At 44.9% G+C, this 114,087-nt stretch carries 118 protein-coding genes, 1 pseudogene and 1 riboswitch (2 of these 120 running past the window's edge); of the genes and pseudogenes, 28 read left to right on the forward strand and 91 right to left on the reverse strand.

Annotated elements, in window-relative coordinates:
- From htpG to B5G33_RS06245, 8 genes are all read right to left on the reverse strand, one after another.
- Window positions 1-173: the 5' portion of a molecular chaperone HtpG gene (htpG, locus tag B5G33_RS06210; RefSeq protein ID WP_087417142.1), read on the reverse strand. Its footprint begins 1,915 nt before the window's first position; the window shows 173 of its 2,088 coding nt (coding positions 1-173); it begins with the start codon at window positions 171-173; the stop codon falls past the left edge of the window.
- A 134-nt stretch (window positions 174-307) separates the two neighbouring features.
- A complete protein-coding gene (locus B5G33_RS06215) occupies window positions 308-955 on the reverse strand; it encodes a class I SAM-dependent methyltransferase (protein WP_087417064.1) in 648 nt (215 codons plus the stop codon).
- A 78-nt stretch (window positions 956-1,033) separates the two neighbouring features.
- The gene (locus tag B5G33_RS06220) at window positions 1,034-1,297 is read right to left on the reverse strand and encodes a glyoxalase (RefSeq protein ID WP_087273809.1); all 264 of its coding nucleotides are present in this window, start codon (window positions 1,295-1,297) and stop codon (window positions 1,034-1,036) included.
- 61 nt (window positions 1,298-1,358) lie between these two features.
- Window positions 1,359-2,036 (reverse strand): HAD family hydrolase, encoded by a 678-nt coding sequence (locus tag B5G33_RS06225; RefSeq protein ID WP_087273806.1) that lies wholly within the window; start codon window positions 2,034-2,036, stop codon window positions 1,359-1,361.
- A gap of 6 nt (window positions 2,037-2,042) precedes the next feature.
- Complete coding sequence (locus B5G33_RS06230; RefSeq protein ID WP_087417065.1) at window positions 2,043-2,627, reverse strand: Maf family protein; 585 nt, start codon at window positions 2,625-2,627, stop codon at window positions 2,043-2,045.
- Window positions 2,628-2,779: 152 nt separating this feature from the next.
- Entirely contained in the window at window positions 2,780-3,202 is a 423-nt protein-coding gene (locus tag B5G33_RS06235) for a flavodoxin (protein WP_087273802.1), read from the reverse strand.
- A gap of 33 nt (window positions 3,203-3,235) precedes the next feature.
- Window positions 3,236-3,787, reverse strand: coding sequence for a DUF3793 family protein (locus B5G33_RS06240; RefSeq protein WP_087273800.1), 552 nt, complete (start codon window positions 3,785-3,787; stop codon window positions 3,236-3,238).
- Window positions 3,777-4,076 carry a DUF2325 domain-containing protein gene (locus B5G33_RS06245; protein ID WP_087273796.1) on the reverse strand — a complete coding sequence of 100 codons (300 nt, stop codon included), beginning with the start codon at window positions 4,074-4,076 and terminating at the stop codon, window positions 3,777-3,779. The genes B5G33_RS06240 and B5G33_RS06245 overlap by 11 nt, the downstream gene beginning before the upstream one ends.
- A 222-nt stretch (window positions 4,077-4,298) precedes the next feature.
- On the opposite strand from B5G33_RS06245, the gene B5G33_RS06250 reads away from it, so the two are divergent.
- From B5G33_RS06250 to B5G33_RS06260, 3 genes are all read left to right on the forward strand, one after another.
- A complete protein-coding gene (locus B5G33_RS06250; RefSeq protein ID WP_087417066.1) occupies window positions 4,299-5,108 on the forward strand; it encodes a Cof-type HAD-IIB family hydrolase in 810 nt (269 codons plus the stop codon).
- 109 nt (window positions 5,109-5,217) lie between these two features.
- Complete coding sequence (locus B5G33_RS06255; RefSeq protein ID WP_087273791.1) at window positions 5,218-5,652, forward strand: hypothetical protein; 435 nt, start codon at window positions 5,218-5,220, stop codon at window positions 5,650-5,652.
- A 182-nt stretch (window positions 5,653-5,834) separates the two neighbouring features.
- Window positions 5,835-7,424, forward strand: a complete 1,590-nt coding sequence (locus tag B5G33_RS06260; protein WP_087273788.1) for a potassium/proton antiporter — start codon at window positions 5,835-5,837, stop codon at window positions 7,422-7,424.
- A gap of 66 nt (window positions 7,425-7,490) precedes the next feature.
- Here the strand turns inward: B5G33_RS06260 and pdxR are convergent, their stop codons facing one another.
- The 6 genes from pdxR to B5G33_RS06290 all read right to left on the reverse strand — a co-directional run bounded on the left by pdxR (window position 7,491) and on the right by B5G33_RS06290 (window position 14,559).
- The gene (pdxR, locus tag B5G33_RS06265) at window positions 7,491-8,897 is read right to left on the reverse strand and encodes a MocR-like pyridoxine biosynthesis transcription factor PdxR (RefSeq protein ID WP_087417067.1); all 1,407 of its coding nucleotides are present in this window, start codon (window positions 8,895-8,897) and stop codon (window positions 7,491-7,493) included.
- A 4-nt stretch (window positions 8,898-8,901) separates the two neighbouring features.
- A complete protein-coding gene (locus B5G33_RS06270) occupies window positions 8,902-10,584 on the reverse strand; it encodes a glutamine--tRNA ligase/YqeY domain fusion protein (RefSeq protein WP_330396648.1) in 1,683 nt (560 codons plus the stop codon).
- Between the two features lie 150 nt (window positions 10,585-10,734).
- Window positions 10,735-11,181 carry a PaaI family thioesterase gene (locus B5G33_RS06275; RefSeq protein ID WP_242974540.1) on the reverse strand — a complete coding sequence of 149 codons (447 nt, stop codon included), beginning with the start codon at window positions 11,179-11,181 and terminating at the stop codon, window positions 10,735-10,737.
- A gap of 50 nt (window positions 11,182-11,231) precedes the next feature.
- A complete protein-coding gene (gene truA, locus B5G33_RS06280) occupies window positions 11,232-11,966 on the reverse strand; it encodes a tRNA pseudouridine(38-40) synthase TruA (RefSeq protein WP_087417144.1) in 735 nt (244 codons plus the stop codon).
- A gap of 331 nt (window positions 11,967-12,297) precedes the next feature.
- A complete protein-coding gene (locus tag B5G33_RS06285; protein WP_087417069.1) occupies window positions 12,298-13,074 on the reverse strand; it encodes an SDR family oxidoreductase in 777 nt (258 codons plus the stop codon).
- Window positions 13,075-13,197: 123 nt separating this feature from the next.
- Window positions 13,198-14,559, reverse strand: coding sequence for an alanine/glycine:cation symporter family protein (locus B5G33_RS06290; protein ID WP_087273875.1), 1,362 nt, complete (start codon window positions 14,557-14,559; stop codon window positions 13,198-13,200).
- A gap of 236 nt (window positions 14,560-14,795) precedes the next feature.
- Between B5G33_RS06290 and B5G33_RS06295 the strand changes: the two genes are divergently transcribed.
- Complete coding sequence (locus tag B5G33_RS06295) at window positions 14,796-15,935, forward strand: glucose-1-phosphate adenylyltransferase (RefSeq protein ID WP_087273778.1); 1,140 nt, start codon at window positions 14,796-14,798, stop codon at window positions 15,933-15,935.
- Between the two features lies 1 nt (window position 15,936).
- A complete protein-coding gene (gene glgD, locus B5G33_RS06300) occupies window positions 15,937-17,052 on the forward strand; it encodes a glucose-1-phosphate adenylyltransferase subunit GlgD (protein WP_087273774.1) in 1,116 nt (371 codons plus the stop codon).
- A 176-nt stretch (window positions 17,053-17,228) separates the two neighbouring features.
- On the opposite strand, the gene fba is transcribed toward glgD, so the two are convergent.
- Window positions 17,229-18,098 carry a class II fructose-1,6-bisphosphate aldolase gene (fba, locus tag B5G33_RS06305; protein WP_087273772.1) on the reverse strand — a complete coding sequence of 290 codons (870 nt, stop codon included), beginning with the start codon at window positions 18,096-18,098 and terminating at the stop codon, window positions 17,229-17,231.
- Between the two features lie 213 nt (window positions 18,099-18,311).
- Between fba and B5G33_RS06310 the strand changes: the two genes are divergently transcribed.
- On the forward strand, window positions 18,312-19,568 hold the full coding sequence (locus B5G33_RS06310; protein WP_334293385.1) for a 6-phosphofructokinase: 1,257 nt from the start codon (window positions 18,312-18,314) through the stop codon (window positions 19,566-19,568).
- A 111-nt stretch (window positions 19,569-19,679) separates the two neighbouring features.
- Here the strand turns inward: B5G33_RS06310 and B5G33_RS06315 are convergent, their stop codons facing one another.
- The 5 genes from B5G33_RS06315 to B5G33_RS06335 all read right to left on the reverse strand — a co-directional run bounded on the left by B5G33_RS06315 (window position 19,680) and on the right by B5G33_RS06335 (window position 24,859).
- Window positions 19,680-19,955: a PTS transporter subunit EIIB gene (locus B5G33_RS06315; protein ID WP_087273769.1), complete on the reverse strand. Its 276-nt coding sequence runs from the start codon at window positions 19,953-19,955 to the stop codon at window positions 19,680-19,682.
- Window positions 19,956-19,967: 12 nt separating this feature from the next.
- Window positions 19,968-21,590, reverse strand: a complete 1,623-nt coding sequence (ptsP, locus tag B5G33_RS06320) for a phosphoenolpyruvate--protein phosphotransferase (RefSeq protein ID WP_087417070.1) — start codon at window positions 21,588-21,590, stop codon at window positions 19,968-19,970.
- An 18-nt stretch (window positions 21,591-21,608) separates the two neighbouring features.
- Window positions 21,609-21,866: an HPr family phosphocarrier protein gene (locus B5G33_RS06325; RefSeq protein WP_087417071.1), complete on the reverse strand. Its 258-nt coding sequence runs from the start codon at window positions 21,864-21,866 to the stop codon at window positions 21,609-21,611.
- Window positions 21,867-21,958: 92 nt separating this feature from the next.
- Entirely contained in the window at window positions 21,959-22,777 is an 819-nt protein-coding gene (locus B5G33_RS06330; RefSeq protein WP_087417072.1) for a PRD domain-containing protein, read from the reverse strand.
- Between the two features lie 291 nt (window positions 22,778-23,068).
- On the reverse strand, window positions 23,069-24,859 hold the full coding sequence (locus B5G33_RS06335) for an ABC-F family ATP-binding cassette domain-containing protein (RefSeq protein WP_087417146.1): 1,791 nt from the start codon (window positions 24,857-24,859) through the stop codon (window positions 23,069-23,071).
- Window positions 24,860-25,143: 284 nt separating this feature from the next.
- Between B5G33_RS06335 and lon the strand changes: the two genes are divergently transcribed.
- Window positions 25,144-27,414: an endopeptidase La gene (lon, locus tag B5G33_RS06340; RefSeq protein WP_087417073.1), complete on the forward strand. Its 2,271-nt coding sequence runs from the start codon at window positions 25,144-25,146 to the stop codon at window positions 27,412-27,414.
- Window positions 27,415-27,592: 178 nt separating this feature from the next.
- Here the strand turns inward: lon and B5G33_RS06345 are convergent, their stop codons facing one another.
- The gene (locus tag B5G33_RS06345) at window positions 27,593-28,231 is read right to left on the reverse strand and encodes a TetR/AcrR family transcriptional regulator (RefSeq protein ID WP_087417074.1); all 639 of its coding nucleotides are present in this window, start codon (window positions 28,229-28,231) and stop codon (window positions 27,593-27,595) included.
- A gap of 120 nt (window positions 28,232-28,351) precedes the next feature.
- On the opposite strand from B5G33_RS06345, the gene B5G33_RS06350 reads away from it, so the two are divergent.
- Window positions 28,352-29,575 (forward strand): MalY/PatB family protein, encoded by a 1,224-nt coding sequence (locus B5G33_RS06350; protein ID WP_087417075.1) that lies wholly within the window; start codon window positions 28,352-28,354, stop codon window positions 29,573-29,575.
- Window positions 29,576-29,735: 160 nt separating this feature from the next.
- On the opposite strand, the pseudogene B5G33_RS22565 reads toward B5G33_RS06350, so the two are convergent.
- The 11 genes and pseudogenes from B5G33_RS22565 to B5G33_RS06405 form a co-directional block, all read right to left on the reverse strand.
- Window positions 29,736-29,942 (reverse strand): annotated as a pseudogene (locus B5G33_RS22565) (MFS transporter); the annotation flags it as partial.
- 24 nt (window positions 29,943-29,966) lie between these two features.
- Window positions 29,967-30,587 (reverse strand): thiamine phosphate synthase, encoded by a 621-nt coding sequence (locus B5G33_RS06360; RefSeq protein ID WP_242974542.1) that lies wholly within the window; start codon window positions 30,585-30,587, stop codon window positions 29,967-29,969.
- On the reverse strand, window positions 30,574-31,794 hold the full coding sequence (thiH, locus tag B5G33_RS06365; protein WP_087417076.1) for a 2-iminoacetate synthase ThiH: 1,221 nt from the start codon (window positions 31,792-31,794) through the stop codon (window positions 30,574-30,576). The genes B5G33_RS06360 and thiH overlap by 14 nt, the downstream gene beginning before the upstream one ends.
- Before the next feature lie 12 nt (window positions 31,795-31,806).
- On the reverse strand, window positions 31,807-32,583 hold the full coding sequence (locus B5G33_RS06370) for a thiazole synthase (RefSeq protein WP_087417077.1): 777 nt from the start codon (window positions 32,581-32,583) through the stop codon (window positions 31,807-31,809).
- An 18-nt stretch (window positions 32,584-32,601) separates the two neighbouring features.
- Window positions 32,602-33,240: a sulfur carrier protein ThiS adenylyltransferase ThiF gene (gene thiF, locus B5G33_RS06375; protein WP_087417078.1), complete on the reverse strand. Its 639-nt coding sequence runs from the start codon at window positions 33,238-33,240 to the stop codon at window positions 32,602-32,604.
- Between the two features lie 4 nt (window positions 33,241-33,244).
- Window positions 33,245-33,439, reverse strand: coding sequence for a sulfur carrier protein ThiS (thiS, locus tag B5G33_RS06380; protein ID WP_087273747.1), 195 nt, complete (start codon window positions 33,437-33,439; stop codon window positions 33,245-33,247).
- Between the two features lie 436 nt (window positions 33,440-33,875).
- Window positions 33,876-33,981: riboswitch (TPP riboswitch) on the reverse strand.
- Between the two features lie 62 nt (window positions 33,982-34,043).
- On the reverse strand, window positions 34,044-34,988 hold the full coding sequence (locus tag B5G33_RS06385) for an AEC family transporter (protein ID WP_087417079.1): 945 nt from the start codon (window positions 34,986-34,988) through the stop codon (window positions 34,044-34,046).
- A 43-nt stretch (window positions 34,989-35,031) separates the two neighbouring features.
- Window positions 35,032-35,583, reverse strand: a complete 552-nt coding sequence (locus B5G33_RS06390; protein ID WP_087273867.1) for an inorganic diphosphatase — start codon at window positions 35,581-35,583, stop codon at window positions 35,032-35,034.
- A 180-nt stretch (window positions 35,584-35,763) separates the two neighbouring features.
- Entirely contained in the window at window positions 35,764-36,222 is a 459-nt protein-coding gene (locus tag B5G33_RS06395; RefSeq protein WP_087417080.1) for an Hsp20/alpha crystallin family protein, read from the reverse strand.
- Window positions 36,223-36,281: 59 nt separating this feature from the next.
- Window positions 36,282-36,728 carry an Hsp20/alpha crystallin family protein gene (locus B5G33_RS06400; RefSeq protein ID WP_087417081.1) on the reverse strand — a complete coding sequence of 149 codons (447 nt, stop codon included), beginning with the start codon at window positions 36,726-36,728 and terminating at the stop codon, window positions 36,282-36,284.
- 301 nt (window positions 36,729-37,029) lie between these two features.
- Window positions 37,030-37,749, reverse strand: coding sequence for a hypothetical protein (locus B5G33_RS06405; protein WP_087417082.1), 720 nt, complete (start codon window positions 37,747-37,749; stop codon window positions 37,030-37,032).
- A 128-nt stretch (window positions 37,750-37,877) separates the two neighbouring features.
- On the opposite strand from B5G33_RS06405, the gene B5G33_RS06410 reads away from it, so the two are divergent.
- Window positions 37,878-38,201: a helix-turn-helix domain-containing protein gene (locus tag B5G33_RS06410; protein WP_087417083.1), complete on the forward strand. Its 324-nt coding sequence runs from the start codon at window positions 37,878-37,880 to the stop codon at window positions 38,199-38,201.
- A gap of 266 nt (window positions 38,202-38,467) precedes the next feature.
- Here B5G33_RS06410 and B5G33_RS06415 read toward each other — a convergent pair whose 3' ends face one another.
- The 12 genes from B5G33_RS06415 to B5G33_RS06470 all read right to left on the reverse strand — a co-directional run bounded on the left by B5G33_RS06415 (window position 38,468) and on the right by B5G33_RS06470 (window position 45,133).
- Window positions 38,468-38,692 carry a hypothetical protein gene (locus B5G33_RS06415; protein ID WP_087417084.1) on the reverse strand — a complete coding sequence of 75 codons (225 nt, stop codon included), beginning with the start codon at window positions 38,690-38,692 and terminating at the stop codon, window positions 38,468-38,470.
- A 702-nt stretch (window positions 38,693-39,394) separates the two neighbouring features.
- On the reverse strand, window positions 39,395-39,586 hold the full coding sequence (locus B5G33_RS06425; protein ID WP_054353191.1) for a hypothetical protein: 192 nt from the start codon (window positions 39,584-39,586) through the stop codon (window positions 39,395-39,397).
- A gap of 41 nt (window positions 39,587-39,627) precedes the next feature.
- Complete coding sequence (locus tag B5G33_RS06430; protein WP_087417086.1) at window positions 39,628-40,248, reverse strand: DNA alkylation repair protein; 621 nt, start codon at window positions 40,246-40,248, stop codon at window positions 39,628-39,630.
- Window positions 40,249-40,309: 61 nt separating this feature from the next.
- On the reverse strand, window positions 40,310-40,762 hold the full coding sequence (locus B5G33_RS06435) for a GNAT family N-acetyltransferase (RefSeq protein ID WP_087417087.1): 453 nt from the start codon (window positions 40,760-40,762) through the stop codon (window positions 40,310-40,312).
- Window positions 40,763-40,778: 16 nt separating this feature from the next.
- On the reverse strand, window positions 40,779-41,087 hold the full coding sequence (locus tag B5G33_RS06440; RefSeq protein WP_087417088.1) for an ASCH domain-containing protein: 309 nt from the start codon (window positions 41,085-41,087) through the stop codon (window positions 40,779-40,781).
- Window positions 41,088-41,395: 308 nt separating this feature from the next.
- Window positions 41,396-42,460: an alpha/beta hydrolase gene (locus B5G33_RS06445; RefSeq protein WP_191386456.1), complete on the reverse strand. Its 1,065-nt coding sequence runs from the start codon at window positions 42,458-42,460 to the stop codon at window positions 41,396-41,398.
- Window positions 42,461-42,479: 19 nt separating this feature from the next.
- Window positions 42,480-42,737 carry an alpha/beta hydrolase gene (locus B5G33_RS22725; RefSeq protein ID WP_442856600.1) on the reverse strand — a complete coding sequence of 86 codons (258 nt, stop codon included), beginning with the start codon at window positions 42,735-42,737 and terminating at the stop codon, window positions 42,480-42,482.
- Complete coding sequence (locus B5G33_RS06455) at window positions 42,622-43,020, reverse strand: alpha/beta hydrolase (RefSeq protein ID WP_087417090.1); 399 nt, start codon at window positions 43,018-43,020, stop codon at window positions 42,622-42,624. The genes B5G33_RS22725 and B5G33_RS06455 overlap by 116 nt, the downstream gene beginning before the upstream one ends.
- A gap of 73 nt (window positions 43,021-43,093) precedes the next feature.
- A complete protein-coding gene (locus B5G33_RS21330; RefSeq protein WP_158229584.1) occupies window positions 43,094-43,246 on the reverse strand; it encodes a hypothetical protein in 153 nt (50 codons plus the stop codon).
- 334 nt (window positions 43,247-43,580) lie between these two features.
- Window positions 43,581-44,408, reverse strand: coding sequence for a CPBP family intramembrane glutamic endopeptidase (locus B5G33_RS06460; RefSeq protein WP_087417091.1), 828 nt, complete (start codon window positions 44,406-44,408; stop codon window positions 43,581-43,583).
- Window positions 44,409-44,620: 212 nt separating this feature from the next.
- On the reverse strand, window positions 44,621-44,824 hold the full coding sequence (locus tag B5G33_RS06465) for a helix-turn-helix transcriptional regulator (RefSeq protein ID WP_087273723.1): 204 nt from the start codon (window positions 44,822-44,824) through the stop codon (window positions 44,621-44,623).
- 3 nt (window positions 44,825-44,827) lie between these two features.
- Entirely contained in the window at window positions 44,828-45,133 is a 306-nt protein-coding gene (locus B5G33_RS06470) for a DUF3796 domain-containing protein (protein ID WP_242974548.1), read from the reverse strand.
- Window positions 45,134-45,156: 23 nt separating this feature from the next.
- On the opposite strand from B5G33_RS06470, the gene B5G33_RS06475 reads away from it, so the two are divergent.
- The 11 genes from B5G33_RS06475 to B5G33_RS06525 all read left to right on the forward strand — a co-directional run bounded on the left by B5G33_RS06475 (window position 45,157) and on the right by B5G33_RS06525 (window position 53,988).
- The gene (locus B5G33_RS06475; protein WP_087417092.1) at window positions 45,157-46,026 is read left to right on the forward strand and encodes a LysR family transcriptional regulator; all 870 of its coding nucleotides are present in this window, start codon (window positions 45,157-45,159) and stop codon (window positions 46,024-46,026) included.
- 284 nt (window positions 46,027-46,310) lie between these two features.
- Entirely contained in the window at window positions 46,311-46,613 is a 303-nt protein-coding gene (ureA, locus tag B5G33_RS06480; RefSeq protein ID WP_087273718.1) for an urease subunit gamma, read from the forward strand.
- Between the two features lie 20 nt (window positions 46,614-46,633).
- A complete protein-coding gene (gene ureB, locus B5G33_RS06485) occupies window positions 46,634-46,993 on the forward strand; it encodes an urease subunit beta (RefSeq protein WP_087417093.1) in 360 nt (119 codons plus the stop codon).
- A 30-nt stretch (window positions 46,994-47,023) separates the two neighbouring features.
- Window positions 47,024-48,745 carry an urease subunit beta gene (ureB, locus tag B5G33_RS06490; protein WP_087417094.1) on the forward strand — a complete coding sequence of 574 codons (1,722 nt, stop codon included), beginning with the start codon at window positions 47,024-47,026 and terminating at the stop codon, window positions 48,743-48,745.
- Window positions 48,746-48,755: 10 nt separating this feature from the next.
- A complete protein-coding gene (locus B5G33_RS06495) occupies window positions 48,756-49,262 on the forward strand; it encodes an AmiS/UreI family transporter (RefSeq protein WP_087417095.1) in 507 nt (168 codons plus the stop codon).
- 11 nt (window positions 49,263-49,273) lie between these two features.
- The gene (locus B5G33_RS06500) at window positions 49,274-49,786 is read left to right on the forward strand and encodes an urease accessory protein UreE (protein ID WP_087417096.1); all 513 of its coding nucleotides are present in this window, start codon (window positions 49,274-49,276) and stop codon (window positions 49,784-49,786) included.
- Complete coding sequence (locus B5G33_RS06505) at window positions 49,783-50,484, forward strand: urease accessory protein UreF (RefSeq protein ID WP_087417097.1); 702 nt, start codon at window positions 49,783-49,785, stop codon at window positions 50,482-50,484. The genes B5G33_RS06500 and B5G33_RS06505 overlap by 4 nt, the downstream gene beginning before the upstream one ends.
- A gap of 75 nt (window positions 50,485-50,559) precedes the next feature.
- Complete coding sequence (gene ureG / locus B5G33_RS06510) at window positions 50,560-51,168, forward strand: urease accessory protein UreG (protein WP_087273707.1); 609 nt, start codon at window positions 50,560-50,562, stop codon at window positions 51,166-51,168.
- The gene (locus tag B5G33_RS06515) at window positions 51,168-51,968 is read left to right on the forward strand and encodes an urease accessory protein UreD (protein WP_087417098.1); all 801 of its coding nucleotides are present in this window, start codon (window positions 51,168-51,170) and stop codon (window positions 51,966-51,968) included. Before ureG ends, B5G33_RS06515 begins: the two co-directional genes overlap by 1 nt.
- Before the next feature lie 138 nt (window positions 51,969-52,106).
- Entirely contained in the window at window positions 52,107-52,589 is a 483-nt protein-coding gene (locus tag B5G33_RS06520; protein ID WP_087273702.1) for a MarR family winged helix-turn-helix transcriptional regulator, read from the forward strand.
- The gene (locus tag B5G33_RS06525; RefSeq protein ID WP_087417099.1) at window positions 52,582-53,988 is read left to right on the forward strand and encodes an MDR family MFS transporter; all 1,407 of its coding nucleotides are present in this window, start codon (window positions 52,582-52,584) and stop codon (window positions 53,986-53,988) included. Before B5G33_RS06520 ends, B5G33_RS06525 begins: the two co-directional genes overlap by 8 nt.
- A 69-nt stretch (window positions 53,989-54,057) precedes the next feature.
- Here B5G33_RS06525 and B5G33_RS06530 read toward each other — a convergent pair whose 3' ends face one another.
- The 3 genes from B5G33_RS06530 to B5G33_RS06540 all read right to left on the reverse strand — a co-directional run bounded on the left by B5G33_RS06530 (window position 54,058) and on the right by B5G33_RS06540 (window position 57,700).
- Complete coding sequence (locus tag B5G33_RS06530) at window positions 54,058-54,822, reverse strand: heparan-alpha-glucosaminide N-acetyltransferase domain-containing protein (RefSeq protein WP_087417100.1); 765 nt, start codon at window positions 54,820-54,822, stop codon at window positions 54,058-54,060.
- Between the two features lie 144 nt (window positions 54,823-54,966).
- A complete protein-coding gene (gene bsh / locus B5G33_RS06535) occupies window positions 54,967-55,953 on the reverse strand; it encodes a choloylglycine hydrolase (RefSeq protein ID WP_087417101.1) in 987 nt (328 codons plus the stop codon).
- An 85-nt stretch (window positions 55,954-56,038) separates the two neighbouring features.
- Window positions 56,039-57,700 carry a glycoside hydrolase family 13 protein gene (locus B5G33_RS06540; RefSeq protein ID WP_087417102.1) on the reverse strand — a complete coding sequence of 554 codons (1,662 nt, stop codon included), beginning with the start codon at window positions 57,698-57,700 and terminating at the stop codon, window positions 56,039-56,041.
- 162 nt (window positions 57,701-57,862) lie between these two features.
- Between B5G33_RS06540 and B5G33_RS06545 the strand changes: the two genes are divergently transcribed.
- The gene (locus B5G33_RS06545; RefSeq protein ID WP_087417103.1) at window positions 57,863-58,144 is read left to right on the forward strand and encodes a hypothetical protein; all 282 of its coding nucleotides are present in this window, start codon (window positions 57,863-57,865) and stop codon (window positions 58,142-58,144) included.
- Between the two features lie 68 nt (window positions 58,145-58,212).
- Here the strand turns inward: B5G33_RS06545 and B5G33_RS06550 are convergent, their stop codons facing one another.
- From B5G33_RS06550 to B5G33_RS06560, 3 genes are read right to left on the reverse strand one after another with little or no spacing between them, the layout of a single operon-like run.
- Window positions 58,213-59,736 (reverse strand): HAL/PAL/TAL family ammonia-lyase, encoded by a 1,524-nt coding sequence (locus B5G33_RS06550; protein ID WP_087417104.1) that lies wholly within the window; start codon window positions 59,734-59,736, stop codon window positions 58,213-58,215.
- A 27-nt stretch (window positions 59,737-59,763) separates the two neighbouring features.
- Entirely contained in the window at window positions 59,764-61,296 is a 1,533-nt protein-coding gene (locus B5G33_RS06555; protein WP_087417105.1) for an HAL/PAL/TAL family ammonia-lyase, read from the reverse strand.
- Window positions 61,289-62,911 carry a BCCT family transporter gene (locus B5G33_RS06560; protein WP_087417106.1) on the reverse strand — a complete coding sequence of 541 codons (1,623 nt, stop codon included), beginning with the start codon at window positions 62,909-62,911 and terminating at the stop codon, window positions 61,289-61,291. Before B5G33_RS06560 ends, B5G33_RS06555 begins: the two co-directional genes overlap by 8 nt.
- 305 nt (window positions 62,912-63,216) lie before the next feature.
- On the opposite strand from B5G33_RS06560, the gene B5G33_RS06565 reads away from it, so the two are divergent.
- On the forward strand, window positions 63,217-64,896 hold the full coding sequence (locus B5G33_RS06565) for a sigma-54 interaction domain-containing protein (RefSeq protein WP_087417107.1): 1,680 nt from the start codon (window positions 63,217-63,219) through the stop codon (window positions 64,894-64,896).
- A 20-nt stretch (window positions 64,897-64,916) separates the two neighbouring features.
- Here the strand turns inward: B5G33_RS06565 and rpoN are convergent, their stop codons facing one another.
- The 30 genes from rpoN to B5G33_RS06705 all read right to left on the reverse strand — a co-directional run bounded on the left by rpoN (window position 64,917) and on the right by B5G33_RS06705 (window position 97,772).
- A complete protein-coding gene (gene rpoN / locus B5G33_RS06570; protein WP_087417108.1) occupies window positions 64,917-66,257 on the reverse strand; it encodes an RNA polymerase factor sigma-54 in 1,341 nt (446 codons plus the stop codon).
- Window positions 66,258-66,290: 33 nt separating this feature from the next.
- Window positions 66,291-67,466: an alanyl-tRNA editing protein gene (locus tag B5G33_RS06575; protein ID WP_087417109.1), complete on the reverse strand. Its 1,176-nt coding sequence runs from the start codon at window positions 67,464-67,466 to the stop codon at window positions 66,291-66,293.
- Window positions 67,463-68,761, reverse strand: coding sequence for a homoserine dehydrogenase (locus B5G33_RS06580; protein ID WP_087417110.1), 1,299 nt, complete (start codon window positions 68,759-68,761; stop codon window positions 67,463-67,465). The genes B5G33_RS06575 and B5G33_RS06580 overlap by 4 nt, the downstream gene beginning before the upstream one ends.
- A complete protein-coding gene (locus B5G33_RS06585; protein ID WP_087417111.1) occupies window positions 68,742-69,566 on the reverse strand; it encodes a PHP-associated domain-containing protein in 825 nt (274 codons plus the stop codon). The genes B5G33_RS06580 and B5G33_RS06585 overlap by 20 nt, the downstream gene beginning before the upstream one ends.
- 69 nt (window positions 69,567-69,635) lie before the next feature.
- Window positions 69,636-70,439 carry an SseB family protein gene (locus B5G33_RS06590; protein WP_087417112.1) on the reverse strand — a complete coding sequence of 268 codons (804 nt, stop codon included), beginning with the start codon at window positions 70,437-70,439 and terminating at the stop codon, window positions 69,636-69,638.
- Between the two features lie 72 nt (window positions 70,440-70,511).
- A complete protein-coding gene (locus B5G33_RS06595; protein WP_242974550.1) occupies window positions 70,512-71,051 on the reverse strand; it encodes a DUF2284 domain-containing protein in 540 nt (179 codons plus the stop codon).
- A 57-nt stretch (window positions 71,052-71,108) separates the two neighbouring features.
- The gene (locus tag B5G33_RS06600) at window positions 71,109-71,984 is read right to left on the reverse strand and encodes a hypothetical protein (RefSeq protein ID WP_087417113.1); all 876 of its coding nucleotides are present in this window, start codon (window positions 71,982-71,984) and stop codon (window positions 71,109-71,111) included.
- Window positions 71,985-72,214: 230 nt separating this feature from the next.
- Window positions 72,215-72,751, reverse strand: a complete 537-nt coding sequence (locus B5G33_RS06605) for a Fe-S-containing hydro-lyase (protein WP_087417114.1) — start codon at window positions 72,749-72,751, stop codon at window positions 72,215-72,217.
- Between the two features lie 21 nt (window positions 72,752-72,772).
- On the reverse strand, window positions 72,773-73,618 hold the full coding sequence (locus B5G33_RS06610; RefSeq protein ID WP_087417115.1) for a fumarate hydratase: 846 nt from the start codon (window positions 73,616-73,618) through the stop codon (window positions 72,773-72,775).
- 31 nt (window positions 73,619-73,649) lie between these two features.
- Window positions 73,650-74,594 carry an alanine-tRNA synthetase second additional domain-containing protein gene (locus B5G33_RS06615; protein ID WP_087274807.1) on the reverse strand — a complete coding sequence of 315 codons (945 nt, stop codon included), beginning with the start codon at window positions 74,592-74,594 and terminating at the stop codon, window positions 73,650-73,652.
- Window positions 74,595-74,690: 96 nt separating this feature from the next.
- Entirely contained in the window at window positions 74,691-75,935 is a 1,245-nt protein-coding gene (locus B5G33_RS06620) for a methylaspartate ammonia-lyase (protein WP_087417116.1), read from the reverse strand.
- Between the two features lie 1,021 nt (window positions 75,936-76,956).
- A complete protein-coding gene (locus B5G33_RS06625; protein ID WP_087274805.1) occupies window positions 76,957-78,405 on the reverse strand; it encodes a methylaspartate mutase subunit E in 1,449 nt (482 codons plus the stop codon).
- Complete coding sequence (gene glmL / locus B5G33_RS06630; protein WP_087274804.1) at window positions 78,389-79,777, reverse strand: methylaspartate mutase accessory protein GlmL; 1,389 nt, start codon at window positions 79,775-79,777, stop codon at window positions 78,389-78,391. Before glmL ends, B5G33_RS06625 begins: the two co-directional genes overlap by 17 nt.
- A 17-nt stretch (window positions 79,778-79,794) precedes the next feature.
- Window positions 79,795-80,226, reverse strand: a complete 432-nt coding sequence (gene glmS, locus B5G33_RS06635; RefSeq protein ID WP_087274803.1) for a methylaspartate mutase subunit S — start codon at window positions 80,224-80,226, stop codon at window positions 79,795-79,797.
- Window positions 80,227-80,260: 34 nt separating this feature from the next.
- Window positions 80,261-81,670 (reverse strand): citrate lyase subunit alpha, encoded by a 1,410-nt coding sequence (gene citF / locus B5G33_RS06640; RefSeq protein ID WP_087417117.1) that lies wholly within the window; start codon window positions 81,668-81,670, stop codon window positions 80,261-80,263.
- A complete protein-coding gene (locus B5G33_RS06645) occupies window positions 81,667-82,530 on the reverse strand; it encodes an HpcH/HpaI aldolase/citrate lyase family protein (protein WP_330396651.1) in 864 nt (287 codons plus the stop codon). Before B5G33_RS06645 ends, citF begins: the two co-directional genes overlap by 4 nt.
- Window positions 82,531-82,538: 8 nt before the next feature.
- Window positions 82,539-82,811, reverse strand: a complete 273-nt coding sequence (gene citD / locus B5G33_RS06650) for a citrate lyase acyl carrier protein (protein WP_087274800.1) — start codon at window positions 82,809-82,811, stop codon at window positions 82,539-82,541.
- Window positions 82,812-82,838: 27 nt separating this feature from the next.
- Window positions 82,839-83,471 (reverse strand): cyclodeaminase/cyclohydrolase family protein, encoded by a 633-nt coding sequence (locus tag B5G33_RS06655; RefSeq protein ID WP_087274799.1) that lies wholly within the window; start codon window positions 83,469-83,471, stop codon window positions 82,839-82,841.
- A 24-nt stretch (window positions 83,472-83,495) separates the two neighbouring features.
- A complete protein-coding gene (gene ftcD, locus B5G33_RS06660) occupies window positions 83,496-84,386 on the reverse strand; it encodes a glutamate formimidoyltransferase (RefSeq protein ID WP_087274798.1) in 891 nt (296 codons plus the stop codon).
- 49 nt (window positions 84,387-84,435) lie between these two features.
- A complete protein-coding gene (gene hutI / locus B5G33_RS06665) occupies window positions 84,436-85,692 on the reverse strand; it encodes an imidazolonepropionase (RefSeq protein ID WP_087417119.1) in 1,257 nt (418 codons plus the stop codon).
- A gap of 16 nt (window positions 85,693-85,708) precedes the next feature.
- Window positions 85,709-87,754, reverse strand: a complete 2,046-nt coding sequence (locus B5G33_RS06670) for a urocanate hydratase (protein ID WP_087417120.1) — start codon at window positions 87,752-87,754, stop codon at window positions 85,709-85,711.
- A gap of 243 nt (window positions 87,755-87,997) precedes the next feature.
- Window positions 87,998-88,636, reverse strand: a complete 639-nt coding sequence (locus tag B5G33_RS21865) for a glycoside hydrolase family 3 C-terminal domain-containing protein (protein WP_330396656.1) — start codon at window positions 88,634-88,636, stop codon at window positions 87,998-88,000.
- Entirely contained in the window at window positions 88,528-89,574 is a 1,047-nt protein-coding gene (locus tag B5G33_RS21870) for a glycoside hydrolase family 3 N-terminal domain-containing protein (RefSeq protein WP_330396657.1), read from the reverse strand. The genes B5G33_RS21865 and B5G33_RS21870 overlap by 109 nt, the downstream gene beginning before the upstream one ends.
- A 6-nt stretch (window positions 89,575-89,580) precedes the next feature.
- Entirely contained in the window at window positions 89,581-89,925 is a 345-nt protein-coding gene (locus tag B5G33_RS21875; RefSeq protein ID WP_242974551.1) for a hypothetical protein, read from the reverse strand.
- Window positions 89,926-89,990: 65 nt separating this feature from the next.
- Complete coding sequence (locus B5G33_RS06680; protein ID WP_087417150.1) at window positions 89,991-92,045, reverse strand: beta-galactosidase; 2,055 nt, start codon at window positions 92,043-92,045, stop codon at window positions 89,991-89,993.
- Window positions 92,042-93,757 (reverse strand): sensor histidine kinase, encoded by a 1,716-nt coding sequence (locus B5G33_RS06685; protein WP_087417121.1) that lies wholly within the window; start codon window positions 93,755-93,757, stop codon window positions 92,042-92,044. The genes B5G33_RS06680 and B5G33_RS06685 overlap by 4 nt, the downstream gene beginning before the upstream one ends.
- Window positions 93,758-93,806: 49 nt before the next feature.
- Window positions 93,807-94,640: a response regulator transcription factor gene (locus B5G33_RS06690; RefSeq protein WP_087417122.1), complete on the reverse strand. Its 834-nt coding sequence runs from the start codon at window positions 94,638-94,640 to the stop codon at window positions 93,807-93,809.
- Window positions 94,641-94,659: 19 nt separating this feature from the next.
- Window positions 94,660-95,496, reverse strand: a complete 837-nt coding sequence (locus B5G33_RS06695) for a carbohydrate ABC transporter permease (RefSeq protein ID WP_087417123.1) — start codon at window positions 95,494-95,496, stop codon at window positions 94,660-94,662.
- A gap of 16 nt (window positions 95,497-95,512) precedes the next feature.
- A complete protein-coding gene (locus B5G33_RS06700; protein ID WP_087417124.1) occupies window positions 95,513-96,394 on the reverse strand; it encodes a carbohydrate ABC transporter permease in 882 nt (293 codons plus the stop codon).
- Between the two features lie 70 nt (window positions 96,395-96,464).
- Window positions 96,465-97,772, reverse strand: a complete 1,308-nt coding sequence (locus tag B5G33_RS06705; protein WP_087417125.1) for an ABC transporter substrate-binding protein — start codon at window positions 97,770-97,772, stop codon at window positions 96,465-96,467.
- 321 nt (window positions 97,773-98,093) lie between these two features.
- Between B5G33_RS06705 and B5G33_RS06710 the strand changes: the two genes are divergently transcribed.
- Window positions 98,094-99,389 carry an ATP-binding protein gene (locus B5G33_RS06710; RefSeq protein WP_087417126.1) on the forward strand — a complete coding sequence of 432 codons (1,296 nt, stop codon included), beginning with the start codon at window positions 98,094-98,096 and terminating at the stop codon, window positions 99,387-99,389.
- A 123-nt stretch (window positions 99,390-99,512) separates the two neighbouring features.
- Here B5G33_RS06710 and B5G33_RS06715 read toward each other — a convergent pair whose 3' ends face one another.
- The 4 genes from B5G33_RS06715 to citC are packed head-to-tail and all read right to left on the reverse strand — an operon-like array spanning window position 99,513 to window position 103,658.
- On the reverse strand, window positions 99,513-100,100 hold the full coding sequence (locus tag B5G33_RS06715) for a HutD family protein (protein WP_242974558.1): 588 nt from the start codon (window positions 100,098-100,100) through the stop codon (window positions 99,513-99,515).
- 52 nt (window positions 100,101-100,152) lie between these two features.
- Window positions 100,153-101,172: an alpha/beta fold hydrolase gene (locus B5G33_RS06720; RefSeq protein ID WP_087417127.1), complete on the reverse strand. Its 1,020-nt coding sequence runs from the start codon at window positions 101,170-101,172 to the stop codon at window positions 100,153-100,155.
- Window positions 101,156-102,610: a citrate lyase holo-[acyl-carrier protein] synthase gene (citX, locus tag B5G33_RS06725; RefSeq protein ID WP_087417128.1), complete on the reverse strand. Its 1,455-nt coding sequence runs from the start codon at window positions 102,608-102,610 to the stop codon at window positions 101,156-101,158. The genes B5G33_RS06720 and citX overlap by 17 nt, the downstream gene beginning before the upstream one ends.
- On the reverse strand, window positions 102,600-103,658 hold the full coding sequence (citC, locus tag B5G33_RS06730; RefSeq protein WP_087417129.1) for a [citrate (pro-3S)-lyase] ligase: 1,059 nt from the start codon (window positions 103,656-103,658) through the stop codon (window positions 102,600-102,602). The genes citX and citC overlap by 11 nt, the downstream gene beginning before the upstream one ends.
- Before the next feature lie 168 nt (window positions 103,659-103,826).
- Here citC and B5G33_RS06735 point away from each other — a divergent pair, with 168 nt between their 5' ends.
- Window positions 103,827-105,230, forward strand: a complete 1,404-nt coding sequence (locus tag B5G33_RS06735; RefSeq protein WP_087417130.1) for an alanine/glycine:cation symporter family protein — start codon at window positions 103,827-103,829, stop codon at window positions 105,228-105,230.
- Between the two features lie 71 nt (window positions 105,231-105,301).
- Here B5G33_RS06735 and B5G33_RS06740 read toward each other — a convergent pair whose 3' ends face one another.
- The 3 genes from B5G33_RS06740 to B5G33_RS06750 are packed head-to-tail and all read right to left on the reverse strand — an operon-like array spanning window position 105,302 to window position 107,314.
- Window positions 105,302-105,841, reverse strand: a complete 540-nt coding sequence (locus B5G33_RS06740) for a hypothetical protein (protein WP_087274788.1) — start codon at window positions 105,839-105,841, stop codon at window positions 105,302-105,304.
- Window positions 105,832-106,467, reverse strand: a complete 636-nt coding sequence (locus B5G33_RS06745) for a J domain-containing protein (RefSeq protein WP_087274787.1) — start codon at window positions 106,465-106,467, stop codon at window positions 105,832-105,834. Before B5G33_RS06745 ends, B5G33_RS06740 begins: the two co-directional genes overlap by 10 nt.
- Window positions 106,457-107,314, reverse strand: a complete 858-nt coding sequence (locus tag B5G33_RS06750) for a DUF5685 family protein (RefSeq protein ID WP_087274786.1) — start codon at window positions 107,312-107,314, stop codon at window positions 106,457-106,459. The genes B5G33_RS06745 and B5G33_RS06750 overlap by 11 nt, the downstream gene beginning before the upstream one ends.
- A 212-nt stretch (window positions 107,315-107,526) precedes the next feature.
- On the opposite strand from B5G33_RS06750, the gene B5G33_RS06755 reads away from it, so the two are divergent.
- Window positions 107,527-108,228 (forward strand): GTP pyrophosphokinase, encoded by a 702-nt coding sequence (locus tag B5G33_RS06755; RefSeq protein ID WP_087274785.1) that lies wholly within the window; start codon window positions 107,527-107,529, stop codon window positions 108,226-108,228.
- On the opposite strand, the gene B5G33_RS06760 is transcribed toward B5G33_RS06755, so the two are convergent.
- From B5G33_RS06760 to B5G33_RS06770, 3 genes are all read right to left on the reverse strand, one after another.
- A complete protein-coding gene (locus B5G33_RS06760) occupies window positions 108,215-108,838 on the reverse strand; it encodes a hypothetical protein (protein ID WP_087417131.1) in 624 nt (207 codons plus the stop codon). The two genes, B5G33_RS06755 and B5G33_RS06760, sit on opposite strands and share 14 nt — an antisense overlap.
- 216 nt (window positions 108,839-109,054) lie before the next feature.
- Window positions 109,055-109,411: a P-II family nitrogen regulator gene (locus B5G33_RS06765; RefSeq protein ID WP_087274783.1), complete on the reverse strand. Its 357-nt coding sequence runs from the start codon at window positions 109,409-109,411 to the stop codon at window positions 109,055-109,057.
- Between the two features lie 15 nt (window positions 109,412-109,426).
- On the reverse strand, window positions 109,427-110,668 hold the full coding sequence (locus B5G33_RS06770; protein WP_087274782.1) for an ammonium transporter: 1,242 nt from the start codon (window positions 110,666-110,668) through the stop codon (window positions 109,427-109,429).
- A 335-nt stretch (window positions 110,669-111,003) separates the two neighbouring features.
- Between B5G33_RS06770 and B5G33_RS06775 the strand changes: the two genes are divergently transcribed.
- A complete protein-coding gene (locus B5G33_RS06775; RefSeq protein ID WP_087417152.1) occupies window positions 111,004-111,795 on the forward strand; it encodes an N-acetylmuramoyl-L-alanine amidase in 792 nt (263 codons plus the stop codon).
- A gap of 55 nt (window positions 111,796-111,850) precedes the next feature.
- Here the strand turns inward: B5G33_RS06775 and B5G33_RS06780 are convergent, their stop codons facing one another.
- Window positions 111,851-112,321, reverse strand: a complete 471-nt coding sequence (locus B5G33_RS06780; protein ID WP_087274781.1) for a methylglyoxal synthase — start codon at window positions 112,319-112,321, stop codon at window positions 111,851-111,853.
- 156 nt (window positions 112,322-112,477) lie between these two features.
- Here B5G33_RS06780 and B5G33_RS06785 point away from each other — a divergent pair, with 156 nt between their 5' ends.
- Window positions 112,478-113,401, forward strand: a complete 924-nt coding sequence (locus tag B5G33_RS06785; protein WP_087274780.1) for a diacylglycerol/lipid kinase family protein — start codon at window positions 112,478-112,480, stop codon at window positions 113,399-113,401.
- Between the two features lie 13 nt (window positions 113,402-113,414).
- Window positions 113,415-114,087 carry the 5' portion of a glycerophosphodiester phosphodiesterase family protein gene (locus tag B5G33_RS06790; RefSeq protein ID WP_087274779.1) on the forward strand. The gene runs 167 nt beyond the window's last position, so 673 of the gene's 840 nt are visible here — the first part of the coding sequence; the start codon lies at window positions 113,415-113,417; its stop codon lies beyond the right edge, outside the window.

A 114,087-nucleotide genomic window follows, 5' to 3' on the forward strand; every position in this document is an offset into this window, starting at 1 on the left:
TCCGGGAAAGTATAGTCTCCCATAACCTCCAGTTTTTTCAGCTTTGTAATGGCGTCGCAGCCATTAGAAATCATCTCACGGACAAAAATGTCATGATCAGAATACAGCCATTTTTTAATGATTGGAAAAATATTGTCACTATTAATTGATAAAGTACCACGCTTATTAGCCATGATAAATCCATCTCCTTTTTCTTCTTTTAGCATTGGGACCTCTACACTTGCCCCGTCTAAAGAACATATTAATACCCAAAATCTGAAAAGTCAAGAAAAAATTAGCACTCATTTTTCATGAGTGCTAATAATTCTTATTTCTTTTCTACTTTCTGTGCTACAATAAAGATATTCGGAGGATTCTGATGGAGGTTTACAATCTCCAGAATCAGAAAACCATGTTTCTGGATTTTCCGCATAAGGCCAATAGGCGTTTCAAAAGAAACATAGGGCATCAGGCCCAGCTTGCTTTTCCAGAATTTCTCCACGGCCACAGGAGAAAAGTTTCTCGCCAGACAGTCCGTAGCAGAGATAAAAATTCCTCCTGGTTTCAGAAGATCATGAATCCTTCTGAGAACTTCATCCTGATTCTTCATATAAAGCAGTACATTATAGGCTGTCACTGCATCATAACTCTCCGCTTTTTCTTTTAGTTCCATAAGGTCCTTTTTCACAAAATGGATATTGTTTTTTCCAGCTTTCCCGGCTTTTTCTTTAGCCTTGTCCATCATATCTTTTGATGTATCTATGGCTGTAATTTCCTTAACATAGCCGGCAAGAGGAATCGTAGCGTTTCCCGTACCGCAGCCAATCTCCAACACGATATCTTCCTTATCTAAAAAACGTGCCGAGCGCTTCACTGTTTTTTTATAAGCGCTTTTATATTCCGGGATCACCTGAGCATCATATACTTTTGAACGCCCGTTCCAAAATTTCTGGCTGTCCTGCCTGTTACTTTTCATGGTCTCACTCCTGTTCCTGGTTTATCATTATTTCGTCTGTACCTATCTTGACCACTTCTTATTTCTGCTTTCCGCAGCCTACCCCTCAACGATCAGATATCCTCCTCCCGGCAAAGGAAATACCTCGCTGGATTCCTCCAATTCTTCATCGGACATTCCATCCACGTCCATACCGCTTTCCTCAAAATATTCCCGTACTTCTTTCAGAGAATCCACTACCTCAGCCATGCAGTCCTCCAGAAAGGCCTCTGCCTCTTCCATAGTCTCTGCAACCGGCTCGGAAAAAAGCTGTCCCTGGTTTTTCAAAAAGGTTAAAATGCATTCATCGCTGTATTCGTTCATTCTCATTTCCTCCCTTATATTTTGTATGTATGCAGTGGTTTTTATCCCCATTCTCTTTCTGTTATAATTTCTGATTTTCTCTAGATTTCTTTAAAAATTCCAAAATCTGAGCCGGCCTGTCCACAATCAGGTCCGCTCTATGCTCCTCCAGTTCTTTTCTGGGTCTAAATCCCCAAGTCACACCAATAGTAAACATTCCCGCGCCATGTCCGGTCTCCATATCTGTATCCGTATCTCCCAGGTACAGACATTCCTGAGGTTCTACAGAAAATTCCTCTGCAATAGTCAGTGCTCCTATGGGGGAAGGTTTTCTTGGCACCTTTTCCGTCTGTCCCTGGACTTTATGGAACATCTCCTGTCCGAAAATTTTTTCCACTACCTCCACAGCAGCTTCATGGGGCTTATTAGAAAGAACAGCTATCTTCATCCCTTCTTTTTTCAGCTCCTCCAACATCTCTATAATCCCTTCAAAAGGCTTCACATGGTAAAACGGATCTTCCGCAAACCATTTTCTGTACAGTCTGCGGACCTGCTCATAATCTGCTTTGTCGCCTCCGGGTACAGCGGCAAGCATCCTCCGCACCAATTCATCGGCTCCGTTTCCCGCGTAAAAATTATAATCCTCTACCGGAATAGGGGGCAGATGAAAATGGGCCAGGGTTCGATTTCCCACATAAGCAATAGACTCTACTGTATCAGCAATGGTTCCATCCAAATCAAAAATACAGGCTTTATACATGTCTTCTCACTCCCTAATCTGAATTCCCATAGTTTTCATTTCCTGGTAGAGCCTTGCCACCGGCAGCCCTACTACATTGTTATAATCGCCCTGTATCTCCCGGACAAAAACCGCGCCTTTCCCCTGAATGCCATAGGCGCCGGCCTTGTCCATAGGCTCGCCGCTGTGAACATAATCCTGTATTTCCCTGTCTGACATTGGATAAAAACTTACCTGAGAGGACTCATGAAAAGTAAGGGTCTGAACATTTTCTCCTTCTCTGCTCATGACCGTTACCCCGGTAAATACCTGATGAGACCTTCCGCGAAGCATAGAAAGCATTTTGACAGCATCCTCTTGGGAACTGGGCTTCCCCAGAATTTTTCCATCCAGAGTCACAATCGTGTCTGCTCCGATCACAGTCACATCATCTTTCTGTTCAGAAAAAATCTCCCGGCATTTCCCCAAAGATAATTCTTCTACTGCCTCTCCCGGGTCTGTCTTTGTGATTTTCTCCTCTCCTTTTGCCGGACAGACTTCAAACACAGCGCCAATCTGTTCCAATAGCTCCCGACGCCGGGGAGAAGCGCTTGCAAGTATGATTTTTCTCATGTCATGCTCCTTTTGTATTTCTCTGTTTCTTTGCTTTTAAGTATAGCCTGTCTCTGAAAGGTATGCAACTAAAAAATCAGAGACCTTACAGCAAGCTGCAGGATCTCTGATTCTTTATTTCTATCAAAACTGTTCGTTAACCTTCTGGGATATTACTGGGCCAGGGTCTTTCCCAGATTTCTGCAGGCCTCTTTTGCCTCGTCATCTGGCTCTTCGTTGCAGATCACGCCATCCTGTATCAAATTTGCTCCCGCTTCTTTGCAGGAGGCTTCCCAGTTCCGCATCCATTCACCGTCTCCCCAGCCATATGAGCCGAAAAGGCCGATTTTCTTTCCTGACAAGCCGTTTTTGCAGTCATCGAACATTGGTGCAAATTCTGTATCTTCCAGTTCTTCGTCACCCATAGAAGGGCAGCCAAAAGCAATGGCGTCATATTCTGCCATCTTATCACCGGAGAAAGCCGCTGCTTCAAACACCTCTGCTTCTGCTCCTGCATCTTTCATTCCCTGTTCTACTTCCTGAGCCATAGCCTCTGTATTTCCTGTTCCACTCCAGTATACAACTGCTGTTTTCATAGTATATACCTCTCTTTAAAATTATTTTGTATGCTAAGCAGCCACGATCAGCTGCCTCACAGGCTTTCCTGCCAGAAACAGTCTCTGATAAACTTCTTCGCATTTTTTAAATTTGCAGAAGGTCTTCATGGCAGAACATTCATCACAATACACTTTCCAGCATCCACAGCACTTACAGTTCTTTCCCTGATTCACCATAAATCCCCAGACGTCATCTTCAGGGTATCCCAGGAAAAGGCCTACCTCATGGGGGAACTCTCCCTCGTCTCCCATTCTGTCTTTCAGGATTTCAATAGCTTCCTCTGCAGTCTCATAGCAATATCCCTGAGTCTTTAAAATTGCTCTGGTCTTTTCCCTTTTCAGCTCCTCATCCAGCTTTCCAACTCGAAAAACATACAGGAGGGCTCTGTGTCCGTTTACTTTCATCACATGAAGATCCAGGCCTTTTTCCTGAAAAATTTTTCTCCACTGAGAAAGGACTTCACGGAACTCCTCTTCTTTTTCCCAGGGATACCAGAAAAGATTTGCAGTCTTCAGTCCTGCTAGTGTAGGGGCGCTGTGCCTTATCAGAAACTTATCCAGCATTTACCTGCCCTCCTTTAATATCTTCCAGAACCGACTGAAGAGCTGATGTGCTGCTTCTGTGGATCCTGACAATCGGTATATTATTTCTCTTTGCCTCCTGAGAAGCATTCATAACCATTTTATGAGAAACTGTGTTTGTAAATAAAAGAAGCAGATCCGGACAGCCCATCTTTTTCTTGATGGAGCCATGCTCCTTTACAAAAACCTTTGCCTTACATCCATAGTCCTGACAGAGGTTTTCATATCTTGTTACCATTCTCTCATTGCCGCCTATAATTACAATACTCATATGGAATCGCTCCTTTCTGGTTAGCTTTTTCTAACTCCCTATGGAAAAAGAAAACGGATCCTCTATCCGTTTCATATTCCTTAAATTAATTTTATTTGATTAGTTTTAACTAACTATCATATTACTTGCTTTTTCTCTTCCTGTCAACAGGTTTTTAAAATTTGACGGAAAATTTTTCATATGCTAAACTAAAACCATTGTACAGATATAAGGAGGCTCCCAATGAAAATTTTATTCACCGATTTAGACGGTACTCTCCTGAACCGGGACAAGAAAATATCTTCTGAAAATCTGGAGGCCATCGATTATGCCTCACGCCAGGGGAACATAACTGTAATCTCTACCGGACGCTCCCTTTCTTCCGCCCTGCCTTATATAGAAGAGCTGGCATCCGTTCAAAAGCAGTCCTATGCCATAACCTACAACGGAGGCCTGATCTACGATTGTACCTCTCAGAAAATACTCTATAAGAAAACAATCCCTCTTCCTTATGTTCAGTATATTTTTCAGCAGGCGAAAAAATTCCATATTCATTGTCAGACTTATGAGGATGGATATGTACTGGCAGCAACAGACAGTGAGGAGCTGCGAGAATATGCTGCCCATACCAGTATGCCTGTCCGCATCCTCCCGGACCCTCCAGGAGAAATGACGAAAGAACCTTTCAAAATCCTTACTTCCTGCCTTCATGGCCGAGAGCATCATCAGGCATACCGCCGTTCTCTGGAGGATTGGTCAAAAGATAAAATTTCACTGTTTTTCTCCAGTGATTATTATCTGGAACATGTACCTTTAGGAGTGTCCAAAGGCAATGCCATCCATATACTCTGCCAGCTTCTGAATGTCCCCATAGAAAACACTTATGCGGCAGGTGATGCAGAAAATGACATAGCCATGCTGAAAGCAGCTCATACAGGTATTGCCATGGCAAATGGCACAGCAGAAGTCAAAAAAGTGGCTGATTACATCACAAAATCCGATAATAATCACGGCGGAATCCGTGAAATCATTAAAAACTTTATAGAAAATTAATGAAAACCCCTTCCATTCTTCTTATAAGTTGGATTATAATAGAGAAAATATTATTAGACGGGTAGTTGCATTACAAATGTCTGAATTGTAAAGAAAGGATTTAGAGAATATGGGAAATTTTGGCAAAAAACTTTTAGGTGCAGGGGCTCTTGGAGCCGCTGCAGGCGCAGCAGTTTATTACTTCGTAAAAAAGAAAAGCGAAGATCCTGATCTCCAGGAGGAATTTGCAGATTTTCAGGATAATATTAAGGAAACTGCCGCCTCAGCGGTCAATGTTGCCTCCCGGCTGAAAGACGTTGTAGAAAAATCTGTGGATAATGCGGTAAGTAAGGTAAAAGAGCACACCGATGATTTCGTTGACGATGACATCTTTGAAGAAGAAGAGTCTTTTTCCTCAGCAGCATCTGAAGTCGCTGAAGAAGTAAAAGAGGCTGGAAAGGAAGCCGTATCTGATGCAGCTGAGACTGTAGAAAAGGCAGCGGAAAAGGTAGAAGAAACCGCAGAAAATATTAAAGAAGCAGTTGATGATTCAAAAGAGTCATAAACTGTTGATGCATTTGTGCAAATATCATACTTTATTGGCCGCAAAGGGGCGGCCTCTCTTGAAGGAGTAACTTTTAATCCGTAGTTTTTGGGAGTTTTGTGGTAAAACACGCAGATAAGACTTCGATTATTTTCCTGCTGTTTCACCATAAATCTCCCTTTTTTTGTAAAGGAGGAATGCTTTTGAATGAAGTATTACTGTTAGTTGGAATTGTAATTATGATCTGTATCCTTTTAGGACGTTTTGCTGAAAATCTTCCTGTTCCTTCCCTTCTGATTTTTATAGGATTAGGCATGTTTTTCGGAGCAAACGGTCCCATTGGAATACAGTTTGATGACTATTCTGTGTCCGAGAGTATCTGTACTATCTGTTTGATATTCATTATGTTCTATGGAGGCTTTGGCACCAATATTGCTTCCGCCAGGCCTGTTCTGGGAAAATCTCTCTGTTTATCTACCCTGGGGGTTATTCTTACCGCCGGCTTTACCGGAGCTTTTATACATTTCGTTCTCCGTCTATCCTGGACGGAAAGTATCCTTATCGGAAGCGTGATCGCTTCCACAGATGCGGCCTCAGTCTTTAACATACTCCGTTCCCAAAGCCTGGCTCTAAAAGACAATACAGCTTCTCTTTTAGAGGTAGAATCCGGCTCCAACGACCCGATTTCCTATATGCTGACTCTGGTTCTGATCTCTGTTATAACAGGTGAAAAAATCTCAGTTCCTCTTATGCTGTTTCAGCAGATCTTTTTCGGTCTGGCAGGGGGATTTCTCATCGGCTGGATTGGTATCCTGCTGCTTCGCCACTTTAATTTTGAGATGGAACAAGGCCGGACAATCTTTGTGTTTGCCGTAGCGCTTACTGCTTACGCTCTTCCTTCTCTTCTGGGAGGAAATGGCTATCTCAGTGTATATTTAAGCGGTATTTTAATGGGAAATTATTACATACCTGATAAAAAATATCTGGTCCACTTTTTCGACACCATCACAGGGATTTCTCAGATGATCATATTTTTCCTTCTGGGACTTCTGGTCACACCTGCTCAGTTAGGACCGGTACTGATCCCCGCCATTCTCATTATGGTTTTCCTTACTCTGATGGGAAGGCCCTTAAGCGTCCTTCTCATCCTGGCGCCTTTCCGGTCATCTTTTCGGCAGATTGGCGTCACCGCCTGGTCCGGACTTCGAGGTGTTGCTTCCATTGTGTTTTCCATTCTGGTAGTGCTTAATGATGTACCAATGAAATACAATATTTTTAACCTGGTCTTCTGTATTGTCCTGATGTCTATTGCTATACAGGGAACCCTTCTTCCCTGGGTATCCGAAAAACTGCAGATGATCGATCTCCACGGAAATGTGGAACGGACTTTTAATGACTATCAGGAATCCACAGACGTAAGTTTCATAAAGATTTCCGTAAAAGAAGGTGACCGTCTGTCTCACTGTCTGGTAAAAGATGCCTCTTTTCCTTCCGGACTGCTGATCGTCATGATTGTTCGTGGTACAGAGAGCATTGTTCCAAACGGAAATACAGAAATCCTGCCGGGGGATCTTCTGGTGGTGGCTGCCCCTGAGTTTGAAGACAGAAAAAACCTGTCTCTCTATGAAAATGTCATCCGTCCAAATCATCCATGGCTGAACAAGCCTCTGAGGAAAATTTCTATTCCTGCAGGCTGTCTTATTGTTCTTATTTTAAGAGACGGAACTTCTATTATTCCTGAAGGGAAAGATGTACTCCGGGAGGGTGATATCATCGTTACTGCAAGATTTTAAAAAGAAGCTGCCGCATTTTATGTGTAAATATTCCTTACATACAAAATGCGCAGCTTCTTTTCTGTTTTAGTTTTCCCATATCTTTTTTAGGCTTTTCATGGCCTTTTCAATATCTTCTTCTCTCAAAGTAGCATAGCCCAATAGAACCATATTTTCCTCTTTTGACGTCTTTTGTATCCGATATTCAGACACTCCATAAACCTTAATTCCAGATTCTTTTGCCCGGAAAACAGCTTCTTGTTCTGTCAGCCCGTTACAGAATTCCACCAGCAGATGAACTCCTGCATTTTCTCCGGAAAAAGTGCATATATGGGACATGTCTTTCAGGCATTTTACCATAAGATCATGTTTATTTTTATAAACAGCCCGCATACGATTTAAATGTCTCTCATAGTATCCTTCTCTGAGAAACAATTCCAAAATCTTCTGGTCTGTTCTGGATACAGTTACGGAAAAAAGATGTTCCAAAGACAGATACGTGTTCATCAGCTCCCGGGGAAGGACCATATAACTGACTCTGACAGAGGGCGCCAGAGATTTGGAAAAGGTCCCCAGATAGATCACACAGCCTTTCTGGTCAAATCCGAAAAGAGCCGGGATGGGCTGGCCTTTATAGCGGAATTCACTGTCATAATCGTCCTCGATAATATATCTTCCCTCCCTGGCTCCGGCCCATTTCAGGAGCTCCGTCCTCCGCTTCAGGGGCATGACCATTCCCATGGGAAATTGATGGGAGGGCATTACATAAACCGTATCCGCCTCTGTTTTTTCCAGCTCCTCTATAAGGATTCCCTGTTCATCCTGTCCTACCGGCAAAATGTGGCTGCCCATATGGAGGAAATCGTAGTAGGCGCTCAGATAAGTTGGATTTTCCATGGCGATCTTCCGATTTTTCCCCAGTATCACCCAGAGGAGCATAAGAAGATAATCATTTCCTGCCCCTATAATAATCTGACCTGGGTCGCAGTCTACACCTCTGGCACTATGAAGATATTCTGCCACCGCCTGTCGGATCCCAGGTTCTCCACAAGGGTCTCCCAGCTGAAAAAGACTGTCTCCTTCCTGTGAAAGGACCTCCCTGGACAGTTTCCGCCAGATATTATGGGGAAATCCTCCCGGTGCAATACCATTCAGCGCAAAGTCCCACCTGTAAACAGTATCGGATGGCTTTTGTCCAGAATTTACTTCTGGAAATTCCTTTTTCTTTCTGTCGAAATAAATGCCTTCCATCTGGCACACATAGTAGCCTTTACAGGGAACAGATTCTATATATCCCTCTGCCAGCAGCTGGTCATAAGCCATATCCACAGTGCTTCTGCTAATGCAGAGATTTTTCGCCAAAATGCGGGAAGAAGGCAGTTTTTCTCCTGCCTTCATCTTTCCCTTTTGTATTTCATTTTTTATATGATCATAAATCTGCCGGTACATAGGAAACCGGCTGTCCTCTTTCAGAGGAATCAGCAAATCATTCATCTTCTTATTTCTCAGGAAGCTTAAAAGAGCTCTTCAGGGATACAATACGGTTAAACACCGGTGCTCCCGGTTTGGTATCATGGCAGTCTCCGCAGAAAAATCCGTTCCGCACAAACTGATAGCGGTCATAAGCTCCTGCCTTTCCCAGTTCCGGCTCCACATAGGCTTCTTCCACTACAGTAAGAGAATTTGGATTTACATTCAGGCTTCCGTCCTCTTTATTGTATACACCTTTTTCTTCATCTACGATATTCTCATAGAGACGGCACTGTGCCTTTACTGCTGTAGATGCGCATACCCAGTGAATAGTACCTTTTACCTTTCTTCCGTCAGGAGAATTTCCCCCTTTGGATGCAGGATCATACGTACAGTGGATCACTGTGATATTCCCTTCTTCATCCTTTTCACAGCTTGTACAGGTAACAAAGTAGGCATTCATCAGTCTTACTTCATTTCCCGGATAGAGACGTCTGTATTTCTTTACCGGCTCTTCCATGAAGTCTTCTCTCTCAATGTAAAGTTCCCTTCCAAAAGGCACCTGTCTTACACCCAGCTCCGGATTTTCCATGTTATTGGGAACCTCCAGATACTCAATTTCTCCTTCCGGATAGTTATCAATGACCAGTTTCACTGGATCCAGTACTGCCATCATACGTGGGGCTTTCATCTTCAGGTCCTCCCGGATACAATACTCCAGCATAGCGTAATCTACAGAGCTGTTTGCCTTGGAAACACCGCAGAGCTCTACAAATTTCTGGATAGATTCCGGAGTAAATCCCCTTCTTCTGAGAGCAGCAATAGACACCAGTCTGGGGTCGTCCCATCCGTCTACTGTTCCGTCTTCTACCAGCTTCTTAATATATCTCTTTCCTGTTACCACATTGGTGAGATACAGTTTTGCAAATTCAATCTGTTTCGGAGGATGGGGATATTCCAGTTCTCTTACCACCCAGTCATAAAGAGGTCTGTGATCCTCAAATTCCAGGGTACAGATAGAATGGGTCACTCCCTCAATAGCATCTTCTATAGGATGGGCAAAATCATACATAGGATAGATACACCATTTGTCCCCGGTATTATGGTGAGTCATATGGGCTACCCGATAAATGATCGGGTCTCTCATATTAATGTTGGGAGAGGCCATGTCAATTTTTGCTCTGAGCACGTGGCTGCCGTCAGGAAACTCCCCATTTTTCATTTTCTCAAACAAATCCAGATTTTCCTCAACGCTTCTGTTCCGGTAAGGACTTTCCTTTCCTGGCTCTGTGAGGGTACCTCTGTATTCCCGGATTTCCTCAGGGCTGAGATCACAGACAAAAGCTTTGCCTTTTTTTATCAGTTTTATAGCAGCCTCATACATCTGGTCAAAATAATCAGAAGCAAAATAAAGCCTGTCTTCCCAGTCAGCTCCCAGCCATTTCACATCTGCTTTGATGGAATCCACAAACTCTGTCTTCTCTTTGGTAGGGTTGGTGTCGTCAAAACGAAGGTTAAACTTTCCGTTATATTTCTTTGCCAGTCCGTAATTTAATAATATAGATTTTGCGTGACCGATATGCAGGTAGCCGTTAGGCTCCGGAGGGAATCTGGTACAGATCTCCTCATATTTTCCCTCAGCCAGATCTTTCTCTATGATCTGTTCAATAAAGTTTTTGGAAACGGTTTCCTTTACTGTCTCTTTTTCCAATTTATTCTCCTCCATCTATGGTATTTATCCTTGCGGACTTCTCTTTCAATTCTTTCAAATGCTGCCGGCCTTCTTACAGACTGCCGGGATCCGTCAACATCTGATATAGTATCATAAATTTTCCATTTTTCAAAGGCTTTGCCCCATTTTTTATTCTGCGATCATAAAATTTGCCGCAGCCGTAGCAATCAGCTTTCCCGTTTTTTCTGACTTACACTGAGCGCTGATATTACAGATCCGTCTGCCCGCCCGGTCTGCCCGGGCCGTTACCAGCATGGCATCTCCATCCATTCCCGGGGAAATATAATTAATGTTCAGATTTATGGTAGGGATCATAGTTTTGCCTGTGACACTGCGGACTGCAGTTCCACAGGTGGTATCCATGGCAGCGGCAATAATTCCTCCGTGGACCGTACTCATATGGTTCAATTCCCATCTCTGGATAGGAAAACGGAGTGTCACACTCTTCTTTTCATAACTGCAGCTGTAAAACTCAATCTGCATTTTGCTGTATAAATGATCCGGGTCTTTAGGGTACAGTTTGTCCATACTCTCCCGGATTTCCCTCTCCATTTGTTCCTGCATGGTTTCTTCCATTTTTAACCGCCTTTCTGTCTGCCGAATTTATGGCTCTAAACCCATTTTCTTTAATATCTGACTTCTACCAGTGTCAGTCCTCTGGCCGGTGCCGTAAAGCCTGCCAGTCCTCGGTCTCTTCCCTCCAATATACCCGGAATCTCCTCTGGTTTCCGGTCTCCTCTTCCTACTTCGATGAGGGTTCCGGTCAGGATCCGCACCATATTATAGAGAAATCCCTCTCCCCGGTAATCAATCTGCAGCTCATTTGGAAGCTGGGTAAGCCGGATTTCATAAAGAGTCCTGACTGTGGACTTTTTCATCTTTTTATTAGAGCAGAAACTTTTAAAATCATGGGTACCTGTAAGATACACGGCAGCCTGTTCCATGGCTTTTACATTGTAAGTTTCATGAAGGGGACAGAGATATTTTCTTTCAAATACATTTTTATGGCTGCCTGTTCCTATACGGTAACGATACAATTTTTCTTTAGCATTAAGACGGCTGTGAAACCTGTCGGAAACCTGGCACACCTGGAGGATTTCAATGTCCTCCGGAAGATAATGATTCATATATTCACAGATTTCCTCACAGCTCATGGGTGTATCCAAATGTCCATTGGCTACCTGGCCCAGGGCATGTACCCCTGCATCAGTCCTTCCTGCTCCCTGTATCTGCACAGGATTTCCTGTCATCCTGGAAAGAACCTCCTCGATTTTCCTCTGAATAGTGTTTTCTGTGGTTTTCTGTCTCTGCCAGCCTCCATATCTGGTCCCGTCGTACTGTATGTCAAATCGATAGTTCATATTTCCGTCCTTCTTTTCACTTCTCTGGCTCTGCCTCTTTTTCAAAGGCCTTTGTACATATTATATCCTGATATTTATCTGTTTCATTATATAATCTGGCAGCCTCAGTGTAAATACTAAAAACCACAAATGAACATCTGTACGTAAAATGGAGCTGTCGCATTAATCAAAATCGAGAATATTTATACATTTTATTGCTCAGTCTGTGCCGCTTTGAGCCTATGGTCTCAAAGCTATGCTCGACAAATTCGCATAAAATGTATAAATATTCCTGACATATGACTAATGCGACAGCCCCATCCAGTCCATATCTGCTTATATATTTTGAATTTTAGAAGCAGGTAAATGCCCCATCTATAACAAAATCCGCTCCTGTAGTAAAGGAACTGGTATCTCCCGCCAGATATACAGCTATTGACTGGAGCTCTTCCGGTTTTCCCATACGTCCCATAGGCGCCATATGATTCCATTTCTCTATGAGAGGTTTCAGGCTTTCCGAATTCAAAGTCAGCTCTGTAGCCATATATCCCGGACTGATGCTGTTTACTCGGACGCCTCTTTTCGCAAACTCCACAGCCATTGATTTTGTAAGCTGGATAACTCCTGCCTTAGATGCATTATAAGAGCACTGGGGCTGGGGCACATTCACGATATGAGCAGACATAGAGGCCGTATTAATAATAGAGCCCTTTCCCTGTTTCAGCATAACTTTGGCCGCTGCCTGGGAAGTGAGAAAGACTCCGGTAAGATTAATATCTAGAACCTTTTTCCACTGTTCATAAGTCATCTCCTCCGCCGGAATGTTCATACAGATTCCTGCATTGCAGAAGGCCGCATCCAGATGCCCGAATTCTTCCATAATTCTTCTTATCATTGCATCTACTTCTTCCGGCTTTGTCACATCTGCCTGGATAGCAATGGCCTTCATCCCTGTATTTTTTTCAATCTCACCGGCAGTTTTTGCCGCCTCTTCCATATCAATATCTACCAGAGCCAGGTCACTTCCCGCCTCTGCCAAAGCCTGGGCAATAGCCTTTCCAATGCCCCTTGCTCCCCCTGTAACAAAAGATACTTTCCCGTCCAGTCTCATTTTTTCTAAAATTCCCATAAGTTCTCTCCTTTTAACTTACCCTCAGTGTACAAGGGACCAAACGGCCCCTTGTACACTGAGGGTATTGTCTGATTTTGCATACTTTGATTATATACTGTGGGAAATTTCTGTGCAATCTTTTTATTCTTCCTTCCAAAACTTCACCTGTTTTCCCAGGAAAAACAAAGCCACCAGGTTAGGCAGGGCCATCATACCATTAAAGGCATCTGACAGCTCCCAGATCAGGCTTGGCGCCAAAATACAGCCGGGAAGTGTAATGAGGATATAGACATATCGATAGACAGAAGCGCCTTTTTCTTTTCCCAGATATGCCGCAGTCTGCTCTCCGAAATAGGACCAGCCTGCAATAGTGGCAAAAGCAAATAATGCCGTAGCCGCTGCCAGAAACTGCTCTCCCCATGGGATTACCGAAGCAAAAGCCTGACCAGTCAGCGTGGTGCCATCCACTGTTTCTATTCCCCGGCCCATCTGTTCCAGATATAGTTCCGGCTGGTATACGCCGCTTGTAAGGATTACCAAAGCAGTAACTGTACAGCCAACCATTGTATCGATAAATACCTCCAGCATTCCCCACATTCCCTGTATCTCCGGTTCCTTTACGTCAGACTGAACATGGGCCATTACCGAAGACCCCAGGCCTGCCTCATTAGAGAAAATCCCTCTGGCTACTCCCATTCGGACAGCCTGTTTCACAGTGTATCCTGCTGCTCCGCCCAGTCCTGCTTTCATCTGAAAAGCCTGGGTGAATATCATTTCCACTGCCTGGGGAACTGCTCTCCAATTTACGGCCAGCACTGCCAGCGCTCCCAGAAAATAAATTCCTGCCATAAGGGGAACCAGCTTTTCTGTAAGAGCTGCCACCCGTTTTACCCCGCCAGTGACCACCAGGGCCAGCAAGATCATACAAAGGGTGCCGGTCAAAAAAGGGGGAATGCCAAAAGCAGTCTCTAAGCCCTTTGCCATGGAATTCCCCTGAACCATATTTCCCATCCCCAAAGAGGCCACAAGACAGCATACTGCAAAGAGTACTGCCAAAAGCCTGGAGTTTAATCCTCTCTCCATATAGACCATGGCACCGCCTATCCATTGTCCCTTCTGGTCTTTATATCGATACCGGATTCCCAGATAGTTTTCCGCATAGTTGGTCATCATTCCGAAAAATGCTGAGACCCACATCCAGAAAATCGCCCCTGGTCCCCCGAAAATCAATGCAGTAGCCACTCCTGTAATATTTCCCGTTCCAAGAGTAGCTGCCAGTGCTGTACAGAAAGACTGGAACTGGGAAATGGAATGTTCTTTGTCTGTTCTTCTCACATCTTTTCTATTTAGTAAAGCGCCAATAGTCATTCTCATCCAGATATGTATTTTTCTTATCTGAAAGAATCGCGAGCGAAGAGTAAAACGAATTCCCGTTCCCAAAAAGAACACCAGCATCCCTGGTCCCCACACCAGATGCTGAAGCCCGTGAATGAACTCTTCCATGGATTTTTTACCTGTTTTTTTGTAAAATTTATGCAAGTTCCCGGTAAAAAATGTGTTCACAGGTTTTTAGCCATTATACCTATAATGATTTAAAGTTTTTTTCATAATTTTTGTGTTTTTTTGCTCAAAATTGTGGAAAAAAACAGTGATTAATTGTATAATATATGACAGTGAAACAATAAAGAGCAGCTTACCCTGCTGTGTCTATTGTTATCTTAAGAAAGAGAGGGTTCATTATGAAACAAAACAATATGTTGGCAATGATACTGGCCGGTGGTCGTGGCACACGTCTGCATGAGCTGACAAAAAAAGTTGCAAAGCCTGCCGTATCCTACGGCGGAAAATACCGTATCATTGATTTTCCACTGAGTAACTGCGCCAACAGTGGAATCGACAATGTAGGCGTACTGACACAGTACGAGTCCATTCAGTTAAACAGCTATGTAGCTGCCGGCGGACGCTGGGGACTGGATGCCAAAAACAGCGGAGTTTACGTACTTGCTCCCCGTGAAAAGGCAGATGTAGATTTAGACGTATACAGAGGAACCGCAGATGCTATTTCTCAGAATATCGACTTTATCGACAGCTTTGATCCGGAATATGTCTTAATCCTTTCCGGAGATCACATTTATAAAATGAACTACGCAAAAATGCTTGCTGCACATAAAGAGCAGAATGCAGACGCTACCATCGCTGTAATTGAAGTTCCAATGAAAGAAGCCAGCCGCTTCGGTATCATGAATACAGATGAGACAGGAAAGATTGTAGAATTCGAGGAAAAACCTGAACATCCAAAGAGCAACCTGGCTTCCATGGGTATCTATATCTTTACTTGGAAACCTCTGAGAAAACTTTTAACTGCAGATATGAAGAATCCGGATTCTCACCATGATTTCGGTAAAGATATCATTCCTGTTATGCTCAATGAAGGCAAGACACTTTACGCTTACAAATTCAAAGGATATTGGAAAGACGTAGGAACCATTGATTCTCTTTGGGAGGCCAATATGGACTTGCTGGACAAAAACAATCCTCTGGATTTAAGCGATTCTTCCTGGAAGATCTACACCGAAGATTCTGATAGTCTTCCCCATTATATCGGTCCCAATGCAGAAATTAAACGCGCATTTATCACCCAGGGCTGTATTATCGATGGTACTGTAGAAAACTCTGTATTATTTACAGATACCAAGATTGGAACTGGCGCTAAGGTTATTGACAGTGTGATCATGCCAGGCGCTGTGGTAGAAGAAGGCGCTGTGGTGCAGAGAGTTATTGTGGCAGACGGCGTACATATCGGCAAAAATGCCAAGGTAGGCAGTGCTGACAGCGAGCATATCGAACTCATTGCAAAACGTGTAAAGGGGGAGGAATAATATGAGTAAGGCATTAGGAATCGTAAATTTTGCCGGAAGGAATGTACATATAGAGGGCATGCAGACCTACCGTCCTGTAGGAGCATTTTCTTTCCTGGGACGCTACCGGGTAATCGACTTCCCGATTTCCAATATGAGCGACAGCGGCATTGACCGTATTCAGGTATATATCCGCAGAAAACCTCGTTCTTTGACCGAGCATCTGGGAACCGGACGTCATTATAATATCAACTCTAAGAGAGGAAAACTTCATCTTCTCTACTCTGAAAACGGTATGGACAATGATATCTACAACAATGACATTGCTGCCTTTATCGAAAATATGGAGTTTATTGAACAGGCCAGTGAACCTTATGTAGTGATTGCTCCCAGTTATATGATCTATGCTATGGATTACAGCCAGCTTCTGGAATCACATATTGAATCCGGTGCAGACATTACTCTTTTATATCATTCTGTGGACAATGCAAAGGAATCTTTCCTGAACTGCAATATCCTGAACCTGAACAAGCAGAAAGGCGTTCTTTCTATGGAGCCTAATCACGGAAATGCGAAGAATCGTAACATCTTCATGGAAACCTATGTAATAAAAAAAGAACTGTTTATTGAGCTGGTAGAAAAAGCTCATAAACTTTCTTCTATGTATACGCTGTCTGATATTGTAAATGATTCCTGCAGCGAATTAGATATCCGTGGAGTAGCTCATCGTGGATATTTTGCTTCAATTTCTGACTTTAAGAGCTATTATGATGCTAATATCTCTCTCATAGATATGAAAGCCTGCCAGAGTCTTTTCAGTGATGAATGGCCCATTTACACCAGGACTAACGATTCCTGTCCGACTCAGTATTTTGAAAGCGCCAGCGTGAAAAACTCTGTTGTTTCCAACGGCTGCCTCATTGAAGGTACTGTAGAAAATTCCGTAATCGGAAGAGGCTGTGTGATCAAAGAAGGTGCTGTAGTTAAGAACAGCGTAATCCTTCCTGATTCTGTAATCGGAAAAGATGTTTATGTAGAGAATCAGGTAGTAGATAAGCATGCTAAGCTGATTCATGTAAAGGAGATTATCTCTTCCCCTGACAGACCAGGTTATGTCAAGAGAAATGATACCTTATAGAATCGGTATGGTATAAAATTGTTATAGTCATAAGGACGGTGGTACTTCATATAATGTGTAAGTATTGCCGCCCTCTTTTCTTCTAAATAAGTCAAAAGTGCTTCTACGTAATAGAAAGGGAGCTGCCATATCAAAAACGGCAACTCCCTTCCCATTATATTTATTTTCTGTTTTTCTTATTCAAATGCTTTTCCCACAGAACCGAAGAGTTCCATTTTCTCTTTGATTGTCTCGCAGATTGCGTCAAAGCCCGGTTTTAATAATTTACGTGGGTCATATCCTTTACCCTGGTTATCTTTACCTTCTTCGATGTATTTTCTTGTAGCTGCTGCAAAAGATAACTGGCATTCTGTATTTACATTGATCTTAGATACGCCTAAGTCAATAGCTTTACGGATCATATCTGCCGGAATTCCTGTACCGCCGTGAAGTACCAGAGGCATCTCACCTGTCAGTTTCTGGATATTATCCAGCACGTCAAAGCGAAGGCCTGCCCAGTTTTCCGGATATTTTCCATGGATGTTGCCGATACCTGCTGCCAGCATATCTACACCCAGATCAGCAATCATCTTGCATTCTTCAGGATCTGCACACTCGCCCATACCTACAACGCCGTCTTCCTCTCCGCCGATAGAACCGACTTCAGCTTCCAGAGAAAGTCCAAGGCCTTTGCAGACACCTGCCAGCTCTTTTGTTTTCTCAACATTTTCCTCGATTGGATAGTGAGAACCATCGAACATGATGGATGAAAATCCTGCTTTGATACATTTGTAGCATCCGTCATATGTACCGTGGTCTAAGTGAAGAGCTACCGGTACAGTGATGTTCAGTTCTTCGATCATAGCTTTTACCATATCTGCTACAGTTTTGAAACCGCACATATATTTTCCAGCGCCTTCAGAAACGCCCAGGATAATAGGAGACTTGCATTCTTCAGCTGTAAGAAGAGCCGCCTTTGTCCACTCCAGGTTATTGATATTGAACTGACCTACTGCATAATGTCCTGCTTTCGCTTTCTTTAACATTTCTGCTGCTGATACTAACATAATTAAAGACCTCCATATGATTTTTCTAAAGTTCCCTCTTTCACAGGACTGAATAAGTCAGCCCTTAGAAAACCTACAATTATTATATCACATTTTCCCTTTCAGGCAAGTATTTCTTAATGCAATTTCACCAGAACCATGCTATAATAAGTCCCAGAAAAACAGTCAAATACGACAGTCCCTTTTATGGGAAAGAATCCAGGAAAGGAGGGTATGGTCAGATTTCTGCCCATACAAATTGAAACATTGAACAGAAAAAATTTAATCGTAGGTCAGTCCGGCGGCCCCACTGCGGTAATCAACAGCAGCCTTTATGGTGTAGTATCTGAAGGCCTTCTCCAGGACTCTATAGGACATGTATATGGAATGGTAAACGGAATCGAAGGGTTCCTGGCAGGAAGGGTTCTGGATTTTCAGGAAGTTTTCAAAGGAAATGATCTGGAGAAGTTAAAAACCACTCCTGGAGCATATCTTGGCTCCTGCCGTTATAAGCTTCCGGAAGATCTGAACGACCCGGTATATCCACATCTTTTCCAGAAATTTGAGGAACTGGATATCGGATATTTCTTCTATATCGGAGGCAACGATTCTATGGATACGGTAAGCAAGCTTTCCCGTTATGCAGAGAAGATAAACAGCCCGATCCGGGTAATCGGCGAGCCCAAAACAATTGATAATGATCTGGTCCTTACAGACCATACTCCAGGTTTTGGAAGTGCTGCCAGATATGTGGCCTCCACAGTAAGAGAAATCGTCACCGATGCCAATGTATATGAGACAAAATCTGTAACTATCGTAGAGATCATGGGACGTCATGCCGGCTGGCTCACTGCTGCAGGTGCTCTTGCAAGGAAATATACAGGAGATAATCCGCTTCTTATCTATCTTCCTGAAACTGCTTTCGACCAGGAGGCATTCCTATCAAAAGTTCAGGAGTGTTTTGAGAAAAATCCAAATGTGATTGTTTGCGTTTCCGAAGGGATCCATGACGAAAAAGGCACCTTTATCTGCGAATATGACAACTCTGTGGGCACTGATTCTTTCGGTCACAAAATGCTTGCAGGCTGTGGAAAATATCTGGAAAATCTGGTTCGCAGCCGTCTGGGAGTAAAGGCCCGTTCTGTAGAACTGAATGTAAGCCAGCGCTGCTCATCTGCTATGATGTCCGCTGCTGATCAGCAGGAGGCAGTGGCCGCAGGACAGTTCGGCGTCCGCTGTGCACTGAAGGGAGAAACTGGGAAAATGGTTTCTTATGTAAGAGACAGCAATGTTCCTTACCGTATGCGCCTCAGCCTTGAAGACGTAAATTTAATCTGCAACAAGGAAAAAACCGTTCCTCTGGAATGGATTTCTGAAGATGGTTCTGACATCACTCAGGATTTCATTACCTATGCCCTTCCTCTTATCCAGGGAACTGTAGAAGTACCCCTGGGTACTGACGGACTTCCAGATTTTGTATACTGGAAATAAACCGTTTTCTCTGACATATTACTTATGAAAAAAGGAATATTCTCCGTCTTGTGCATCTTAGCATCAGACAGGAGAATATTCCTTTTTATTTACTGTTTAAAACACAGCTTTTTATTTTTCCATAAGCTTTTTCATCTCTCTGGCCACATCAAAAACCTGAGGACCAAGGACAATATGGAGCAGATCAGCCTCTGGCCAGAACACTGCTGCCGCTCCTGAATCTTTTATTTTTTCTTCATCTACAGCAGTGTGTTCTTTCACCTTCAGACGGAGTCGGGTAATACAATTATAGCAGCTGATAATATTTTCACGTCCTCCCGCTCCTTCCAGAAAAGCCTGGGCCATTTCTTTGAAATCTATCTCTTTAGAAATTCTTTTTTCTCTCATAACCGCTCACTTTCACGGCATGTCTCTGACAATCTTTCTAAGCTTTAGAATCATAGAAGGCGCAACAGAAAGCTCATCAATTCCCATCTTCACAAAGGTCTCCGTAAGCTCGGTATCAGCTCCCAGCTCTCCACAGATTCCTGCCCATTTTCCTTCCTTGTGGGCATTGTCCACCACAGTCTGGATCATTCTCAGAATGGCTTTGTGATGAGGATTATAAAATCTGTCCAGCTTCTCATTCTGACGGTCAATGGCCAGGGTATACTGGGTCAGATCGTTGGTTCCGATGCTGAAGAAATCCACTTCTTTTGCCAGATCATCGCTGATCATAACAGAAGCAGGAGTCTCGATCATAATGCCTTCTTCTACATCACTCTTATAAGGGGTTCCTTCTGCTTCCAGCTCATCCTTTACCTCTTTGACGATCTTTTTAATCTCCAGAACCTCTTCCACAGACGTAATCATAGGGTACATAATGGAAATATTTCCATATACTGCTGCCCGGAAAAGCGCTCTTAACTGAGTCTTAAAAATCTCTGGCTGAGTAAGACAGATACGGATAGCTCTATATCCAAGGGCAGGGTTGTCTTCCTTGCCCAGTCCCAGATAATCAGCCTGCTTGTCAGCACCAATATCCAGTGTACGGATGATTACTTTTTTGCCGGCCATAGTCTGGGCTACCTGCTTATAAACCTGGAACTGTTCTTCCTCACTCGGCAGTTCATTTCTGCCGATATACAGGAATTCACTTCTGAACAGACCAATACCTCCTGCATCGTTTTCCAGTACATATCCCATATCTCCAACACTGCCGATATTGGCATAAATGTTGATTTTATGGCCGCTCTGAGTAATGTTTTCCTTGCCTTTTAACTCTAATAAGAGCCTGCTCTTTTCTTCTTCTTCCTGAATACGCTTTCTGGCATCCATCCTCACTTCTTCGTCAGGATTAAAGATTACTTCTGCTGCGAAGCCATCTACCACAGCCTCCATACCGGATTTCAGTTTTTCCAGATCCATGTCTACGCCGATGAGAGCCGGAATGTTCATCATACGGGCCAGAATGGCTGTATGCGAATTGGTAGAGCCATGAACAGTAACAAAGGCCAGGATTTTTTCTTTGTCCATCTGAACGGTCTCACTTGGAGACAGATCATCAGCCACAATAATCACCGGCTGGTCAAATTCCATATCTCCGCCGTCTCCGCCGTAAAGATTTCTCACCAGACGTTCGGAAATGTCCTTCACATCTGCTGCACGGGCTTTCATATAATCATCGTCCATGCTGGCAAACATCTGAGAGAAGTTGTCCCCTGTAGTTGCTACAGCGTATTCGGCATTGACCTCCTGGGTGCGGATGATATTTTCGATAGACTCATTATAGTCATCATCATCCAGCATCATCTGATGTACTTCAAAAATTGCCGCACTGGCTTCTCCCACTTCTTTCACAGCTTTATCATACAGCTTCTGAAGCTGTTCTTTTGCTTTTTCCCTTGCCTGGGCCACTCTTTCAATCTCTGCCTCAGAATTTTCCACCTTTACGCGCTTTACTACATAGTCATCTTTCTTCAGGACAGAAATCTTTCCAAGGGCAATTCCCTTATAAACTGATTTGCCTTTCAGACGTTCCATATTCACTACCCCTTAGTCTTACAGATTTGCTTCAAAGAAAGCCTGGATACCAGCTGCAGCTGCTTCTTCGTCTGCACCTTCTACAGCAATCTGTACGGTCTGTCCGCACTTTACACCTAAAGACATAACCGCCATAAGCTTAGAAGCCTCTGCTGTTTTTCCTTCTTTTGTAATGGTAATCTTGCTCTGATATTTCTTAGCCTCTTTTACAAGCATTCCTGCAGGTCTTGCATGGATTCCCAGTTCGTCCTTAATTGTGTACTCAAAGCTTTTCATTTTAAAAATCTCCCTTCATATTGGTTTATATATATATCTGCGCTTCGCCTTAGGCGATACGCAATAGCCCATATTTCTATGGGATATTTACCTCACACAGCCGCTCTCTGTATGTGTACGGCCAGGAAACCGATTTCTTCCTTTGCAATAGGTTTCCCCATTGCCTCTTCCATATATTCACATACCATTCGGGCAGTCTCATTTGCCCGGGGATAATTGGCCTCCATAAAGTCATTCAGATTAATATTGACTCCTTCTCCGGTTCTCGTCCGGACCAGCATATAATAGAGATGGCTGATCAGACGGATGCAGGACAGGGACTCTGTCTCCAGCTTCTTCCCCATCTGATTCTCAATAATCTTTATAGTCTCATCAATGATCCTGGTTGTCTTCAAAGTCTCCGACACATGTTCATTAGAAAGTCCTGAATGGATATAGAGGGCTATAAATCCTACTTCATCATCGGAAATCCGGCATCCGGTCATTTCTTCAATGATCTCTCTGCCTTTTAAAGCCACCCCGTATTCTTTATCGAAGAGCAGTTTAATATCCGGTATAAAAGGATTGGGTATGTAGATATTCTCCTCCTGCTCCCTTTTCACCGCAAAAGCAATATGATCTGCCAGGGGAAGAAGAATTCCTCTGTTAATGGAGTCAAAAACCATTTCCGCCTCGTCAATGATCCGTCCTACTGCCTCCAGATACACCGGCTCTATGACATTCACTGCATTTACAGCAGAGCTTCGCTTCTCTCCTGCTTCCAAAGCGTAAACTTTCGCGCCCTGAATCTTATCAAAACGTTCTCCCTGCTTCTTTCCGAACCCGATTCCCTTACCCAGCAGTATCCGCTCATTTTCGTTATGATAGGCCAGAATCGCATTATTATTTAATACTTTGATAATCTGATACATTTTCAAGAATCCCTTGTTTTTCTTTATATCTTCTTTTTACTGACAAAAAGAAAAGCACAAACATATCCGCCTATCACTGTAGCAGCCAAAAACGTCTCAGCTTCTGACTCTCTTCAAGTGAATATACCGGATAGTTTATGCCTGCTTACCAGTAACACACTATCAATATATTGTTCCTTCTATTTTGTTCTGCTAATAGTAACTATATACTAAAGTGTTCCCCACCGTCAAGCTATATTTTTTTACTAATATTTCCCTTTGTTTTTGTGCATTTTTTACATTAGCTGCCTTTTACTTATTTTTTTCAGCTTCTATCTGCTCCGCAAATTCCGTAAGATAGACCCACCGATCCATTTTTTCTTCCAGGGCGGCTTCTGTATCTTCTTTTTCTTTCATCAGTTCATTGAGCTTTGCCGAATTGGTGGCATTAGCCAAGATTTCCGCATCCAGCTTTTCTATTTTATCCTCCAGTGCTGCAATATCCTGGTCGATAGTTTCATATTCTCTTTGTTCTTTAAAAGAAAATTTCAGCTTTACAGGCCGCTGCCCTTTCCAGTCCCGGCTGCTCTCTTTTTTAGGCTGGGTCTGCTCCGGTCCTTTCTTTCCCTGGTCCCTGCTTTTCTTTGCCACCAGATAATCGGTATAGCCTCCTTCGTACTGGGTCAGATGACCCTGACCGTCAAATTCAAAGATACGGTCTGCCACATTATCCAGAAAATAGCGGTCATGAGATACGGTAATGACAATTCCCTGAAAGGACAGCAGATAATCTTCCAGAATAGTCATGGTTGGAATATCCAGGTTATTTCCTGCTTCATCCATGATCAGCACATTAATCTCTCCTGCCAGTACCCCCAACAGGTACAATCTCCTTTTCTCTCCTCCTGAAAGCTTGCCAATAGGGGCGTACTGCATGTCCGGAGTAAAGAGAAAGCGTTCCAGCATCTGAGAAGCACTGATCCTTCCTTCGCCGGTCTTGAAATATTCTCCTATGTCTTTTACATAGTCAATAACTCTCTGAGAAGGGTCCATTTCCTGCTCTTCCTGGGCAAAGTAGCCGATTTTCACAGTCTCTCCCTTTTCTACAGTTCCGGAATCCGGCTCAAGGAGCCCTGCAATAATCTTCATTAAGGTAGACTTTCCGCAGCCATTAGGTCCTATAAATCCTACTCGCTGATTTTTCAGAAAAATATAGCTGAAATCTTCTATCAATTTCTTTTCGCCATAGCTTTTGCTGATATGAGAAAGTTCTAAGGTCTTCTTTCCCATCCGCACAGCCTGGTTCTCCAGTTCCACATTCTGTTCTTTTACCGGTCCTCTTCCCTTTTTTAATTCTTCCAGTCTCTGAAGTCTGGCTCTCTGCTTAGTGCTTCTGGCTCTGCAGCCTCTCTTGGCCCATTCAGTTTCTATACGCAGAATACTCTGACGTTTTCTCTCAGATGCCAGCTCCATCTCTTCTCTCTGGGCCTTCAATTCCAGAAATCCAGAATAGTCTGACTGGTATTCATAAAGACTGCCATGGCTGACTTCCAGGATTTTATTCACCGTCCTGTCCAGGAAGTAACGGTCATGGGTTACCATGAGAAGCGTTTTATTCATATTTCTCAGGTACTCCTCCAGCCAGGCTGTCATTTCAAAGTCCAGATGGTTGGTGGGCTCATCTAAAAGGAGCACGTCAAATTCCTGGGACAGAGTCTTGGCCATAGCCGCCTTTCTTTTCTGTCCTCCAGATAGAGCTGCCAGAGGAATGTCCAGGTCTGTAAGCCCCAGTATATTCAGATAGCTCTGTACCTGCCAGTCTATCTGAGGATCTCCCTTCAGAGCATAAGACTCCAATGTCCCCTCGCCAGGGAATTCCGGATTCTGAGGCAGATACAGGGTCTTCAGACCGTTCTGGTATATCACCTCTCCCGTATCCGGCTCCTCTTCTCCGGCAATGATCTTTAATAAAGTAGACTTTCCTGTACCATTGATCCCTATAATGCCGATCTTATCCCCCTGCTGGATTCCCAGAGAAGCGTCATGAAAAATCACTTTATCTCCAAATATCTTATCAATATGTTCTATGTTAATAATGTTCATCGAATGTTCTCCTTTGCAGAGCAAAGCTGCCCGATAGAAAATATCATATCGGATTTTCTCTTTTCCGTCTACTTTATTTTTCATTTTTTTTGCAAAGTATATTGACATTCTCTTCTGTGCATGCTATTGTATAACCAATGACACAGTGTCAGAATTTGTACTGTGCCAGGAAACTGTTGTAGGTTTTAAACGGGAAAGCGGATAATTCATTTATTATTCGCTATATTTTAAAATCAAGCTTTAGCACTCGTTTAAATAGACTGCTGATAAAAGGAGGATTTCTTATGATTGTAAGACCTGTTCATAATATACTTTTACTTCCCGATGTTTCCTACTATTTCAAGAAGGATTTTTTCAACGGCTGGTGTACAGAACCTATGAAAAAAGATGACGATGTGCTCTTTATGCTGCTGAAAGACGACAAATCCGGGAATGAGCTGACCGCCGGGGATTTCTATCCCATTGGCATTTCTGCCCGGGTAGAAGGGATCGACGATTCGGAAAATGTGCAGATCCGCACACTGGAGCGGGTGGATATCTCCGATATTGAAGTTGCAGATAATCATATCACAGCTACCGCTTCTATCCGGGGAGAAATCAGCGATATCTCTGATGAGGAAGAGGCGGAACTTTTTTCAAAACTCCGGGGAGCTCTTCTGAAATTTGTCCAGGGATATCAATGGGGCGTCTGGGCCAGAAGTTATATCCTGCAGAGGAAAAATCTTCACGATCTGGCCTGCTCTCTCACAGATTATCTGAATCTCAATACAGAAGAAAAATATAAGATCCTGGCGGCAGATTCCAGGAAGGAAAGGGATGGCCTCATTGAGAATGCCATCTATGAATTTATAGAAATGTCCAAGGTTTCCCAGGAAGCCTCTTCCGCTCAGAAGGATGACCAGGAACAGCTTTACCGGGAGGCGGCTATCAAAAAACAGATTGAATATCTCCAGCGGGAACTGGACGATATGCATCCGGAAAATGTCTCTGATGTACGGAAATTTGAAAAAAAGATCGCCCGTTCCGGCATGAACAAAGAAGCAAAGCAGGAAGCAGAAAAAGTTCTAAACCGTATGAAGCAGGAAGGCAAGGAAAGCCATGAATACGGCCTGCTCTATGATTATCTGGATTTTGTCACCAGCCTTTCCTGGAAGACTCCGAAAATGCCTTCTATTGACCTGAAAGAAGCTGAGGCCATCCTGGATGAAGACCACTATGGACTGAAGAAAGTCAAAGAGAGGATCATCCAGCAGCTTGCAGTAATGGCCCTGAACAAAAAACAGTCCGGTTCTATCCTGCTCTTTGTAGGAGCTCCCGGCACCGGAAAAACCAGCATCGGCCAGAGTATCGCCAAGGCTCTGGGACGAAAATATGTCCGGATCAGTCTGGGAGGCGTCCGGGATGAAGCAGAGATCCGGGGACACCGGCGTACTTATGTAGGGGCTATGCCCGGACGTATCATGGAAGGCATGAAGCGCAGCGGAGCTTCCAATCCTGTTATGGTCCTGGATGAGGTGGATAAACTGGCCAGAGACTACAGCGGCGATCCTGCCAGTGCTCTTCTGGAAGTTCTGGATCCGGAACAGAACAACAGCTTTACCGATCATTACATGAACGTTCCTTATGATCTGTCCAATGTTCTGTTTGTCTGCACCGCCAATACCACAGACACCATTCCAGAGCCTCTGCTGAACCGTATGGAAGTGATTTCCTTCCCAGGCTACACATCTCTGGAAAAATTCCAGATCGCCAAACGCCATCTTCTGCCAAAGGCCCTGGAAACTATGGGTATTAAAGAAGAAAATCTGGAAGTCACCGACAGCGCTCTGCACAAAATGATCGAAGAATATACCGGTGAAGCAGGGGTCCGGAGTCTGAAAAAACTCATCGACATCCTGTGTCGGAACGCCGCTGTAAAGCTGGTGAAAAAAGAACAGGAAACTTTAACGGTTACTAAAGAAAACCTGCCGGAATACCTGGGACATCAGCGTATGCGTCATGAGACCCGTCTGGAGGAAAAGGAGCCGGGTGTAGTTACAGGCCTTGCCTGGACCACCGCAGGCGGCGAGATCCTCTTTATCGAAAGCAAGCTGATGGAAGGAAAAGGAAATCTCCTCATCACCGGACAGCTTGGAGATGTAATGAAAGAGTCTGTCCAGATTGCCCTGACTCTGGTAAAATCTCTGTTTCCCAAAGAAACAGAGAGCCTGGAGAAACGGGATCTTCACATTCACGTTCCTGCGGGAGCCGTACCGAAAGACGGACCATCTGCAGGTATTACTCTGGTAACCGCCCTGGCCTCTCTGGTAACAGGAAAGGCTGTGGGAACAGAATATGCCATGACCGGTGAGGTTTCTCTCCGTGGCGGTGTCATGCCTATCGGAGGACTTCCTGAAAAACTCATGGCTGCCCAGAGAGCCGGTATCCAGAAGGTATTTATCCCTTATGACAATATTGAGGATCTGGAAGATGTGGCTGAGGAAGTCAAAGAAAAACTGGAGATCATCCCGGTAAAGAAAGTTACCGATGTGTTAGACCAGGTACTGAAAGATTAAAGACTGCCTGAGCTAAAAAAAGCTGCCAGTATATCCTTTTGCAAACAACTGCGCCAAATCCCTTGTCTGCTTTCCCGATTGCACGGGGCAAAAAGCATTCTGCGGGATTGGCCCAGTTATTTGGCAAAGGGTATACTGGCAGCTTTTCCTGTATTCCTGACAATAAGAATTGGGTTTTTTACAGCAAGTCTGAGGTAAGGATATAAAGAGCCTGATAAAGAGCGGCAGTAAAATCCGGCATCCGGTAATCCGGATTTACCTCCTGCATGGCCTTTACCTGCTTCTCGCAAAGGCTGGTCATGGAATAGATCCCCTGGACTAAAGACAGGAGGAGAAAGATAAAATTCTGGATCTTCTCCCTGGGTGCTTTGGGAAAATACCGGGTAAGCACTTCTTCCATGGTCTCCTGGAAAGGATGTATGGCATGCTTAAAAGCCGTCAGCTTTTCCAGAGAGCAGTTCTTCTCTATGGTGATATAATGGACTGCCATCAGTTTCAGCAGCCTGGGATGAAGAGCCGCCGTCCCGGCAATATTCCTGCAGTAGGCTTCCCGTCCCGGCTGTTCCTCCCGGTCCATAGCCTCCCTGATGTCTTCTGTCCAGGAAAGATAATCTTTCTCCAGGATATCCAGAAAGATCTCGTCTTTTGTCTGATAATAGTTGTATATATTAGAACGGCAGATGGAGGTGGATTTCGCAATTTCTTTAATGCTGATATCCTCGTATTCCATAGTCTCATACAGCTCCTCACAGGCCCGTATGATCTCCTGCTGCCGGGCTGCCGCCAGGGATTCTTTCTTCACCTTTTGACACTTCATAAAAACATGCCTCCTTAGAATTCAAGGCTAGTATACCACGAAGTATACGCTATGGCAAAGCCTTGAATTTTTTGCCTGCAGATTGTATCATAGGGGGAGAATAATAGGAGGTTTTTTGACATGAAATACGACTTTACCACAATCATGGACCGAAAGGGCAAAGACGCCATAGCTTTAGATGTAGAAACTGCTCTGGAAGGCGGTATGCTGGGAGTAGAAAATGTTGAGATCAAAGAAGGCTTTTCTGTAATCCCCATGTGGGTGGCAGACATGAATTTTCCTACGGTTCCCACCGTACAGGAAGCCCTGATCCAGAGGGCGGAACATCCGGCTTTCGGCTATTTTTCTCCCTCTCAGGAATATTATGACTCCATTATCCGGTGGCAGCAGGCCAGAAATGGGGTCACCGGTCTTACCAGTGAATGTATCGGTTATGAAAACGGGGTTCTGGGCGGAGTAGTCTCTGCTCTGAACGTATTCTGTTCCAAAGGAGACAAGGTACTCCTTCACTCTCCCACCTACATAGGTTTTACCGGCAGTCTGAAAAATAACGGCTACGATATGGTCTTGAGTCCTTTAAAACGTGATGAAAAAGGCATCTGGCGTATGGATTTTGAAGATATGGAGGAGAAACTGGCTACAGAAAACATCCATGCCGCTGTTTTCTGTTCTCCCCACAATCCCTGCGGACGGGTGTGGGAACGCTGGGAACTGGAAAAAGCCATGGCCCTTTTCCAGAAATATGATGTCTATGTAGTTTCTGACGAGATCTGGTCTGACCTGATCCTGGATGGACACAAACATATACCCACCCAATCCGTCAGCCAGGACGCAAAGATGCGCACCGCCGCATTCTACGCTCCCAGCAAAACCTTTAATCTGGCGGGCCTTGTGGGAAGCTATCATATTGTTTATAACAAATGGATCCGTGACCGTATGGAGAAAGAATCCTCTCTTTCCCACTACAACAGCATGAATGTACTGAGCATGCATGCCCTGATCGGCGCCTACAAGCCGGAAGGCTATGAATGGGTGGATCAGCTCTGCCAGGTACTGACAGACAATGTAAACTATGCTTATGACTATATCACCACCCATTTTTCCGGTGTAGAACTGTCCAGACCGGAAGGAACCTATATGCTCTTCCTGGACTGCACCAGATGGTGCCAGGAACATGGAAAGACCCTGGATGAGCTGGAAGCCGCCGGGATCCAGGTGGGTGTTATCTGGCAGGACGGCAGGCCTTTCCACGGTCCCTGCTCTATCCGTATGAATCTGGCCCTGCCCCACAGCCTTGTTAAAGAGGCTATGGAACGGCTGGATAAATATGTATTTAACGCCTGAATACAGTTATTTTACTTTCTTCAGCATTTTCTCATATGCGAATATCATGAGCACCAGGATCAGCAGCAGATACAGCGGCAGAAGAGCTGTGCTGATATGATTGGCGATCACCCCGAATACCGGCGGCTGCATCCTCTGAAAGGCCCCGGCGCAGCACCAGATAGCTGCTGGCCCACAGACACAGCGCCGCATAAGAATGGCTGACAGAAAACCCGAACAACGCCGCTGCCGTCATAAGTACACTGAAAAAGGAAACAGGTACCGAGAGTTCCTGATACATGGTGGGCCACGCAGAGCCTAATAGTGCATCCGGAAGTCCCAGGCTGATAAAAGCCAGATAAATAATCGCTAACAATAACTGAAACATTGTAATATCCTCCTGCCTGAGCCTTTACGGCTGGAATTTCATAGCTCCGGACATAATGCACACTCCTCTGGCTCCGGCAGCCAGTGTTTTTTTTATCTGATCCTGCTCCAGACGGATCCCTCCGATGGCGTAGACCGGCAGGGAAACTGACCGGCAGATCTGCTCCAGAAAGTCCAGGCCTCTGGGAGGAAGGCCCTTCTTACAGTCTGTAGCAAATATATGTCCGGCGATGACATAATCCGCTCCCAGGCATTCCGCCTCCTGAGCCTCTTCCAGGCTGTGAACAGAACAGCCGAGGTTCCATTTTTTGTCCAAGCTTCCTCTTCCTGTCTCCCGAAGCACTGAAAGAGGGAGCTGCAGACCCTGCGTCCCTGCTTTTACTGCTGCTTCCCTGTAGGTATGGCAGTAAAAAGGCACTTGGTATCTGTCACAGATTTCTTTTACTTCTACTGCAAGCTTCTCATATTCCGGCAGGTTCAGATCTTTTTCTCTTAACAGGATCCTCTCGGGCCCTTTTTGACAGAGGATCTCGATCTGGTCCAGAAAAGGGCGGACAGCAAGCTTCCGGTTGGTAACAACCGTTATCCGGGACCAGAGATCTTTTTCCAGCTCTGCAGTCATTCTTTCTTCTCTACACATAGACATACTCCGCCATAACCGGCTGGAGATTTTCTCCCAGCAGGCTGTCATAGACTTCCTGGACAGACCGTCCGTCTGAGATCTCAAACTGAGCGTCTCCCTTATCTTCCAGCTCTTCTACATGCTCGCCGATACCGGTGCTGACTCCGGCGGAAATCTTAGTGGCGGCGATCTTTACCAGGTTATCCCTTACTCTGGCACACTCTCTTGTAGAAATAGTGATCCCTGCAAAAGGCATAAACAGACGGTAGGCGCAGACTACCTGAAGAAGCTGGGCCTCGTGGACGTCCATGGGGTTGATCTTGTCGTTATTAATAATAGGACGAAGTCTTGGACAGGAGAAGGAAATCTCTGCCTGGGGATATTTTTTCTGGAGATACCAGGCATGCATACCTGTGGCAAAAGCATCTTTTCTAAAATCGTCCAGCCCCAGAAGGGCGCCGAAAGCTACTCCCCGCATACCACCCATAAGGGCTCTTTCCTGGGCATTGACACGGTAAGGGTAAATCCTTTTATGACCTGCCAGATGGAGGGTCTCATATTTGTCTGCATGATAGGTTTCCTGGAAAACCGTGACATAGTCTGCTCCGCATTTATGAAGGTAGGCGTACTCATCAGAATTCATAGGATAAACCTCCAGACCGATGACCCGGAAATATTTCCTGGCGATCTTACAGGCCTCTCCGATATATTCTACGGTGGATTTTTTCCGGCTCTCCCCTGTCAGAATCAGGATTTCCTGAAGGCCGGACTTGGCAATAGCTGCCATTTCCTTGTCAATCTCTTCATAGGTAAGCTGGGCTCTTTTGATCCTGTTATGGCAGTTAAAACCACAGTATATGCAGTAGTTTTCACAGTAATTTGCTATGTAGATAGGCGTGAACATATAAATGGAATTACCGAAGTGCTTCCTGGTCTCCTTCTGGGCACACTGAGCAATCTCCTCCAGCAAAGGCAGCGCTGCAGGAGAAAGGAGGGCCTTAAAGTCTTCCGGTGTCTTGTAATCATGGGCAAGAGCTCTTCTTACATCTGCCTCTGTATACAGACTGTAGTCATAACTTCTCGCAGCCTCCCGGACTTTGTCCATCACATCGCTTTGAATCACTTCCATATCCGGCAGATATTTCATGTGATCCGTCCGCTTTCCTTTTTCCAGAAATTCTTTTACTTCTTCATTGATGATACTTTCGTTTACGTGATTTTCCTGACTCATTGCCTCTGCCTCCTAGTCCTGAAGATATCCTGTAAGGGGTGATGAAGGGCTGGCTCCTTTTTCCATAACTCTTCCAAGTCCGGAAAGGTAAGCCTCTCTTCCTGCTTCTATAGCCTTGCGGAAGGCATCTGCCATAAGAGGCACATCTCCTGCCGTTGCAATAGCAGTATTGGCCATGACTGCCGCTGCCCCCATTTCCATAGCCTCGCAGGCCTGGGAAGGTCTTCCGATGCCGGCATCTACAATAATGGGCAGGTCGATCTCATCAATGAGGATCTGGATAAATTCTTTGGTACACAGGCCCTTGTTGGAGCCGATGGGCGCTCCCAGAGGCATGATACAGGCGGCGCCTGCCTGGACCATATCTCTGGCGGCATTAAGATCCGGATACATATAGGGCATAACAGTAAATCCTTCTTTTGCCAGGATTTCTGTAGCTTTAATAGTTTCCTGGTTGTCCGGAAGAAGGTATCTGGTATCCCGCATGATCTCGATCTTTACCAGATCGCTGCCGCAGACTTCTCTGGAAAGCCTGGCGATCCGCACTGCCTCCTGGGCATCTCTGGCTCCGGAAGTATTGGGCAGAAGACTGACGCCCTGGGGGATATAATCCAGGATATTGGCGGCGCCGCCTTCATTTACCCGGCGAAGAGCCAGGGTAATGATCTGGGCTTTTGCCTGCTCTACCGCTGCCTTTATCAGATCCAGAGAATATTTCCCGGATCCCAGAATAAATCTGGAAGTAAACTCGTGATTTCCGATTTTCCAAGTGTCTTTTGTATCGTTCATTTTTTCTTCCCTCATTTCTTAATTTTTTTCTAATATCAGTTCCAGGATCAAGTTTGCCTCATGAGCTGCGCACAGGGCCACTCTGGGGGCTGCAAGCCCCTGTCCTTCCTCGATCCCGGAAGTCCCGTCTCCGCAGAGATAAAAATTTCTTCCCACCTGTCTGGTGACGATATCATTGCTCCTTCCAAACCCTCCCATGCCGCTGGCACAGACCAGAGGTTTTTCAGGAAAAAACTCCCGACAGCCGTTAACCAGCATAGCCTTATTCTCCGGCCTGTCAAAAGCTTCGCAGATAATACCTGCATTCTGAAAAAGCCTGGGAATATTCTCTTCTGTGACTTTTTCACAGCTGGTTTCAATATCCAGCCAGGGATTAATCTGAAGAAGCTGCTCTTTGAGTGCTTCTGTCTTATCCATACCCAGATGGGAAATAAAATAGTGCTGCCGGTTCAGATTTGTCATATCCACCTTATCAAAGTCAATAAGGTGAAGATGTCCCACTCCTGCTCTGGTCAGAAATACCGCTACATTAGAGCCCAGGCCCCCAAGGCCTGCCACCGCAACCTCTGCCTTCCACAGTTTTTCCGCTTCTTCCCTTGTGCACCGGGCAAGAAGGGCTTTCTGCAGTTCTTCCCTGGATGGAATCCTTTTCTCCATAAGATCAGCCTCCTCCAACAAAACTGACGATCTCGATCCTGTCCTCTTCCAGGATCTCTTCTGTGGAATAATTCTTCTTAGGAACGATCTCTCCGTTTTTTTCCACCGCAACCCGGTCTTGCCGGTAATTTCTTGCTTCCAGCAGCTTCTCCACTGTCAGACCGGCCTCCCAGGCTGCTCTTTCTCCGTTTACAATCATCTTCCTCTCCTTTCCAGAATTTCTGCCACACAGAGAGGTTTTATTCTATGGTGCTGTCCCATTAGTCATACTTCAGGAATATTTATACATTTTATGCGAATTTGTCGAGCACAGCTTTGAGACCATAGGCTCAAAGCAGCGCAGACTAAGCAGTAAAATGTGTAAATATTCTCGAAAATGATTAATGGGACAGCTACATAGACTAAAAAAGGGTTCACGAAGTAATACACCCGTGGTGGTGCACCCCTTCATGAACCCGTTGGCTCACTCTCAACTGTGATCAGTATTCTGTTTTCGTAAGGAACCTTAGCTTGGGACTTCTTTCAGAAATCTGTCTTCTGAAGAGTCTTTTGATCGAATAGGGGAATATCCTATCCGACGCAATATCATGTCCAGCTTATCGCACAAAAAGAAAGGAGACGGACTCTGCCATCTCCTGAAATCTCTTCTTTCTTCCTACGTTGGCATTATCCAAATCAGGTTCCCGGGTCGAAGTTCACAACTTCCTCTCAGCCTGTTTACAAGCTCCCCTGTTTTTTACTTTTTCAGTATAAACTTCTCTCTCTTTTCTGTCAAGATAAATTTATCAACCAGACAGCCCTTCTCAGATCATCCCCAGAGTTCTGAAAATATACAGCCAGGCAGTGACGGTAAAAGCGCTTCCCAGTGTAGTCAGCATAACCACGCTGGAAGTCAGCGTTCCCTCATGATCCATATTTTTCGCCATCACATAGCAGCTTACTGTAGTAGCCGAACCCAGCATGATCAGAATGGCTACCAGCTTTTCCTGGCGGAATCCCATAGCTGCCGCCAAAGGAAGGAACAGGGCGCCAAATCCTGCCAGCTTCAGAAAAGAGGCAGCTACTGCCGGTCCTTTCTGCCCCAGAGCCTTTTTGAAATCAAAGGAAGCTCCCATGGCCATCAGGCCCAGAGGGGTTGCCGTTGCCCCTATACTGCTGACTGTTTTCTGAGCAATCTGGGGCAAAGGCAGTCTCAGCAGAGACCAGGCCATTCCTACCAGAATACCAATAATAATAGGGTTTGTAATGATCCCTTTCAAGGTCTTCTTAACGGTAGCGCCATCCAGGTTCTTTCTCTCAGGGCTGAAAAAAGAAAGGACCACTACCGCCATTATATTATACAAAGGAACACTGCCGATGATCATCAAGGGGGCGATCCCAGCAGAACCGTAAATATTCTGGATAAAAGCAATCCCCAGAAGAGCAGCGCTGCTCCGGTAAGAAGCCTGGATAAACTCCCCCCTGGTGCTCCGGTCTTTCAGAAGAAGGGAGAGAAGACCGGCTAGGAAAATCTCCAGAAATGTGACAACAAAACAGAAAAGAACAAATTTTCCATCCCACATTTCATAAAAATCTACGGTAGCCAGATCCTGGAATAAAAGCACCGGCAAAGGCACCCGAAAGACAAATTGATTCATCTTCGAAGCAAACCCTTCGTCGATCCAGCCGATTTTCCTGAGAGCCAGTCCCAGGACCATCAGCAAAAATACAGGTATCGTAGCATTCAGACTAAAAATAAGATTCTCCATGGCCGTTCTTCCAGTCTTCCTTTCAAGTTTTTGACCGCCCTTTTTATGCCTGGGCTTCCTCTGTTTGATCTACAAATTTTTTCTTATAATTCTCCATACATTTTTCGATAACTTCTACTGCCGCAATGGGGCCGCCGAACTCATTGACTGTGGTACTTTTTCCTTCCAGATGTTTGTAGATAGTAAAGAAGTGCTTCAGCTCCTCAAAAATGTGCTTCGGCAGTTCATGGATATCTGTATAACCCATATAGGTAGGATCTCCATAAGGAATGGCAATGATCTTCTCATCTCCCATTCCCCCGTCTTCCATCTTCATAACACCTATAGGGTAGCACCTGACCAGGGTCATGGGCAGAATTGATTCAGAACAAAGTACCAGCACATCCAGAGGATCCTTGTCGTCTCCGTAAGTTCTGGGAATAAAACCGTAGTTCATGGGATAGTGGGTTGCAGTGAATAAGATTCTGTCCAGTGACAGCATGCCGGTCTCCTTATCCAGCTCGTATTTTTTGTTGCTCCCCTTTTCGATCTCGATCACCGCCATAAAATCTGTGGGGTAGATCCGCTCCTCACTGATATCATGCCAAATGTTCATAGAAATACCTCCTTTTAAAGTCTCTCCCCTTCTGAGACTTTCCTGTTTTGATATCCCTATTCTATAACCCTTTTCTCCTATTTGCAAATTCTTTTTCTGTGCAAAAGCAGACAGCAAAAGACTGCTCCCCTGCCGGTTCTTAAATCCCCGGCGGGAAGCAGTCCCTTATCTATTATCCCTTTATTCAATGGTAATGTACTTATTCTCTTCTACCTGAGGAGCCGCTTCTTTCTTCGGAATCCTCAGTTTCAGTACGCCATGTTTGAATTCACCCTGGATATCCTCCTGAGTCAGATTGTCGCCTACATAAAAGCTTCTCTCACAGGCTCCGCTGAAACGTTCTTTCCGGATGAAACGTCCGTTCTTTGTCTCCTTTGGAGAATCCTTCTGTGCGGAAATGGTCATATAGCCATTTTCCAGAGTAACCTTTATATCTTCTTTCTTGAATCCGGGAAGATCGATATCCAGTTCATAGCCGTCCTTCTTCTCCTGGATATCTGTCTTCATCAGATTTTTCGCTCTCCGTCCATAGAGCTTCCTTTCCATTTTCCTATCTTCTCTGTCATTAAAAAATGGGAAATCGTCAAAATCAAAGAAATCATCAAACCAGTCATCAGCAAATGTTCTCGGCAGTAACATAGGTCATTCCTCCTTTTTCACTTTTCCTACTCTTCTGCCCCAGGGCTGACTAAAATCTGTCATCCCTCAATAGCAATGTGATTATCCTGTTCAACTGCAGGTTTTTTCTCTTTTTTCGGAATGCTCAGTTTCAGGATACCGTCCTCATATTTAGCCTTGATATCCTCCTGGGTAACTTCATCGCCTACATAGAAGCTTCTGCTCATTGCTCCTGCATAACGCTCCTGGCGGATATATTTACCGTCTTTCTCATCTTTATCCAATCCCTTTGCTGCGGAAATGGTAAGGTAACCATTTTCCAGGGAAGCCTTGATCTCGTCTTTCTTAAATCCCGGCAGGTCAACATCCAGTTCATAGGAACCCTCTGTCTCCCGGATATCGGTTTTCATCATTCTCTTGGCGTTCTTTCCATATAAAGGATTTTTCCTTCCCCAGAAATCATCGTTAAATGGGAAGTCCATAAAGTCATCAAATAAATTTTCTCCAAAAATACTAGGTACTAACATAAGTCATATCTCCTTTCAATAGACATCATATTATTTATTTTAGCACTTTGGGAAAACCGAAGTGTTGTTGTCGGAACTTGGGAATCATTTTTTTTCTTTCTTCCTTTGTTCTAGTTGTAATATAACACATATCATCAGCACTGTCAAGTCCTGAGTGCTAATTTTTTTATTTTTTTTGCAGGGGGCAAAAGGATACTATCAAAATCCCCGAACATCAAACAACAGCCCCTTCAAATTCCGGGGCAAAAGAAAACGAAAACTACCGTTGTGGGAATAAGTGTTCCTACAACGGCAGCGCTTTCTATTCGCCAGTATATGCAATTTCTATCTCATAGCCGCCATCCTCGCCGTAGGTGTGGAAAGAATAATCCCCGATTTGTAAATCTCCCTCTGCGACAGGGTAGAAGGTCTTTTCCTCGGCGTCACAAATTACAGCTTCGTCTATAAATCCATCTTCAACGGTAGTCAGGATTTCCCGGATACAATCATCACAAAAATGCGTTTTCATTTTGTGGGCGCTCACAATGCCCCATCCCCAGTCAATGGAAGCGGTAGCACTGTCCATGTTGGGATTTGACATCATCATCAAATAGGCTTCGCCAGTATTCAGGAAAACCAGATTGATACGCTCCAGGAAGCCCCGTTCCAGACAGCAGCCATCAGCCGTATTCGGGATATAACGGATAAGGTTTTCGATATCCTGCCCGTACTGGCTGTACACTAAATCACACCGGATAGCCTGGGCGATTTTTTCGTATTCATCATCTGTGGCCGTTGCCATATATGTAGCGATTGTCCCTAAAAATTCTTCCATATTTTTTTGATTTCGATGGTTTGTCCATATATTTCCGGCCATGATACCGATTGGGAGAAAAACAAATGTGACAGCCCCTATCATAAAACCGTCATAGAGCAGGGAACGCTTATCGTGCTGACTTAGATGTTTTTTGTCCATGTCCAGTTCATCATCTACCCAAAAGTACAGCCAATTATCCCGCAGCTTTCTCCATACATTTTTCATATCCATACCCTCCAACAAGCTATAAGCTAATATCTTATAGTCTATCAGAAGCTATTGAAAACGGCAATCATATTATAGTCTTAAAGTGTACAAAATGATAACTGATAGCTAATAGATGGGTATGGATTATGGAAAAGAACGGATTAGGAAAGCGTATCAACGCAGTAAGGAAAGACCGGGGCTTAACTGCTGATCGGCTCTCGGAAATGTGCAATATCAACGCTACTTATCTCCGACAGATTGAGGGCGGCGTAAAAATGCCCAGCCTGCCGGTATTCATAGACATTTGCAAGGCTCTGAAAATCTCGCCGGATTATCTTCTTCAAGACGAACTGGAAGAAAATGAAATCAGTACCATCCGGGGGATAGAAGCCCTCTGGAAGGATATATCTCCCAGCAAACAGGCGCTTGCACTTGCCATGATAAAAGCGGTATTGGAACATAAGGAGTAACAGAACAGCCAGCCGTGCCCGGCTGGCTGAATTACCTTTGTGTAAAATCTTATCTGCTCGATAAATGAGAAGTTGATTATCCTATAAAAACATTATAAATCACAACAACATAAACAGAAACTGCGGTTAAACCGGTAAGGACAAAACCACTTTTTTCTCTACTATTTTTATATTCTACACTTCTTATCAACAAAAGTGTAGCAAGTGATATAAGCATAATAGGATTTGTTATGTCAAATCCTTCCGAAAAACAGGAATTGCAATATTCAATCTTTCTTATCAATCAATCCCCATGCGGCCAAAACAAAACCTATAATTGCGATACCGGCAAAAATGTAAATGGTTGGCATAAGACCATATTGCGAGATGTTCCAGAGTGAAGAAAATTCCCCGTTTACTGTCCATTCATTAGCCATCGAGCCAGCCAAAACCTGTGCAATAGAAATTATTCCTGCTAAAATCATTGCTGAACCTAAAATTACTTTTTTCATCTGACCTTTCCTCCTTGAATTTGTTTATTCACTCTGTTATTTTTTCAGCAACTTCATCTTGTTCCAACTCAATCACGTCCAAAACGCCACAATTCAGGGCTTCTCAGATACGAACCAGCGTATGCCAAAGGGGTTTATAGCTTATGTGTATTTATCCTCCTACCTTTTTCCCGGCGTCAGGGTTCCTGTTCCCATTATATCAAAATTCTTGCTATCCCACAAACAATTCTTGGCATAACCGCGGTTACGTCTGGATCGCACTTTTCCTTTCTGTCTTATTCGATACTTATTGCTTATATTATATCCCATTAACGATACTTTCAAATTAGAAACTACTGATTTCTTAATTTTTGAATAGTCAAGAAAATAATATCAAAAAGTATTCCAATCATTATACCAAATACGAATTCTTCATTCTTTTCCCCCTGTGCTACTTTCAATAATCTACATACGAATACTGTAATAATTGGAATAACTATATAGATTAGTTGTTTTAGATATTTATTTCTCATGGATTACACCCCATGCCAACACAAGTTTTAGTTGTCTTGATAGCAATGCCCCTGCAAAATACAGGCATCATTTATATCGTTCAAAGCCCTTACCCATTATTCTCCACCTTAACAGTTCACTTCTTTAACATATGATTAATTTTGTTATAGCTTAGACTTCATAATTGTGTACAGATAAAGCAGGATTGTTCTATTTCTTCAAATTTTCTATAAACCCGGAGATAGCGGATATAAGCCAACCCAAACCAATAATAATTAACGCAATTTTCCACCCGATACCATTATCAAAAACAAAGATAAATGTATATAGAGCGAACAAACTAACAGGAATAGCAATTCCATATAACACCAAATGAAACTTCCTCTTTTTTTCTTTATCCATTTATTCTCCCCTCATTAACTTCAAATTCGACAACTTAGGATTTATAACTTAACAAATTTATTTGCTAAGTTATATACTTGATTGATTTCTTTGCTCTCCAACTTCCAATTATTTAGTTCAGTTTTTATCAGTTCTGAATACTTTTTGCTTATATCCCTTAAAGCGTTACCTACCGATTTTCTGACATATTCGCTGGAATCCTCTCTCAAATCAGCTAATCGTTCAATCGCTTCCATAGGATTTTCTTTGAAATAAGGTCTACTTGTCCAAATTCTTAAACCTTCTGTAACCGCCCTTCTAGTATTAGGATTGCTGCTTTTCAACCATTCATCAATAATAGGAATAGCATTTTCGTATCCTTTTTTCTTACAGCACTCATCAAAGGATTTTGCTAATACTTCCTGAACTCTCCAGTTATCATCATTAGAAACTGTATCTCTCATAAAAGCTAAAACATTATCATCTTCTGATAGATACCCAAAAAGAAATACGGCATACATTCTTACTTGATATACCATAGATTTGTATGCTAAAAACGCCAACTTTTTGACAAATTCAGTATCATGAGATTTATAATCACTTAATGCTCTACTTTCTTCCAGCTTAAAACCATTTTCTGTCAAAGAAAATTCTCTCTCTAAACCAACAATATACTCATTCATATAAACTTATCCCTACACAACTTCCAATTTTCTGCTCTACAACTTAGGATTTGTCAGTCTGTTATAATTCTTTTACCATTTGCATTTCTTTGAATTGCATACCCAAGAATGTATATTCAATCTCTTTGATTTCCTCAAATCCGATAGACGCATACATTTTGCGTGCCACTGTATTTTCCAATGATACACTGATATACAGTTTGTCAGCATTATGTTTTTCTTTGAAGTAATCAAGAAATGCTCGTGCTGCCATTTTTCCATAACCTTTTCCTTGAAACTGCTTACCAATCATAAAACGACTCATAGACCATCCAGGAAAAGTATCGTCATAATCATACAGCACAAATCCCACCATCGTTTCTTTGTGGTAGATGCCCAAAGTATAAAGTCCATCCTCGTAAGCTGCCTCAACCAATGACTGTTTATTGTCTGCGACAAATCCCTCTTGGCTGTCATCAACGGTCAACGATATACAATCCCAGTAGTTAGATTTGTCAATTTTTCTAAATTCCATTTTCAACTCCGCTCCTTCATACTTGCTCTTTGAAAACGACAGAAAATTCTTCACATACAACTTTCATATCAGAAGTGAATTTCAGTCCTACTTCATTCAGACATTCGGCAAAGAATTTTTCATGCACTTCTCGCCAATAATCTAAGGATTTATCTCCTTCACCTTCTTTATATGCGTGTTCTGCTGTTACCTCGCTAAATGGGACAACAGTCACTTTATGGGTTTGAATAACGCATACGCCATTGTCGTTAGAGTCTAAAACAACACTATACGCTCCTACTTTTGGCAGAGGTTCATTTTCCAATTTATCGATTTCTATATTCACATTATATCAGTTAAAAATCAGCCATTCAATGAAATTCATAGGGTAGCCACCTTTTTCGTGTACCATTCCGTCACCCCCCCTTTTATTCCCCCTATGCCCGAACTCCCATAGAAGGAAAGGATCATTTTCTCATATGGGATTTTTCTGTTTCTAGAAAAATCTGTTTTGGGGTTAGAAACAAGGCCGGCTAGATCCTGTTTTTGCTTATTTGTCAATTCTTAATCTCAAAAAATCCCACACCACATTTTCTGTGATGTGAGATTCTCTTAACTTAATGCCATTGTCCACGGGGCATACCGTCTTTCTTCTTATTCAGAACCTGCATTTCTCTCCCAGAAGCTGACCGCCTCATCGATCCAGCCTTCTGCCACAGTTCCTTCCCCCAGGCCGAACCCATGCCTCAGGCCATCAAACACCTGGATTTCTGCATCTGTTCCATTTTCCTGTATCCGGCTGATGTAATCTTCCATAGAACGATAAGAAGCGATCCCGTCATTAGTTCCCACACAGGCGTAAGTGGGCGATTCATTGCCTGTCACATCCGAAAGGCCTGTATACTCCATGATCACGGCTGCCGGAGCCGGATATTCTTCCTCTCCGAATGCCGCTGTTCCATAGGATCCCAGCCAGGCCGCCATACGTGCTCCTGCAGAGCCGCCCCAAAGGGAGTAATCCGTCATATCAATCTGAAGTTCATCTGCGTTTTCATGGAGAAAGGCGATGGCTCTTGCCAGATCTTCACAGGCCGTATCTGCTCCTGGCCGGTAGATCAGTGCAAAAGCATTGTATCCTTTTTGGGACAGTTCCATTGCATGGGGAAAGCTGTCATGCATGGCAGCCACATAGACAAAACCTCCTCCTGCATTGATCACTGCAGTCTTTGCTCCCGGCTCTCCCCGGAAGAAAAAGAGCCCTGTATTTTCCTTGTCAGGATCTTCCGCCTTTTCTTCATCTGTATAAATGTCATAGAAAATCTCCTCTCCTGACTCCACCTGATCTTTCAGATAATTTGCAATCTCCACCGTACGGTCTGGATTCACATTGTTATACCAGGTCAGGATCTCTCCCACATCCTGTAGTTCCAGATCCTCATCAATCGTCCGGTCCACAGGAAAAATCAGTCTCCCGTAATCTCCAAATACCGGATCATTGATCACATCCATAACCTTTGTCTCTAAGGTATAATCCTCCTCCTCACCACTGCTCCCGTTCTCTACAGTTTCAGCTTTCTCTGAAGGGTTTGCATCTGATGAATCTGTCCGGGAGCTCTCCTCTGTCTGGCCGCAGCCTGACAGAAGCAGCATAAAAGACAGAACCCCGGACAAAAGGATAACCCTAAGACTGTTTCTGTAAATGTGCCATGTTTTTCCCATACCTCTTCCTCCTGATTTTTTATCCTTCTGCAAATATACTGCCAAGCCACTGATCATATCCGTCTATCCAGCCCCCTTCTGCTCCGAAACCATGGGGCATTCCTTCCAGCACATGGGATTCTACAGATACTCCTGCTTCTTCCAAAGCCTGGATACATTCTTCAAATTCCCCTACAAAAGGATCCCTGGTCCCGTATGCAAAATAGGTAGGCGGAAAATCCCATAACTGCAATATCTTCCTGATCGATTCCGTATTCCTCTCCGTGGCTTCTGACAAACCGGACAGCCCGGGCAAGATCCAAGGCTCCTTCTTCCTGGGTATATGGCCTTAATCTGTAGTCCACCACAAAGCTCTGATAGCCCCGCTGGCTGAGCGCTTCCGCCACAGGAGTTCCCTCATACTGGTCACTTCGGTATTGGAAGGCTCCCCCTGCGCAGATCAGTACAGCGCCTTTAACCTCTGTTCCCTCGGGCACAGGAAATGTTCTCACTGTAGGACGGAAGCCGGGGTCATCTGCATAACCGCCATTGTTTTCCGTATACTCTGTTTCTGAAGGCATATTGCCTTCCTCCCACAGATAGAAGTTCTGGCGTGTCCCTGCATCCACCTGCCCATGAGCTGCTGTCTGGATCTCACTGTTTTCTCCGGTACTGCTTTTCGAGCATATAAGTCTTTGCCTCCGGATTGGAACGGGTGGCCTTCACAGTTCCAGGCACTACAAGGTTAACGTCGGATTTCATGATTCCCAGATCCAGAATAGAAAATCGTATTCCATAGTTGCTCATCTTTCCTTCCTCCTGACCCTGCCGTTTTCAAATTTGTATAATTTATACAACCCCTTCTGACTTTGTAGATAATTATAGAATATTTACAAAGTCTTCAGAATATCCAGTTGGTTTTCCGGTATATACCCAAAGGTTTTATTCCTGGGATCAGCGAGCCAAGCGGACATGTATCTGGGATCAGCTATAGCCGGTATTGCAGGTGTGTCTCCCTCCCGGTGGATTTTTTATCCTACAGGGCAATCCCAAGGACTTTCCTGTAGAGAATATAGAAAAAGCCGTCCATTACTGAACGGCTGGAAATAGAAAAGGAACGTCTATCTGGGCGTTCCATGATCTACTTGCGATATTCCATTTTTTGTAAAATGACGTTACGCGACTTTTCGTTGCTTTTTAGAAAAAGCAGAAATAGTAATGTCAATGCTATATTTATGGTTAAAACGACTATGCTTCCTTCCATTTTAGGCATTCCACCAGATAGCAGTGTGTTTCCAGTAAAAACTGTTGTGAACAGATGTGGATAATCGTCTGCCAGCGAAACAGCGCCGAAAATAATTCCTCCAACACCATTCCAGACAAAATGCATCATCACGGGAGCAATCAGTGATTGGATATATTCTAATACCGTAGTCATTAAAATACTCATCGTAATAACATTTAGTACTGACACAATACCTGCTTCAAAGGCACCTCCATGCATAAAGGTAAACAATGCCGTAGTAACAACCATTGCCGCAACCACATTATAGTTACGCTTTATCATTTGGTAGAGATAACCTCGCACCAATAATTCCTGCATGATTGTGTTTATAAGTGCGGAAAGCAGCCATAGCCATAACATTGGAAAAGTGTCAGTGGCTGTAATTCTCATTACCCCCAGTCCAGCTAAAATTATGATGGCAGCACCCAGCCAAAGGACACCCGTCCCAAAGCCGATGCAAACACTTCTGAATGGCTTGGAGATGATATGCATTTCTATTTTTCGTTTCTCCATTAGCCAGAAGATCAGAGTTAAACCCACAACACATAGAAACGGAATAAGTTCAGCCCAAAATCTCCAAACTGCACCATTTGGGGAATCGGGAATAGGTAACAATCCGGCTAAAACAGCCCATCCAACAAAGAAAAAAATTGCTTTTGTTACTGTAATAAATAACTTCTTCATATTACGACACCTCTATTATGATACGAATATTGAAAAAATCTTCTTCAATATTTCTATTTATTTTTCGCCCTGCCTTTCTCCCTGTTCCGGAGTTTCTGTTCCCCATTATATTAAAATTCTTGAAAAGCGGTCAATCGTAAAGACTAACCGCTTGTATGTAATGCATATCAAATGGATAAAGCAGAACAGCCAGCCGGGAACAACAAAATAATTTATTTAAAAACAAAAATATCTTCTATGGGAGCTTTCACAGCTCTTGAAATATCAATGGCCAGTTTCAGGGAAGGATTATACTGGGCTTTTTCCAATCTCATAATGGTTTCCCGCCGGACCCCTACGATCTCGGCCAGCTGTTCCTGGGTAAGTCCCTGTGCCGTGCGATATACTTTTAAATTACAAACAAAATCTGCACCCATGATCTACTCTCCTTTTTCATAACGGTACAGGAAATAATTGCTGAGGAAAAGGACCAGGGCATAAATAAAGGAAACAGAAATCAGCATGAAGATGGCACACCATTCTACATTTCGGGAAAACATCCCAAGTCCCATAAGCCATATGACTATGAACAATAAACGGAATCCTGTCTTATATGCTTTTAATTGTGCTTTTCGCCTGTTTTCCTGAAAAAGCTCATCTTCTAAAGTGTGAGAGAGTTTTCCTTCAAAATTTCCATAATACTGGAACTTCTGACCAAAATCATATATGCTTAAAGACAGAAACAACAGAAAGGAAGGTATATCATCTTATGGAAATCCGTGTTTTAAAATACTTTTTAATGGTTGCCAGGGAAGAAAATATTACAAAAGCTGCCAACCTGCTTCATATTACCCAGCCTACTCTTTCCCGGCAGCTTATACAGCTGGAAGAGGAACTGGGAACCACTCTTTTCCACAGGAGCAAGTATCGGATAGTCCTTACGGAAGATGGTATGCTGCTGAAGCGGCGGGCTCAGGAGATCATAGAACTTGCAGATAAGGCAAAAAAAGAATTATCCCATGAAGCAGAAGCCCTTTCCGGGGAAATCTTTTTCGGCTGTGCCGAAACCCGGAACATGACCTTTCTCTCCCGGAAAATGGCAGCTTTCCGGGAAAAATATCCCCTTGTCCATTATAATATCTACAGTGCAACGGCTGATGACCTGAAGGACCGGATAGAAAAAGGACTTCTTGATATCTGTCTGTTCACGGAGCCTGTGGATATTGGGAAATATGAGTTTCTCCGTCTGGAAAAGAAAGAGGTGTGGGGCGTACTGGTACGGAAGGACTCTCCCCTTGCTTCTAAAGAAACTGTGACGCCGGAGGATCTGGCAAAAGTTCCGCTTCTGATGTCACGGAGAGAAATGGTACAAAACGAACTGGCCAACTGGTTCGGGGACTTTTACGATCAGCTTGACGTGGCAGCCAACTATAATCTGATCTTAAATGCCGCAGACATGGTGAAAAACCATATTGGAGTCGCTCTGTGCTTTTATATTGAAAATATCTCCAATGACCTGTGTTTTATTCCTTTTTCCCCAGCATTGGAGACCGGCGCCGTTCTGGCCTGGAAGAAAAATTTTGTCTTCTCCGCTGCTGCAACAAAATTTATTCATTACATAAAAGACTCCGTTTTCTAACGGTTTCGTGTATAATTCACTTATATTTTGTATCCAGGTCCTTTTATCTTTGGTATTTTTCACAAAGAATTTTAAAAACCCCAAAAAATTATTCATAGTATTCCGATTTTCTGCTGATCAGATATTTTTTAATATGTATAAAAATACTTTTTTCTCAATAAAGAAATAAGAACTTTTATTTGACATCTTTCTTCTCCCATGCTACTATCTCTCCCATAAAGGCAAAGACGCCGAAAGAAGCGTCTTTGCCTTTTTTTATTTTTATGCGCAAGGAGGAAGAAAGTATGAGACTGACACCTAAGGAACAGGAAAAACTCCTGCTTCATCTGGCCGGAAATCTGGCAAAAGAGCGGAAAGCCAGAGGACTGAAGCTGAACTACCCGGAAGCGGTAGCCTATATCAGTTCGGAATTAATGGAAATGGCCAGAGACGGTAAGGAGGTTACAGAACTTATGCATCTGGGAACAAAGCTTCTTTCCAGAGACGATGTAATGGAAGGAGTGGCCGATATGGTCTCAGAAGTACAGGTGGAAGCCACCTTCCCTGACGGAACCAAAATGGTCACCGTACACAACCCTATTCAGTAATGCGATCAGGAGGTAACGCAATGAAAATCGGAGAAATCATGCCCTTGGAAAGGGAAATTACATTAAATGAAGGGAAGCCTTCCCTTACGCTGATGGTCACAAATACCGGAGACCGTCCTGTGCAGGTAGGGTCTCATTTTCATTTCTTTGAAGTAAACCGCTGTCTGTCCTTTGACAGGGAAAAAGCCTATGGCTTCCATCTGGATATTCCTTCGGGAACTTCTGTCCGTTTTGAACCGGGAGAGGAAAAGGAAGTTGTCCTCACTGCCATGGGAGGCACCAGGCGGATCTTCGGACTGAACGATCTGACCTGCGCCCAGGCTGTGGAAGGGACAAAAGCCGCTTCCATGGAAAAGGCAAAGCAGAAAGGATTCCTTTAAAATACACAAACTAATCTTGGAGGTATGAATATGAGCGCAAAAATATCCGGAGAGAAATATGCCATGATGTACGGCCCTACCACAGGGGACAAAGTACGGCTGGCAGATACAGACCTGGTCATTGAAGTAGAAAAAGATTACACCACTTACGGGGACGAGTGTAAATTCGGCGGCGGCAAAACCCTTCGTGACGGCATGGGACAGTCTGTAAAGACTACCAGCGCCGACGGAGACCTGGATCTGGTGATCACCAACGCTTTGGTCCTGGATTATACAGGAATCTACAAAGCAGATATCGGAATTAAAGACGGAAAGATCGCAGGCATCGGCAAGGCCGGAAACCCTGCAGTTATGGACGGGGTAACTCCCGGAATGACCGTGGGCGCTTCCACAGAGGCCCTGGCTGGTGAAGGCCTGATCCTCACTGCCGGCGGACTGGATACCCATATCCATTTCATTTCCCCCCAGCAGGTAGAATGTGCCCTGTACAGCGGCGTCACCACTATGATCGGCGGCGGAACAGGACCTGCCGACGGCACCAACGCCACCACCTGTACTCCAGGCCCCTGGAACATGGAAATGATGTTAAAGGCCTGTGAAGAATACCCTATGAACATCGGTCTTCTTGGAAAAGGAAACTGTTCTGACGAGAAAGCTCTGGTGGAACAGATCAAAGCCGGCGCTATGGGACTGAAGCTTCATGAAGACTGGGGTTCTACTCCTGCTGCCATTGATCACTGCCTGAACGTGGCCGACGACTATGACGTGCAGGTAGCCATCCATACAGATACTCTTAATGAAGGGGGCTGTGTGGAAGATACTCTGGCAGCCATTGCAGGAAGAACTATCCATACATACCATACAGAAGGCGCCGGCGGCGGCCATGCCCCTGACATTATCCGGGCAGCGGCAGCTCCCAACGTACTTCCCTCTTCTACTAACCCTACCATGCCTTATACAGTAAATACTCTGGATGAGCATCTGGACATGCTGATGGTTTGCCACCACCTGGATAAGAGGATCCCAGAGGACGTAGCTTTTGCAGATTCCAGGATCCGTCCGGAAACCATTGCCGCAGAAGATGTTCTCCATGACATGGGCGTCTTCAGCATGATGAGCTCTGACTCTCAGGCTATGGGACGTGTGGGAGAAGTCATCACCCGTACCTGGCAGACTGCCAGCAAGATGAAAGGGGAGCGTGGAGCCCTTCCTGAGGATGAAGGCCACGGAAACGACAACTTCCGGGCAAAACGTTATATTTCCAAATATACCATCAACCCGGCCATTACCCATGGCGTAGCCGACTATGTAGGTTCTGTAGAGAAAGGAAAATTCGCCGATCTGGTATTGTGGAATCCTGCATTCTTCGGTATCAAACCTGACCTGATCATCAAAGGCGGCATGATCATTGCCGGAAAGATGGGGGACGCTAACGCTTCCATTCCCACCTGTGAACCGGTAATATACAAGCCTATGTTTGCCGCTCACGGAAAGGCAAAATATGCTTCCTGCCTGACCTTTGTATCTAAGGCAGCCATGGAAGAAGACGTAAAGACAAAATATCATCTGGAAAAAACAGTGGTTCCTGTATCCGGCTGCCGCAACATCGGTAAAAAGGACATGAAATTCAACAGCGAGACACCCCAGATCACAGTAAACCCGGAAACCTATGAGGTAAAAGTGGACGGAGAACATATCACCTCCAAACCTGCTGACAAACTTCCTCTGACACAGCTTTACAGCTTATTCTAGGAGGTGTCCCATGTTAGGCGTTTGTTTATTATTTGTAGGAATCGTCCTGATTAATAACGGCATGTGCACCTTATACAAGGTAGACGGAAGATCAGCGGCGGTTATGAATATCCTTACCGGAGGACTTTCCATATTTATCAATGCGGTAAACCTGGTAATGGGAAATTATTACGCTGCAGGAACAGGACTGCTCTTCGGCTTCACATATATTTTTGTAGCTTTTTCCAAACTGTGGAACTTAAGCCCCATCCCCTTTGCCTGGTTTTCCACCTTTGTAGCAGTAAACGCTGTAGTCTTCGGAACCATTGAAGGAGTTACAGGAAGCGCTGCTTTAAATGTGACTGCGGACTGGCGTTGGGCCGCTATCTGGTATCTCTGGGCAGTTCTCTGGGGAACTTCCTTTGTGGAAGATATCTGCGGGAAAAAGCTGGGGAAATTCGTCCCCTGTCTCCAGGTATTTGAAGGAATCGTCACCGCCTGGATACCGGGACTTCTTATGTTAATCGGTCAATGGTAGGAGAAAAACTTATGATTTGTGAAAAAATACTGGGAAAACTGGAAGACATAGAACTCCAGGGAAAGAAGCTGGAATTTATTACTGTGGAGTGGCACGAGGCCTTTAAAAAGATCCACCGGAAGGTTACGGATGCCGGACGGGAAATAGGAATCCGTCTGGATGACTCAGTACTGAAAACCGGGCTGTTAGAGGGGGATGTACTCTACGCAGATCCCGAACTGGTCATTGCCGTCCATACCCCTCCCTGCGAGGTAGTCAAGGCAAAGGTTTCTCCCCATCACCCGGAGATGATCCCCAAGGTCTGCTATGAAATCGGAAACCGGCATGCGCCTCTTTTCTTTGGAGAGGATTCCAGCACCTTTGTAACTCCCTATAATGAGCCTATGCTTCGTCTCCTCTCTTCTCTTCATGGTGTAGAAGCCAGGAAAACCATAGAATCTCTGAACTTTAAAGGACAGATTTCCTCTCAGATCGGCCATTCCCATCACCACGATCATGGAAACCGGGAAGGAGCTCAGGCATGAACCGCCGGGATATGGAGGCCCGTTTTCTCCTCCTTCAGATAAATGATTCTCTCTTTCCCATAGGAGGTTATTCCCACTCCTATGGGCTGGAGACTTATATACAGAAAGGCCTGGTGAGCGACGGAAGCACCGCCAGGCTTTACATAGAAAACCGGCTGCGCTGCAGCCTTCTCTATACAGATCTTCTGGCTGTCCGGCTGGCCTATGAAGCAGCAGCTAAAGAAGATCTGGAAAAGCTGGAGGAACTGGAGGACGTCCTGGACGCCTCCAAGATCCCCCTGGAACTGCGGGAAGCCTCCAGGAAACTGGGCAGCCGTTTTGTGAAGACACTCCAGCACATGGAGATTTCCTGGAAGAAAAATATTTTTCAGGAATACCAGGAACTCCGCCGGGGAAAAGTAACCAGTCATCCCTGTGCTTACGGAGTTTTCTGCTGTGCCGCCGGGATCCCTCTGGAGGATTCTATGGCAGCCTTTCTTTATGCCCAGACCTCTGCTATGGTCACAAACTGTGTAAAGACTATTCCTCTCAGCCAGTCAGAGGGACAGAAAATCCTCCTCTCCCTCCATCAGGTCCTGGAAGAGGTGCTTTTTCTTGTCACCACAGCGGGAGAAGAAATGTTCTGCGCTTCCACTCCCGGCTTTGACCTGCGGGCTATCCAGCATGAAGGTCTGTACTCCCGGCTGTATATGTCCTGATACAGGTGCAGCCCTGTTTTTATATTTCTCTGTCTGCGAATGCAGACTCTACTATATATGAAAGAAGGAAGAATTATGTCTTATGTAAAAATCGGCGTAGCCGGCCCTGTAGGTTCCGGCAAGACTGCTCTCATAGAAGCCCTTACCCGGCGCATGGCCAAAGATTACAGTATCGGTGTTATCACCAATGATATCTATACGAAAGAGGACGCAGAATTCCTTGCCAAAAACAGTATCATGCCTCTGGAAAGGATCACCGGCGTGGAAACCGGCGGCTGCCCTCACACAGCCATCCGTGAAGACGCCTCCATGAATCTGGAGGCAGTAGAAGAAATGGCGGAAAAGTTTCCGGATATCGAGCTGTTTTTCATAGAAAGCGGCGGGGATAACCTTTCCGCTACCTTTTCACCGGAACTGGCCGATGCCACTATCTTTGTCATTGACGTGGCAGAAGGGGATAAGATCCCCAGAAAAGGCGGACCAGGAATCACCCGCTCCGATCTGCTGGTGATCAACAAGATCGACCTGGCTCCCTATGTAGGGGCAAGCCTGGAGGTTATGGAAAGAGATTCTAAGAAAATGCGGGGAGACCGTCCTTTCCTGTTCACCAATATCCGCAGCGGAGAACATGTGGAACAGGTAGTGGAATGGATCAAGAAAAACGTACTTTTGGAGGGAATGTAATGCCAGAAGAAAAAAATCCCTATGGAAAAGTCTCCCGCTTTTCCATTACCGCCGGTACCCGTGAAGGCCAGACCATATTGGAAGACTTTTCTTATACCTCTCCCTTTAAGATCATGCAGCCCTTTCCCCTGAAAGGCGGCGGGATCCAGGTCATGCTGCTGGCTGCTTCCCCGGGAATCATGGCAGGAGATCTTCAGGAATTTTCTTTTCATATAAAAGAAGGCGCCAGGACAGAGTTCATCTCCCAGTCCTACGATAAGATCCACTGCATGAAAGAAGGAAAGGCAGGCAGACATACCTCTGTTTTCGTAGAGAAAGGAGGAACCTTTTTCTTTCATCCCCAGCCTATGATTCCTTTTAAAGGATCTGCCTTTGAAAGCACCATGGATATCCGGCTGGAAGATGAGACCTCCCGGTTCTTTATGAGCGAGATCCTTTCCTGCGGACGATACGCCAGAGGGGAGACTTTTGCCTATCGTTTCTATCATAATCTGGTCCGTATCTACAGAAATGGAAAACTGATCTTCCGGGACAATACCCGGTATGACCCTGTACTTTTCTCTATGGACAGTATGGGAATGTATGAGTCCTATACCCATCTGGCCTGTATCTACCTTACACCGCCGGAGGATCCGAAAAGTTTTGTATCCAAGGTTAAAGATCTTCTGGAAAATACTTCGGATATCACCGGAGGCATTACCCGGCTGCCCCAGGGGGACCTGGCAGTGCGTATTCTGGGAAGGCGGGGACAGGTACTGGAAGAATTGTCTCAAAAAATCCTGCTGTGCAGCGGCCTGTAAAGGCTGAGGCACAGCAGTTTTTTATTATTCTTCTTTGGTTTTCTCTTGACATTTTCTCTGTATCTTCATATAATTATTTTAAGTAATTACTAAAGATAATTATTTATGGTAATCAATTTTAGAAAGGAGGAATAACACATGGAAATATCTTATGTAAAAGATTTTCTCTCTGCCTGCCAGGACGCCAAACGTATTACAGAGCTGATGCCCCCTCTTCCCAAAGGGATGTCTCCCCGGCATATCTATGTGATCGACGCAGTGTTTCAGTTAAGCCAATGCCAGGAAAAGGTGATGGTCAGCGATGTGAGTAAACTGCTTGGAGTCACCAGGCCAAGCATCACCAAAGTAATCCAGGAGCTGGAAAAACTGAAGGTTCTGACAAAAATCCCTGACCAGGAGGACAAAAGGATCGTCCACATAGCTCTGACATCTCTTGGGAAGGAATATTATGATTTCTATGTAGGGGAATATCACTCCTGGCTGGCTGAAAATTTCCGGGATATTTCTCCTGAAGATTTTTCTGTAACCGTTAGTACCATTCACCGGGTACTGGAAATCATGAAAGGTCTGGATATTACCGCCTACAAGGAAAAAAGAAAGGAAAAAGAAGAAAATGAATGAATCAGAAAAGAAAATTGATGCAAAGCTGATCTTTTCCATCATTGCCGCAGGAATCATGTCCTTCTCCGGCGTAGTGGTGGAAACTGCCATGAATGTTACCTTCCCCACTCTGATGGAAGAATTCGGCATCGGAACTTCTACCGTACAGTGGATCACTACCGGCTATCTCCTGATTCTGGCCATGATCATACCTGCATCTTCTTATTTAAAAAAGCGGTTTACACTGAAAAAACTTTTTGTCACCGCCATCTGCCTGTTCCTTATAGGAACCATTATGGCTGCTGTTACCCCGGTATTTTCTCTTCTGCCCCTGGGCCGTCTGATCCAGGGTGTGGGAACAGGTATCGCCCTGCCTCTGATGTTTAATATCGTTCTGGAGCAGGTTCCTGCCAAAAAACTGGGGCTGATGATGGGAATCGCCTCTCTGATCACAGCCATGGCTCCTGCCGTAGGACCTTCCGTGGGAGGTATGCTGGTAAGCAATTTCGGTTGGAGGATGATCTTTATCTCTCTGATTCCTCTGCTCCTGCTCTCTTTTTTCCTTGGGGTTTTCTCTATCCGTCAGGTAACAGAGACAGAAAAGATTTCTTTCCAATGGCTGGACTACTTCTTTTTGGCTGCAGGCTTCGCCTGCTTTATCTTTGCTACCAGCACCGCTTCCGACGCCGGCTGGATCAGTGTCCAGGTACTGGGGCTTCTGGCAGCCAGCATTATCTGTATTGTGATATTCTGTCTGAGATGTAAAAAAAGCGAAACACCCCTTATCGATATCCGGGTATTTCGCTGTGTTCCCTTCAGCCTCAGTGTACTGGTCCTTGTCTTTATTCAGTTTATTTGCCTTGGACTGGGATTTCTGATCCCCAACTATGCACAGCTTGTTCTGGGGGAAGAAGCTTTTCTGGCAGGCTGCCTTCTCCTCCCCGGCTGTATCATAGGCGCTGTTCTCTCTCCTATAAGCGGCAGGATGCTGGACCGTTTCGGAGCAAAGAAACCTATCCTTTCCGGTAACTTCTGTATTATCCTGGCAACAGTATGCTTCAGCATTTTCGCCCTGAAACTAAACATCGGAAGCTTTATCTTATTCTATATATTCTTCGCTTTCGGCCAGGGCTTCTCTGTAGGAAACACCATGACCAATGGACTGAAGCAGCTGCCGCCGGAATTAAATCCTGACGGCAATGCAGTGATCAATACTCTCCAGCAGCTGGCTGGCGCCATCGGCACCTCCATTATCACCACCATAGTGGCAGCCTCCCAGGCAAAGCTCCCTGATGACATGGCAGCAGCTACTGCCCAGGGCACTCAGTATTCCTTCTATCTTCTGGCAGTGCTGGCCGTTGTTGTGATCTGCTGTTCTTTGGGAGTCTTCGCACTTTCAGGAAAGAAAAAGCAGGCCTGATGGTTATGTCGACACTGGCCTGCCAGCAGCCCCTTTGTTTCTTTTTAAGACTGGACTTTCATAAAAAATCTACATAAAAAGAGAAGACCATATGATGCAGATTCCCATAAGAATAGGCTGGTGAAGAACGTATATCCAGATAGTTTTTCTTCCTATCTCTGAAAGCAGAGGGATCCGGATGCTGAGAAAGTGCCGGATTCCTTTGTTTTTCATAAGTAAAGGATATAAAAACCAGCCTGTCCAGTACAGAAAAATCCAGGGCAATATAGGGAAATAGTCGCTGGAATAAAAGCCTGCTCCCGGAAATCCAAAAATTGTCAGGACTCCTGAGTACAGTTCCTGAGAAAGTGCCAGGGTCTCTCCTCCCAGCCACAGATAACCATTCTGTATAGGATAAGTCAGGGCAAACAGTACCAGACATATTACCGCTCCCAAAAGGGGCGGAATCTTTTTTCCTAATTTTGAGAGAGGAATGGTCAGCAGGACCCCGCAGCCGATAAAGTTCAGAATGCCGAAGAATACAACTTCATCAGGAATGACCAGCCAGGTCACCGCGGTGATCAGCAGTCCCAGACCGTTTAAGAACAGCCCTCGTTTCAGGCTGTTGGCTGCTCCAAACCGCCAGGAGAAACCGGAGATCAGTATAAAGCTCCAGCAGATTCCCTGCTGCCAGAAAAAGGTGGCCGGAGCTCCCAGCCAATCAGGATTCTGCCCGTATATGATAAAGATATCATAAGAAAAATGATACAGGATCATGTTCACCAGTGCCAGGCCCCGCAGGGCATCCAGAAGATAATATCTTTCCTTCTGTTTTTCTATTGTAGTTTCTGTCATCTCTTTACTCCTTATCTATTGCAGAAGCAGGCTTTCGCTTTTAAACAGCAAATTCCCAGCCTTCTGTTTTTCCCATCATATCAGTTTTCCTCTGGGATGACAAGGGAAGCGTGTCCGAACCAGACTTTGAGAGACTGTTACCAGTCAAATACCTGATTGAAAAGATTTCTCAGGAACACCTCTTATGGAAACCTTATGACAGACCAGTCTCTCCCCTTCCAGGTCTTCTTTTGCCAGCTCCACAGCCTGTACGCTGCTGTTGTCATAGGTTTTATAATAATAGACTCCTCTCTTTCCATTTACACAGCAGGAATAAGTCGTCATATCACAGGTTCCTTCCTCTGTGAGGACTGTCCCCTTCACCATACTTACCTGATCCAGTATATGAAATATCTGGGATACATTGGCGTTTTCCTCTTTCTCACATCTGGAATTCCAAAGCAGAAAGGCAGCCCTTACGAAACGGGAGGCAGAAGAAGCATCTCCCGGAAGTCCTATTCCTCCCATTCCCTGACAGTAGGGTTCCAGGGGCAGCTTCCTGGAAAAGGTATTTTCTCCCTGCCCTGATGACAGCTTCCGAAAATGAGTCAGATAATCTTTATGAAAGGGAAAAGGGGGATTATTCGTCAGTACCTTTATAGGGTTTTCGTAAATCTTCAGTCCTTCTTCCACTGCCTCCAAAACCACACATTCCTTTCCGTCACCCAGCATCCAGTGGAGAGGAGCAGGAGGCATCTCTTCAGCAAAAGGAATCTTTACGATCCTGGCCTGAAAAAGAAGCTCTCTGGCTTCCTGCACAGAAGCACAGGAGGCCAAAAGCCATGGTATAATCTCAAAAGGAGCAACATTTTTCCCTCCTTCTTCCGCCTCCTGATATACTGCATTTTGTGGAAAATTCAGGCCTGCCATAAACAGACCTTTTTCATTTACTGCTTCGGCGTAAAGAGGAAATGTATCCTCAGAAGCGGCCATACCTGCCATGGCATAATGTTTTTCTGCAGGATCCAGCTTCCGGAATTTAAGGATATAATTCCTTGGAGTAAGAATGATCTGTTCTCCAATCGAGTAATCCAGGTCCATATTCCGTCCGAAATAAAAGTCTCCGTTTTCATAAGCAATACATGTACACATTTTCACAGGTCAGCTCCATTTTCCTCATATATACTGTATCTTATTATTTCCCGAAAGACTTCTGTTATCCCCGTTTTTCAGGAATTTATCTGATATACACTGCTGCTTCCCAGGGAGCAAAAGTCCGGCTCTGGAAAGGTTTCTCCGGATAATTTCCGATCAATGGCTTTGCCTCTTCTTTTTTCCACTCTTCCGGCATGGTAAAGGAGGCCTCCTGGTCTGAGAAATTCAATACCACGAACATTTTCTGTTCCTGATAGTTTCTCTCATATATGTAAAGCTGCTGATCATCCGGCTCATACTCTTTAAAGTCCCCATAGACTGCAGTAAGATTCTCTTTTCTCATGCGGATCAGCTTCTGCATGTAATGGAAAATAGAATCTTCATCTTCAAGAGATTCCTTCACATTGATCTCTTTATAATTGGGATTCACCTTCAGCCAGGGAGTTCCTGTGGTAAAGCCGCCGTTCTCCTCATCACTCCACTGCATAGGCGTTCTGGCATTATCCCTGGCCCGGTAGCGGATACCCTCCAGAAGCTTCTGGGGATCCTCTCCCCCTTTGATAACTCTTTCTCTCCAGCAGTTGTGGATTTCCACGTCATCATAATCCTCTATAGAATCAAAATAAACATTGGTCATGCCAATCTCTTCGCCTTGATAGATATAGGGAGTGCCCTGCATGGTCATCAGCATGGTATAAAGCATCTTCTGGCTTTCCTTCCGGAATTCTTTGTCGTTTCCTCTTCTGGAAACAGTCCTTGGCTGATCATGATTGGTCCAGTAGAGACTGTTCCAGGCCTTGTCATTCATAGCCACCTGCCATTTGCTGAGAACTGCCTTTAATTCCGGCAGCGGAACCTTCCGAAAAGCCCATCTCTCTCCATCCACTGTATCCAGGTCATCATGCTCAAACTGGAATACCATATTCAGTTCATGGGTATCTTTTCCCGCATATTTCAAAGCCTCTTCCAGAGGTACATCAGACATCTCTCCTACAGTCATAATATCATACTTGGAAAGGACTTCCCGGTTCATCTCATGGAAAAACTCATGAATCCTTGGGCCGTTCTGATAGTTTTCCGCCCCGATTCTTCCTTTTCTGGGAACGCCGTCAGGAAGCCCCGGAACCTTGGAATAAAGATTTGCCACATCCATCCGGAATCCATCGCAGCCCATATCCAGCCAGAATTTCATCATATCATAGATTTCATACCGCACTTTCTCATTTTCCCAATTCAGATCCGGCTGCTTTCTGGTAAAAAGATGAAGGTAATACTGTCCCGTAGCCTCATCAAATTCCCAGGCAGGTCCGGAGAAATAGGATGTCCAGTTGTTGGGTTCCTTTCCCTCCTTGGGATTTCTCCAGATATAATAGTCTCTGTAAGGGTTGTCCTTGGATTTTCTGGACTCTATAAACCAGGGATGCTCATCGGAAGTGTGATTTACCACCAGGTCCATGACCAGCTTCATGTCTCGCTCATGAATCCCTTCCAGAAGCGTTTTAAAATCTTCCATAGTTCCAAACTCATCCATAATGTCCCGGTAATCGGAAATATCATATCCATTGTCATCGTTAGGTGACTTGTAGCAGGGAGACAGCCAGATTACATCCACTCCCAGTTCTTTCAGATAGTCCAGTTTGCTGATGATTCCCGGAAGATCCCCGATTCCGTCCCCGTTGGAATCCATAAAGCTCCGGGGATATATCTGGTATACCACTGCTTCTTTCCACCATGCTCTTTCCATAGTGCTTTACCTCCATTAAATCTGATAAATCTATTTTACTGGAATCCGGGTCTGTTTGACAAGACTCTCTTTTCTTATCCGTCCTGCCAGCCTGTTTGTCTTGAAAAACTCCCTTTCCCATAGTATGATAAATATAATATGAACTTGAGGAAGGAGTCCGCCATGGCAAAAGAACCTGAACGTCTGGAAATTGACATACCCAAGATTTTTTTTACTCCCCCTACTTCTATGCGGGAAAAAGTCACATTGTTTTTAATGATGCTGGTCATTTTTATCATGTTTTTCGGTCCTACCATCTTTACGGAGATCTCTCCGGTCAGGGCTATCATCATCTCTGCTCTTCCGGCTTTTTCTATCTCCTGGGGCTGGATGGTGCTTTTGCGAAGTCTGTTCAGGAAGCGGGAATTTTCCAAGGATTCCGGTAATAAAAAGAAAAAGCCCTGATAAGGAACTGCCCCAGGAAACATAGTCAGAACTATTTCTGATTTCTGTTTCCCGGGGTAATCCCTTTTTCAGGCCTTTTTATCTGCTGCCTTCCAGGCGGTATCCAGCATTTCTCCTTCATGTATCCATTCTTTTATCCACTGGATCCACGGATAGATATACATATCTTTTTCCATTGCCGGAATTTTTTTCTTCATTCCCTCATATACAGCAGAAGTTCCCTTTCCCCGTTTCAGATTTTCATCTATAAAAAACTGGGCCTGATAAGCGGACAGAGCCTCAACAGCCAGAATATATTCCAGCTTGTCCGCCGTCTCTGCTGCCTTTTTACAGGCATTATACCCCATAGACACATAATCCTCCTGTCCCGCGCTGGTGGACACACTGTCTGCTGTAGCAGGAACAGCCAGCATCCTCATAGTATTCAGCAGGCCTGCCTGGGCATACTGAGGAATCATCAGGCCGGAGTTCAGGCCCGGATTTTTTACCAGAAAAGAGGGCAGGCCGGAGAGATTCTGGTCCAGAAAGCGAGCGTTTCTCCGTTCCGACATCTTAGCCAGATTCACCGCCGCAATACAGGCCGCATCCATCTCCATCCCCACATAAGAAGCATCTGGATTTCCATTGGAATAGACCTCTGGGTTCTCCGGAGATCCATAGACCACTGGGTTGTCGCCACAGGCGTTTATCTCACAGGATACCACTTCCCAGGCATCCTTAAGAATCCTTTTTGCGGCTCCATGGAGCTGAGGGATGCATCTTAAGGACAAAGGATCCTGTAAATGACTTCCCGCCCATTTTTTCACAACCTCTGAGCCTGCTAAAAGAGCTTTCAGGTTTTCTGCAGTCTCTTCCAGCTCTTTCTGGGGGCGGCATTTGGTCACATGGCTGTCATATGCCCGCATCTGCCCTTTTAATCCCTCCAGAGACATTGCTGCCACTACGTCTGCAGTCTCTGCTGCCTGGGCCAGTCTGTATACAGCCAGCGCGGCCAAAGCTGTAGGAGAGGTCGTTCCATTGATAAGAGCCAGCCCCTCTTTATAGCTGAGAGTAAGGGGTTCCATGCCTGCTGCTTTCAAGGCTTCCTCTGCAGCCATCAGCTCTCCCTGATACCAGGCTCTTCCTTCTCCGATGAGCACAGCCCCAATATGGGCTTCCGCACATAAATAGCCTACAGAGCCTTCTCCCGGCACATAGGGGATAAGATTTTTATTCAGAAATTCCCGATATCTTTCCAGCACCTCCAGCCTCACACCGCTGACTCCTTTTCCCAGGCTCTGAAGTACCATCAGGATCACCGCCCTGACTTCTTCCTCTTTCAGTGGATTCCCCACAGATACCGAATGGGTCAGAATAATGTTTTTCTGAAGGAGCTCCGCTTCTTCTTTGCTGATAAACTGAGAAACCAGCGCTCCGAATCCTGTAGTCGTTCCATAAACTGCAGCTTCTTTTTCCACACAGGCCTCAATGATCTCCCTGGACTTTCTGATTCTCTCCCGGTATTCCTGAGAAAATTCTACTTTGCTGTGAAAAACAGCAATCTCTATAAATTTTTCTATACTGAGATCTTCACCTAAAATAACGGTTCCCATGGATTCTCATCCCCCTGTTTTCCTATTCTATTTCAGCTTTCCTGCAATGTCTTCCGCCAGTTTCAGGACAGTCCCTGAATGGATCAGCTCCCGGAGATATTCAATATGAGGATACAGGAGCATATCCTTTTCCATTACCGGTATCTGTTTCCCCAAGGTTTCATATATATTCTTTGATACAGAACTTACCTCCGTATCTCTATCCTGGAACTGCTGGGCCTGATAGTCGGAGAGCAGTTCAATAGCCAGGATATACTCCAGCTTTTCTGCTGCCATCCCCGCCTTTCTGCAGGCAAAATACCCCATAGCTACATAGTCTTCCTGATTGCCGCAGGTAGGGGTATTGTCTACCGTTGCCGGAGAAGCCAGAACTCTCATTTCATTTAAAAGTCCTGCCTGGGTGTACTGAGGAATCATCAGTCCGGAGTTCAGCCCCGGTTCCTTAATGCAAAACCATGGATAACCGGAAAGGCTCTCATCTATGATCCGGTTATTTCTCCTTTCCGACATTTTTCCTAAGGTACAGGCTGCAATACATGCGCTGTCCATTTCGATTCCCACATAGGAAGAATCCGGGTTGCAGGCAGAGATGACTTCCTGTCTGCCCTCTTCTCTCCATATGATAGGATTATCACAGCAGGAATTGATCTCTGTCTCTATAGTTTTCCTGGCATCTTCCAAAGTTTTCTTCGCTGCCCCGTGAAGCTGGGGAATACATCTGAGGGAAAGAGCATCCTGTACTCTGGATCCCTGATATTTTTTTATAACCTGGGAATCTTTTAATATTTTTCTTACGTTTTCTGCCGTATTTCCCTGCTCCCTGTGAGGGCGGACCTGCATCACTCTTTCATCGAAAGCGTTCATAACTCCCTTTAAAGTTTCCAGAGACAGTGCGCCGATCACATCTGCAGTTTTTCCTGCCTGGATAAGGTCATAAAGGGCAAGAGCAGCCAGGGCTGTAGAAGAGGTAGTTCCCGATACCAGGGCAAGTCCTTCTTTGGAGCTTAAGACCACAGGTTTTATTCCTGCTCTTTCCAGAGCTTCTCTGCCCTCCAGCATTTCTCCTTTGTACCATGCCTTTCCCATTCCCATAAGGACCAGAGCCCCATGAGCCTCCAAGGCCAGGTATCCCACACTGCCGTTTTGAGGGATCACCGGAACCACGCCTTTATTCAGAAAATCCCGGTAAGCCTCCAGGACCTCCAGCCGCACACCGCTGTAGCCCTGTCCCAGATTCTGAAGGACCATGAGAAGAATCCCTCTTACAGCCTCTTCCTTCAAGGGTTCTCCCACAGAAACCGCATGGGTGAGAATAATATTTTCCTGGAGCTGTTCCGTATCCTCTTTTCCGATAGCCTGTGTGCATAAAGCGCCAAATCCGGTGGTGACTCCATACATCACCTTTTCTTCTTCCACCCATTTTTCCACCAGTTCACGACTCTTTCTGACTCTTTCACAGTATTCCGGGGAAAATTCCACCTGGGCTTTATATCTTGCGATTTCTACAAATTCTTCTAAACTGAGATATCCTCCCAATATAATTTTTTCTTCTTTATTCACGGGCTTCCTCCTGTACTTCCTTAAAATCTGGATTCTCCATAGCAGCCATGCTGCTTTCTATATCTTTCTTGGTCTCTCTGTCCAGGAAAAATACCTTGATCGCTGCACCGATCTGAAGTATAAAGATGATCAGGACTACAAAACCGCCGCAGGCTGCCAGGTATTTTACCCCGTCTACTCCCTGCTCTCCGCCTCCAAAGGCAACCATGATGCAGGCAATAAGTCCGATGGTAACGCCCCATACGATCTTCTGCCATACTGCCGGTTCTTCATCATGTCTGGCACCTTTGGTACACAGGGCGGATATGGTGGTAGACATGGTGTCCGCAGTGGTAGAGAATGCGGCGATCAGCGCCACGATCAACACCGGAATGATAATAAATCCCAGCGGGATCTGCTGGAGGAACTCCCATAATCCAGCTACAGCTCCCTGCTCCTGGATCACGCCTACAATATCTGCCTTGCCAGTAATCTGCCAGTCTAAGGCAGTGCCTCCCCATACAGCAAACCAAACTAATCCAAAGGATGCTGGCAGAATCCAGTTAATGATCAAAAACTGACGGACAGTTCTTCCGTAAGCGATCATGGCAAAGAAAATTCCCATAAGAGGCGCATAGGCAATCCAGATTGCCCAGTCATACATAGTCCACCAGGTAACCAGGGCTTCTCCTCCTACTGTATAAGGATCCAGTCCCCAGGTCCAGAAACGATCCAGCCAGTAACCAAGACCTACATTTGCCATATTCAATATGTAGACCGTAGGTCCGATAATGATCAGTGCGATCAGAAGCACATAGAAAATTTTGGAGGTCAGGCCAGCCAGCCACTTAATGCCCTTATCAATTCCTGTTACAGAGGCAACGGTAAAGGTTGCTGTAATAATCGCAGTAAGTATAAACCAAACTACCGGTCCCTGAGCAATGCCATATACGGAGGAAAGTCCTGTTCCGATCAGTGCAAGGCCGGCTCCCAGAGAAGAAGCCAGTCCAAGGGCAATGGCCAGCACAGAAAGCACATCAATGACGGCTTTCCAGAATCCCTGAGTCACTCTGTCGCCAAAGAGAGGAGTCAGGGAAGCAGAAACAGAAAGCTCCTTATTTCTGTTAAAATACATGTAAGCAATAACAACCCCGGAAAGAGCATACATAGCATATGGGATAAAGGTCCAGTTATAAAATCCCCGGCCCAGAGCAAAATAAGCGGCCTCATCGGTAAACGCTTCTACCCCATAACCGTCCAGTTCCCCATAGATATTTCCATAGTAGACCATGACTTCATTAACGCCATAAGTGATCAGTCCTGTAGCGATGCCCCCTGTCAGTGTCATGGCAAACCAGGATCCGAAGGAATATTTTGGTTTTGCATTAGCTCCTCCAAAACGGATATTCCCGATTTTGGAAAATGTCAAAATAGCCACTAATATCAGAGTTACTATGGCAATAATCTGATACAGCCAGCCAAAGGAGGTCAAAGACCAGGTAAAGATCTCCCTTGTTACCTCTGTCAGCCACTGGTTGTTTACCAGTCCCAGAATGGCTGCCCCTCCGATCACCAGGAAACAAGGAACAAAGACACTCCATCGAATCGGTTTTTTGTTTGTTGTGTTGTTTTCCATTCTTTCTTTGTCCGATTAAAAATCGGCTCTCTCCTTTCTCTTTTTATTATACTTATTATTACTGCAATTTACGTGCCAACTTTTTTCAATATAAAAATACCTTTTTTCCATTTTTTCTCTTACATTTTTAATCCTTAATGCATAATTTTTTTGCACTCTGCATAACTTTTATGCATCAATCAAAGAAAGATGACAAAAAATCCTTTATTTTAGCTCCATAGGGAAATTAAGAATTTATGCAAAACTATTTTGCACATATTATCAGATTATGGTACAGTAAAGAAAAATGCAGGAGGCCAGCACCTATGTCAGAAAAAAGCTTTTTTGATATTTTATTTTATACGGACCGGGACGCTCAGTGCAGAGAAGTTTTTTATGGGGATCCGGACACGGAAAAGATCTATTCCCTTCTCTTTAATAACTGGATCCATGAAAAAAGGCATATCACCTCAGTTCTGCCTATTTCTCTTAAGGATACTGAAGGAAGCTTTATATGGGATGGGGATTCCTTTTTATTTAAAAAGCTTTCCGGCCCCAAAGGCGGTTTCTACTATCTTTTACTGAAAGAAGATTATCAGATTGACTTATACCGCCAGACCTTGAATCATCTGACGCAGGGCGTCCAGATCTATGACCGGAACGGCTATGCTGTTTTTTTTAATCAGACCAGCCGGAAAATCTCACAGATACCCTCTTCTCTGGATGTTCAGGGAAAACATCTTCTGGATCTCTTTGCCCTGGATGAAGAAGTCAGCACTACCATGACCGCCCTGCGTACCCAGGCTCCCGTAATCAACAGAGTGGATCATTTCCGCACTTCCGCAGGAATTTCCATTCTGTCAGCCAATACCGCCTATCCTCTGAAAAGAGGAAAACAGATCATCGGAGCAGCCGCCTTTGAACAGACAAGGGATATCGTTGGCGCCTGCAAAGAAAGCATGATTGCCACAGAGCAGGCCTTGAATGGCTTTAAAAACAATGTACCTGCAACCCGTTTTTCCGGCTATAGCTTTGAAAATGTCATAGGCCATGGAAAGGCTCTTCAGGAGGCTGTATCTATTGCAAAGAAAATCGCTCCTCAAACCAATTCTGTACTGCTTGTAGGAGAGACTGGCACCGGAAAAGAAATTTTTGCCCAGAGCATCCACAGAAGCAGTAAAAGAAGTCAGAAAAAATTTGTGGCTCTCAACTGTGCGGCTATCCCTGATTCTCTGATTGAGAGCATGCTTTTCGGCACACAGAAAGGAAGCTTTACCGGAAGCGAAAACCGGCCTGGATTTTTTGAAGAAGCCCAGGGTGGCACTTTGTTTTTAGATGAACTGAATTCCATGAGCCTTTCCATGCAGTCCAAGATCCTTCGGGCCCTTCAGGAGAATTCTTTCCGCCGGGTAGGCGGACAGAAAGATATTTCTATGGATGTACGTATTATCTCCTCCTGCAACAAAGACCCCTTTCAATGTATCGCAGATAATCAGCTTCGGAAGGATCTTTTTTACCGCCTTTCCACTGTCATGATCGAACTTCCTCCTCTCAGCATGCACATGGAGGATCTGGAGGAATTGATCCAGTACCATCTGTCTGCCACGGCCTATCAGTATGTTCACAATGTCACTGCCCTGGATAATCAGGTAATGGATCTCTTTAAAAGCTATTCCTGGCCGGGCAATGTCCGGGAACTGTTCCATGTCCTGGATTATGCACAAAATCTTGCAGATGGAGACACGATAACTTTAGAGCACCTTCCCTCCTACCTTCTGAAAGAGCAGAAGAGCATAAAAAAAGCTCCCGGAGTTTCTTACACTCCGGAAGCATCTTTGGACTGGGAAAACTGTTCTCTGCAAAGCCTGATGGATGATTATGAAAATAAGGTTATCCTAAAGGCTCTGGAGCATTTTGGTTACAATATCACCCAGACTGCCCAGGCTCTGGGTCTGAGAAGACAAAGTCTCCAGTACCGTATCCACAAATATGGGATACATATCTGAGACTGCATATCCTGCGGATATCAATATTCTTTTCTTCCCAGTGCATCCTTGATATTCATAGAATCCCTGTACTTTGCCACAGTTCTGCGGGAAATGGAAATACCCATTTTCTGCAGTTTCTCGGCAATGAGCCGGTCACTGAAAGGTTTCTTTTTTTCCTCCTGCTCTATGATCTTCTCAATGCAGCTTTTAATATGATCTGCAGAATTCTCCTTCTGCCCGTCACTTGGAATCCCCACAGAGAAGAAAAAAGAAAGCGGGTAAGTTCCCCATGGACACTGAAGATATTTTCCTTTGATCCCCCGGCTGACAGTAGAGGGATGGACCCCCATTTCCTCAGCAATTTCTCTCTGAGTCAGAGGCTCAAGAAATCCCTTTCCATTCCGGAAAAAGCCCTGCTGTCTTTCTACAATCTTTTCCGCCAGGTTCAGCAGGGTATTCTTCCGCTGTTCCAGGCACTGCTGCAGCCATTCTGCCTGTTTTATTTTTTCGTGGATATATTCTGCCGCTTCTTTGTCTTCCACCGTATTTCCCATTTTTCTGTAAAAATCACTGATATGAAATCTGGCATTCTGGGCGTCATTTATCAAAACCTCAAAATAGTCCTTCAGTTTCACCACAATGATATCCGGTATAAGGTATTCCTTAAATCTTCCTGTAGGAAAATAATTGGAGGGTCTGGGATTCAGATTTCTGATCCTTTCTATTGCTTCCATGACCTCTTTCAGCGTCTTTCCCGTTTTGTCTGCGATCCGGGATATCTGGTTTTTTCCCAATTCCTTTAAATATCGGCGGATTATTTCCTCTTGAAGCAGAGTATCCGGCTTTCCTCGAAGTTGGAGCAGGAGACATTCCTGCAGATTTTTTGCTCCTACTCCCAACGGCTCCATGGAATGAAGAATTTCTATAGCCTCTCTGACCTTTCCTGGCTCTTCTCCGAGAATGCCGGCAATCTCTTCCGGTTCTTCTGTGAGATATCCCCTCTCATCCAGATTATAAATCAGGTATTTCAAAACCGGCACCCTGCTCTGTTCCACCTTCATGTACAGCACCTGTTCTAAAAGATAATCCACAAAAGGGAAACCTTCCCCTTCTTCCGAAAAATATTCTCTGCCAGGAGATTCCTCTTCATAGGCTCTGTTCTGATAATCTTCGTAAGAATTTCTGGGAATTATCCTTTCCCCACTCTGACTTATATCCGGAATCATAGTCTTCTCTTCCGTTTCAATGACCGGATTCTCCAATGCCATATTTTCCAGATAGTCTTCCAATTCCTGATTTCCCATCTGCAGTATGGAAACTGCCTGTATGGTATTTTGGGATATTTTCTGCTGAAGCTCTGTCTCCTGCCTAAGTTCCATGGCTTCCTCTTTCTGTAAATCCCTGTATGGTATCTACTTGATAAATTCTCTGATCTCCTGCTCTTTTCCGTTTAAAGAACCCTGTATCATAGGGGGACGGCCGCCTCCTTTTCCCTGGAAACGGGTATTCAGATTTTTTCCGGCCGCCTGTATGTCCTGCTTTCTGCTTCCCAGCACATACTGATATCCCTGTTCGTCTGTTCCCACAAAGACCCCGGCAAATCCTTCCGTCATTTCCATAGCCTCATTGACAAAATTCCTTCTGGCCCCGCCATCCAGTTCCTCCGCAAAAAGTAAAATATTTTCTTCCGGAGCCGTGGCTGCTTTCTTTCTGGCTTCTTCCAGGCAAAGAGCCACATACCGCTGCTGGAGGTCCCTGATCTTTTCCTTCTGACGGTTTATTTCCTGTCCCAGACGTTCCACTGCCTGGGCGGTATCTTCCTGCTTTGCAGAAAGGAGATTGGATATCCGGACTACATTTTTCTCTTTCATCCGGTAATCCCAGAGAGCCCGGAATCCGCAGAGCATAGATACCCGCATACCGCCTTTATAGTGAATGGCGCCCACAATCTTGATCAGGCCTATGCTGCCTGTTTCCTTTACATGAGGTGCGCAGCAGGCACAGCTGTCATATCCTGGTATCTGCACAATCCTGATCTGCCCCTCAATCTCAATCTTACTTCTATATGTAATATTCTTTAATTCTTCTTCAGAAGGGTAAAGAACAACCACCGACAGATTTTTTGCCACTGCCTCATTGGCTTCTTCCTCAATCTGCTCCAAATCTTCCTGGGTCAGCACACCGTCATAGTCCATGGTAACCTCTTCTGTACCCAGGTGAAATCCCACATTGTGATAACCGAAATGGCTGCTGACCAGTCCTGATATAATGTGTTCTCCGGTATGCTGCTGCATCTTGGAAAACCGCTCCTGAAAATCCAGCTTCCCTGTTATTTCTTCTCCTTCTTTCAAAGGACCTGTGATATAGTGAAAGACTACACCATCTTTTTCCTGCACATCAGTAACGCTTACTTCGATGCCGTCTTCTGTATATAAAAAGCCGGTGTCTGCACTTTGTCCTCCTCCTTCTGGGAAAAAGGCAGTTCTCGTAAGAACTGCCTGATAACCGCCTTCCCTTTCCGTACAGGACAAAACCCTGGCCTGGAATTCTTTTATATAGCTGTCTTCATAAAAAAGCTTTTCTGTCATCTCTGGCCTCCATATACACGAATCACAGAGGATATCTTATGTACTGCATTCAAGCCCTCTACGATCATCATGGCGTCATTAAAGTTTCCTTCCCGTACTTTAGAGGTTACCACTACGATTTCTGCCAGATCTCCGTCCTTGTGCCTCTGTATCATCTGGGCAATACTCACATTGTTATTTCCCAGCACACTGGCAATTCCTGCCAGTACGCCTGGGCGGTCATCTACATGAAGCCGCATGAAGAAACGGCTTTCGATATCTTCTGCCTCTTTCACGGGAAGATTTTTGTAACAGGTACAGCTGATCCTTCCCGTACAGTTAAAGAGGATATTCCTTACAATATCAAAAACATCTCCCACAATGGCGCTAGCTGTAGGCATTTCCCCTGCTCCTCTTCCATAGAACATGGCATCACCTACTGCATCACCTTTCACAAAGACTGCATTGTAGGAATCATTAACCGTGGCCAGAGGATGCTCCTGGGGAACCAGCATAGGCTGGACCCGAACCTCGATTCCGGAATCTGTATTTCTGGCCAGTCCCATAAGCTTGATCACACAGCCCAATTCCCTGGCATACCGGATATCCTTTGCAGAAATATGAGTGATCCCTTCTGTGATCACATCTTCAAAGGTAACTCTGGAGTTAAAGGCAATGGAAGCCAGAATCGCCATCTTTCTTCCTGCGTCCAGCCCCTGGATATCTGCTGTAGGATCAGCCTCCGCATAGCCCAGCCTGGTGGCCAGAGCCAAAGCTTCTGCAAATTCCATTCCTTCCTGGGTCATCTTGGTAAGGATAAAATTCGTAGTTCCATTGACAATCCCCACCACCTCTGACAGATGATTGCCTGCCAGGCACTGTTTCAGCGGGCGTATAATAGGAATTCCCCCCGCCACTGCCGCCTCAAAAAGAAAGTCTCTGTTGTTGGCTGCCGCACAGTCCAGTACTTTCTGTCCGTAAGAGGCCACCAAGTCTTTATTTGCCGTCACCACATGTTTTCCTGCCTTTAAGGCCTCCAGCATATAAGTCTTGGCTGGCTCGATTCCTCCCATGACCTCTATAACAATCTCAATGGAATCATCCTCCAGGATCTCTTTCCAGTCATTAGTCAAAAGCTCTGGCTCTTCGATTTTAGCCGCAGCCTTTTTCAGATTTCTCACCAGGATTTTTTTTATCTCTGCCCTGGCTCCGATTTTATCTTCCATGTCATCCTGCTGCATTTTCAGGACTTTATAGACACCGGTTCCCACTGTTCCCAGCCCCAGAAGGGCTACATTAATCACTTTTTTGCTCATTCTTTTCTTCCTTTTTTACTTCTACTCTTTCTACATATCCCTTCTTCATCTTGTTGCTCCTGCTCAGGGCTTTACTCCATCCTCCCACTTTATTGTATACCCAGAAAGAACGGGAAAAGAGACCCTTGGCTTTCCCCATTTTTTCCTTAGTAGTATTGGTATAAATAGAACCGCCGCATTCCATAGGCGTTCCTTTCATAATATGAGTGATAAGATCTGATTCACAGGTCACATCATCTGGGATTTCTGTGTAAGCCAGGCCAATGCAGTCTGCTTTGTGAGCATCACTGCCGCCTGTTCCCGGCAATCCATATTGCTCTGCAACAGCTTTTGCTCTGTCGTTTACCTCCTGAGGTTCGCAGGCATTGAAAATTTCCATGAAATCAAATTCTTTTAGGATATCCGGATTTCTCTGATAAGCCTTTGCGTTCATAAAACTCATATACTTTTCTCCGCAGGGATGGGCAGGTCCCAGGATTCCTCCGTAATTATGAACAATAGGAATCAGCATCTGCACCGGGATCCCCCGAAGCTCTAAAAGCCGCAGCTTTATAGTCTCCGGCATGATCACCAGAATATGGCCTGCGTCCAGGGTATCATATTCTATTCCTTTCAGGACCAAAAAATCCTGATACTTATCTCCTTTGATATTCTTCTTCCAATAGCGATATCCCCCGTAGGAGTCATGGTCCGTCACCAGCATGCCTCCGAATCCCTGATTCCGCAGCATACGTATATACTGTTCAATAGGTACTTTCCCGTCCGGGGAACCTTCCCGTGTATGGCAGTGCATATCAATCTTCAAGCCTATCTCTCCTTCCTGATCTTATGCTCAGAAGCCTGTTTGGTCCCTGCTTTCTTTCCGCAGGACACATTATTTCTGGCCGTCCTGAGGCGCAATGCCGAACCGCTGCCTCAGTCCCTGGATCTTCTCTTTTGGAATGATCAGATTAAATCCCTGGGGGTTGATGATAATCCCCTTTGCCGCCGGGATCAGGACCTTCTCCAGATTGTCAAAACCTACCAGCAGAGCCTGAAGCTTCTTCTCTTTATTAAACTTTCGGAATTCTTCCGCATCTGTAAACAGAGGCTGGTAAATATCTCCCTGATTATTTTTGATGTAAGGCACATGTACATTTTTTTGATCCTGCCCCTCTTCCGGTCTCTGTACAGCCATAAGGTATCTGCTTTTTACCACATTTGCAGCTACTTCTTCTTCAAGTTCCGGAAGATTATCTTTTTCCTCATTAGCGCCGCCTCTTCGCAGTTCCTGCATAAAATAAATACCAGAAAGCTGGAGCTGAGGGTTAAACAGCGGCTGCTTTTCTTTAGGAAGAGAAGAGAAATCCGGCTTTTTTACAATCTCTTCTAATTCCAGTTCCGTAGCCTTATCCTCCTCATAAAACACCACTGCGTTTACTCCCAGAGTGTAAAGAGTCGTATAAAAACTCAGATAGCTCTTGTTTTCCACCTTAATAGCCGCAACGGGATTTTTCTTATCTGTAAGAGGCTTCACAGCCTTTTCCAGATCTTCCTTACTCTCAAATATCCATACCTGGTCATTGAAGCTCTCCGGATCACAGATTACATAGGGCAGTCTGGTAGCTCTGGAAAGAATGGTATAAACCTCTCCCAGAGTCTGTATTTTTCTGATCAGTTCTTTTCTAATAGCATCCATTTTGTTTCTCCTGTTGTGTTCATCATTCTCTGTCTCTAGTATACACCTTTTTCTGTGTTTTGTCCCCGGGAATCAGGAAAAAAACAGAAGGCTGAAGAAAGCCACCTCTCCCTGGCACCAGTAAGGCATATCACATTTTTCTGCCAGCTTGTCCACCTGAATGCAGTAGGCTGAAAGGCAGGATGCGATCCTCTCTGGAAAGCTGCAAGGTTTTCCATCTTTTTTCTCGCAGTCTTTACAAATCTGACAGGGGCCTGCCATAGCCGGAAGAAAATTTTCCAGCTTCTCCGAAAGGCCGTCGATAAGTCCCCAAGTCATCTGATTATGGCGGTGCTTGATTTCCCTGGTTTCCCGGTCATCGGCAATGTCATGCACCGGCGTAATAGTCTGAAGTACCAAAACCCGGGAGAATTTCCTGGTTTTTTCTTCCATTTCCTCAGGTGTACCGCATTCTGGAGGACATGAATAGTTATTTCCATAATTCCCGCAATAATTTACCTCACAATATTTTCTCAGCGAATGGTCAAAACTCAGCTCTCCTGCCGGAAGAATCCGGCAGTTGTCAAATCCTGCCTCTTTTGCTTTTTTCAATAATTCCTCTTCCTGTATCATCTTTCTTCCTCCCATTTTCTATTCACTAAAGCTTTTAGCTGTACTCAGTCCATAACTTTACTCCGATGGCACCCAGAACCCATATTCTACAGTACCCTGATCCCACTGTCCCTGCACCAGGTATACAGAACCAGGCTGGGCGTTAAACTCCAGATTTCCCTTTCCACTTTTTGTCACTTCCACAGCTGTTCCCTCCGGAATCTGATCAGCACTGTCCTGGTACTGTCCCAGAAGGGTATCATCCCAAACCAGAAGCTCTACACTCTCGGGTACTTCGTCAAAGTACAGTTCCATAGTCATGGGTTCTGAAATCTTCTTCACTTCCACCGGCTCTGTATGAAGGACATGAGCCCCATCTGTAGTAACAGTCCTGCTCTCCCCACTTTCATCTGTATATGTCCAGGTATAACTGAGGGGATCCGGGATCATCACTGCCGCATCTGCCAGTTCATCCCTATAGCACACATTCAGATACGGCAGCTCTGAGGGATCCTTTTCTACAAAAAGCTCCTCCAGATAATGCCCGTATTGATCAATATATTTCTGGTTAGACTGCTCTGTTCTTTCCATTTTTGTGATCCCATTGTACTGGGCAGGATAGGATTCAGCAATAACGCCGTTTCCCCAGATATTCAGCACATCTCCGCTGTTCAGATCTTCCTGGGTGATCTTTTCGCCATCCTCATCATAGAGTTCGCCCTCGGGTATGTTTCCATCAAATGGGTATTCCTCTGTCAGATTTACAAAAATACTGTTTCCGTCCTCTTTCTCTAAATAAACCGCCTTCAGTGCATATTCTCCCTGGACCTGATTTTCCTCCTGGGGTTCCTCTGAAGAAAATTGACTTCTCAGCATGTTGGCTGCTGCCAAAATGACCAGGGTCACCAGCAGTACGCCAATATAAACAATGGGACTTGTATTATTATTTCTCATAAGACCTCCTGTTTCTTTTTAAGGATACCATGAAACAACAAGCCAAACGGACATTTATGTTCATTTGGCGGCTGTAGGTGATACTAGATACAGTGTACCATAATCTTCAGTCTCGCACAATGGAAGTATCCTTCCAAAACGGTTGGTTTTACCATTTCCTATATTTCAGCCGTTTCTTACAGTCAGAAAAAACAGCCTCAAAAATGAAGCTGTTTATCCGATTTCTTATTCTATTTTAACACTTCTTCGTATAAATTATTTCCCTGAGAATCAATAACTACAATCACTGGGAGATTTTCTACTTCCAGCTTTCTGATAGCCTCTGTTCCCAGATCCTCATAGGCGATCACTTCTGCCTTTTTTATACATTTAGAAAGAAGAGCTCCTGCTCCTCCCACTGCAGCGAAAAATACTGCACCGTTCCGGACAATAGCCTCTGTTACCTCTGGTTTTCTTTTTCCTTTTCCAATCATGGCTGTAAGGCCCAGGTCCAGAAGCCTGGGGGTATATTTATCCATACGGCTGGCAGTGGTAGGCCCTGCAGAGCCAATAGGCCTTCCCTCTCTTGCCGGGGTAGGTCCCATATAGTAAATCACATTCCCTTCCAGTTCTATTGGAAGCTTCTCTCCCTTATCAAGTGCCTGGGACATCCGCAGATGTGCCGCATCTCTGGCTGTATAGATAGTTCCCGTAATATATACATAATCCCCTGCTCTCAAGGTCTTTACCTCTTCCCGATCCAGAGGCGCTTTCATATATCTGTCCATGTTCCTTCCTCCTGTAAATTCTTAGATGGTCCGCACTATATGGCGGTTTACATGGCAGCACATATTCACTGCCACTGGAAGTCCCGCAATGTGGGTAGCATAAGTATTGATATTCACTGCCAGAGCGGTAGTATCTCCGCCCAATCCAGCAGGGCCCAGACCAATCTCATTGATCTTTGCAAGAAGCTCCTCCTCCATCTCCTTTATATGAGGCAGGGGAGAATGGGTCCCGATTTCTCTTGTTAAGGCTTTTTTAGCCAGAATGGCTGCTTTCTCAAATGTACCTCCGATACCTACTCCTACGACTACTGGGGGACAGGCGTTAGGACCTGCTTCTCTTACTGTATTCAGAATAGCCTCTTTAACTCCTTCTGCTCCATCTGCAGGTTTCAGCATACAGATTTTGCTCATGTTCTCACTTCCAAAACCTTTTGGCGCCAAAGTGATCTCCACCTGGTCTCCGGGAACAATCTCATAGTGGATTACCGCAGGCGTATTGTCTTTCGTATTCACCCTCAAAAGAGGATCTCCTACTACAGATTTTCTCAGATAGCCTTCTTCATATCCCCGGCGAACACCTTCATTCACTGCTTCTTCTACACTGCCGCCTTCAAAATGTACATCCTGGCCGATTTTCAGGAAGACTACGGCCATACCTGTATCCTGGCAGATAGGAATCATATCCTCTCCAGCAATGTCCAGATTTTCCAGAAGCTGGCCCAGTATCTGCTTTGCCAGGGGCTTTGATTCCTTGTCATAAGCCTCCCGCATAGCCTTCTCCATATCAGGCGCCAGATAATGATTTGCCTGAATGCACATTTCTTTAATGTTTTCTGTGAGCAGCTCTGTATTTACGCTTCTAATCATATCTTTATTTTCCTCCAATGTTACTAGTGCACTAACTTCTATGAAGCTGCCGGTTCAGATCGATACGGTTCAGCTCATGGATATCTTCTGTTCTGTTTCCTCCGATCAGACCGATCAGCATATAATACCCTGTAGCCGGATCCTGTGGATAATCTTTAACCAGCGAAAAGTCCTCAATCTTTCCTGTGCTGGAAATATGCATTCTGGGTCCCAGGCACTCTATGATATAATCTCCGATCTGCACATGGTTTTCATCGTAATAAGATACCGGCAGGTCCTTTTTTACTGCTTCCCGGACCTTCTCCTCCAGCCATTCCAGATCTACAGAGGGCTTTTCCTCAAACAGCAGAACGAAGCCATGGCGTACATCTGATCTGGGGCCGTCCTGGGCATAGCCTTCCCCCATGAAATACACACACAGGTCTTCCAGGGTATGGGCCATTTTCCGGTAGGCTACAGACTTATGCACAATGCCGGCAATATTCTCCGGCAACGGCCCAAACATATTAGGCCTGGTAATAATGATCTCCTCTCCGATTCCTACCAGGAGATCCGCATTTCTGTTCAGGAAAGGATGAATGAGCTCAAAGTGCTCTACGATCACCATTTTCCCATACCTGGCAGCCTCCAGAATGGCATCTGCCAGCACATGCATCTGGGTAAAGGCAGACTCAAAACGGATATCCAGGTGGTATGTATGGGGAGAAAAGGGGTCTGACAAGTCTTCATGGAGAAGGGGAAGAGGACGGACATTGACGCCTTCGTCATCGTTGGTCAGGTCCAGTCCGGGAAACATTCCCTTAATGAGCAGGCTCTTTCCTGCTCCCGCATCCCCGATTATACCGATAATGTGATCAAAGGGGCTGAGGTACATCTGGCTCAGCTGCATCCCCAGGTCTGCCATACGGCGGTTTCCTCTGGGGGCAAAATAAAAACTGTACAGGTTACTGTCCTGCATTTGTCTTGAATATGCCATAAAATTTTCCTCTCAGATTTAAAGCCAGAAGGCCAAACACGCTTTACGAATCCTTCTGCAAGCGGTTTGGCCTTTCCATATCCTATATACTTCCTGCTATTTTCCTGCTTTTCTCAGAGCAAGGATTCTTTCCATTTCATTGTAAACAATCATGTAGCCTTCGTCAACACCCATACCAGGCTTTGCCAGGATCTGATCCGGTTTTGTGGCCATCGCACAGTTCACACATACCTGAGCAGACCGGTCTGTCTCATTGCAGGTTCCACCCTGGTAAGCGCCGAAGCCTTTCTCCTTACAATAGAGAACAGCCTCTACGATATTGTTGATGCCTCCCAAGTCCGGAGTCTTGATCTGAGCCATATGTCCGGCTTTATTGTCAGCAAAATATTTTACGTCCTCCAGGGTATTACACCACTCATCTGCAACCAGCTCTACGTTAATGCCTCTTCTGTCAACTTCTTCTCTGAGACCTTTCAGGCAGAGCATCTGTTTTTCTCTTTCCTCTGCATCCATAGGCCCTTCAATTCTTAAATGGAATGGCTTAGCTGCCTCTTCCAGCTCTGCCAGATAATCTGCCATAGCCGGGTAATTGTCCACGCCGAAAACCGCTCCGATAGTTCCATATACGTCAATGTGGAAAATCGGCATATAATCTTCGTCATGGCGGAGCTTCAGCACACGGTCTCTCAGCCATGCCACATACTCCTTCAGAATCTCTCCATGCTCGCCCAGCTTTGTCTTTACATTATTGATCAGAGCATGAGGCATTACTGCAGCACCCTTTAAGATCATCTTGTCTGCATTATCATAACGGCTGTCACCAGACTGGGTGAAGATTGGAATCGGCTCCTCTGAAACTGTTGTGCCATACTCATCTGCCACTACTTCACACATAAGACGTTTGGTAGATTTTGCCACAGCATCCAGAATGGCCTGGCTTACACCGTAGCGGATAGCTGTGTGAAGACGTTTTCCATCTACCTGGATATTCTCCAGCATCTCACACAGTCCCTTGAAGCTGTCTGCCTCTTTGCCAACCAGTTCCGGTTTGATATATTTCTCAATAATGGGGATAAAATCCTCAGCCAGGAACAGAGGATCACGTCCGCCTGCTCCAGAATACTGTACAGCGGCGCAGTCACCCCAGGCAATCTGGCCGTCTTCCAGGATCAACATAACGGAGATAGCCTCTCCCGCCTGTCTCACAGACTTAAACCCAGGGGTTACAGTCTCACCAAAATAAGCTGCACCGTCAGAAACGGCACCTTTTTTAATTGCTCTCTGATCATCAAAGAAAAATCCTGTTCTGGCTTTGGAACACACAAGATCTACTATTTTCATTTTTTTCTCCTTTTTTGCGGAGCCGAAGGGGATTTTGGGCGAAAACGAAAGGAGTGGGAAAGGGAGGTTATAATGGTCAGTCTCTTCAATGCATTGCATTCGCCTCAGGGGACATAGGCGTCTTTTCTTGCTCAAAACCCTTTTCAATTCGCAGAAAAGACGCCTATATCCCCTGAGGTGTTCAGATTTCTTGCAGGGACTGGGATTTAGGTTTTCTTTTCCCTGGTTTTCATTTTCGGCAATATGCAGCCGGCGGCTTCGCTAATATTTGCCAGCCGCCCATCCGGCTGTTGGTTTTTGGCTCCGGTTTGTTTATGATTTGTTTTTTTGTTTTTTGATAATTCGCAGGGGGGTGGACAGTCCCTTCAATGCAGCATGTTCGCCTCAGGGGATATAGGTGTCTTTTCTTGCTCAAAACCGTTTTTCATTCGCAGAAAAGACACCTATGTCCCCTTCGGCGTTCATTTTTTTTTGCAGGGACTGGGATTCAGGTGTTCTCTTTTCTGAAAATACCATTCTCAGAAAAGACTTCTGCAGCAGTTCCAAAAAACTGCCTGTAGCTTATCCAACATAGCCACAGAACTATATCCCAGCCTCAGTGGACCCAGGTGGTGGGGGATAGGCGAATTAAAACGCCTTTGAGCCTAGACCCCACTTCCTGGGGCCTCTGAGGCTGTACACCACCCTACGTTTTCCCCGCAGCTCTGAGGTACAGTCCCGACCTGTGTCATAAAACTGTATCCCAGCCCCAACGGTCCCTGGTAGTGGGGGATAGGCGAATTTTAAACACCTTTGAGCCTAGACCCCACTTCCTGGGGCCTCTGAGGCTGTACACCACCCTACGTTTTCCCTGCAGCTCTGAGGCACAGTCCCTCTCTGCGCTATAAAACTGTATCCCAGTCCCGGTACGCCAGGCTGGGGAGCTCAGGCTAATTTAAAACGCCTTTGAGCCTGAGCCCCCAGCCTGGCGCTCCGGGACTGAACACAACTTATGCCGCTTCCCGGAACTGCCCCCTCAGTCTCATTTCGGCTTTCCTACCAGTCTTCCTTTGCTGATGGCATATACATCGTCGATGACCATCTGGAAAGAGGCTTTTCTCTTTTCCATTTTTGCTCTGTGCTCAATCTTATTTAAGTTGTAATTTACCAGTTCTTTTGGCAGAGGCACGTGTGCCGGGTTCAGATACCGTACTGCACCTTCAAAGTCACGAGCCGGAAGCATTTTTCCGTAATTGTACTTGCTGGGTGCAAATGGAATATCAATAACACCTGCTTTTACCGCCCGGATAGCGCCAAGGGCCAGGTCTCCCTTTCCAAGCTCAAAGCTCTTGTCTACGATGGCTCTGGTTTCTTCCTTGATGATCGCTTTTTCCAGCTCCAGTGCAGAACTCTTCAGTTCCTGATCTGCCAGAAGGGAAATCGCCTGTTTTGTACATCTCAGACCCTGAGCGTTAGCCTCCATAGTCGGCACGCCGATAGCCTCATGAGGAGTTTTTACAATAACTTTTGTGGCTTTTGCCAGAGCTGCCACAGAGCTTCCCCAGGAAATAACTGCAAAAGCTTTTGCCTCGTCCTGAGGGAATCCGCCCATCCACTGATGGAGAACAGTGGTCACGGTTGTATCCTCGTAGCCGTACTGCTCCAGATATTCCTCAGTCAGCTCTTCCAAAACACGGAGAGCGGCTACGTCCTGAACCAGGTTTCCGCACTGTCCGTATCCCACAGTGATATTCTTTACACCCTGTTCTGCTGCCAGCATAGCCTCAATAATTGCCACTGCGTTAGACATAGACGGCGGCACCAGGGTACCGGTAAGAGGTCCGTAAGGCTCACGGTTAATGGATACTCCGGCTTCTTCATAAATGCCGGTCAGACGGTCTACATACTGCCAGTCATAAATTGTTCTTTCAAGAGGAACGTCTTTTGCGTATGGAATATTGTAGGAAATACCGCCTCCCTCATAGCTGGTAAATCCTCCTGCGTAACAGATTTCTGTGAGAAGGCGGGCATCCGGAGTGCCGTGGCGCACCTGTACCGGAATATCCAGGTTTTCGATAATCTGACGGCAGCCGTACACTCCATGGTTTACTGCCGGGAAGCCATTGAGCATAGACTTCCTGGTATGTATAGACTCTTTGATTCCATTCTCCGCTTCTTCATAGCGGTTCTGTCTGGTATAGGAATCAATCGTGGTAGGAAGCAGGTCCGCTTCTCCGTTATTCTGAAGATACTGGAGAAGTTTAATATGCTCATCGATCAGAGCTACTCCGGCTCTTGGCTGGATTAAGGTTTTCCGTTCTTTTTTTGCTTCTGACAATTTTCTTGAAAAGCTCTTTGATTCCGGCATGCTTTTGTGATATTCAATAGCCTCATCTAAGTCTACATCTTTGCCAGTGGACCACTGTCCCAGAATTTCTTTTCGGATTCCGTAAAACTCGTCATCCGACAGCTTCTTATTCATAATGTCCATAATCAGCAATCTCCTTCTTCATTATTTCCAGAGCAGCCAGGGGATAGTATTGAGAAAGCAAGCCCATAGCTGCCAGAATATACTTATCATCAATCAGAATCTTGGCGTTTTCCGGTCTCAACGACTCCGGTGTCTGAGGATCATAGAGCGCCTTCCCGGCAATCTCCCTGACATTTTTGGCATGGATCAGTGCTCCTCCTGTAGCCACCACATATTTCACGCTTCGCAAATCTTTTCCGCTTTGGAGGAAGGTCAGCCCTGTAGGGGTATAAACCTGCTCCAGAGTACCTGCATGACGGGAAACCGCTGTTTCTACCGCTCCGCAGGCCAGAGCGAAATCCATCTTCTCCATTTCTTCGTTATCCGGTATATAGTCTGTATGGCTGCCCAGGAAATCCACCAATTCTGCAACTCTTTTCCTGTTAATACCTGAAAGTAAAGACAGTTTTCTGTCCCCTGCCGCTTCCAGGATTCCATGAACGCTGTACCGCATTCCAATATCGCCTTCTACGCTCCTTTTAGAATAGGGCTCTTTAAGTCCCTTCATTACTGTGCCTATGTTGGCAGGATTTCCATCTGCGATAGAATATACGTCTGTAGTAGCGCCTCCCAGGTCGACAGCTACCAGCTCTCCGATTCCCGGATGGTCTTCCCATCCTTCGGATAAAAGCTCCATAGCTGCCAGCATGGCAGAAGGCGTAGGCATAATGATCCCGGATACCAGGTCCGCCGCTTCTGAAAGCCCTTTTCCCTGAACAATTCTTTTCAGAAAAATCTCCCGGATCTGCTTCTGGGCAGGAAGCACATTCAGCTCTCCCAGCCTTGGCATCACATTTTCACATACATACACGCTCCGGTCTTTCAGAATCTCCTCACACTGGTCAGCTGCATTGCGGTTTCCCGCAATTACAATAGGGCAGTCGTAGCTCAGCCCGGAAAGAACCTGGGCGTTATACAGAATGGTTTCTGTATTTCCCCCGTCCGTTCCCCCTGTCAGAAGAATAATATCGGGATGATATTCCTCAATCTCCCTCATATCCCCTTTAGTAAGCTGAAAAGAATAAGTCTTCCATACTTTGGCTCCGGCTCCCAGGGAGGCTTCTCTGGAGGCCTGAGCAGTAAGCTCCGGCACCAGGCCTATAGAAATCATCTTCAGCCCTCCTGCTGCACTGGAGCAGGCGTACCGCTCTGCAAATTCTAATGGTCCTGTGGTTTTCTCCAGAATTTTCAGAGCATTTTCCAGTCCTTCATTAATGTCTGTTTCTACTGTGGTATAAGCAGTGGCTGTACCCAGGACTCTGTATTCTTCCACATCCACAGCCGTTACCTTTGTATTGGTACTTCCAAAATCCACCAACAGGATTGGTTTCATTTTCTTCACCGCCTTGCTTATGCTTCTTCTTCTGGTTTCTGCATGCCAAAGTCTTCATATAAAGCGGCAATGGTAGTCTCTGGAGCAGTTCCGGGACCAAATACCCTGTCAAAGCCCATGGCTTTAAACCGCTTTTCCACCTCGTTAAAAGGCTGCTTTCCTACTACAATATTCCCTCCTACATAGAGAAGGATTCCTTTCAGGCCTGCCTCGTCGCATTTATCACGCAGTCCCCGGCAGTCCAGTTCTCCATGTCCGTACAGAGAAGAAACCAATATAGCATCTGCTGCTGTCTCAATAGCAGCGGAAATGTATTCTTCCTGGGATACCATAACCCCCAGATTGGTCACTTCAAAACCTGCGTCTTCGAAAGCATGCTGAAGTATAGTATTTCCAACTGCATGGACATCCGCACCGATAACGCCGATCACCAGTTTTTTCTTATCCACTGTAAAACCTCTCCCTTCACATTGTTCTTATCTGTTATATCTTTGGCACGTTTCGGATCGTATCCAGCAGAGTGCCGTCACGGTAGAGAACCTTTGCTACAACTCGGTTCCCCATCTCAATCTGACGGGGAACTCCGGCAATTTCCTCTGCCATTTCTTTCAGCTCACGGATATCCTTTACAGGAAGTCCTGCTTTGAGCAGCTTCTCTTTCAATTCTTTCTGTCTGGGGTTTACTGCAATTCCTCTCTGAGTAACCACCACATCTACCGTTTCACCCGGAGTGGATTTACAGAGAACCTGATCTACGATCAAAGGCAGTCTGGCCCGGATCAGCGGCGCCACGATAATGGACAATTTAGAACCTGCCGCTGTATCGCTATGTCCTCCAGAGCCTCCCATAATATAACCGTTGGAATCTGTATGTACATTTACATTAAAGTCCAGATCCACCTGGGTAGCGCCCAGGATTACCACGTCCAGGCTATCCACTGCAGCGCTTTTTGCTGCCGGTGAAGCGTATCGCATAGCGGAAATCTCCCGATGTCTGGGATTCTCCCGGATAGATTCAATAGCTTTCAGATCAAAGCACTGCACGTCTAATATGGTATCAAAAAACCCTTTATTTGCCATGTCGACCATGTATCCGGTAATACCTCCCATACAGAAGCTTCCCTTGATATGGTCTTTTTCCATCATCTCTTCTACATATTTCGCCACTGCCAGTGAGGCGCCTCCGGCTCCTGTCTGGAAAGAAAATCCGTCCTTTAAATAGCCGGAATGTTTTACTACCTGAGCAGCCAGACCGGCAATCCGCAGCCCTACCGGGTCTCTGGTAATCTTCGTCGTTCCTGAAACGATTCTGGCAGGATCTCCAATCTGTTCTGTCTGGACTACATAATCCACATATCCCTCTTCAATAGAAGCATCTCTTAAAGGATAGGGAACCAGATGATCCGTAACTGCCACTACTTTTTTCGCATACATCGCATCGGAAAAAGCATATCCTAAAGAGCCGCAGGCCGAAGGTCCATACTTTCCGCTGAGATTTCCCATGTCATCGGCACAGGGTGCTGCCAGAAAAGCAATGTCGATTTTGGAAGAGCCATTTTCCATATCTCCGGCACGGCCTCCATGAGTCCTGAAAATCACCGGTTTTTCCATGATTCCCTGGGAAATAGCCTTTCCTACCTTGCCGCCCATATAGTTACACTCGATCTGAGTCACCACTCCATTTTTAATGTGCTCGATAATGGGTTCATGGATATCAAAGATAGAGCTGGCATTTACGGTAAGGTCCCGGATTCCCATAGCCGCCGCTTCTGCCAGGACCATGTTCAGCACATAGTCGCCGTTGCGCATATGATGGTGGAAGGATATGGTCATCCCGTCTTTTAATCCGGCTTTTTCTATAGCCTCCCGGATGGTTCCGATTAATTTACTCATCTGCAGCCACCTCCGTATATCGCCTTTTCCATTTCCAGCACCTGCTGAGCTCTTTTTACAATAGGTGCGTCGATCATTTTTCCTCGAAGGGAAATTACGCCTTTGCCCTGACGCTTGCCATCCTCAATGGCGTCCATAACATCGTGGGCGTATTCAATCTCCGCCTCTGTAGGGGAGAATACTTCATTGACGATATCCACATGCCGGGGAGAAATTACTGCCTTTCCTGCAAATCCAAGGCTTTTGGCAAATTCCGTATCCTTTCTCAGTCCCTCCATGTCTTCTACATCTGTAAAAGGTGTGTCATAAGCCTCTATACCCCAGGCTCTGGCCGCACAGACAAGACGTGTCCTGGCGTAAAAGATTTCCTGACCTTCTTTCGTTCTCTTACAGTGCATATCTGCCGTAAAATCTTCTCCTCCCAGGAATAGTCCGGCCACCCGCACATCTGACGAAGCAATCTCAAAGGCCTTTTCCACACCTAAAGCTGTTTCAATAAGAGGAAGGATCTTCACACTGCCTTTTTCAATGCCGCTCCTTTCCTCTACCTGGCCCATATAAGCAGAAACTTCCCGGATCATCTCTCCTCCGCTGACTTTTGTAGGCATGATCATGTCCGGCTTCAGGGGGATTACTGCATCCAGGTCTTCCTTCCAGAATTCTGTATCTGTAGGGTTGATCCTTACAACTACCTCGCAGCCTGAAAAATTCTGATATTTTAAAGCGTTTCTCACCAGGATTCTGGCGGCGTCCTTTTCATCGGGGGATACTGCATCTTCCAGATCGAAGATTACCGTATCCGCTCCCAGGGTATCACCGTTTATCAGCATATTCGGGGTATTCCCCGGTAAAAATAACATTGTCCGCCTCATTCTTTTTCAACGCCCCCTCTTTTCAGCGCAGTTTCCATGCGGGCTCGTATCACACAGTCCAAAGCACCCTTATCTTTAATAAAAATCTTTCCTGTAGAAACATCAAATTCTTTTAAAGTATCCAGGACTGCTCCCCGGATAGCATCCATATACTGGTTTGCCACTACGGAATCAATTTCCAGCACCAGTTCTGTATCGTCCGGCTCGATCTGGATAAACAGGTCGCTGGACTCCAGAGTCCCTGCTACTGCATTTTTCAATATTTTCACAGGTCTCCTCCTTTCCTTACCCGAAATTTATTCTACTGCACTTCTGGAAACCTGAGCCTGAGCCAGGATTTTCTTTTCCTGTTCTATAGCCTGTTTTTCCAGTTCTGCCACTTCTTTACCAATTCTGTCTACATATTCCTGATCCTTAATAGATTCCAGGTTGATCTTTACGTTAAACCCGGCTCCCAAAACCGCTGTTCTGGCCATCATAGTAGCTACAAGGGCATCTGTCACTGCTGTTTTGTTTCCTTTTACTACCATAGTCTCAGCGTAAGGCAGGATACCGCAGGCTGCCTTTGCCACAGATAAAGGAACTTCTACTGCTGCTTTCAGGCCGTTCTGCATAGCTTCTGTTCTGGCTGCTTTCTCCTCTTCTGTTTCTTTTGGTAGAGTCAGCGCCTGCATATACTGATCAAAAGATTCGCTGTCTCTCTTAATGTCGTCTAAAAGCTGTGCGCAGACTGCTTTCATAGGCTCTACAGCCTCTTTCATCTCTTCTTCCACATCCGCATATTTTTTCTTTCCTATGGTCAGACCTGCCACCATTTCTGTCAGAGCAGCCGCCAGAGAACCTGCGAGGGCGGAAATACTTCCGCCCCCTGGTACTGGTTCATTAGAGGCTGTCTGCATGGCAAATTCTTGAATTGTCATATTTTTCATGGCATATACCTCTTATTATCTTTTTTACAGTCTTGTCTCTAATACCTGTTTGGATTCAAAACCTTCCAGTCCTAAATAATATTCTGCACAATCTACCAGAGCCTGAAGCGGGATCAGTCCTACTACTTCGCTGCCCAGAACGTTTACTCCGTAACGTCTTGCTTCCATCCGTACAGTTTCAAATACTGTATAAACAGATGTCTTTGTGTAATCTGTAAGGTTCATGGATACCTGTGCGATATTTCTGTCTTCCAGCATTACGCCCATGGCTTTGCAGTAACGGAAACCGCCTTTGATATGACGGATCTTGTCTGCGATCCTCTGTGCGATTTCCAGGTTGGAAGTATCCAGATTGATATTGTAAGCGATCAGCGGCATTCTGGCTCCGATAGCAGTAACGCCTCCGGTTGGATGAATGGTGTCGGGACCAAAATCTGGTTTCCACTGTGGATCTTTCATCTTCTCAGCCATTCCCTCAAACTGTCCCTGGCGAACTTTAGCCAGATTTTCTCTGTGAGGAGCTGTGGCAGATTTCTCATAAAGGAAGAAAGGCTGTCCGAATTTCTCAGAAGCTTCTTTGGCTACCGCTTTTGCCAGAGCATCTGCTTCTTCTACTGTAGTATTGCGGATAGGGATAAAAGGAACTACGTCTACACAGCCCATACGTGGATGCTGTCCCTGATGTTTTGTCATATCGATCAGCTCTACTGCTTTTCCGATAGCGGCAACCATAGCCTGTCCCAGTGGTTCCGGCTCACCGATCACGGTAACAACGCTTCTGTTGTGGTCTTCATCAGAGCTGTAATCCAGCAGTTTTACCCCTTCCACATTCCGGAAGCAATCCACGATCTTCTCGATTTTTTCCTTATCTCTTCCTTCACTGAAATTTGGTACGCATTCAATAATTTTCTCCATGGTCTTTTCTCCTTTATCTTTTACGCATATTCCATGTTTACGATTACATTTATAACCATTCTTTGTGGTACACGGTTTCTCCGTTCTTAATTACCGTTTCTACCAGATTAATCCCTGTATGGTAAGGCAGATAGTAGACAGAAGGATACTTGAGAAATACCATATCCGCCTGTTTTCCCGGCTCAATGCTGCCGATTCTGTCTGCACGGTCCACAGCTGCCGCACCGTTTATAGTAAGGGCTGTGATAACCTCTTCCACAGACATATTCATATAGATACATCCAAGGGCTATAAGCAGAGGAATGGAGTTGGTAAAGCAGCTTCCCGGATTCAGGTCTGAGGCAATTGCTACTGCACAGCCTTCATCGATCATCTTTCTTCCCGGGGCATATTCCTCTTTAAGGCAGAAAGCCGTAGCAGGAAGAAGTGTGCTGATCACACCCTGCTCCCTCATCTGCTGGATTCCTTCATCAGAAGCTTTCAGCAGATGGTCTGCTGATACTGCTTCTACTCTGGCTGCCAGCTGGGCGCCTCCAAGAGGATACATCTCATCTGCATGGATTTTCAGCTTAAATCCCATCTCTTTGGCCTTTGTGAGATAATACTCTGAATCTTCAATATTAAATACGCCCTGTTCTGTGAAGATATCTGCAAATTCTGCCAGATTTTCTTCTCTGACTTTGGGCATTACATTGCAGAGCATCTCATCCAGGAATTCTCTTTCTCTTCCTTTCCACTGAGGAAGAACACTGTGAGGTCCCAGGAATGTCCTTACTATATCTACCGGATGTTCCTCATCCAGCTCTTTCATAGCCCGAAGCTGCTTCAATTCTGTATCGCAGTCCATGCCATAGCCGCTTTTCCCCTCTACAGTTGTGACTCCGAACTCCAGCATACGGTTCAGTCTTTCCCGTCCAGCCTCTTTAAGCTCTTCCTTGGAAGCCTCCCGGGTGGGATTTACCGTGGCATTGATGCCCCCTCCTCTTTCCATAATGGACATGTAGCTGTCCCCTTTTAATCTCCAGGAGAATTCATCTGCCCGGTATCCGCCGAAGATAAAGTGGGTATGGGAATCTACGAAGCCCGGAAGCACCGTTTTTCCCGATGCATCCAGAACCTCATATTCCTCCATGTTCACTTTTTTATCCAATTCTTCGGTGGTTCCCACTTCTATGATCTTATCATCATGAATGATCACAGCTCCATCCTTGATCAGGCCGATATCCGCCATTTCTTTTCCGAATTTCGGTGCCTTTCCTCTGCAGGTAACAAGTTCAGAGGCATGGCGTATATATCTTTTTTTCATATTTTGTCTCCTGTTATCAGTGATGTTTGTGATGGTGAACCTCTGGAACTACATCTTTGCATACTCTCTCGATCAGCTCTTCGCTGGCAAGATAAGGCATAGTGATATAGTCCTCTCCGTTTCTGATCTTATTGTATTCTGCTACAGTCTCGATAGAGTGCTCGCATCTGCCCCAGCTTCTTCTGGAAACACCGATCATGGTATCCCACGGAATTGCTGCCTTAAGGATCTCGTCAACTCTCTCGCTTCCATCCAGAACCATGCCAAATCCACCGTTAATAGATTTGCTGATACCTACGCCGCCTCCATTGTGGAGAGCTACCAGGCTCATGCCTCTGGCTGCATTTCCTGCATAGCAGTGTACTGCCATATCTGCAGTAATATTGGAACCATCATAAATATTTGATGTTTCTCTGTATGGAGAATCTGTTCCGCCTGTGTCATGGTGGTCACGACCCAGCATAACCGGTCCGATTTCTCCGTTTCTTACCATTTCGTTAAATTTCAGAGCAATGTCTCTTCTTCCCAGAGCATCCTGATATAAGATACGGCACTGAGTACCTACTACCAGTTTATTTTTCTCTGCGTCACGGATCCAGATATAGTTATCTCTATCCTGACTTCTTCTGTTCGGATCAATGATTTCCATTGCCGCATGGTCAGTCTTTCTCAGATCTTCCGGTTTTCCGCTTAAGCAGCACCAACGGAAAGGTCCATATCCATAATCAAACAGTTCTGGTCCTAAAATGTCTTCTACATAAGATGGGAAGATAAAGCCTTCGCTGGTATCTTCGCCGTTTTTAGCAATGTCTTTTGCACCTGCATCAAATACAGCTTTCATAAAGCTGTTGCCGTAGTCGAAGAAGTAAGCGCCTCTTTCTACCAGAGTCTTGATCAGGTGGTAATGTTTGATAAGTGTCTGATCTACCAGCTCGCAGAAACGATCTTTGTCATTAGCCAGCATCTCTGTTCTTTCTTCAAATGTCAGGCCCTGTGGGCAGTAGCCGCCGTCATATGGCACATGACAGGATGTCTGGTCAGACAGCAGTTCGATCTTAATATTATTGTCTACTGCATACTGCAGAAGATCTACAATATTTCCATGGTAAGCAATAGAAATGGTTTCTTTTTTATCCATGTATTCCTGAGCAACTCTGAAGGCTTCTGCGGCATCTTCGATTACCAGGCTTACCCATCCCTGGTCATGACGTGTCTTGATTCTGGAAGCATCTACCTCTGCAACGATACCAACGCCTCTTGCAATTTCAATGGCTTTTGGCTGAGCGCCGCTCATGCCGCCAAGACCGCTGGTAACGAACAGATGTCCTGCCAGGTCTCCGTCCTGAGGTACGCCCAGGAATTTACGTCCTGCGTTCAGAATTGTATTAAATGTACCATGAACGATTCCCTGTGGTCCGATGTACATCCAGCCGCCGGCTGTCATCTGCCCATAGGAAGAGCAGCCCATTGCTGTAGCTTTTGCCCAGTCCTCCGGATTATCAAACATACCGACCATAAGACCATTTGTAACAATAACTCTTGGGCTGGATTCATGAGATTTGAACAATCCCATAGGATGTCCGCTCATCATGACCAGTGTATGATGATGAGTCAGTTTTTCCAGATATTTTTTAATCAGCTGATACTGCATCCAGTTCTGGCATACCTGTCCGGTCTCTCCATAAGTTACCAGTTCATATGGGTACAGAGCCACTTCATGATCCAGGTTATTGTCGATCATTACCTGGAAGGCTTTTCCTTCAATGCACTCGCCTTTGTACTCATCAATAGGTTTTCCGTAAATTCTCTCCTTCGGCATAAAACGATATCCGTAGATACGTCCTCTTGTCAAAAGCTCATCTAAAAATTCGGGAGCCAACTGTTCGTGAAGTTCTTCCGGCACATATCTCAAAGCATTTGCTACTGAAAGTTTAATCTCTCTCTTATTCAGTGTCAGTTCTCTTTTCGGTGCTCTTCTTACGCCCTCTTTAAAAGTAGGGTACTCCGGAAGCACCGGATCCAGCTTAATTACCATAGCTTTTCCGATTTCCGCATTGTTCATTTTTCATCGTCTCCTTTACTTTTTTTACGATTTTACCATTTATACAGTCTAAAAAACGTCTATTTCTTGGTGATTTTTTAAAAAACCTACAAGTTTTTTGGTGATTTTTACTTATTACTCTTTCTTCAATCTACTGTGATAAAGTGATTTTACACAAATTGACGTTTTATTGTCTCCTCCTCAGATAAAAGAACGCAAAAATACCGCCATATTTTCACAGCGGTATTTTTGCGTTCTTTATCTTTAGATTTTCGTGGAAAGCTCTTCCCCCTGGAAATTCAGTCCAAATCCATAGTCGTAACAATTTCCTGCTTCGTCTTTATAGACTTCCAGATCAAAAGCCACGTCCTCCTGATGTCTTTCCACTGTCTCCATATCTTTTGGAAGCTGTACCGGAAGTCTCCCTTTCGGGACAGCCCCGCCGGAGATCATATCCAGCACAGCTTTGGTGCTGACGCCAAATTCAGCCAGAATGGCATCTGCATACGGTTCAAATTCTCTGCATACCACGGGATTATGCATGGTCACGCAAACGATCACCGGTTTTTCACCCATGGTTTTTTTCGTATTTATCACCAGGTCCAGATCTTCTTCATTGGCCGTATGTCCTGTCTTTCCCCTGTAAGAACGATTCCTGTCATTTTCCCACCAGTTACTTCCTGCAATACTTGTCTCCCTGGCAGTTTCCGCCTTATAAGGACGATACTGGAGACTGATAGGGACATAGGCGTCCTTTTCATATCCTCCGTCAGTCAGCGGACTTTCTATAAAGACTACTGCCGCATCTGCTTCCCTGGGGCTGTCTTCCCAGATAAAATATTCTTCCAGAAGCCCGACTCTTCCATCCGTCTGCGCATAGCCTCCTCCCCATACAGCTGGCAGCCCATATCATAGGCTTCCATAACCGGCTTCTTATCCTGATTGCCGCCGAACTGGTCTACTCCGTTCATGATGATACGTAAGTGTCTCTGAGCCACAGTCAGATTTTCTGTTCCATAGCATCGGCTTCCAAAATCATCCAGATCCGCGCCTGGGTCTGCAGTAATATCCCAGTCTGTGCAGACTACTCCGTCATAACCATACTTTCCTCTTAAGAGGTCCTTGATCATATATTCACTGTAGGAATTTCCCACGTTCTCATGATTTTTCTTATCCTGCTCCCAGGATACAGTATAATAAGGCATTACAGAGGCTGCTTTCTTTGTAGGTCCCTCCAGGCAGAAAGCTCCTTCTGTGAAAGGCTTCAGATGTTCCTCAAATTTTCCTCCCGGATAGACCGCAAACTGTCCGAATGCATAATGGGCGTCTCTGCCGCCTTCTCCGGTCCCTCCTCCCGGCCAGTGTTTTACCATAGCGTTGACGCTGTGTTTTCCCCAGCCGTCTTCTGCATCTTCTGTAGTCTGAAGGCCGTCGCAGTATGCTCTTGTCATCTTTACTGTCCTCTCCCAATCCAGCCCCAGGGTATCCTGGAGCCGCATCCACCTGGGATCTGTGGCCAGATCGATCTGAGATCCCAAGGCCGTGGTGATCCCCAGGGCCCGGTATTCTCTGGAAACGATTTCAGCAAATTTCTTCACTCTTTCCGGATCAAAAAGGGCTGCCATCCCGATTCCTTCAGGCCATTTGGAAACTTCTCCTGCTCCGCTTTTATACTCTGCCTCACTGTCTGCTGCGCCATGACGGGGGTCTGACGAAAAATTCACCGGGATTCCAAAAGGCAGGGCCTCTGTATAGGACTGAACAGAGTTCTGCCAGCGTACAGCTGTCCTGGTATCCTGATAGGCGCTGACCAGTACATGACGGATATGGTCCTGGGACAGAAACTCCTACTGCTGGTCACTCATCTCCCAGGGCTCACAGCCGCTGTCTGGAAAATCTTTTCCCTTATATTTTCCAGGGAAAGGACTGTCCGGCATTCCTGGAACCATCTGATGAGGAGAATAAAGCATCAGGCCGGCAATCATCTCCACCGGAAGTCTGGCAGCCAGGTCTTTTGCCCGTTCTTCATATCCCAGTCTCCAGTCTTCATATGGAAGAAGCTCCCCTGTTCCAGCCAGATCTTTAAAGACGCATCCGTCCTGGATGATCACTCTGTCTTTAGAGGTGCCGATTTCAGGTCCGTTTTCATTTTGGTACAACACATACCCCTTTTTCACCTTTTTGCTGAACATAAAAACCTCCTTGATAACATATGTTTCGTTTATAACTACCATGTTACCAAGGAGGTTCTGATACGTCAACAGCAGCTGTAGACTTTTGTCTCGTATCCTTTTAGCACTGCCTGCCCCTGAACCTTATCTCCTGTATCCAGGTCTGTCACCGGCACCTTCAGCACAGCCTTCTGTTCTTCTAGAGAGTAATTTAAAATGATGATATATTGCTTTCCATCCTTTTCTCTTACACAGAGTTCGCACATTTCCGGCAGTTCCACCATCTCTTTAAAAGCTGAAAGAACTCCCCCATAGGCCAGAAAATCTTTTATATTTTCTCTTGTAAAGGTTCCTCCAAAATGCAGGACTTTTCCTTTTCCTGTATGATTCTCGATCAGCGCAGGACGGCCCTGATAATAATTAGAAGAATAGGAAGCCAGTACTTTGGCTCCAGGGCCTGCTGCAAGAATATCGTTAAAGATTCCTGTCTCTACCTGTTTACCCTCCCATTCCATAGAAACCTGGTCATCTGCCGGACCTAGAAAGGTAAATTCTTCTACTGTAGTTCCTGTGATATCTTTCAGAAGTCCCGGCATCACATCCATGACGCACTTCCCTGTCTCGTCCTTTAATCCGGTGCGGGCTCCCAGGATCAGGCAGCCGCCTTCTTCTGCATAGCGTCTGAGAAGCTCTGCCTTTTTCTCTGACAGGATCATAGGATGCGGATAAATAAGTACCGGATATTTCAGCAGTTCTTCCACTTCTGTGGAATCCAGAAGGTACACATAATCCATAGGCGTATGGCTTAACTGAGCCCCTATAAAAATTTCTTCCTCACTGGTCCAGGCCAGCCTCTGGTGCCATTTATCCACCTGGGCGTCCCATACATTACTGTAATCCCGTATCACTCCAAAGGCAGCCTTGTACTGGGCCCCGGTGATCTCTTTCATTTTTTCTACTCTCTGATGGATTTTCTTCACTTCCGCCAGTTTCCGGTTGTCCCTGTTATCATAGTCCAGGATACCATGCCAGTAGATCTCTGTTCCCATAGTACAGGTCCGCCACCTAAAGAAGCTTACATAGTCTGCGCCGTGGCCGATACTCTGCATAGCCCAAAGCATCATCTGTCCCGGTTTGGGAGCCGGAGCTTCCATGCGGGTATTCCATCCGTTGGCACCTGACTGCTGCTCCATAATACCAAAGTGAGGGCAGATAGAACGGACTTCTGTCAGCTTGTCACTCCAGCGTCTGTCATTCAGATTTTTGGAATGCTTTGGATCTTCGCAGAGACAGTAGGCGAAGTTTGGATAGGAATCATAAGTATAAACATCCAGGGCTTCGTCTGTCATAGCATGATTGTCCAGATTCTGGAACATACCATTGGTCGTAATAAAGTCTCCCGGCTTGATATATTTTCTTAAAATATCACTTTGCATCTTGCAGAAACTAATAGCGCTGTCTGATACAAACCGGATATAATCCAGGGTCTCATGGGGATTCGTGGAATTATGTATGGTAGTTCTGGGAACATACACCTGTTCCCACTGGGTATACTCCTGATTCCAGAACACTGCGCCCCAGGCCTTGTTCAGTTCTTCCAGAGTTCCGTATTTCTTCTTCAGAAATTCCCGGAATGCCAGAGTGTCGCTCTCAGAATAAAACTCCGCTACCTCACAGTTGATCTCATTGTCGATCTGCCAGCCCACTACATTTTTATGTGGAGCATAGTGTTCTCCGAATTTTTCCACGATTTTGGCACTGAGCTCCCGGTACACTTTGGAATTATAATTGTAATGCCGGCGCATACCGTGACGGTATTTTACCCCATCCATGCGGCAGTTTAAAACTTCCGGATACTTATCTGTCAGCCAGGCAGGCGGTGTGGCCGTAGGCGTTCCGAAAATCACCTTCATCTCTGTCTGAGCTACCACCTCCAGGAAATCGTCAAAAAATGCAAAGGTAAACTCCCCTTCTCTGGGTTCCACTTTGCTCCATGCAAACTCTCCAATACGAATTGTGTGGATACCATTTGCCAGCATCCTGTCCAGATCTTCCTTCCACAGGTTTCTGTCCCAGTGCTCCGGATAATAGCAGGTCCCCAGGGACAGTTCTTTCCATTGATAGTTTTGTGCTTTTCTCATAATACCTCCGTTTTTGTTTCCTTTTTCCATTCCTGCAGAGGAATGGAAAACTGGATTTTTGTTCCTTTGTTCTTTTCACTTTTTATATTCAGACGGCTTTCCTCACCATAACAGAGGATCAGCCTTCTGTACACATTTTTAATTCCGATAGATTTCCCTGTGTCACCCTCTTCACACTTCTGATACAGAGTCCCTATCTCTTTCTCTGACATTCCTTCTCCGTCGTCTTCGATACAAAAATAAAGTCTGTTGCTTTCTCTTTTTATCCGGATTAGAAGGCTTCCCTTTCCGATCTTCGGTTCCAGTCCATGGATGATCGCATTTTCAATCAACGGCTGAAGGATAAAATTGGGAACCTGATATTTATCAGCCTCTTTTTCCACCTGATAAATAACCGTTATTTTATCGCCGAATCTCTGCTCCTGAATAAAAAGATAATCTCTGACTGTAGACATTTCCTCCTTAAGAGGAATAAAGCTTTCTTTTTTTATGGTCGCACGCAGAAGCTCCGCTAAGGCAATGGTCATCTCAGACACATCCATGTTCCCTTCTCCTAATGCTTTCCAGCTTATCGTATCCAGTGCATTATATAAAAAATGAGGATTAATCTGCATCTGAAGGAATTCCAGTTCCGCCTGTTTCTGAGCCAGCTCCATTTTATACACTTTCTCAATCAGAGTCTCAATATTTTCTGCCATTTTATTATATTCCGTACCGATCATCCCAATCTCATCCTGAGTAACCACTCGAACTCTCGGGTACCGATTTTCCTTTCCGAGAGTCTTCATACTCTCCAGCAGCTCTCTCGTAGGTTTTGCGATCCTTAGTGTTGCGATCCAAACGAAAAGAATACTGATACCCAGCATTGCAAGAACAACCATAGCCACAGCGACAATCTGTCTGTTCAGATTTCCATAGAATTCTTTTACCGAAACTGCCTGTACCAGAGTCCACTGGTTAGGCATTTCATTCCCCACATAATAGAAAGCCTGGGTACTGTCCAGCATATCATATACCGCTACGTCTTTTTCTCTCATGGTCTGGATCTCCATGGGGAATTTCGTTCCCTGATAGGGACAGTTGTTCGTAGACATGATTCTTCCTTCTTCATTTACTATATAGGAAGCTGCAGAATATTCCGTTGAATTGTCTTCCAAAATAGATGAAAAATAAGAATTCTCATATACAATGTTTATGTAACCAATAGGACGCATCGTATCAAAGTCCAGTATAGCTTTTGCCACGCAGATCCTGTCCGTATCACCTGCCAGTCCCCATAGGCTGGTTCCGTTAGCTTCATAAATCTCTTCTTCTGTAAATCCAAAAAAAGTTCCTATTGTTTCTTGTTTTTTTACAGAAAATTCAATTCCTTCTAAGGAAATCACGCTGACAGAAACTACATACGAAGCATAAAGGCCGTCAGTGGTCAATTCTCTTTCAATTTTTTGTCTGCACTGTCTCAGTCCATAAGTATCTAATTTTTCTTCATTTACAATCTTCAGTTGATCCTGTACAGTCTGACTTGTGAGAATCTGTAAATTAATATCTTCTATCTTCTGAATATTATTTTCCAGATTATTGGTCGTCTGGCGAGTAATATCCTGTAAATATACCTGAGAAAGAGAGGAATATCCGTTTCTGAAAGCGAAAATAAAAGTACCTGCAATCCCCAGGCCTGTAAAACTGATAAGAACTGCAAATATCAGCATCATTTGTTTTCTGATACTTGTGGGGCCTTTTTTTCTTATTCTTTCTCTGCGGTCACTGTCTGCTTTCAGCCATTTCCAAAATTCTTTTAATCGTATAATGCTGTTTCTCCTTTCCCTGCCTGCGGAATTCTCCCGGACTGCATCCGAAGGTTTTCTTAAATACCTGGCTAAAATATTTCTGGTCGCTGAATCCTGTCAGATCACAGATAAAATGAATCCTGGCATTATCCTGCCCCAAAAAATTCACCGCCGCAGTCAGCCTTATACTGTTCAGTATAGTACTAAAAGAATATCCTGTCTCCTTTTTTATCATTCTGGAAAGATATCCTGCCGAATAATGGTACTTTTCAGCCAGGGAATTCAGAGAAATTTCTTTTGCATAATTAGCCGCCATATCCTGAAGGATTTCCATAGCCTGCCGATTTGCCCCCTGAAACAGCCAGGAAACCTGCTCCCCAAAGTCCATAGATCCTGACGCTGCCTCATATTTTCTTACTACCTCTGCCCGGTATCGTTTTCTCTCCAGAGTCTGAATAACTCTCTCTACAGTTTCAATGATATCTTTTCTCCGAATAGGTTTCAGCAGATAATCTGAAACCTCATTTCTGATAGCTCTTCTGGCATACTCAAAATCAGAATAGCCGGTGAGAAAAATAACTGCAGTATCCATGGAACATTCCTTAATGTATTCCGCCAGTTCCAGCCCGGAAAGCCCGGGCATTTTAATATCACTGATAACAACGTCAATTTTTTCCTCTGTAAGTATCTCCTTTGCTGTCAGTCCGTTTTCAGCCTGATATACCTCTTCAACCCCAATATCTTTCCAGGGAAGAGATAACAGACCATTACGGATAATCTGTTCATCATCAGCAATCAGTAATTTCATTTTTCTCACCTGCCTGTCGTTAACCTTTTACCGCTCCTGCAACCATACCTTCCATAATATGTCTGTGCAGCCAGATATACACAACAATACTTGGTACGATGGTAATAATAACTGCTGCAATCTCAACCACATAATTGGTTGCATACTGCCCCTGAAATTCCGTAAGACCTACCGGCAGGGTCATCTTTGAAGAATCTGTCAGGAAAATCTGGGGAAGAAGCAGGTCATTCCAGATATTAATAAAGGTAACTACCGCCACCGTTACAATAGAAGATTTTGATATTGGCATAATGATCTTAAAGAATATCTGATAAATATTGCAGCCGTCCATGACTGCCGCTTCTTCCATTTCCTTTGGAAGGGAACCCATAAATCCTGACATAATAAAAATCGCCATTGGAAATGCAATTCCTATATGAGGGATGATAACTGCCAGATGGGTATTCAAAAGGCCCATTCTGTTGAACATAGAGAACAGAGGCACTACCATGGCATATACCGGGATCATCATTCCCAGCAGAAACACATTCAAAGTCAGCTTTGCCAGCTTCCAATGCATACGGGTAATGGCATAAGATACCATACTGCTGAGAATAACCGCAACTGCCACGGCTGATACCGCAATGATAACAGAGTTCCCAAAATATTGCAAAATATGCCCTTCCTGGATTGCCTGGATATAGTTCACCGGACTGAAGCTTTCCGGAAGCCCCCATGGGTTCGCATAAAGCTCAGAGTTTGTCTTAAAGGAGCTCAAAAGCAGCCAGAACAGAGGATACAGACAGAGAATGGTAAAAAATATCAGGAAAATATATTTCAGTACTAAAAATACTTTTTCTTTTGGTGATAATTTCATATAGTTTTCCCTCCCCTTAAAACTCAATAGGTTCTGACCGGAACACAAAATTGGACAGAAGCACAGAACACATACAAAGGATCAGCAGGATCACGCCGATGCCTGCAGCATAACCGTATTTCAGAGTACGGAATCCCTGGTAAAACATATATGTTGACATAAGCTCTGTTGCATGGTTTGGTCCGCCGCCGGTCATAACAGATACCAGATCGTAGTATTTCAGAGATCCTGTGATGATCAGCACCGCATCGACTTTCAGGATAGGTTTGATCAACGGGAAAGTAATCGACTTAAACTGTACCCATTTGCTTGCCCCATCAATTTCCGCCGCCTCATAGTAAGATTCCGGGATATTCTTCATAGCTGCGATCTGAATAATCATATGATAGCCCACAAACTGCCACATAACTACTACGATAATGCAAAACAAGGCTGTATTTTTATCCGCCAGCCATACATGCTGAAGACTTCCCAGGCCGATGATTTCAAGAAATTTATTTACCAGCCCGAACTCGGAATTGTACACAAAAGTCCAGGTAAGTCCTACCGCCACGCCGCAGATAACGCTGGGCAGGAAAAATACGGTCTGAAAAAAATGGCTTCCTTTAATCTTCTGGAATAAAATATTTCCGAAAAACAGAGCCAGGGGAAGATGTGCAATCAGAGAACCGATCACCATCAGGATATTATTTCCCAGGGCTTTGGTAAAAGTACCGTCCTTAAACAGGTTAACATAGTTCTGGATCCCCACAAATTTACTGGGACTCATAAGATCCGTCTGAAGAAAGCTTACATATACATTATAGCCAATGGGAATCAGCACAAAAACAGCATAGATCAAAAAAGCAGGCAGTACGAAAACAGCTATACTCTTTTTATTTCCTAATACCTTATTCATAACGCTCCTCCGTTTTCCTTATTCGAAGACGGAGCTGAACCAGTATGCGTCCAGCTCCGTCTTTTAAACTTTATCGGTTTGCATTGTCCTCCGCAAATTGCTGAAGGGAATCAAAGGCTGTCTGTGCGTCTTCGCCTCCAAGGACTGAAACACAGGTATTGTTAAATTCTACGCCCTCGCCAGCACCAAACTGCCTGTCCCACCACGGGGTAAGGCCAACCTGTGAATTAGAAATGTTCAGCACATCTACCATAAGGGGAGAAATCTTTGATTCATCGATCTCATAATTTCCTGCTGGAATTCTTGCATAATCATACAGGAGAGTCTCTTCAGCTTCCTGTGAAGTCCAGTATTTCAGGAAAGCAACTGCGGCGTCTTTATTTTTGCAGGTTTCCGATACAGAGAAGCTGGTATCTACAGACCCAACAGAAATATTATTGTACTGAGGATCATATGCCGGAAGTACAAATGCTCCTACATTTTCACCAATTTCACTCTTTGCACATTTGTCAGCATCCCAGGCGCCCTGGAAATACATAGCAGCCTGTCCGCTGGTAAAGAGATCTGTAGATTCTTCCGGTCCCATTCCAATATAGCCATCCTGGAAATATCCGTTGTCCGCCATTTTCTTTACTTCTTCTGCAGCTTTTACATGGGTTTCATTATTCCACTGTTCTGTACCATCGCACACATCTTTGAAAAGCTGATCTCCTGCCATGCCGCCGGCGATCTGCTGAACAAACTGTGCCGGGATCCAGGCGTCTGTTCCGCACATGGTCATCGGCGTCACGCCATTATCTTTCAATGTCTGGCACACATCTAAGAACTCTTCATAAGTACCAGGTATTTCCACGCCGTTTTCCTCAAAAATCTGCTTATTATAGAACATTACACAAAGAGATTTCTGAGTAGGCACCCCGTAATTCTTCCCGTCATAAGCCAGCAGATCCAGGGTTCCGTCTGCAAAGGAATTTTTCCACTCCTGATCCTCTTCCAGATAAGAAGTGATATCTGCTACTTTTCCGCCCTCTACGAAAGGCTGCAGGTATGAAAGTTCCCAGGTAAAGAAAATATCCGGCACTGCGTTAGAAGCCATAAGGGTAGTGAGCTTGGTCTTATACTGTTCGTTCTCATAAAACTCAATCTCCACAGTAACTCCATACTCATTGTTTTCCGAAAACTGCTCCGCAATAGCGTTATACCCGTCAATGTATGTATCTGCCTCCGTACCTACACACATAACTGTCAGGGTATCTCCGCCTCCTGAACTGCCGGAACCGGAATCTCCTGAAGATGAACCGCCTCCTCCACATCCGGTCAGCAGCAAACTTCCTGCCGTTAATGCTGAGAGCATTACCGCTACAATTTTTTTCTTCATTTTCGTTCCTCCTTCATGTTTTTTGATGATATAACTTTATCACTTATCACATTGACGAAACAGGTATGTTTTTTACCTAAAAAGTTGAATATTTTAACCGTTTTTTCTCCGACTTTTCTTTTTATTATCGCCTTTTGCACAATACATACATAAAAAACTGTCGCAGCAAGACGTTTTTCTGTTCATTGCGACAGTTCTTCATGTCAAAAACCAATTATATCCAAAAAATATTCGTGTATTTTAGTGTTGTAACCCAAGTATAATCCATTGATATTTACACGAATATATGATATGTTATATTCAACACTGGGAGGTCTGATCATGTATCGAAAAATTATGAATTTTTTAGAAGCGTGGAAAGATAACGAACACCGCAAACCTCTTATTTTACAGGGAGCACGGCAGGTCGGCAAAACCTATTCCATTCTGGAGTTCGGACGCACGCACTATGAAAATGTGGCGTATTTTAATTTTGAAACCCATCCCAAACTGAATAAAACTTTTGAGGAAAATATCAGCCCCGATTATCTGATACCGATTTTATCCCATATCGCAGGGCAGACCATTGTGCGTGAAAAGACGCTGATTGTTTTTGACGAGGTGCAACTCTGTGAGAGGGCATTGACTTCCTTGAAATACTTTTGCGAAGATGCACCTGACTATCATATCATTGTGGCGGGAAGTCTGCTAGGTGTTGCGGTAAACAGGGCAAAGTTCTCTTTTCCCGTAGGTAAGGTGGATATGAAAACCCTCTACCCTATGGATATGGAGGAATTTATGATAGCCTGCGGCGAGAGTGTACTTGTAGAGCAGATCAAGAAATGCTTTGCAGAGGATAAGCCTCTGCCCTCTGCTTTGCACGATGCGGCAATGCAGCTTTACCGTCAATATCTTATTGTCGGCGGTATGCCCGAATGCGTTATGCAGTTTTTGGAAACAAAGGATTATATCTTAGTGCGGCACACACAGGATACGATTTTGGCGAGCTATCTCAATGATATGAGCAAGTATAACAATCTGAATGAAATCAAGAAAACAAGGCTTGCTTATGATAACATCACCGTACAGCTTTCCAAGAAAAATACCCGTTTCCAATATAAGCTGATCAAAAAAGGAGGTCGTGCGTCTGAGTTTGAAAACGCCATTGAATGGCTCTGTCTGTCTGGCATCGTTTCACAGGTGTATAAGGTGGAACAGATCAAGAAACCTTTAGAAAACTACCGTGATATTGATGCGTTCAAGATTTATGTTTCCGACTTAGGGCTGCTCTGTGCAAAGAAAGATTTAGCGGCAAACGATGTTCTCTATATGGTCGAGGAAATCAATGATTTCAAGGGCGGTATGGCTGAAAACTATGTCAATTTGCAGCTTACCATCAACGGGTACAAGACTTACTATTGGGTGTCTGAGCGTGGAGCCGAGATTGATTTTATCATTCAGCGTGACGGTCAGCTTATCCCTATCGAGGTCAAATCTGCCGATAACACACGGGCAAAGAGCTTAAGGGTCTATATGGAAACCTACAAGCCCGCCTATGCCATCAAGCTCTCTGCAAAGAACTTCGGTTTTGAGGATAATAAAAAGATTGTTCCTCTTTACGCCGCATTCTGTATCTAATGTTGAAATGAGCCAAAAACCCCGATGCTTGCATCAAGCTAACAGAGATGCAAACATCGGGGTTTTTTAACCCTTGCGGCAGTCGCCAAATGTACATGACTGCTTCTGAAGCAAAAATATCATTTACTTGTTATCTACCAACCCTCGGCAAATCCCCATTTTGGCAGATACGGGACCTGGATTTTTGATAATTATACTTTTTCTCCATTCTTTCTGAATGAAGGTTTCTTTCTCTGACAAAGTAAAGTCGCTGCTTAGTATTTTCCCTTCTCTCACATAGACTGCCAGAAAATTCTCATTCTCATCAGGAATAATTTCATATTCCTGCCCGACCTCCAGGCAAAGAGCCTCCATTCTTCCCTTGGCCCCGTTTTTCAGCATCAGATTAAAGTCCACGACTCTTCCATAACTGACTGTAGGTACCCCGCCGTCGAAGCGGTCCACCTCATAGGGTGCCAGGGAGACTTTCTCTTCTTCTCCATGAACCATATCCAGGTGTCCCTGAAAGATCATCAGATAACGCTCAACTCCCGGCAGGCTGGTAAACTCTGACCGGTCTACATCTACTGTTGCGCTGCTGATCCGCAGCTGAAAATTCCCAGATTTATAATCTCCATCTTCAGGGTACAGGTAAAGCTCTGTAGTATCTCCTCCTGACCATCTGGAAACCTTATAGTCTTTCTCTGTTCTCACAATCATTTTCTCACCCATCTGTAAAAACCTCCCATTTAGTAAGTTTGATATTCTGCTTAGCTCATTGCTCTCAGGAGTCAAAGACCCTCGCGGCAGTCGCTAAATGGACATGCGAGCATGCCCGCTTGGCTCGTTGCTCGCGGGAATAAAATTCCAGCACTTTGTTCAGATAAGGTCTCAGTATATTATTTCCACATCTGTAGATCTCGTGTTTCGCTCCCGGCACTCTTATGAGCTTCCCCTGGGGCAGCCGGCGGATAAATCTCTCCTGCGGTCTGGGGTAGACCAGAGTATCCATCTGAGCCTGAAAAAGGGCCACAGGTATGTCTATCTTTTTCCAGGAGCGGGCCAAAATTTCACGGCTCATGCGGTAAGCCTCCAGTCCCCACTGATAGCTGGCGCCATTATTCTGAAATTCCGACACCCTTCTCCTCTTCTCATAGTAATAATCAAATCTGGCTCTGGATAGGCAGGAACTTTTTTCAAAAGTTTCTTCATCCCGAAACCCATGCTGTCCCAGGGCATATTCTTCACCCCTTCCCATGGAACACATAAGAAAAGATGCCAGATAGGCCAGAACAGGCGGAATATATCCTGTACGGTGGAGAATCATAGGAGCGTTTAAAATTCCCTTCTGAAATCTCCCCGGATTTTCTGCCAGAGTCACTGCAGCAATGGCTCCTCCCATAGAATGTCCAAAAATAAACATGGGCAGTCCGGGATTTTCCTCTGACGCCCTGGCAGCAACAAAACTCAGATCTTTTACATATCTCCAGAAATTATCTATATGAACCTTGCTGGGGTCCTTAGTCAGTCTGTAAGACCGTCCATGTCCGCAGTGTTCCGGAATATACACGGTAAAGCCCGCCTGATAAAAATACCAGGCCAGTTCTTTATATTTTTCTGCACTCTCGCAGAAGCCATGAGAAATCAGGATAATTCCTTTAGCCTCTTTTTTATGGAGAGAAAGGCAAAAAATCTTCTTTCCTATTTCTCTGGTATAGTAACTTTCTCTTCCCCAGGCGTCAAAGCAGGACTCTACGTAATCCCGGATTTCTTCTGAAAAATTTTTCTCATCTAAAAGTCTCAACGCATTCTCCCCTTTCTATGTCAAAGGTTTCAAAGGGACATTGTATATTTTTGAGGAAATGCAAAAAATAGGTCAGTGCCAGCATGTCTGCACTTCCTCCAGGGCTGATATTCCTCTTAACAAAATATGTATCCAGAGCTGGAATGATTTCCAGCTGCTCTTCAGGTCCGGATGTCTTTAAAAACTGCTCCAGCTCTTTCTGTATTTTCAAAACCGTGTGGTAGTCAGACCGTATGATCATATTGGTATCTTCCACAGAAGAAATATACTGGAGCAGGGTAAGGAGACCGGCATCATTCAGACTGTAACCTTCCTCCAGGAGTTTCTCAAAGTAAAAAACTCCTCTTTCCAGGACATGAGGAAAACCTCTCCAGGCTTCTCCCCGTATTCCTTCTACCTGGTATTCTGCATAAAGTTTTTCCCCGTGGGTCCTGGGCCCTCTCTCTTCCAGTCCCTTATAATCTGCCATCAGATTGCTCGTCAGGCTCCGGCATACTTCCCCAAAAATCTTTAGAAAATCATTGTCGCGAAAATCTGCCATCAGACTTCCTGCTCCATATCCGGCACAGCAGCAGAATATCCCGCCGGAGAATACCATCCCTTTATGGGTATTAACTCCTCCCGTTGCCTCCCTCATGTTTTTTTCTCCTTCTATTCCCAATACTCTTAACTTTTCAAAAAGTCCTGGAAGCTCCTCTTTTTCCCCGGAAAAATTCAAGCCTTCCCTGGCACATTGGATAAAATAAGGGGTCAGGGCATATGCGCTGTCTGCAAAAGTTATAAGGCTCATATCCTGATGAGCTCCGTTGTGGGCCCGGTCTACAAGCCCCGGCTTTAATGTGGCGTTTACTTCATAAAGAAGGCTTTTCTGCATCAGAAGTCCAATATGGGAGGCCATTCTTTCTATATAAAAGTTTTCCATCATCTGGATTTCCCGGTGGAAAACTTCTTGGGCAGAATGTCTTCTGGACCGGCTGCAGTAAAAAGCCGGCTCACCGCAGAGAAGACACTTTCTTTCTGAGAATCCCAGTTCCTGCCTGGAAACTTTTCTTCCAGTGCTGTCCAGCACATCAAAGTCAAAGAGCCTTCCCAAAGGGTGCTTGTCTTCCGCTGTGGCAAGGCTTCTTTTTATTTTTTCAGGGGACAGTGTCAGCGAATAAAAGCTCTCACAACCTGTATTTTCTCTGTTTTCCAGGCTATAGATAATCTCTCCCTCTTCTTCTTTTACCGCCTGCTGTATCAGCTTATTTCCCACATCAAAAAGCCAGACTACAAAAGGAAATGTTTTCACCGGCCCTGGAATGTTCAGTGTAAAGCTCACCAGAGAAGCCGGTTTTTCTTTCATAAGTTCTCTCTGAATTTTTCCCCGTCTTTCCCTTGCGTCTAAAATTTCCCCCAGGGAAGCTTCTTTTCCCTCTGTCCATAACTCAAGTCTCATCTCTACTCTCCCTGTTCAGCAGTTTTTCTCTCAGCCCCCATCCTTCCTCGGAAGCCAGATAAGCATAAGTTGTTTCAGGCACCATTTCTTTCAGAGTCTCCCAGTCTCCCTCCAGAAACTTTTTTCGCACATATGTAGCGCTGATCACCTGTTCCCGGTTTCTGCACCGGGGAATCTCTGTCACTTCTATTCCATAATCCGGAAGGATTTTTTTCATTTCCTGATTATACACTCTTGTAATTTCCGAAAAAGGCTCCTCTCCCACATAGCGGCAGTCTATATGAAAAGCCTCTTTAAAATAAGTCCCGAAAATTTTCAGATCCAGCAGCACCGCCTCACCTGAAGCTTTTGCCTTGTCTTTCAGAAAATAATCCGGGAAGGTGGCATGGGAAATCAGATAATCTGAGCTGCCATGAACATAGACATTTTTCAGATCCTCACAGCCTTTTTTTACCAGGTCCAGTCTTACCTTAGCCGGAAACTCCGAGGCGTCCTCTGACAGTACGAAAACATGAAGAATCTCACAGCTTGCCGCCGCATATTCCACCAAATACCTATGGCCCTTGGTAAAAGGATTGGCATTCATTACAATAGCTCCTGTCTTTAAGGAAAAATGTTCTTCATAAGGAGCCGCTTCTTTTTTCAGATAATCTCTGATCCCGTTTATTTTATTTTCCATAAGCAGCATATCCTGGGTATCCATAATGGGCCAGAACCCAAGATCCTGAAAATAACTTTGATTGACTGGCTTTGTAAACACAAACAGATGGGTAATCCTCTCTTCCCAGGCGTTTTTCATAAGGAAGGACATCAGTTTCACCATCAGCCCTTCTCCCTGAAACCCAGGGTCTACAGCAATACATTTCAGTACATTCCCCTGCCGGGAGCCACAGGCTGCAATCTCTCCCTCCCTGGTACGCAGCACTACAGAATACTGAACCTTTGTGTCAAAGTCCAGCCCCTGCCGGGCTAAAAAATCCTTCATTTTCTCCAGTTTTCTTCCCCGAAAGGGACGTCCTTCCTCCTGATAAAACTCAAATCCCTCCATGTCATTCCCCTTTCTTCTGAACTAATCTGATTCTACCATATCCTACTCAAAACAGCCAGGCCCTTATTGTCTTTCCGTCCTTTTGAAAAATTCTTGTAGACAAGCATATCTTATTACGATATTATAGGAGAGCGATTCTATAAAGCAAAAGAAGGGAGACTGATAATCATGCTGACTGATTTTATCAACGGACTAAGCGACCTGCTCTACAGTTATATCCTGATCATCCTCCTTTTAGGAACAGGAATCTTTTTTACTTTCAGAACACGTTTCGTGCAGTTCCGTCTTTTCATCGAATCAATCCGTGTTGTGGCTCAGCCTGGCTCTGATGAGAATGGACTTTCCTCCTTCCAGGCGCTGATGGTATCCACTGCCTCCCGGGTAGGAACCGGAAACATTGCCGGTATCTCAACCGCCATCTGTCTTGGCGGACCAGGGGCTGTTTTCTGGATGTGGCTTACCGCCATCCTTGGAAGCGCATCTGCTTTCATCGAAAGTACTCTGGCACAGATTTATAAAAAACGTGCTGAGGACGGAAGTTCCTACGGCGGCCCTGCTTACTATATTCAGGCCGCTCTCAAAAAACACTGGATCGGGGCCATATTCGCTGCATTCCTGATTCTGACATATATGGGCGGCTTCAATCTGGTAGCCTCCTTTAATATCGCAGATTCTTTCCGTGCTTACAGTTTTTTTGACGAAGCAGCTACTCCTCTGATCGTCGGTTTCATCCTGGCTCTGATCTTCGCTCTATGCATCTTCAGAGGCAGCAAACAGATTTCTAAGATTACAGAAGTACTGGTACCTTTTATGGGAATCTTCTATCTGGCAGTGGCTCTTTTTGTAACTGTAACCCACTATACTCTGATTCCCAGGATGTTCTCTGACATTTTTTCCAACGCCTTTGATTTCCAGGCCATTTTTGGAGGATTTACAGGCTCCTGTGTTATGAACGGTATCAAAAGAGGGCTTTTCTCTAACGAGGCCGGCGTAGGCTCTGCTCCTAATGCTGCTGCCAGCGCTTCTGTGTCCCATCCGGTGAAGCAGGGTCTTGTGCAAATGCTTTCTGTGTTTATTGATACGATCCTGATCTGTACTGCTACTGCCTGTCTGCTGCTGTGTTCCGGCGTAGCTCCAAGTGAAGAGCTGAAGGGTATGCCCTGGGTCCAGGCGGCTGCTTCAGAATCTCTGGGCAGTTTTGGAACCGTTTTTATCACCGTAGCCCTGTGCCTCTTCGCCTTTACCACACTGATCGGTAATTTCTATTATGCAGAAATGGGACTGAAATACCTCTGCGGAAAAACTCCCGGAAAGGCTCTTCTTAATCTTTTCCGTGTCATTGCTTCCCTGATCGTACTGGCAGGAGCTGTCATGGAATTCGGCCTGGTATGGAGTACAGCAGATGTTCTCATGGGCTTTATGGCTCTCATCAATCTGCCCGTTATCCTTATACTGGGCGGCACTGCTGTCCGCTGTATGCAGGATTACGTAAAACAGAAAAAAGAAGGAAAAGATCCGGTATTTAAAGCTTCAGACATAGGACTGAAAGATAAAACCGATTTCTGGAATTAAAAAATGAGGAGCTGCTGCGCCAGGTTACTGGCTGCCACAGTTCCTCATTCCATATTCTTCTAATTTTCTTTTTATCCTTTTCCAAAAAGCTTTTCTCTTACCTGTCCCCACAGATGTATCAGGAAATAATCATAAGCCCGGTCATACACAAACAGGGCCGCCTGGCCTCCAAGAACAAATACCAGAAGCATGGTTTTCGGTATTTCTCCGGCAAAAAGGAGTTTTGGAAACAAAAAAAGGGCCGGAAGATACATGATATTAAAAAGGAGCAGCTTTCCCAGAATAAGAAGTATTTTTCTGCTTTTCCACCCCGGATGTTTTCCAAGAAAGTCCCAGAGAAACTCTACTCCCAGGACATAAATGCCCATCATTGCATAAGTAATACAGTAAAGTTTCTGAGGCGCCAGGAGTACTCCCAGAACAAGGCTTCCCACAAAGAAAGCCAGTCCATATTTCAGATCAAACTCCCGAATGATCACCCCAACAAGAAATGCTGCTGCTGCCAGAAGAAACAGCGTATTAAAATCAATAATGCCGCTTAATATGATCAGTACCACGTCGAAAGCCATAAGAAGCCCTGACACAGCAAGTTTTCTGGTATTTACATGCATGAACAAAGATCCCCTCCCATGCACTCACAAAGAGTATCTGCACACCACAGGTCGCAGCACATATTTCCGGTTCCGCAGGAAGAACCTCCGGTTCCGCCCCCATAGTAGCTTCCTCCCTGATACCGGTTGCTGTTCCACTGAAGACGGTTTACCAGGTTGGCATACTCCGGATTTCCCGGGTCCATGCTCTGAGCCTGGCGGGCCAGATTTAAAGCATTTACATTATTGCCCAGTCCCATATTGGCGCAGGCGCTTAAATAGTACCACTGAGCGTTCCGGTTCTGCATTCTGGACAGAACATTCAGGGCCTGCTGGTACTGACGTCCGTTAATATAGTTGTAAACAGCCTGATACTGGAGGTTATCCTCGCTGGAAGCAGTATTCTGATAGCTGCTGTTGTTTCCATAGCCTTCATATCCGCTCTGATAGCCTCCGTCTCTCTCTTTCATGATCTGGTCATAGGCTTCCTGAACTTCTTTAAATTTTTCTTCTGCCAGATCTGCCAGAGGATTATCCACATAGGAATCAGGATGATATTTTCTGCTCAGATCCCGATAAGCCTTCTTTATTTCGTCGTTAGTGGCGTTTGGTGAAACGCCTAATATTTCATAAGGATTATTTACCATGGTTTTCTTGACTCTCCTGTCTTTCTTTTTGTATTTTATTATATTTTGCCCAAACACCGCTGTACAGAATATTTCTCAAAAGCTCTGCATCCTGAAGGCAGGGCAGTTTTTCAAAAGCACCTGTGGCCTCTCCCATCATCATGATGAGCATCCGGCGCACTTCCTGTTCATACTCTTCTTCACTCCGGCATTTCTTTCTGGTCACACTTAAAGGATTATACGCCCCTGTCTCTCTGTCCTTAGGGAGGTCATCATAGGCATCCATAATATATATAAATTTTCCCAGATAAAAACCGAATTTGCGGAGAGTTTCTTCCCAGTAATCCTCCCGGATCACAAACAAATCTTCCATCAAAGCACCAAAGGCCCCTGACACAATATCAATATCCATCAATTTCTGTTCTTCATAAACAGCCAGCTGGCGAAGCTGTTTTTTGATCACACTGGCCTGTCTTGGATATTCTTTGCAGATTTGGGCTGCCTTTTTTCTGAACAAATGGATTCCTGCGATTCCCGGCAGGCTTCTATCATCCTTCCAGTCATCTTCAAACTTAAAATAAGTAAGAAGAATGTTCATCTTCGCCCCGTATTCTGAGATATCATTCTGGAGCATGGGGATTTTTTTCACCGGATGTAAAGGACAATGAGACTGAAATTCCCTGTTGTCCGCCTCATAAAGAGAGGAGAGAAATATGATCAGAAAAGTCATATCATAAGTCAGGGTCATCCGCCCTCTGAATCCGTACTCTTCTTTCAGCTTCCGACACAGCCCGCAGTAATAGGCCTTGTATCTGTAAAACTCCTTTACCTTCAGTTCCGGCTTATCTATCATTACATATCCAAACATTTTATTACTGGACCTTTCTGCAGAACCTCTGCGTATATGATGTTACAGTTTCCATTTGCTTTATATGCCTGTCAGCATCATATCAGTCTATTATACTATAAGTTATTTCAAATTGCTATCTTTTCTTGCCATTGACGGACATACGTTTTTCCGCTATACTGAGGAAAGCTTTTAACGGAATGCAGCACACAAGAAAGAGGTGTTAAAGTACTATGAAAAATAATATTAATCAAAAATTCCCCCTGGAGGAAAAACTGGATATCGCTTCCCCGGAAAAGTTTATCAAAAATACAGATCATTTCAATTCCCTGATGATGCGTTACCGCTGTGCTATTCGTGAGATAAGCACCAAGCTGGAAGTCCTAAACGACGAGTTTTCCATTAAATATAACCGCAATCCTATCTCCTCAATTAAAAGCCGCATTAAAACTCCTCTGAGTATCTATAATAAACTTCAGCGTCTTGGCTACGACTTTACTGAGCAGAATATTGAGGAACAGCTCAATGATGTTGCAGGAATCCGGGTAATCTGCTCTTTCATGGACGATATCTATATTATGGCAAAACTTCTGGCCGATCAGGATGATATTACCGTCCTTAGGATTAAGGACTATATTCAGAATCCTAAAGACAACGGCTACCGCAGCTATCATATGATCGTGGAAATCCCTGTGTTTTTCGCAGAGGGAAAAACGCCTATGCGAGCGGAAATTCAGATCCGCACCATTGCCATGGACTTCTGGGCCAGTCTGGAACATCAGCTCCGATACAAAAAAGAGCTGGGCAGCAATGATCAGTATGCCATGATCAGCCAGGAATTATATGACTGCGCATGTACCATTACTGCCGTTGACAAACAGATGCAAAATATCAAAAATCTTATTGAAGAATACAGCACCCTCACTCCCCAATAAAAGCCTGCAATAGTTTTTCATTGGCGGAATAGTAATCCTGTATTTCTTCCTTTTCACTCAGTCCGCTCTCACCATCTATAATGCGTAAAGCTACCTTATATTCACTGGCGGACTGAGGGCTTCCCGCATCCTTATATCCCTGGCATTCCTGGATGGATACGTAATCCTCTTCATTTTCCGGAAAAACGCCCTGGTCTTTATACTCTTCATAGTTTTCCTCATTCATGAAGAAAATCATACTGGTACCTTCCTGAACATCAACGATAAATCTGGTCTGCATGGCAGCAAAGACCTGGGGATCAAATCCATCATCCTCTTCATCCGGACAGCTGTAATCAGAAATCTGTACATGGACCTGGCCGTCACCATTCAAATCCTCACCATATTCCTCAAACCATGTCTGAAGAGCCTGGCTGTCTTCTTCGGTCATAGAATAATCTCCCAAAAACGCAATGCTATAATCATAATCAATTTTAGTCACCATGTCTCTGATAAAGATAATTACAAAAAACAGGATAAAAGCCCCGATCAGCACATGGAACTTGTAGTAATAGAAAAAGTTTTCTATCTTTTTCTTTTTTTCCTCTGAAAGTAATTCTTTTTTCTTCATTTTTTCTGTTTCCTTTACTCTGTTGTAATTCACTGCTCAAAATTTTAACACTTTCCTGTGAACAAAGGAAGTCCAACAGATAAAATTTATGAGATTTTAATATTCTTTTCATATTGTGCCGACTCTTTCACGCAAACCGCCCTGCAGAAAAGAAAGGAAAGCTTCTTTTCTGCAGGGCAGTTTCTGCCAATATTTTATCCTATTTCTGTTCCGTCATCAGTCACTTGCCTGGATCGCATCATATCCTGTCTCTTTGGTACGAATCTTATATGCGCTTTTGATCTCGTAGCTGAAGATTTTTCCATCGCCGGCCTCTCCGGTATAAGCGGCTTTCTGTATGGCATCAATGGTTTTCTTCTCCCATTCCTCAGAAGAGACCACAATCTCAAACTTAATCTTGGGCTGCATCTGCATATCCACCTGCATACCTCTGACTACCTCTTTATATCCTCTCTGGATTCCCACACCCATTACCTGGGATACGGTCAATCCGTTTACTCCAATCTCGTCCAAAGCTGCTTTTACATCTTCAAATTTTTCTTCTCTTACCATTGCTTCTATTTTAATCATCATACATCTCACCTCACACTACTGATCCAGTCCATTAAAGCTCGGATATGCACTTTCGCCATGCTGTGTAATATCAAGACCAATCTGCTCTTCTTTGACTGTAACGCGAAGAGGCGTGATCACTCTCACTACTGCCGCACATATCAGCGTTCCCACCACTGCTATGGCAATAGTCACCAAAATACCGGCAATCTGGGCAAGGAAAAGACGGTAATCTCCGAATACCAGCCCATTCCACTGAGCAGTATCATTAATTGAACTCATACCGAAAAGACCTGTAGCAATACCTCCCCAGATACCGCCAAGCCCATGGCAGCCAAAGGCGTCCAGGGCATCATCAATTTTCAGTTTTTTCTTCACTAATTTTACCCCAAAGTAGCAGATAGGACTTACCAGTCCTCCGATAATAAAGGATGACCAGATTGGTACAAAACCTGCGCCGGGAGTAATTGCCACAAGACCTACTACAAGACCTGTAGAAGCGCCTACCAGAGTTGGGCGTTTATCTTTGAGCACATCCAAGAGCATCCATACCAGCATGGCCGCTGCAGAGGCAATACCAGAGGTCATAAATGCATGAGCAGCCAGGCCGTCTGCGGCCAGAGCGCTGCCTGCATTAAATCCAAACCATCCGAACCACAGCATGGTTGCCCCAAGTACCACAAAAGGAATATTGTGTACACGATATACGGTAGTCTCATATCCCCGGCGTCTTCCAAGGATAATAGCCATAGTCAGGGCGCTGACTCCGGAACTGATGTGTACCACATTTCCTCCCGCAAAGTCTACGGAACCGATAGAAGCCAGAAAGCCTCCTTCTCCCCATACCATATGGGCCAGCGGATAGTACACAATAATTGACCATAAAATAATAAACAGGAATAAGGCTTTAAAACGGATACGTCCAACCAGGGATCCCGTTAAAAGGGCCGGTGTGATTACCGCAAACATCATTTGAAAAGCACAATATACCAGATGGGGGATATTGTCTGCATAAGGTCCTGCTTCCATGTCTACACCGTTTAGCCCGAACCAGCGGAAATCACCGATAACTCCTCCGTGGTTTCCTCCAAAAGCCAGGGAATATCCGAACAGACACCACATTACAATAGCCACTCCCATGATCGCCACACAAGCCATCATGGTATTTACTACATTTTTTCTTCTAACAAGACCTCCGTAAAAGAAGGCCAGACCGGGGGTCATAAAAAACACCAGCGCAGCCGAAATAATCATAAAAGCAGTATCTCCACTATTCATAAACTCTCACTTTCCTTTCTCCTCCCAGAACTTCTCTGCCATAAAGGCAAAAAGGTTCTGTCATATTTTCTTTTTCATCTGTGGGCAGAGAAACTATGCCCGATGAAGATCGTTTTTTTGATTTTTACTGCGCAGTGTTTCAATGCTACGGAAACTTTCATTTCCGAAAAAAGAAAAGGCGTTCAAAATGCTCCTGCATTTCAAACGCCTTCGTTTTAACGAACTTTAGTCTAGCACAGTGTTAGCAAAAAAGCAAGTGTTTTTTTTAGATTTTGTAACTCTTTTTCATTCTCTGCATATCCTGAATGGAGAGAAATTCCATGGAGTGCAGACCTATGGCCTATAAAATCATGATTGACAGCGGGCACGGGGGTAATGACCCGGGCGCCGTATATGAAGGACGGCAGGAAAAAGATGACGCTCTCCGACTGGCTCTTGCGGTGGGAGATATTTTATCAAGAAACGGCGTAGATGTAGAATATACCCGGACAGGAGACGTTTACCAGACACCTTTCGAAAAAGCACAGATTGGAAATGCCTCTGATGCTGACTTTTTTATTTCTTTCCACCGAAATTCCAGTCCTACACCTAACCAGTACAGCGGGGTAGAAACTCTGGTTTATGACCAGTCAGGGCGAAAGCTGGATATGGCAGAAAACATTAACGGAGCTCTGGGAGAATTAGGTTTCCAGGAGCTTGGTGTAAAGTCCCGGCCCGGTCTGGTGGTGCTGCGGAGGACAAAAATGCCGGCAGTCCTTGTGGAAGCCGGATTTATTAACAGTGATGAAGATAATGAAATCTTCGACTCTCAGTTTCAGGATATAGCCCAGGCAATTGCCTCTGGAATTCTGGGAACTCTGAATGAAGAGACAGTAGAAACCCCAGGAAATTCTCAGGATATTTTCTATCGTGTTCAGACAGGGAGCTTCAGAGAGCGGGCAAATGCTGATAATCTCCTTTATGAACTGGAAGATCAGGGATTTCCCGCCTTCATCCTTCGTGAAGACGGTCTGTATAAAGTGCAGGTTGGAGCTTTCAAAAATCTGGAAAACGCCGTAAAAATGGAAAGGTCTCTTAGGAATGCCGGGTACAGCACCTGGATTGACGCTGCCCCTGCTACTTACTGATGAAAATCCAAATACAAAACGGAAAGAGGACCGGGGATATCCTCAGTCCTCTCTTTTACATAGATTCTGCTCTTTCTTTTATATTCTTCTTAAAATTAATTACTTCGTGATCATATTCTTTATCCATATACAGAGAAGTGATCATGAAATCTGCGGTAGCTCTGTTAACAGCCATAGGAATATCATAGACCTGGGCAATCCTCATCAGGGCTTTTACATCTGGGTCATGGGGCTGAGCGGTAAGTGGATCTGAAAAGAATACCACAAAGTCAATGACGCCTTCTACAATCTTGGCTCCTATCTGCTGGTCTCCTCCTAAAGGTCCGCTGTTATAGCCTTTTACCCTAAGACCTGTTCTGTCAGCTATCATTCTGGCGGTAGTTCCTGTTCCATAAAGATTATGATTCTTTAAAACCTCACTGTGGTCCATACACCACTGTATGATCTTGGCTTTTTCATTATCATGGGCAATCAAAGCAATATTCTTTTTCTTTTTGATCGTAAATGTCATATACTCATCATTCATCTTTTTTCTCCGCCTTCCTTTGCATATTTTTTGATTTCTTTCGCCTTTTTTCAGGAATTATTTAATAATAATTTCATCTTATTCTAACATAATTTCCTTGTTCTCACAATGGGAAACTGCTACAATGGTACCCAGAGGAAAGCAGGTGTTTGAATAATGTTTTATTTCATTGTAAATCCCCATGCCCGTTCTGATCAGGGCATGGATATCTGGAAAAAGGCAGAAGAGATTCTTGCCGCTGAAAAAGTAGAATATGAAGTATTCTTTACTAAATATACTGGGCATGCCAAAGAACTGGCAAAACAGATCGCTGTTCTTTCTCTTCCATGTACTTTGACAGTACTGGGAGGAGACGGGACTCTGAACGAAGTCATTGACGGCCTTGCCCAGACAGATTTTTCTCGTATCACCCTGGGCTATATTCCCACAGGCTCAGGAAATGATTTTGCCAGAGGTCTGGGAATTTCTTCAAATGTGACAGCATGTATGAATTCTATACTTTCTCCTTCAGACTATGCTCTGGTAGATGTAGGAATGTCCCGGACGTCAGCAGGAAAACATTATTTTCTTGTAAGCAGCGGCATAGGATATGATGCGGATATCTGCCGCAATGTAATGAAAACACCTATGAAAAAAGCTTTGAACAGGCTCCACATGGGAAAACTCACTTACGTTTATGTAGCTCTGAAGCTGCTGCTGGGCTACCAGTGCTGTCCTGTGTCTGTCCGGATTGATAAAAAGGAAATCCACCGGCTGCCCCGATTCTACTTTCTGGCTGGTATGAACATGAAGCAGGAAGGCGGTGGGGTAAGATTTTGTCCCGGAGCCCGATACCAGGACGGCCTTCTTGATGTCTGCCTGGTAGGAGACCTTCCCAAAGCCAAAATCCTGACACTTTTCCCTACAGCCTTTATAGGGAAACATACCAGATTTCACGGAATTCATATGTATCGGTGCCGCCGCATAGATATTATCAGTGAAAAACCTCTTCCCATCCACTGTGATGGAGAATCAGCAGGTTCTCACCGGCACCTTACTATTTTAAATACACAGAAAAAGATAAAGGTTATTCTAAAGTAACAGGAGGAAACATATGAAGATACTTTTTATTATTCCAATTGTCTTACTTGTACTTTTTTGTCTCTATTTCTACTGTATCATGCCGCGGCTGACCAGAAAGAAAGAGGCTCAGGACTTCATTCATCATCTTTTTGCCCACAGAGGGCTGTTTTCCAAAGATCAGTCCATCCCTGAAAATTCTATGGCTGCCTTTGCAAAAGCTATAGAACACGGATACGGCATTGAAATGGATATCCAGCTTACAAAGGATAATCAGCTGGTAGTCTTTCACGATCACACCCTTACCAGGATGTGCGGCATTGACCTTCCTGTGTGCGAAATGACTTATGAACAGCTGCAGAAATACACGCTCTTTGATACAGACGAAAAAATTCCTCTGTTTAAGGATGTTCTGAAGCTGGTAAAGGGCAAAGTTCCTCTTCTGATTGAAATCAAACTGCCTACTCTGCGTACATATACCTGTCAGGCGGCAGATGAATTATTACAGAATTATCAGGGAAAATATTGTATAGAGTCTTTTAATCCACTGGCTTTAAGATGGTATAAAAAGCATAGAAAAGAGGTTGTCCGGGGACAGCTATCTGCCAATCTGACAAAGCCCGTGACAGAAGCAGGATTTCTGCTCTCTTTCCTCGTAAAATACCTGCTGCTGAATTTTTTAGGCAGACCAGACTTTATCGCATACC

This window comes from Blautia sp. An81, assembly GCF_002161285.1.
GTDB lineage: Bacteria > Bacillota > Clostridia > Lachnospirales > Lachnospiraceae > Blautia > Blautia ornithocaccae.

Bases quoted from the DNA above. Each gene is read 5' to 3' on its own strand.
- B5G33_RS06215 (WP_087417064.1), bottom strand. From the start codon at position 955: ATGAAAAGTAACAGGCAGGACAGCCAGAAATTTTGGAACGGGCGTTCA.
- B5G33_RS06220 (WP_087273809.1), bottom strand. From the start codon at position 1,297: ATGAACGAATACAGCGATGAATGCATTTTAACCTTTTTGAAAAACCAG.
- B5G33_RS06225 (WP_087273806.1), bottom strand. From the start codon at position 2,036: ATGTATAAAGCCTGTATTTTTGATTTGGATGGAACCATTGCTGATACA.
- B5G33_RS06230 (WP_087417065.1), bottom strand. From the start codon at position 2,627: ATGAGAAAAATCATACTTGCAAGCGCTTCTCCCCGGCGTCGGGAGCTA.
- B5G33_RS06235 (WP_087273802.1), bottom strand. From the start codon at position 3,202: ATGAAAACAGCAGTTGTATACTGGAGTGGAACAGGAAATACAGAGGCT.
- B5G33_RS06240 (WP_087273800.1), bottom strand. From the start codon at position 3,787: ATGCTGGATAAGTTTCTGATAAGGCACAGCGCCCCTACACTAGCAGGA.
- B5G33_RS06245 (WP_087273796.1), bottom strand. From the start codon at position 4,076: ATGAGTATTGTAATTATAGGCGGCAATGAGAGAATGGTAACAAGATAT.
- B5G33_RS06250 (WP_087417066.1), top strand. From the start codon at position 4,299: ATGAAAATTTTATTCACCGATTTAGACGGTACTCTCCTGAACCGGGAC.
- B5G33_RS06255 (WP_087273791.1), top strand. From the start codon at position 5,218: ATGGGAAATTTTGGCAAAAAACTTTTAGGTGCAGGGGCTCTTGGAGCC.
- pdxR (WP_087417067.1), bottom strand. From the start codon at position 8,897: ATGAATGATTTGCTGATTCCTCTGAAAGAGGACAGCCGGTTTCCTATG.
- B5G33_RS06275 (WP_242974540.1), bottom strand. From the start codon at position 11,181: ATGGAAGAAACCATGCAGGAACAAATGGAGAGGGAAATCCGGGAGAGT.
- truA (WP_087417144.1), bottom strand. From the start codon at position 11,966: ATGAACTATCGATTTGACATACAGTACGACGGGACCAGATATGGAGGC.
- B5G33_RS06285 (WP_087417069.1), bottom strand. From the start codon at position 13,074: ATGGGAATTTTAGAAAAAATGAGACTGGACGGGAAAGTATCTTTTGTT.
- B5G33_RS06290 (WP_087273875.1), bottom strand. From the start codon at position 14,559: ATGGAAGAGTTCATTCACGGGCTTCAGCATCTGGTGTGGGGACCAGGG.
- B5G33_RS06295 (WP_087273778.1), top strand. From the start codon at position 14,796: ATGAAACAAAACAATATGTTGGCAATGATACTGGCCGGTGGTCGTGGC.
- glgD (WP_087273774.1), top strand. From the start codon at position 15,937: ATGAGTAAGGCATTAGGAATCGTAAATTTTGCCGGAAGGAATGTACAT.
- fba (WP_087273772.1), bottom strand. From the start codon at position 18,098: ATGTTAGTATCAGCAGCAGAAATGTTAAAGAAAGCGAAAGCAGGACAT.
- B5G33_RS06310 (WP_334293385.1), top strand. From the start codon at position 18,312: ATGGTCAGATTTCTGCCCATACAAATTGAAACATTGAACAGAAAAAAT.
- B5G33_RS06315 (WP_087273769.1), bottom strand. From the start codon at position 19,955: ATGAGAGAAAAAAGAATTTCTAAAGAGATAGATTTCAAAGAAATGGCC.
- ptsP (WP_087417070.1), bottom strand. From the start codon at position 21,590: ATGGAACGTCTGAAAGGCAAATCAGTTTATAAGGGAATTGCCCTTGGA.
- B5G33_RS06325 (WP_087417071.1), bottom strand. From the start codon at position 21,866: ATGAAAAGCTTTGAGTACACAATTAAGGACGAACTGGGAATCCATGCA.
- B5G33_RS06330 (WP_087417072.1), bottom strand. From the start codon at position 22,777: ATGTATCAGATTATCAAAGTATTAAATAATAATGCGATTCTGGCCTAT.
- B5G33_RS06335 (WP_087417146.1), bottom strand. From the start codon at position 24,859: ATGAACATTATTAACATAGAACATATTGATAAGATATTTGGAGATAAA.
- lon (WP_087417073.1), top strand. From the start codon at position 25,144: ATGATTGTAAGACCTGTTCATAATATACTTTTACTTCCCGATGTTTCC.
- B5G33_RS06345 (WP_087417074.1), bottom strand. From the start codon at position 28,231: ATGAAGTGTCAAAAGGTGAAGAAAGAATCCCTGGCGGCAGCCCGGCAG.
- B5G33_RS06350 (WP_087417075.1), top strand. From the start codon at position 28,352: ATGAAATACGACTTTACCACAATCATGGACCGAAAGGGCAAAGACGCC.
- B5G33_RS06360 (WP_242974542.1), bottom strand. From the start codon at position 30,587: ATGTCTATGTGTAGAGAAGAAAGAATGACTGCAGAGCTGGAAAAAGAT.
- thiH (WP_087417076.1), bottom strand. From the start codon at position 31,794: ATGAGTCAGGAAAATCACGTAAACGAAAGTATCATCAATGAAGAAGTA.
- B5G33_RS06370 (WP_087417077.1), bottom strand. From the start codon at position 32,583: ATGAACGATACAAAAGACACTTGGAAAATCGGAAATCACGAGTTTACT.
- thiF (WP_087417078.1), bottom strand. From the start codon at position 33,240: ATGGAGAAAAGGATTCCATCCAGGGAAGAACTGCAGAAAGCCCTTCTT.
- thiS (WP_087273747.1), bottom strand. From the start codon at position 33,439: ATGATTGTAAACGGAGAAAGAGCAGCCTGGGAGGCCGGTCTGACAGTG.
- B5G33_RS06385 (WP_087417079.1), bottom strand. From the start codon at position 34,988: ATGGAGAATCTTATTTTTAGTCTGAATGCTACGATACCTGTATTTTTG.
- B5G33_RS06390 (WP_087273867.1), bottom strand. From the start codon at position 35,583: ATGAACATTTGGCATGATATCAGTGAGGAGCGGATCTACCCCACAGAT.
- B5G33_RS06395 (WP_087417080.1), bottom strand. From the start codon at position 36,222: ATGTTACTGCCGAGAACATTTGCTGATGACTGGTTTGATGATTTCTTT.
- B5G33_RS06400 (WP_087417081.1), bottom strand. From the start codon at position 36,728: ATGTTAGTACCTAGTATTTTTGGAGAAAATTTATTTGATGACTTTATG.
- B5G33_RS06405 (WP_087417082.1), bottom strand. From the start codon at position 37,749: ATGAAAAATGTATGGAGAAAGCTGCGGGATAATTGGCTGTACTTTTGG.
- B5G33_RS06410 (WP_087417083.1), top strand. From the start codon at position 37,878: ATGGAAAAGAACGGATTAGGAAAGCGTATCAACGCAGTAAGGAAAGAC.
- B5G33_RS06415 (WP_087417084.1), bottom strand. From the start codon at position 38,692: ATGAAAAAAGTAATTTTAGGTTCAGCAATGATTTTAGCAGGAATAATT.
- B5G33_RS06425 (WP_054353191.1), bottom strand. From the start codon at position 39,586: ATGGATAAAGAAAAAAAGAGGAAGTTTCATTTGGTGTTATATGGAATT.
- B5G33_RS06430 (WP_087417086.1), bottom strand. From the start codon at position 40,248: ATGAATGAGTATATTGTTGGTTTAGAGAGAGAATTTTCTTTGACAGAA.
- B5G33_RS06435 (WP_087417087.1), bottom strand. From the start codon at position 40,762: ATGGAATTTAGAAAAATTGACAAATCTAACTACTGGGATTGTATATCG.
- B5G33_RS06445 (WP_191386456.1), bottom strand. From the start codon at position 42,460: ATGGGAAAAACATGGCACATTTACAGAAACAGTCTTAGGGTTATCCTT.
- B5G33_RS06455 (WP_087417090.1), bottom strand. From the start codon at position 43,020: ATGCCTTCAGAAACAGAGTATACGGAAAACAATGGCGGTTATGCAGAT.
- B5G33_RS21330 (WP_158229584.1), bottom strand. From the start codon at position 43,246: ATGAGCAACTATGGAATACGATTTTCTATTCTGGATCTGGGAATCATG.
- B5G33_RS06460 (WP_087417091.1), bottom strand. From the start codon at position 44,408: ATGAAGAAGTTATTTATTACAGTAACAAAAGCAATTTTTTTCTTTGTT.
- B5G33_RS06465 (WP_087273723.1), bottom strand. From the start codon at position 44,824: ATGGGTGCAGATTTTGTTTGTAATTTAAAAGTATATCGCACGGCACAG.
- B5G33_RS06475 (WP_087417092.1), top strand. From the start codon at position 45,157: ATGGAAATCCGTGTTTTAAAATACTTTTTAATGGTTGCCAGGGAAGAA.
- ureA (WP_087273718.1), top strand. From the start codon at position 46,311: ATGAGACTGACACCTAAGGAACAGGAAAAACTCCTGCTTCATCTGGCC.
- ureB (WP_087417093.1), top strand. From the start codon at position 46,634: ATGAAAATCGGAGAAATCATGCCCTTGGAAAGGGAAATTACATTAAAT.
- ureB (WP_087417094.1), top strand. From the start codon at position 47,024: ATGAGCGCAAAAATATCCGGAGAGAAATATGCCATGATGTACGGCCCT.
- B5G33_RS06495 (WP_087417095.1), top strand. From the start codon at position 48,756: ATGTTAGGCGTTTGTTTATTATTTGTAGGAATCGTCCTGATTAATAAC.
- B5G33_RS06500 (WP_087417096.1), top strand. From the start codon at position 49,274: ATGATTTGTGAAAAAATACTGGGAAAACTGGAAGACATAGAACTCCAG.
- B5G33_RS06505 (WP_087417097.1), top strand. From the start codon at position 49,783: ATGAACCGCCGGGATATGGAGGCCCGTTTTCTCCTCCTTCAGATAAAT.
- ureG (WP_087273707.1), top strand. From the start codon at position 50,560: ATGTCTTATGTAAAAATCGGCGTAGCCGGCCCTGTAGGTTCCGGCAAG.
- B5G33_RS06515 (WP_087417098.1), top strand. From the start codon at position 51,168: ATGCCAGAAGAAAAAAATCCCTATGGAAAAGTCTCCCGCTTTTCCATT.
- B5G33_RS06520 (WP_087273702.1), top strand. From the start codon at position 52,107: ATGGAAATATCTTATGTAAAAGATTTTCTCTCTGCCTGCCAGGACGCC.
- B5G33_RS06525 (WP_087417099.1), top strand. From the start codon at position 52,582: ATGAATGAATCAGAAAAGAAAATTGATGCAAAGCTGATCTTTTCCATC.
- B5G33_RS06530 (WP_087417100.1), bottom strand. From the start codon at position 54,822: ATGACAGAAACTACAATAGAAAAACAGAAGGAAAGATATTATCTTCTG.
- bsh (WP_087417101.1), bottom strand. From the start codon at position 55,953: ATGTGTACATGTATTGCTTATGAAAACGGAGACTTTTATTTCGGACGG.
- B5G33_RS06540 (WP_087417102.1), bottom strand. From the start codon at position 57,700: ATGGAAAGAGCATGGTGGAAAGAAGCAGTGGTATACCAGATATATCCC.
- B5G33_RS06545 (WP_087417103.1), top strand. From the start codon at position 57,863: ATGGCAAAAGAACCTGAACGTCTGGAAATTGACATACCCAAGATTTTT.
- B5G33_RS06550 (WP_087417104.1), bottom strand. From the start codon at position 59,736: ATGGGAACCGTTATTTTAGGTGAAGATCTCAGTATAGAAAAATTTATA.
- B5G33_RS06560 (WP_087417106.1), bottom strand. From the start codon at position 62,911: ATGGAAAACAACACAACAAACAAAAAACCGATTCGATGGAGTGTCTTT.
- B5G33_RS06565 (WP_087417107.1), top strand. From the start codon at position 63,217: ATGTCAGAAAAAAGCTTTTTTGATATTTTATTTTATACGGACCGGGAC.
- rpoN (WP_087417108.1), bottom strand. From the start codon at position 66,257: ATGGAACTTAGGCAGGAGACAGAGCTTCAGCAGAAAATATCCCAAAAT.
- B5G33_RS06575 (WP_087417109.1), bottom strand. From the start codon at position 67,466: ATGACAGAAAAGCTTTTTTATGAAGACAGCTATATAAAAGAATTCCAG.
- B5G33_RS06580 (WP_087417110.1), bottom strand. From the start codon at position 68,761: ATGAGCAAAAAAGTGATTAATGTAGCCCTTCTGGGGCTGGGAACAGTG.
- B5G33_RS06590 (WP_087417112.1), bottom strand. From the start codon at position 70,439: ATGGATGCTATTAGAAAAGAACTGATCAGAAAAATACAGACTCTGGGA.
- B5G33_RS06595 (WP_242974550.1), bottom strand. From the start codon at position 71,051: ATGATACAGGAAGAGGAATTATTGAAAAAAGCAAAAGAGGCAGGATTT.
- B5G33_RS06600 (WP_087417113.1), bottom strand. From the start codon at position 71,984: ATGAGAAATAATAATACAAGTCCCATTGTTTATATTGGCGTACTGCTG.
- B5G33_RS06605 (WP_087417114.1), bottom strand. From the start codon at position 72,751: ATGGACAGATATATGAAAGCGCCTCTGGATCGGGAAGAGGTAAAGACC.
- B5G33_RS06610 (WP_087417115.1), bottom strand. From the start codon at position 73,618: ATGATTAGAAGCGTAAATACAGAGCTGCTCACAGAAAACATTAAAGAA.
- B5G33_RS06615 (WP_087274807.1), bottom strand. From the start codon at position 74,594: ATGGCATATTCAAGACAAATGCAGGACAGTAACCTGTACAGTTTTTAT.
- B5G33_RS06620 (WP_087417116.1), bottom strand. From the start codon at position 75,935: ATGAAAATAGTAGATCTTGTGTGTTCCAAAGCCAGAACAGGATTTTTC.
- B5G33_RS06625 (WP_087274805.1), bottom strand. From the start codon at position 78,405: ATGGACATTATGAATAAGAAGCTGTCGGATGACGAGTTTTACGGAATC.
- glmL (WP_087274804.1), bottom strand. From the start codon at position 79,777: ATGAAACCAATCCTGTTGGTGGATTTTGGAAGTACCAATACAAAGGTA.
- citF (WP_087417117.1), bottom strand. From the start codon at position 81,670: ATGAGTAAATTAATCGGAACCATCCGGGAGGCTATAGAAAAAGCCGGA.
- B5G33_RS06645 (WP_330396651.1), bottom strand. From the start codon at position 82,530: ATGTTATTTTTACCGGGGAATACCCCGAATATGCTGATAAACGGTGAT.
- B5G33_RS06655 (WP_087274799.1), bottom strand. From the start codon at position 83,471: ATGAAAAATATGACAATTCAAGAATTTGCCATGCAGACAGCCTCTAAT.
- ftcD (WP_087274798.1), bottom strand. From the start codon at position 84,386: ATGGAGAAAATTATTGAATGCGTACCAAATTTCAGTGAAGGAAGAGAT.
- hutI (WP_087417119.1), bottom strand. From the start codon at position 85,692: ATGAAAAAAAGATATATACGCCATGCCTCTGAACTTGTTACCTGCAGA.
- B5G33_RS06670 (WP_087417120.1), bottom strand. From the start codon at position 87,754: ATGAACAATGCGGAAATCGGAAAAGCTATGGTAATTAAGCTGGATCCG.
- B5G33_RS21875 (WP_242974551.1), bottom strand. From the start codon at position 89,925: ATGTTCAGCAAAAAGGTGAAAAAGGGGTATGTGTTGTACCAAAATGAA.
- B5G33_RS06680 (WP_087417150.1), bottom strand. From the start codon at position 92,045: ATGAGAAAAGCACAAAACTATCAATGGAAAGAACTGTCCCTGGGGACC.
- B5G33_RS06685 (WP_087417121.1), bottom strand. From the start codon at position 93,757: ATGATGCTGATATTTGCAGTTCTTATCAGTTTTACAGGCCTGGGGATT.
- B5G33_RS06690 (WP_087417122.1), bottom strand. From the start codon at position 94,640: ATGAAATTACTGATTGCTGATGATGAACAGATTATCCGTAATGGTCTG.
- B5G33_RS06695 (WP_087417123.1), bottom strand. From the start codon at position 95,496: ATGAAATTATCACCAAAAGAAAAAGTATTTTTAGTACTGAAATATATT.
- B5G33_RS06700 (WP_087417124.1), bottom strand. From the start codon at position 96,394: ATGAATAAGGTATTAGGAAATAAAAAGAGTATAGCTGTTTTCGTACTG.
- B5G33_RS06705 (WP_087417125.1), bottom strand. From the start codon at position 97,772: ATGAAGAAAAAAATTGTAGCGGTAATGCTCTCAGCATTAACGGCAGGA.
- B5G33_RS06710 (WP_087417126.1), top strand. From the start codon at position 98,094: ATGTATCGAAAAATTATGAATTTTTTAGAAGCGTGGAAAGATAACGAA.
- B5G33_RS06715 (WP_242974558.1), bottom strand. From the start codon at position 100,100: ATGGGTGAGAAAATGATTGTGAGAACAGAGAAAGACTATAAGGTTTCC.
- citX (WP_087417128.1), bottom strand. From the start codon at position 102,610: ATGAGACTTGAGTTATGGACAGAGGGAAAAGAAGCTTCCCTGGGGGAA.
- citC (WP_087417129.1), bottom strand. From the start codon at position 103,658: ATGGAGGGATTTGAGTTTTATCAGGAGGAAGGACGTCCCTTTCGGGGA.
- B5G33_RS06735 (WP_087417130.1), top strand. From the start codon at position 103,827: ATGCTGACTGATTTTATCAACGGACTAAGCGACCTGCTCTACAGTTAT.
- B5G33_RS06740 (WP_087274788.1), bottom strand. From the start codon at position 105,841: ATGCATGTAAATACCAGAAAACTTGCTGTGTCAGGGCTTCTTATGGCT.
- B5G33_RS06745 (WP_087274787.1), bottom strand. From the start codon at position 106,467: ATGGTAAATAATCCTTATGAAATATTAGGCGTTTCACCAAACGCCACT.
- B5G33_RS06750 (WP_087274786.1), bottom strand. From the start codon at position 107,314: ATGTTTGGATATGTAATGATAGATAAGCCGGAACTGAAGGTAAAGGAG.
- B5G33_RS06755 (WP_087274785.1), top strand. From the start codon at position 107,527: ATGAAAAATAATATTAATCAAAAATTCCCCCTGGAGGAAAAACTGGAT.
- B5G33_RS06760 (WP_087417131.1), bottom strand. From the start codon at position 108,838: ATGAAGAAAAAAGAATTACTTTCAGAGGAAAAAAAGAAAAAGATAGAA.
- B5G33_RS06765 (WP_087274783.1), bottom strand. From the start codon at position 109,411: ATGATGATTAAAATAGAAGCAATGGTAAGAGAAGAAAAATTTGAAGAT.
- B5G33_RS06770 (WP_087274782.1), bottom strand. From the start codon at position 110,668: ATGAATAGTGGAGATACTGCTTTTATGATTATTTCGGCTGCGCTGGTG.
- B5G33_RS06775 (WP_087417152.1), top strand. From the start codon at position 111,004: ATGGCCTATAAAATCATGATTGACAGCGGGCACGGGGGTAATGACCCG.
- B5G33_RS06780 (WP_087274781.1), bottom strand. From the start codon at position 112,321: ATGAATGATGAGTATATGACATTTACGATCAAAAAGAAAAAGAATATT.
- B5G33_RS06785 (WP_087274780.1), top strand. From the start codon at position 112,478: ATGTTTTATTTCATTGTAAATCCCCATGCCCGTTCTGATCAGGGCATG.